The 115,343-nt window shown below is 73.7% G+C and carries 91 protein-coding genes and 1 pseudogene (1 of these 92 running past the window's edge); 43 read left to right on the top strand and 49 right to left on the bottom strand.

Translation table 11 applies throughout. The features are described from left to right. Positions 1-332: 332 nt before the first annotated feature. Both ACWCYY_RS29810 and ACWCYY_RS29815 read left to right on the top strand, forming a co-directional pair. Positions 333-1,307 carry a helix-turn-helix transcriptional regulator gene (locus ACWCYY_RS29810; RefSeq protein ID WP_345288406.1) on the top strand — a complete coding sequence of 325 codons (975 nt, stop codon included), beginning with the start codon at positions 333-335 and terminating at the stop codon, positions 1,305-1,307. Between the two features lie 104 nt (positions 1,308-1,411). Beyond that, positions 1,412-1,717, top strand: a complete 306-nt coding sequence (locus ACWCYY_RS29815) for a GNAT family N-acetyltransferase (protein ID WP_449797788.1) — start codon at positions 1,412-1,414, stop codon at positions 1,715-1,717. 54 nt (positions 1,718-1,771) lie between these two features. Here the strand turns inward: ACWCYY_RS29815 and ACWCYY_RS29820 are convergent, their stop codons facing one another. The 10 genes from ACWCYY_RS29820 to ACWCYY_RS29865 form a co-directional block, all read right to left on the bottom strand. Then, on the bottom strand, positions 1,772-3,325 hold the full coding sequence (locus ACWCYY_RS29820) for a glycerophosphodiester phosphodiesterase family protein (RefSeq protein WP_449797789.1): 1,554 nt from the start codon (positions 3,323-3,325) through the stop codon (positions 1,772-1,774). Between the two features lie 323 nt (positions 3,326-3,648). Further along, complete coding sequence (locus tag ACWCYY_RS29825; protein WP_345288412.1) at positions 3,649-4,887, bottom strand: serine hydrolase domain-containing protein; 1,239 nt, start codon at positions 4,885-4,887, stop codon at positions 3,649-3,651. Positions 4,888-5,051: 164 nt separating this feature from the next. Continuing rightward, positions 5,052-13,694, bottom strand: coding sequence for a toxin glutamine deamidase domain-containing protein (locus tag ACWCYY_RS29830; protein WP_449797790.1), 8,643 nt, complete (start codon positions 13,692-13,694; stop codon positions 5,052-5,054). A gap of 202 nt (positions 13,695-13,896) precedes the next feature. Next, on the bottom strand, positions 13,897-15,525 hold the full coding sequence (locus ACWCYY_RS29835; protein WP_449797791.1) for a phospholipase D-like domain-containing protein: 1,629 nt from the start codon (positions 15,523-15,525) through the stop codon (positions 13,897-13,899). Between the two features lie 132 nt (positions 15,526-15,657). Further along, positions 15,658-16,854 (bottom strand): CobW family GTP-binding protein, encoded by a 1,197-nt coding sequence (locus ACWCYY_RS29840; protein ID WP_449797792.1) that lies wholly within the window; start codon positions 16,852-16,854, stop codon positions 15,658-15,660. 2 nt (positions 16,855-16,856) lie between these two features. Next, a complete protein-coding gene (rpsN, locus tag ACWCYY_RS29845; RefSeq protein ID WP_345288419.1) occupies positions 16,857-17,162 on the bottom strand; it encodes a 30S ribosomal protein S14 in 306 nt (101 codons plus the stop codon). Next, positions 17,162-17,398 (bottom strand): 50S ribosomal protein L28, encoded by a 237-nt coding sequence (rpmB, locus tag ACWCYY_RS29850; protein WP_449797793.1) that lies wholly within the window; start codon positions 17,396-17,398, stop codon positions 17,162-17,164. Before rpmB ends, rpsN begins: the two co-directional genes overlap by 1 nt. A 72-nt stretch (positions 17,399-17,470) precedes the next feature. Next, positions 17,471-18,757 (bottom strand): MFS transporter, encoded by a 1,287-nt coding sequence (locus tag ACWCYY_RS29855; protein WP_345288422.1) that lies wholly within the window; start codon positions 18,755-18,757, stop codon positions 17,471-17,473. Continuing rightward, entirely contained in the window at positions 18,754-19,314 is a 561-nt protein-coding gene (locus ACWCYY_RS29860) for an ArsR/SmtB family transcription factor (RefSeq protein ID WP_345288424.1), read from the bottom strand. Before ACWCYY_RS29860 ends, ACWCYY_RS29855 begins: the two co-directional genes overlap by 4 nt. A 71-nt stretch (positions 19,315-19,385) precedes the next feature. Beyond that, on the bottom strand, positions 19,386-19,748 hold the full coding sequence (locus tag ACWCYY_RS29865; protein ID WP_345288426.1) for a hypothetical protein: 363 nt from the start codon (positions 19,746-19,748) through the stop codon (positions 19,386-19,388). A gap of 221 nt (positions 19,749-19,969) precedes the next feature. On the opposite strand from ACWCYY_RS29865, the gene ACWCYY_RS29870 reads away from it, so the two are divergent. The 3 genes from ACWCYY_RS29870 (at position 19,970) to ACWCYY_RS29880 (ending at position 21,868) form a co-directional block, all read left to right on the top strand. Next, a complete protein-coding gene (locus ACWCYY_RS29870; protein WP_345288427.1) occupies positions 19,970-20,248 on the top strand; it encodes a hypothetical protein in 279 nt (92 codons plus the stop codon). Between the two features lie 59 nt (positions 20,249-20,307). Further along, on the top strand, positions 20,308-20,676 hold the full coding sequence (locus tag ACWCYY_RS29875) for a hypothetical protein (protein WP_449797794.1): 369 nt from the start codon (positions 20,308-20,310) through the stop codon (positions 20,674-20,676). A 247-nt stretch (positions 20,677-20,923) separates the two neighbouring features. Beyond that, positions 20,924-21,868, top strand: a complete 945-nt coding sequence (locus ACWCYY_RS29880; protein ID WP_380149753.1) for an RNA-binding protein — start codon at positions 20,924-20,926, stop codon at positions 21,866-21,868. Between the two features lie 7 nt (positions 21,869-21,875). On the opposite strand, the gene thpR is transcribed toward ACWCYY_RS29880, so the two are convergent. The 4 genes from thpR to ACWCYY_RS29900 form a co-directional block, all read right to left on the bottom strand. Next, entirely contained in the window at positions 21,876-22,460 is a 585-nt protein-coding gene (thpR, locus tag ACWCYY_RS29885) for an RNA 2',3'-cyclic phosphodiesterase (protein ID WP_380149752.1), read from the bottom strand. An 85-nt stretch (positions 22,461-22,545) separates the two neighbouring features. Continuing rightward, complete coding sequence (locus ACWCYY_RS29890) at positions 22,546-23,223, bottom strand: response regulator transcription factor (protein WP_380149751.1); 678 nt, start codon at positions 23,221-23,223, stop codon at positions 22,546-22,548. Then, on the bottom strand, positions 23,220-24,449 hold the full coding sequence (locus ACWCYY_RS29895) for a sensor histidine kinase (protein WP_449797795.1): 1,230 nt from the start codon (positions 24,447-24,449) through the stop codon (positions 23,220-23,222). The genes ACWCYY_RS29890 and ACWCYY_RS29895 overlap by 4 nt, the downstream gene beginning before the upstream one ends. Positions 24,450-24,545: 96 nt before the next feature. After that, positions 24,546-26,735, bottom strand: coding sequence for an MMPL family transporter (locus ACWCYY_RS29900; RefSeq protein WP_380149749.1), 2,190 nt, complete (start codon positions 26,733-26,735; stop codon positions 24,546-24,548). 245 nt (positions 26,736-26,980) lie between these two features. Here ACWCYY_RS29900 and ACWCYY_RS29905 point away from each other — a divergent pair, with 245 nt between their 5' ends. Together ACWCYY_RS29905 and ACWCYY_RS29910 are read left to right on the top strand one after the other, a co-directional pair. Beyond that, positions 26,981-27,307: a nuclear transport factor 2 family protein gene (locus ACWCYY_RS29905; protein ID WP_380149748.1), complete on the top strand. Its 327-nt coding sequence runs from the start codon at positions 26,981-26,983 to the stop codon at positions 27,305-27,307. A 60-nt stretch (positions 27,308-27,367) separates the two neighbouring features. Further along, positions 27,368-28,156, top strand: coding sequence for a DUF4253 domain-containing protein (locus tag ACWCYY_RS29910; RefSeq protein WP_449797796.1), 789 nt, complete (start codon positions 27,368-27,370; stop codon positions 28,154-28,156). 91 nt (positions 28,157-28,247) lie between these two features. Here ACWCYY_RS29910 and ptlI read toward each other — a convergent pair. The 5 genes and pseudogenes from ptlI to ACWCYY_RS29935 all read right to left on the bottom strand — a co-directional run bounded on the left by ptlI (position 28,248) and on the right by ACWCYY_RS29935 (position 38,604). After that, positions 28,248-29,633, bottom strand: a pseudogene (gene ptlI / locus ACWCYY_RS29915) (pentalenene oxygenase). 65 nt (positions 29,634-29,698) lie between these two features. Further along, positions 29,699-30,043, bottom strand: a complete 345-nt coding sequence (locus ACWCYY_RS29920; RefSeq protein WP_449797797.1) for a gamma-glutamylcyclotransferase family protein — start codon at positions 30,041-30,043, stop codon at positions 29,699-29,701. Between the two features lie 143 nt (positions 30,044-30,186). Continuing rightward, the gene (locus tag ACWCYY_RS29925) at positions 30,187-31,107 is read right to left on the bottom strand and encodes a transporter substrate-binding domain-containing protein (RefSeq protein WP_449797798.1); all 921 of its coding nucleotides are present in this window, start codon (positions 31,105-31,107) and stop codon (positions 30,187-30,189) included. Positions 31,108-31,585: 478 nt separating this feature from the next. Then, positions 31,586-36,130 carry a polymorphic toxin-type HINT domain-containing protein gene (locus ACWCYY_RS29930; protein ID WP_449797848.1) on the bottom strand — a complete coding sequence of 1,515 codons (4,545 nt, stop codon included), beginning with the start codon at positions 36,128-36,130 and terminating at the stop codon, positions 31,586-31,588. Between the two features lie 203 nt (positions 36,131-36,333). Beyond that, positions 36,334-38,604: a trypsin-like serine protease gene (locus ACWCYY_RS29935; RefSeq protein ID WP_449797799.1), complete on the bottom strand. Its 2,271-nt coding sequence runs from the start codon at positions 38,602-38,604 to the stop codon at positions 36,334-36,336. A gap of 302 nt (positions 38,605-38,906) precedes the next feature. Here ACWCYY_RS29935 and ACWCYY_RS29940 point away from each other — a divergent pair, with 302 nt between their 5' ends. Further along, complete coding sequence (locus ACWCYY_RS29940; protein WP_345288856.1) at positions 38,907-40,010, top strand: BadF/BadG/BcrA/BcrD ATPase family protein; 1,104 nt, start codon at positions 38,907-38,909, stop codon at positions 40,008-40,010. Positions 40,011-40,017: 7 nt separating this feature from the next. Here the strand turns inward: ACWCYY_RS29940 and ACWCYY_RS29945 are convergent, their stop codons facing one another. Next, positions 40,018-41,325, bottom strand: a complete 1,308-nt coding sequence (locus tag ACWCYY_RS29945; RefSeq protein ID WP_449797800.1) for a hypothetical protein — start codon at positions 41,323-41,325, stop codon at positions 40,018-40,020. Positions 41,326-41,528: 203 nt separating this feature from the next. Between ACWCYY_RS29945 and ACWCYY_RS29950 the strand changes: the two genes are divergently transcribed. From ACWCYY_RS29950 to ACWCYY_RS29960, 3 genes are all read left to right on the top strand, one after another. Next, positions 41,529-41,897 (top strand): hypothetical protein, encoded by a 369-nt coding sequence (locus ACWCYY_RS29950; RefSeq protein ID WP_449797801.1) that lies wholly within the window; start codon positions 41,529-41,531, stop codon positions 41,895-41,897. Between the two features lie 176 nt (positions 41,898-42,073). Then, positions 42,074-43,519 (top strand): glyceraldehyde-3-phosphate dehydrogenase, encoded by a 1,446-nt coding sequence (locus tag ACWCYY_RS29955; protein WP_345288852.1) that lies wholly within the window; start codon positions 42,074-42,076, stop codon positions 43,517-43,519. Positions 43,520-43,733: 214 nt separating this feature from the next. Next, a complete protein-coding gene (locus ACWCYY_RS29960; RefSeq protein ID WP_449797802.1) occupies positions 43,734-52,040 on the top strand; it encodes a SpaA isopeptide-forming pilin-related protein in 8,307 nt (2,768 codons plus the stop codon). A 105-nt stretch (positions 52,041-52,145) separates the two neighbouring features. Here the strand turns inward: ACWCYY_RS29960 and ACWCYY_RS29965 are convergent, their stop codons facing one another. Then, entirely contained in the window at positions 52,146-52,796 is a 651-nt protein-coding gene (locus ACWCYY_RS29965) for an HD domain-containing protein (RefSeq protein ID WP_449797803.1), read from the bottom strand. 71 nt (positions 52,797-52,867) lie between these two features. Here ACWCYY_RS29965 and ACWCYY_RS29970 point away from each other — a divergent pair, with 71 nt between their 5' ends. Beyond that, positions 52,868-53,857, top strand: coding sequence for a GlxA family transcriptional regulator (locus ACWCYY_RS29970; protein WP_449797804.1), 990 nt, complete (start codon positions 52,868-52,870; stop codon positions 53,855-53,857). Next, complete coding sequence (gene cpt, locus ACWCYY_RS29975; RefSeq protein ID WP_449797805.1) at positions 53,854-54,393, top strand: chloramphenicol phosphotransferase CPT; 540 nt, start codon at positions 53,854-53,856, stop codon at positions 54,391-54,393. Before ACWCYY_RS29970 ends, cpt begins: the two co-directional genes overlap by 4 nt. 7 nt (positions 54,394-54,400) lie before the next feature. On the opposite strand, the gene ACWCYY_RS29980 is transcribed toward cpt, so the two are convergent. Then, the gene (locus ACWCYY_RS29980) at positions 54,401-54,757 is read right to left on the bottom strand and encodes a hypothetical protein (protein ID WP_380149739.1); all 357 of its coding nucleotides are present in this window, start codon (positions 54,755-54,757) and stop codon (positions 54,401-54,403) included. A gap of 216 nt (positions 54,758-54,973) precedes the next feature. On the opposite strand from ACWCYY_RS29980, the gene ACWCYY_RS29985 reads away from it, so the two are divergent. The 3 genes from ACWCYY_RS29985 to ACWCYY_RS29995 all read left to right on the top strand — a co-directional run bounded on the left by ACWCYY_RS29985 (position 54,974) and on the right by ACWCYY_RS29995 (position 57,493). Beyond that, positions 54,974-55,336, top strand: a complete 363-nt coding sequence (locus tag ACWCYY_RS29985; protein WP_380149738.1) for a hypothetical protein — start codon at positions 54,974-54,976, stop codon at positions 55,334-55,336. Between the two features lie 90 nt (positions 55,337-55,426). After that, a complete protein-coding gene (locus tag ACWCYY_RS29990; RefSeq protein ID WP_449797806.1) occupies positions 55,427-56,188 on the top strand; it encodes a hypothetical protein in 762 nt (253 codons plus the stop codon). A 207-nt stretch (positions 56,189-56,395) separates the two neighbouring features. Next, complete coding sequence (locus tag ACWCYY_RS29995) at positions 56,396-57,493, top strand: Dyp-type peroxidase (protein ID WP_449797807.1); 1,098 nt, start codon at positions 56,396-56,398, stop codon at positions 57,491-57,493. Positions 57,494-57,512: 19 nt separating this feature from the next. On the opposite strand, the gene ACWCYY_RS30000 is transcribed toward ACWCYY_RS29995, so the two are convergent. From ACWCYY_RS30000 to ACWCYY_RS30010, 3 genes are read right to left on the bottom strand one after another with little or no spacing between them, the layout of a single operon-like run. Then, on the bottom strand, positions 57,513-57,920 hold the full coding sequence (locus ACWCYY_RS30000) for a RidA family protein (protein WP_449797808.1): 408 nt from the start codon (positions 57,918-57,920) through the stop codon (positions 57,513-57,515). A gap of 27 nt (positions 57,921-57,947) precedes the next feature. Next, entirely contained in the window at positions 57,948-58,700 is a 753-nt protein-coding gene (locus ACWCYY_RS30005; protein WP_345282520.1) for an IclR family transcriptional regulator, read from the bottom strand. A gap of 51 nt (positions 58,701-58,751) precedes the next feature. Beyond that, the gene (locus ACWCYY_RS30010) at positions 58,752-59,798 is read right to left on the bottom strand and encodes a sugar kinase (protein WP_345282518.1); all 1,047 of its coding nucleotides are present in this window, start codon (positions 59,796-59,798) and stop codon (positions 58,752-58,754) included. 121 nt (positions 59,799-59,919) lie between these two features. Between ACWCYY_RS30010 and ACWCYY_RS30015 the strand changes: the two genes are divergently transcribed. The 4 genes from ACWCYY_RS30015 (at position 59,920) to ACWCYY_RS30030 (ending at position 65,283) form a co-directional block, all read left to right on the top strand. Next, positions 59,920-61,227 (top strand): amino acid deaminase, encoded by a 1,308-nt coding sequence (locus ACWCYY_RS30015; RefSeq protein ID WP_449797809.1) that lies wholly within the window; start codon positions 59,920-59,922, stop codon positions 61,225-61,227. Beyond that, positions 61,227-62,828: an N-acyl-D-amino-acid deacylase family protein gene (locus tag ACWCYY_RS30020; protein ID WP_449797810.1), complete on the top strand. Its 1,602-nt coding sequence runs from the start codon at positions 61,227-61,229 to the stop codon at positions 62,826-62,828. Before ACWCYY_RS30015 ends, ACWCYY_RS30020 begins: the two co-directional genes overlap by 1 nt. After that, the gene (locus ACWCYY_RS30025) at positions 62,825-63,469 is read left to right on the top strand and encodes a bifunctional 4-hydroxy-2-oxoglutarate aldolase/2-dehydro-3-deoxy-phosphogluconate aldolase (protein ID WP_345282512.1); all 645 of its coding nucleotides are present in this window, start codon (positions 62,825-62,827) and stop codon (positions 63,467-63,469) included. Before ACWCYY_RS30020 ends, ACWCYY_RS30025 begins: the two co-directional genes overlap by 4 nt. A gap of 134 nt (positions 63,470-63,603) precedes the next feature. After that, positions 63,604-65,283, top strand: a complete 1,680-nt coding sequence (locus ACWCYY_RS30030; RefSeq protein ID WP_449797811.1) for a hydroxysqualene dehydroxylase — start codon at positions 63,604-63,606, stop codon at positions 65,281-65,283. A 22-nt stretch (positions 65,284-65,305) separates the two neighbouring features. Here ACWCYY_RS30030 and ACWCYY_RS30035 read toward each other — a convergent pair whose 3' ends face one another. Continuing rightward, positions 65,306-66,298 carry a polyprenyl synthetase family protein gene (locus ACWCYY_RS30035; protein WP_345282509.1) on the bottom strand — a complete coding sequence of 331 codons (993 nt, stop codon included), beginning with the start codon at positions 66,296-66,298 and terminating at the stop codon, positions 65,306-65,308. 7 nt (positions 66,299-66,305) lie between these two features. After that, positions 66,306-67,322: a glycosyltransferase family 2 protein gene (locus ACWCYY_RS30040; protein WP_345282507.1), complete on the bottom strand. Its 1,017-nt coding sequence runs from the start codon at positions 67,320-67,322 to the stop codon at positions 66,306-66,308. A gap of 230 nt (positions 67,323-67,552) precedes the next feature. On the opposite strand from ACWCYY_RS30040, the gene ACWCYY_RS30045 reads away from it, so the two are divergent. The 4 genes from ACWCYY_RS30045 (at position 67,553) to ACWCYY_RS30060 (ending at position 74,609) form a co-directional block, all read left to right on the top strand. Further along, positions 67,553-68,578, top strand: coding sequence for a hypothetical protein (locus tag ACWCYY_RS30045; protein ID WP_380149735.1), 1,026 nt, complete (start codon positions 67,553-67,555; stop codon positions 68,576-68,578). A 44-nt stretch (positions 68,579-68,622) separates the two neighbouring features. Next, on the top strand, positions 68,623-70,485 hold the full coding sequence (locus ACWCYY_RS30050; protein WP_380149734.1) for an HSP90 family protein: 1,863 nt from the start codon (positions 68,623-68,625) through the stop codon (positions 70,483-70,485). Next, positions 70,485-73,370: a hypothetical protein gene (locus ACWCYY_RS30055; protein ID WP_449797812.1), complete on the top strand. Its 2,886-nt coding sequence runs from the start codon at positions 70,485-70,487 to the stop codon at positions 73,368-73,370. The genes ACWCYY_RS30050 and ACWCYY_RS30055 overlap by 1 nt, the downstream gene beginning before the upstream one ends. A gap of 108 nt (positions 73,371-73,478) precedes the next feature. Further along, entirely contained in the window at positions 73,479-74,609 is a 1,131-nt protein-coding gene (locus ACWCYY_RS30060; protein WP_449797813.1) for an aminotransferase class I/II-fold pyridoxal phosphate-dependent enzyme, read from the top strand. Positions 74,610-74,645: 36 nt separating this feature from the next. On the opposite strand, the gene ACWCYY_RS30065 is transcribed toward ACWCYY_RS30060, so the two are convergent. Beyond that, the gene (locus ACWCYY_RS30065; protein ID WP_380149731.1) at positions 74,646-74,867 is read right to left on the bottom strand and encodes a hypothetical protein; all 222 of its coding nucleotides are present in this window, start codon (positions 74,865-74,867) and stop codon (positions 74,646-74,648) included. Between the two features lie 139 nt (positions 74,868-75,006). Here ACWCYY_RS30065 and ACWCYY_RS30070 point away from each other — a divergent pair, with 139 nt between their 5' ends. Further along, a complete protein-coding gene (locus tag ACWCYY_RS30070) occupies positions 75,007-75,531 on the top strand; it encodes an NUDIX domain-containing protein (protein WP_380149730.1) in 525 nt (174 codons plus the stop codon). 47 nt (positions 75,532-75,578) lie between these two features. On the opposite strand, the gene ACWCYY_RS30075 is transcribed toward ACWCYY_RS30070, so the two are convergent. Further along, on the bottom strand, positions 75,579-77,654 hold the full coding sequence (locus tag ACWCYY_RS30075; protein ID WP_380149729.1) for a galactose-binding domain-containing protein: 2,076 nt from the start codon (positions 77,652-77,654) through the stop codon (positions 75,579-75,581). A 138-nt stretch (positions 77,655-77,792) separates the two neighbouring features. Next, a complete protein-coding gene (locus ACWCYY_RS30080; RefSeq protein WP_380149728.1) occupies positions 77,793-78,017 on the bottom strand; it encodes a hypothetical protein in 225 nt (74 codons plus the stop codon). Between the two features lie 91 nt (positions 78,018-78,108). Here ACWCYY_RS30080 and ACWCYY_RS30085 point away from each other — a divergent pair, with 91 nt between their 5' ends. Next, positions 78,109-78,588 carry a VOC family protein gene (locus ACWCYY_RS30085; RefSeq protein ID WP_449797814.1) on the top strand — a complete coding sequence of 160 codons (480 nt, stop codon included), beginning with the start codon at positions 78,109-78,111 and terminating at the stop codon, positions 78,586-78,588. A gap of 7 nt (positions 78,589-78,595) precedes the next feature. Here the strand turns inward: ACWCYY_RS30085 and ACWCYY_RS30090 are convergent, their stop codons facing one another. After that, complete coding sequence (locus tag ACWCYY_RS30090; protein ID WP_449797815.1) at positions 78,596-79,087, bottom strand: hypothetical protein; 492 nt, start codon at positions 79,085-79,087, stop codon at positions 78,596-78,598. 133 nt (positions 79,088-79,220) lie between these two features. Here ACWCYY_RS30090 and ACWCYY_RS30095 point away from each other — a divergent pair, with 133 nt between their 5' ends. Beyond that, entirely contained in the window at positions 79,221-79,670 is a 450-nt protein-coding gene (locus ACWCYY_RS30095) for a pyridoxamine 5'-phosphate oxidase family protein (protein ID WP_449797816.1), read from the top strand. 138 nt (positions 79,671-79,808) lie between these two features. Here ACWCYY_RS30095 and ACWCYY_RS30100 read toward each other — a convergent pair whose 3' ends face one another. Beyond that, positions 79,809-80,465, bottom strand: a complete 657-nt coding sequence (locus ACWCYY_RS30100; RefSeq protein ID WP_380149724.1) for a TetR/AcrR family transcriptional regulator — start codon at positions 80,463-80,465, stop codon at positions 79,809-79,811. 119 nt (positions 80,466-80,584) lie between these two features. Between ACWCYY_RS30100 and qcrB the strand changes: the two genes are divergently transcribed. From qcrB to ACWCYY_RS30120, 4 genes are all read left to right on the top strand, one after another. Beyond that, positions 80,585-82,159 (top strand): cytochrome bc1 complex cytochrome b subunit, encoded by a 1,575-nt coding sequence (gene qcrB, locus ACWCYY_RS30105; protein WP_449797817.1) that lies wholly within the window; start codon positions 80,585-80,587, stop codon positions 82,157-82,159. Between the two features lie 55 nt (positions 82,160-82,214). Beyond that, positions 82,215-82,652: a PPOX class F420-dependent oxidoreductase gene (locus ACWCYY_RS30110; RefSeq protein WP_380149722.1), complete on the top strand. Its 438-nt coding sequence runs from the start codon at positions 82,215-82,217 to the stop codon at positions 82,650-82,652. A gap of 86 nt (positions 82,653-82,738) precedes the next feature. After that, entirely contained in the window at positions 82,739-83,725 is a 987-nt protein-coding gene (locus tag ACWCYY_RS30115) for a DNA polymerase III subunit beta family protein (RefSeq protein WP_380149721.1), read from the top strand. Between the two features lie 67 nt (positions 83,726-83,792). Next, positions 83,793-84,455, top strand: coding sequence for a hypothetical protein (locus ACWCYY_RS30120; RefSeq protein ID WP_380149720.1), 663 nt, complete (start codon positions 83,793-83,795; stop codon positions 84,453-84,455). On the opposite strand, the gene ACWCYY_RS30125 is transcribed toward ACWCYY_RS30120, so the two are convergent. Together ACWCYY_RS30125 and ACWCYY_RS30130 are read right to left on the bottom strand one after the other, a co-directional pair. After that, positions 84,424-85,128, bottom strand: a complete 705-nt coding sequence (locus ACWCYY_RS30125; protein ID WP_449797818.1) for a hypothetical protein — start codon at positions 85,126-85,128, stop codon at positions 84,424-84,426. The two genes, ACWCYY_RS30120 and ACWCYY_RS30125, sit on opposite strands and share 32 nt — an antisense overlap. Then, a complete protein-coding gene (locus ACWCYY_RS30130; RefSeq protein ID WP_449797819.1) occupies positions 85,113-85,745 on the bottom strand; it encodes a hypothetical protein in 633 nt (210 codons plus the stop codon). Before ACWCYY_RS30130 ends, ACWCYY_RS30125 begins: the two co-directional genes overlap by 16 nt. 222 nt (positions 85,746-85,967) lie before the next feature. Between ACWCYY_RS30130 and ACWCYY_RS30135 the strand changes: the two genes are divergently transcribed. Genes ACWCYY_RS30135 through ACWCYY_RS30150 form a run of 4 tightly spaced genes read left to right on the top strand, consistent with a single transcriptional unit; the run spans position 85,968 to position 90,088 of the window. Then, positions 85,968-87,068 carry a type III polyketide synthase gene (locus tag ACWCYY_RS30135; RefSeq protein WP_380149717.1) on the top strand — a complete coding sequence of 367 codons (1,101 nt, stop codon included), beginning with the start codon at positions 85,968-85,970 and terminating at the stop codon, positions 87,066-87,068. Then, positions 87,065-88,285 carry a cytochrome P450 gene (locus ACWCYY_RS30140; RefSeq protein WP_449797820.1) on the top strand — a complete coding sequence of 407 codons (1,221 nt, stop codon included), beginning with the start codon at positions 87,065-87,067 and terminating at the stop codon, positions 88,283-88,285. Before ACWCYY_RS30135 ends, ACWCYY_RS30140 begins: the two co-directional genes overlap by 4 nt. Before the next feature lie 7 nt (positions 88,286-88,292). Beyond that, positions 88,293-88,880 (top strand): cupin domain-containing protein, encoded by a 588-nt coding sequence (locus tag ACWCYY_RS30145; protein WP_449797821.1) that lies wholly within the window; start codon positions 88,293-88,295, stop codon positions 88,878-88,880. Continuing rightward, positions 88,877-90,088 (top strand): cytochrome P450, encoded by a 1,212-nt coding sequence (locus ACWCYY_RS30150; protein WP_449797822.1) that lies wholly within the window; start codon positions 88,877-88,879, stop codon positions 90,086-90,088. Before ACWCYY_RS30145 ends, ACWCYY_RS30150 begins: the two co-directional genes overlap by 4 nt. Before the next feature lie 98 nt (positions 90,089-90,186). Here the strand turns inward: ACWCYY_RS30150 and ACWCYY_RS30155 are convergent, their stop codons facing one another. Both ACWCYY_RS30155 and ACWCYY_RS30160 read right to left on the bottom strand, forming a co-directional pair. After that, positions 90,187-90,774: a lytic polysaccharide monooxygenase auxiliary activity family 9 protein gene (locus ACWCYY_RS30155; protein WP_449797823.1), complete on the bottom strand. Its 588-nt coding sequence runs from the start codon at positions 90,772-90,774 to the stop codon at positions 90,187-90,189. A gap of 237 nt (positions 90,775-91,011) precedes the next feature. Beyond that, positions 91,012-92,049: an NlpC/P60 family protein gene (locus ACWCYY_RS30160; protein ID WP_449797824.1), complete on the bottom strand. Its 1,038-nt coding sequence runs from the start codon at positions 92,047-92,049 to the stop codon at positions 91,012-91,014. A 148-nt stretch (positions 92,050-92,197) separates the two neighbouring features. Between ACWCYY_RS30160 and ACWCYY_RS30165 the strand changes: the two genes are divergently transcribed. Continuing rightward, entirely contained in the window at positions 92,198-92,728 is a 531-nt protein-coding gene (locus ACWCYY_RS30165) for a GNAT family N-acetyltransferase (protein WP_345282999.1), read from the top strand. Between the two features lie 61 nt (positions 92,729-92,789). Here ACWCYY_RS30165 and ACWCYY_RS30170 read toward each other — a convergent pair whose 3' ends face one another. Further along, positions 92,790-93,731 carry a lipase family alpha/beta hydrolase gene (locus ACWCYY_RS30170; RefSeq protein WP_449797825.1) on the bottom strand — a complete coding sequence of 314 codons (942 nt, stop codon included), beginning with the start codon at positions 93,729-93,731 and terminating at the stop codon, positions 92,790-92,792. Positions 93,732-93,952: 221 nt separating this feature from the next. On the opposite strand from ACWCYY_RS30170, the gene ACWCYY_RS30175 reads away from it, so the two are divergent. After that, complete coding sequence (locus ACWCYY_RS30175; RefSeq protein ID WP_449797826.1) at positions 93,953-95,131, top strand: PucR family transcriptional regulator; 1,179 nt, start codon at positions 93,953-93,955, stop codon at positions 95,129-95,131. On the opposite strand, the gene ACWCYY_RS30180 is transcribed toward ACWCYY_RS30175, so the two are convergent. The 3 genes from ACWCYY_RS30180 to ACWCYY_RS30190 form a co-directional block, all read right to left on the bottom strand. Then, positions 95,112-95,489 carry a hypothetical protein gene (locus ACWCYY_RS30180; RefSeq protein ID WP_449797827.1) on the bottom strand — a complete coding sequence of 126 codons (378 nt, stop codon included), beginning with the start codon at positions 95,487-95,489 and terminating at the stop codon, positions 95,112-95,114. The genes ACWCYY_RS30175 and ACWCYY_RS30180 overlap by 20 nt on opposite strands. 174 nt (positions 95,490-95,663) lie before the next feature. Then, positions 95,664-97,301: an amidohydrolase gene (locus tag ACWCYY_RS30185; RefSeq protein WP_449797828.1), complete on the bottom strand. Its 1,638-nt coding sequence runs from the start codon at positions 97,299-97,301 to the stop codon at positions 95,664-95,666. Between the two features lie 98 nt (positions 97,302-97,399). Then, on the bottom strand, positions 97,400-98,854 hold the full coding sequence (locus tag ACWCYY_RS30190) for an APC family permease (protein WP_345283006.1): 1,455 nt from the start codon (positions 98,852-98,854) through the stop codon (positions 97,400-97,402). A 170-nt stretch (positions 98,855-99,024) separates the two neighbouring features. On the opposite strand from ACWCYY_RS30190, the gene ACWCYY_RS30195 reads away from it, so the two are divergent. Both ACWCYY_RS30195 and ACWCYY_RS30200 read left to right on the top strand, forming a co-directional pair. After that, entirely contained in the window at positions 99,025-99,732 is a 708-nt protein-coding gene (locus ACWCYY_RS30195) for a TetR/AcrR family transcriptional regulator (protein WP_345283008.1), read from the top strand. Between the two features lie 107 nt (positions 99,733-99,839). After that, positions 99,840-100,634 (top strand): VOC family protein, encoded by a 795-nt coding sequence (locus ACWCYY_RS30200; RefSeq protein WP_345283010.1) that lies wholly within the window; start codon positions 99,840-99,842, stop codon positions 100,632-100,634. Positions 100,635-100,690: 56 nt separating this feature from the next. On the opposite strand, the gene ACWCYY_RS30205 is transcribed toward ACWCYY_RS30200, so the two are convergent. The 4 genes from ACWCYY_RS30205 to ACWCYY_RS30220 form a co-directional block, all read right to left on the bottom strand. Further along, positions 100,691-102,259, bottom strand: a complete 1,569-nt coding sequence (locus ACWCYY_RS30205; protein WP_345283012.1) for an APC family permease — start codon at positions 102,257-102,259, stop codon at positions 100,691-100,693. A 216-nt stretch (positions 102,260-102,475) separates the two neighbouring features. Then, positions 102,476-102,970: a hypothetical protein gene (locus ACWCYY_RS30210; protein ID WP_449797829.1), complete on the bottom strand. Its 495-nt coding sequence runs from the start codon at positions 102,968-102,970 to the stop codon at positions 102,476-102,478. Continuing rightward, positions 102,967-104,574, bottom strand: a complete 1,608-nt coding sequence (locus ACWCYY_RS30215; RefSeq protein WP_449797830.1) for an alpha/beta hydrolase — start codon at positions 104,572-104,574, stop codon at positions 102,967-102,969. The genes ACWCYY_RS30210 and ACWCYY_RS30215 overlap by 4 nt, the downstream gene beginning before the upstream one ends. After that, entirely contained in the window at positions 104,574-104,873 is a 300-nt protein-coding gene (locus ACWCYY_RS30220; protein ID WP_345283018.1) for a WXG100 family type VII secretion target, read from the bottom strand. Before ACWCYY_RS30220 ends, ACWCYY_RS30215 begins: the two co-directional genes overlap by 1 nt. A gap of 165 nt (positions 104,874-105,038) precedes the next feature. On the opposite strand from ACWCYY_RS30220, the gene ACWCYY_RS30225 reads away from it, so the two are divergent. Together ACWCYY_RS30225 and ACWCYY_RS30230 are read left to right on the top strand one after the other, a co-directional pair. Continuing rightward, complete coding sequence (locus tag ACWCYY_RS30225) at positions 105,039-106,442, top strand: SWIM zinc finger family protein (RefSeq protein ID WP_449797831.1); 1,404 nt, start codon at positions 105,039-105,041, stop codon at positions 106,440-106,442. A 236-nt stretch (positions 106,443-106,678) separates the two neighbouring features. Further along, the gene (locus tag ACWCYY_RS30230; protein ID WP_449797832.1) at positions 106,679-109,300 is read left to right on the top strand and encodes a DUF6493 family protein; all 2,622 of its coding nucleotides are present in this window, start codon (positions 106,679-106,681) and stop codon (positions 109,298-109,300) included. A 19-nt stretch (positions 109,301-109,319) separates the two neighbouring features. Here ACWCYY_RS30230 and ACWCYY_RS30235 read toward each other — a convergent pair whose 3' ends face one another. The 3 genes from ACWCYY_RS30235 to ACWCYY_RS30245 all read right to left on the bottom strand — a co-directional run bounded on the left by ACWCYY_RS30235 (position 109,320) and on the right by ACWCYY_RS30245 (position 111,382). Continuing rightward, positions 109,320-109,985, bottom strand: a complete 666-nt coding sequence (locus ACWCYY_RS30235) for an alpha-ketoglutarate-dependent dioxygenase AlkB family protein (RefSeq protein ID WP_449797833.1) — start codon at positions 109,983-109,985, stop codon at positions 109,320-109,322. 104 nt (positions 109,986-110,089) lie between these two features. Further along, positions 110,090-110,425 carry a transglycosylase family protein gene (locus ACWCYY_RS30240; RefSeq protein ID WP_345283025.1) on the bottom strand — a complete coding sequence of 112 codons (336 nt, stop codon included), beginning with the start codon at positions 110,423-110,425 and terminating at the stop codon, positions 110,090-110,092. 207 nt (positions 110,426-110,632) lie between these two features. Beyond that, entirely contained in the window at positions 110,633-111,382 is a 750-nt protein-coding gene (locus ACWCYY_RS30245) for a transglycosylase family protein (RefSeq protein WP_345283027.1), read from the bottom strand. A 589-nt stretch (positions 111,383-111,971) separates the two neighbouring features. Here ACWCYY_RS30245 and ACWCYY_RS30250 point away from each other — a divergent pair. Further along, positions 111,972-112,835: a hypothetical protein gene (locus tag ACWCYY_RS30250; protein ID WP_449797834.1), complete on the top strand. Its 864-nt coding sequence runs from the start codon at positions 111,972-111,974 to the stop codon at positions 112,833-112,835. A 250-nt stretch (positions 112,836-113,085) separates the two neighbouring features. Further along, complete coding sequence (locus ACWCYY_RS30255; protein ID WP_380149713.1) at positions 113,086-113,514, top strand: hypothetical protein; 429 nt, start codon at positions 113,086-113,088, stop codon at positions 113,512-113,514. Positions 113,515-113,557: 43 nt separating this feature from the next. Here the strand turns inward: ACWCYY_RS30255 and der are convergent, their stop codons facing one another. Together der and cmk are read right to left on the bottom strand one after the other, a co-directional pair. Then, positions 113,558-114,997 carry a ribosome biogenesis GTPase Der gene (der, locus tag ACWCYY_RS30260; RefSeq protein WP_345283031.1) on the bottom strand — a complete coding sequence of 480 codons (1,440 nt, stop codon included), beginning with the start codon at positions 114,995-114,997 and terminating at the stop codon, positions 113,558-113,560. Positions 114,998-115,119: 122 nt separating this feature from the next. Then, on the bottom strand, positions 115,120-115,343 hold the 3' portion of the coding sequence (gene cmk / locus ACWCYY_RS30265) for a (d)CMP kinase (protein ID WP_380149712.1). The gene runs 487 nt beyond the window's last position; the window shows 224 of its 711 coding nt (coding positions 488-711); its start codon lies off the right edge, out of view; it ends in the stop codon at positions 115,120-115,122.

Below are 115,343 nucleotides of genomic sequence, written 5' to 3' on the forward strand. Positions count from 1 at the left end.
CCGCTACGACAAGACCGCCACCATCTACCTTGCCGGACTCCACCTCGCCGCCATCTTCATCTGGTCAGCACGATGATCCGAAAGAAACGCCCTAGGCCCTGTCACCGCTCCAGGGCTGGCACCAAGTCTCCTGGCAACTAGGTGCAAGATCATTCGGAACCCGCCCCGCACCCACGAGGTCTGGACCACCGGGCCACCCTCACCGGTATCGCCACAACCCTCATCTGTGTACGCAAAACCACCCGGGGAGGCGGCTCCCCGGCCCCCCAAAGGCATTGCGCGGCCGCCCGCCGCGGACGGATGATGATCTTCGACATCGACAAGGGGGAACGATGCTGCAGGCACTCGGACTGAGCGCACCGACGGAGAACGTCTACCGGACCCTGCTGGCGGAACCGGACTGGGGAGTCGACCGGATCGCCGCCCACCTGAACCTGTCGGAGGCGGCGACGCGCGAAGCACTCGACGAGCTACTGGAACTGACGCTCCTTCGGCCCACGGCCGGCACCTCCACCCTGCGGGCCGTCAGCCCGGAGGTCGGGCTGACCAGGCTGCTCGCCCACAACCAGAACCAACTCCTCTTCCGCCAGCAGCAGTTGGAGAGCACCCGGACCGCCATCGCGGCCCTCTCCGCCGAGTACATCGACCGGCGACCCGACGACGAGATGGTCCTGCGCCTGGACTCCCTCGACGCCGTCCGCGACCGCCTGGAGGAGCTCGCGGCGACCGCGACGGTGGAGTGCCTGTCCCTGATGCGCGGCGGAGCCGTCGCCCCCGACTCCATCGAGGCCGGCAAGCACCCGAACCAGCTGGCGCTGGAGCGCGGAGTGGTCATCCGCAGCATCTTCCAGGACAGCTTCCGCAACGACCCCGAAACCCTGCGCTACGCACGGTGGTTGGCCGATCTGGGCGGACTGACGCGGACCGTTCCGCTGCTGCCGATCCGCCTGGTGATCGTCGACCGCAACACCGCCCTGATCCCGACCGACCCCAGCGACGGCCGCCGCGGCGCACTGGAGCTGCGCGGCGAGGCCCTCATCCAGCCCCTGTGCGCACTCTTCGACGAACTCTGGCGCAGCGGCGCCGACTTCGGCCAGCCCGCCCCCCGCGACGACCACGAGCTCACCGGCTCCGAACGCGCCCTGCTGCAACTGCTGGGCGAGGGCCACACGGACCAGTCCGCCAGCCGCAAGCTGGGCCTGTCCCTGCGGACCGTGCGCCGGATGATGCAGGACCTGATGAACCGACTGGGCGCCGAGAGCCGCTTCCAGGCCGGTGCCGCGGCCGCCCGGAAGGACTGGCTGTGACGCCGATCCGGAGGCGCGGGGTCCGCCCCGGGGCGACAAATGTTCAACCTTCAACTACAGTCTGATTCGTCAGCCCCCCGGGGCCGTCCCGAGAAGGAGTAGTCATGGAGCAGTACGTGGCCGACAACGCCGAGAAGTCGCGCTTCGAGATCCACCAGGACGGTCAGCTGGCCGGCTTCGCCGAGTACCACCGCTCGGCCGGCGAGATCGCCTTCATCCACACCGAGATCGACCCCGCCTTCGAGGGCCGCGGGCTGGCCGGACAGCTCGCCCGCCAGGCGCTGGACTCCGCACGCGAGCAGGGCCTCGCGGTGCTCCCCTACTGCCCGTTCATCCGCGGTTGGATCACCAAGCACCCCGAGTACGTCGACCTGGTGCCCGCCTCGCACCGCGCCAGGTTCGGCTTCTGACCACCCCTCGCGTCCGCCGCGGCGGACGGGCGTGACGGCGTGACGGCGTGACGGTCAGTCGATCACGGGGGCGAGCTGGAGGTAGTCGAGGTTCCAGGTCTGCGGGACGTCGGCCGGCAGGGCGATCCTGAGGACGTGGCGGCCGGCGGTCAGGCGCCGGGTGACGCCGCTGGGGCGCAGGGCCATCGCGTCGCCGGTGGTGCCGTGCACCGCCACCCGGGTGCTCTCGGGGCCGTCGTCGAAGGAGACGGTGTAGGCACCCGCCCGCGAGTTCGGGGAGGAGATCCGGGCCGCGAGCGCGTAGCTGCCGGTGGCGGGGACGTCGACCGCGTAGCGGAGCCACTCGCCGCCCCGCAGGTCGCAGACCCGGACGGCACCGTCCTCGCCGGCGAGGTCGACGCCCTCGCCGGGCCGCCGGGCCAGGCCGCCCCGGTTGGCGGGGTCCAGGTCGTGGTAGCCGGTGCCCTCGCCGGGGAGGAAGTCCTCGGCCTGCACCCGGACGCCGCCCTCGGGGAGCGGGTCGGCCGCGCCCGTGCGCAGCCAGCTCCTGAGGTGTTCCACGTCGTCGGTCTGGAGGACGCTCGCGCGGTGGTCGCGCACCAGCTTGCCCCAGCCGCGCCGGGGGTCGACCAGGGAGGCCTCGTCGGTCATCCGCGCCGCCGTCCCGGCCCACATGGCGTTGATCCAGATGCGGCTGTTCCGGGCGAGCTCGTCGAGGAAGGGCTTGCGGGCCACGGCGTCCGAGGTGCTGTTGAACTCGACCTCGTAGGCGATGGGTTGGGCGGTCCCGAACGCGGCGACGTCGGCCCGGTTGCGGTCGGTGATCTTGTGCATGTAGCCGGCCCCGGGGTGGGTGTCGAGGAAGGCCCTCACCTCGGAGACCGGGGCGTTGCTCTTGTAGAGGCCGTTGCGCACGGTGCCGGTCCGCGCCAGCACGTTCCAGATCGCCTGGCGGGACGGCCAGCCCTTGTCCAGGTTGATCAGGCCGCGGTCCCTGGCGAGGTTCATCACCTCTTCCAGGGTGGGTATTCGCTCCTCGGTCGGGGCCGCCCCGGAGCCTCCGAGGCCCTCCCGGAGGCGGAGCTTCCTGAGCTGGGCGAGCGTCAGGTCCGCCACCGCGCCCCGGCCGTCGGTGGTGCGGTCCACGGTGGTGTCGTGCATCAGCACGGGCACCTCGTCCTTGGTGAGGCGGACGTCGACCTCGGCGATGTCGGCGCCCAGGTCGAAGGCGGCCCGGATCGCGGGGAGCGAGTTCTCGGGGGCACGGCGCCACTGCCCCCGGTGGGCGGCCGTGAGGACCCTGGCGGTGGGGCCGTGGTCGAGCAGGTCGCGGTGGGCCCGGTCGGCCGCGGTGCCGGTGCCGAAGGCACCGGCGGGGTCGGGGCGCCGGTCCTTGGGCCCTGGCTGACCGACCGTCAGGGGGGAGGTCGCACGGAGGCCGCCGAAGTCCCGGTGGAGGCCCATCGACGGGGCTGCCGCGGCGAGTCCCAGGGCGAGGGTGAAGGTGAGCACCGCCCGGGCACCGCGGTGGAGGGCGAAGGACCGCACGACGGCGAGCGCGGGCACGCCCGCTCGGCCCCCGGCCGCCCGTCCACGCACCGCGCGCATTTCCCCGTCCACCCCGCCCGGACCCACCGCTCCCCTTCTGACCTGCACAGTTCCTGTCGACCGTGGGCACCTACGGCCCCGGCCCGTCGCCCCCGCCCGCGCAACACCCCGGCGCGACGACCCCCGACGGTGGCCGACCGCCCCACCGTACCCCGCCGATCACGACGGTCCGCACGGCCGTCCCGGTTCCACCGTGTCGACGGGGTGTCACACCGTCCGGCCGGCGCGGGCGGGACCGGCGGGATCCGGGTCCGCGCCGCCCTCGCCCCCGCCGCCCGACGACCGATCCGAGGACCGCCGGGCCCGCCCCTCGACGGAGGCGCCTACGGGGCGGGCGGGAGCACCGCGTTGGCGAGGCGGAGCACGTACCGCATGTCGGCGCCCCGGGGGCTGGTCGGGTTGAAGGAGTAGACCAGGCGGCGCTGCAGGTCGCGGGTGGCGAAGGCGCCGCTGGTCCAGCCAGGGCGGGAGCCCGTCTTGCCCCAGAGGGTGACGCCGTTGAGCTCGGTGCGGACCAGGCCCTTGCTCATGCAGGCGCGCAGCTGGCCGGGGAGGCACTGCGGGTTCTCCACGTTGGGCACGTCGGGGACGGTGAAGAGCAGCTCCTGCTGGGCCGGGGGCAGCAGCCGGCCCTGGAAGAGCGCGGTGAGGAAGCGGTCCAGGTCGGGGGCGCTGGAGATCAGGCCGCCCTCGGCCCAGGGCCACGGGCTCTGCTCGGTGACGTCGAACTGCCGGGTGCTGCCGTCCGCCTGGGGGACCGTCAGGTAGGCGTGGGCGGCCGGGCGGGCCAGCCGGGGGTCGTTCCGGTCGGGGACGGCCGTGTCGCGCAGGTGCAGCGGCTGGATGATCCGGTGCTTGACCTCGTGGGCGTAGGAGCGGCCGGTGACCTTCTCGATCAGCAGGCCGGCGATGAAGGTGTTGAAGCCGTTGTACTGCTGGCCGGTGCCCGGCGCGAAGACCATCCGCTGGCCGGCCAGGGAGGCGACCACCTGCTGGGGCGTCCAGCTGTCGAAGCGGTGGTCGACGAACCAGGCGGAGGTGCCGTCGCCCCAGGCGCCGCTGGTGCCGTGCGGCAGGCCCGAGGTGTGGTCGAGGAGCTGACCGACCTTCACCGGCGGGAAGTCGGCGGGCAGCAGGCCCGGCAGGTACTGCTGGACGGTGCCGTCCAGGTCCAGCCGGTGTTCGGCGGCCAGTTGGAGCACCACGGTGGCGGTGAAGACCTTGGAGATCGACCCGATCCGGAACCGGCCCTCCGGGTCCGGCGCCTCCCCCGTCGCCTTGTCGCCGATGCCGGCCGAGGTGTCGAAGGTCCCCGCGCTGCCCGCGACGTGCACCAGCACGCCGTTGATGTCGGCGTTCGGGAAGCCGGTCACCGCCTGCCGGATCGCCGCCCGGTCGAGCGGCGGCAGGGCAGCTGCCGTGGCAGTGGCCGCGTCCGCAGCCCTGGACGGGGACGGGGAGGCGGCCAGCGCCGATCCGCCCGTCCCCACGACCACGGCGGCCAGCATCGCCCCCGTGACCGCGAGGTTGGCCCAACGTCGGCTGTTCGCAACGGTGTTCACGCTTCGGTACTCCAGATTCGTCGTCACTCGCTTCGTTCGGGAACGAGTCTCGCCGAGCCGGGCCACGCTGCCATCCGGGGCCGACCCTGACCGCACCCCGGCACCCTGCCCTGACCCACCGTCAGGGTCGGGGCCAGGGCCGGTCGGGGCCAGGGCCGGTCGGGTCAGGGTGCGGTCCGCGGCCAGCCGTTGGCGGCTCCGAGGTAGAGGTCCTGGAGGGTGACGGGCCCGTCGGCGGCGATCCGGCCCATGTAGTCGGTCACCCGGCGCACCTGCTCCGGGCTCGGCGCGGTGTGCTCCCGGTTGCCGTGGAGGTCGCCGACGGTGACGGCGGCCGCCTCGAAGGAGCCGGCGAGCTCCACCAGGCGCCGCGCCGCCCGGAGTTCGGCCGCGGTGGGGGCGGGCCCGCCGCCGAGCAGGTGCACGGCATCGAGCACCTGACGGACCTCGGGGGCGTTCGGCGCGGTGCCCTCGGGCGTGCCGAGGACGTCGCCGACGAAGGCGGCGGCGCCGTCGGTGGTCCCGCCGCCGAGCGCGACCAGCCGGTGGGCGGCCCGCAGGTCGGCCGGGGTGGGTACCGAGTGGTCGCCGAACGCGGTGTGCACCAGCCGTACCGTGCCGGCGAGTTGCTCCTTCTGCTCGGGGGTGGCGGTCGCGTGGGAGAACGGCGGATCGGTCGGCGGGAGGGCCCCCACGACCTCGCGGACCAGACCGGGGTCCCCGTCGAAGCGCGGTTCGCCGGTCCGGGTGTCCGGGGTGAAGGCCAGCTGGTGGTCACCCGGCCGCTGGACCCCGGTGGTGTCGGAGAGCGGGATGTCGACGGTGAAGGGCAGGATGCCGTTCTCCTTGACCGGGTCGCGCTTGCCGTCGAAGAGGGTCACCTCCACCTGGACGGCGCCGGAGTAACGGGCCATCGGGTTGGGGTACTTGCCGTTGGAGACGATCTGACCCGAGTCACCGTGGGTGTCGCCGGCGCCCCAGATCCGCTCGGCTCCCCCGGTGACGGCCGGGCTGTGGGTGACGTCGCCGGGGATCTTGGCGCCGGCCTGGACCCGCAGGCCCGCGTTCCGCACCGACTGGTCGGTGTGGACGGTGCCGGCGGTGCTGGAGTTGGCCGGGCTCGACTCCACCTTGTCGTCGTTCGTCCGGTGCTCGAGGGAGACGATCTTCATCCCCACCTCGACGCCCTTGCCACCGCCGAGGGTGAGCCGCGAGTTGGGGAGGGTCGCCGAGACGTCACCGCCCTGGGTGGCGCTGGTGAACAGGGCCGAGAGCTGGCTGTGCGAGGTGACCGCACCGACCACGGGCTCCATGCTCTGCCAGGTCGACGCGCCGAAGTACTCCGGCCCGCGCAGCCGCACCAGGTCCTGGACGCCGCCGACGTCGCCGAGGAAGCGCAGCACGTCGCTGTCGCGCAGCCCGCCCTCCCAGATCCGCTCCGGGGGGACGCGGGCCTCGGTCGGCGCGGGCGCCTCGGTCGGCAGCACGAGCGGCGGCTTCTCGGCGCCCGGCGTGCCGGCGGGCTCGTCGACCGGCTTCTCGGCGGGCGGCACGGTCTCGCTCGTCTCGACGATGGTCTCGAAGCCGATCGTCGCGGTGCGCCGCTCGAAGGTGGAGGGACCGAGCAACGGCGTCCGGGTGATGGTGAACTGGAGCTCGGCCTCGCCCTGGTAGGCGCTGCCGGGCACCTTGGCCTTGGTGGCCGAGCCGGCCGAGGTGGCGGAGCCGTGGCTCTCGGTGTGGGTCCGGCCCCCGCCGCCGGTACCGGTCAGACCGGCCGTCACCGAGACGGGCGCCCCGGGCACCGGCACGGAGCCCGCGACCGCCAACCGGCCCTGGTGGCTCCCGCCGCGGCCCTCGGAGTCCCCGAACGAGTGCTGGACGTCCGTACCGGTGTTGAACTCGGTGGTCCCGGAGCCGCCCAGGTGGTCCATCCTGTCGCCGAGCACCGCCGTGACCCGGACGGTGGTGTTGCCGTGGTGCACGACGATCGCGTCCCCGGCGGTCATGCCCTTGAGGCGGGCCTGGAGGCGGTCCGGGGTCAGCTCCTGGTCCAGCTTGCGACGGATCCCGTCGCGGTCGCCGCCGAACGGGTCGGCCTTCACCTTGGGCTGCGGCACCAGGGTTCCACCGATCCCCGGCACCGGGTCCGGCTTCGGCCTCTTGGCCTCGACCTCGGACAGGACCGCCTGACCGAACGTCAGGCCCTCGGGCCGCCGCCTGCCGGCCGGCAGGTGGACGTCGGTGACGACAGCCGAGGAGTCCAGGCGCTTGCCGTCCACGTAGCCCTTCGGCTGCTTCGGCGCCTCGGTGTCCTTCCCGCCGTTCGCGTCCTGCCCGTCCTTCCCGTCCTTCGCGTCCTTCGCGTCCTTCGGATCGGCGTCGCGCATCGGGACCGCCACCCGGGCCGTGGTGGGGACCGGCACTCTGACCGTTCCGTCGTCGATGCCGAGCCGCTTGAACTTGACCGTCACGTCGTACTCCACGCCGACGTCGAAGAAGGCGGCGGCCTCGGTGTGCTTGGCCCGGTTGGAGGTCGAGCCGACGACCTCCACGCCGTTGGCGTACGTGCGGTCGGTCCGGTGGCCGTAGCCGCCCGTGACGTCCACGGCCGGGGTCTTCACCTTGAGCTGACCGCCGAGCTCCGTGCGGGTGCGGTGGTCCTGGACCGTGCCCTGGCCACGGGAGGTCCGGCTGCCCGACTCGAACTCGTAGCTCTTCACCTCGGAGTGGTAGGCGGACTCCCCCAGCTTGGCCGTGACGGTGACCTCGGCCTTCCAGGTGGCGCCGGAGACGGTCTCGGTGATCTTCCCGCCCCGGGTGAGCTGGGAGAGCTGTGTCTTGAGGGCGACCCGGTCGAAGGCGTCGTCGATCCGCTGCCTGACCTCCTCGGACGGCTCGCCGTACTTCTTCCCGATCGCGCCCTCCACCTCGGTCCGCACCTTGTCGGCGCCGCTCAGGGTGTGGACGACGTAGGAGGCGTTGAGCTCGTGCTGCACGGTCATCCGGCTCGGCGCGGTGTGCTCGGCCTTCGGAGGCTGGGCGTCCTTCGGCGCTTCGGCCTCGGTGTCCTTCGGAGGCTGGGCATCGGCGTCCTTCGGAGCCGCGCCACCGGGCTGGGCGACCGGCCGCTTGAAGGTGGGCGAACCGTCCTCGGCCTTCGGAGTCGGCCGCTGGTCGGTCTCCTTGACGTCCATGCTGACCTCGACGTCCAGCGCGGCCGAGGGGTCCCCGGCCAGCCCCGGTGCCTCGCCGTGCTTGCCGAAGTGCACGTCCACCGTCAGCCTGGCGCCGTAGACCACCTGCGGCGCCGCGTACTTGCCGCTGGCGTACACCCGGTCGGCGCGGCGGCCCTGGGCTCCGACCCGGTCCCGCTGCTGGCCGGCAGCGGTGCCGACCACGTCGACGGGGGGCGTGGCGTCCTTGGCGGCGTAGCCAAGGTGGCCGTTGGCCGCGGCGGTGCGCGACATCAACTGCCGGTCCACCCCGAAGGTGCCCGTCTCGTTCACCGCGTTGAGCTCGGCCTTGGCGTCGTCGCGGCGGTACGTCATCTCCTCGACCCGGGCGGTGGCCGTGACCACCAGGTCCTTCTTCCCCGGGATCTTGATCTCCAGCGGCTCGCCCCGGGTCATGCCGGTCAGCTTGGCGGCGAGGTGCGGCTGGCTGAAGCCCTGCAGCACCTGGTCCCTGACGGCGTCCCAGTCGTCGCCGAGCTCCGCCCGCCCCTTGTCGTCCACGGCCTTGCGCAGCGCGGCGGTGCTCTCCAGGTCACGGACGACGACGGTCTCGCCGAGGCCGCCGTCCTCCTTCCAGACGGAGTCCGGCGGGCTGGCGATCTCGGCGGGCAGCGGTGCGGCGGGCTTGTCCGGCGTGGTGGTGTCGGCCTCGTCCACCATGAGCTTGACGTCCGCCGAACCGGCCTGGTGCGCGTCGGGCTTGCCGTTGAACGTCATGGTGAAGTCGACGGTGCCGTCGTACCGCACGCCCTGCACCTTGGACTTGACGGTCAGTTGGGAGACCCGGTTGCTGCCGGAGATCTCGATCCGGTCCTGGCCGAGCCGCCCGGCGCCCTGACCGCCGATCAGGGCGGCGCCGGGCTTCAGACCCAGGCCCAGGCCGAACTGCCCGGCGTTGCCCCGGTTCTCGGCGGTGCTGCGGACCTGCTGGACGGTGGTGCCGATGTTGAACTCGGTGGTGGTGGGGACACCGGTCTGGCGCAGCCCGCCGAGCTTGGCACTGATCTCCACCGTTCCCAGCGGCTTGCCGTTCCTGTCGGTGAGCGTGACGGTGGTCGGCTCACCGGCCGTCATGCCCTTCAGGTCCCGCTGGAGCCGCGCGAAGTCGACCTCGGCGAGGACCTGGTCGCGCATCGCGGGCCAGTCCTTGCCGAACTCCTTCTCCCCCGCCTCCTTCACCTGGTCGAGCAGTGCCTCGACCGGGCGGCCGCCCTGCGGCCCGCCGTGCGGTGAGAGGTCCAGCACGACCTCCTGGCCGCCGATCCGGCCGCCCTGCAGGCGCTGCGGCGCCGTCCGGCGCTTGTCGTCGGGCACCGTGTCCGGGGTCTGCGGCACCGCGACGGTCACGCCGAGGTCCACAGTACTGGTGTCCTTCCCCGGCTCGGGATTGACCGGGTTGCCGTCGTGGCGCAGGCCGCCGAAGTCCAGCTCCAGCTTCATCGTGGAGTCGAACACGTCGACCGGGACGGAGGTCTTGGTCCGCGCGACCATGCCCCCCAGATCGACCGTGACCCGGCCCTGGCCCCGGTCGTGGAAGTAGCCCGCGAGCTGCGCGGGCTCCACGATGCCGGCCGTCTGGCGGGTCTGGACGCCGATGTTGAGACCCCACTGGGAGTTCCGGGTGCCGCCGAGGGAGACCGTGCGGTCGGCGCCGTTCTCGAACTCGATCTTCAGGGGCTCCTGGGGCTTGAGGGGGTCGTGGGTCTTCTGGGGGTCCGACTTGGTGACGGCGCCGCTCAGCTTCACGCCGCCGCTGAAGCCGTTGCCCTCGAAGGGGACGGTCACGGTCTCACCGCGGGAGAGCGCACCGACGATCGGGCGCAGGGTCGCCGGGCTGAAGTGGGCGTCGGCGAAGGCCCGCACCACCGCAGGATCACCGGGCACGGACTGGGTGAGGACCGCGATGACCTGGTTCCGGACGGCCTGCTCGTTCTTGCTGAGGCCGACCACGAGATCCGAACCGGCGATCGGGCGGGGAGCGGTGGGGTCCTGCTTCGGCGGGTCCTGCTCCTCGGACGGCTCGGGCCGCTCGGTCTCCTTCGGCTGCTCGGACTCCTTCGGCGGGTCCGTCGGCTTGGACTGCTCGGCCCCCTCGGACTCGGGCCCGGGCTTGAGGTCGGCCTCGGGCTTGGACTCGGGTCCGGGCTTGTCGTTCGCCTCGGGCTTGAGGTCCGCCTCGGGCTTGAGGTCCGCCTCGGGCTTCTGGGTGACCGGGTCCGGTGTGCTGGCGTCGTAGTGGTTGCCCCGGTGATACACCGTCACCGGTCGGCCGGTGCTCGGCCCGAAGACGGCCAGCGGGACGCCGTCGTGGTTGACCACCTGCATGCGCAGCCCGAGCGCGTGGGCCGCGGCGGCCGGCAGCATCTCGCCCTGCGGAGTGTCCCAGCGGTCCCTCCACTGGTCCACCGTCCCGAGCAGGCCCGCCTGTTCCTCCGCCGTCGGCGTCGGCGCGTTGTCGGTGATGTGCTCGACGACGATCTGCCGCAGGTCCGGCAGCGGGAGCTGGCCGTAGTCCTGGCGGACGTCCTCGGGGAGGTACGCGAGCAGGTCGTCCTTGGTCAGGTCGGGCCGGCTCGGCAGGTGGCCCCGGTAGTTGGAGACGACCTCGAGCGGCCAGCCCTCCGGAGGCAGCCCGCCGAAGTGTGCGCGGACCCGGGCCTGCAGCTGCTGCCCCGCCTGCTCGTGCGACAGCGTGGGCCCGCCCACCAGGTCGGGGGCGCTCACGGCGAGCGAGTACAGCAGGCAGAGGCCGTCGCCCGGCACCGTCACGCGCGGGCCGGGGGGCCGGAAGCCGGTGTCCGACGGGACGTCACCACCGCCGGGCCGCTTGCCGTCCTCGGACTTCCCGTCTCCCGGCTTGCCGCCGGAGGTGTCCGAGGCGGGACGTTCCGGGGCACGGCGTTCGGTGGCCGGGTCGTGGGCGGGGTCGGCGTGGGGCTCGGGCGTGGTGGGCACGCGGTCGGGACCGAGGGGGACGGCGAAGACGCCGTTGTCGCCGTTGTGGAGCGGCTGGTCGCTGCGGCGGCCGGTCTGCGGGTCGACGTACGTGACGGCGCCCTTGTGGTTGACGGCGGTCCAGGCGTGCGAGCGGCCGTCCGCGTCGACGGTGGTGATGGCGGCCGAGGAGCCGTGACCGGTCCGCACGAGGGTCTGCTTCAACCGGTCGAAGGCGGCGGGGCCGTCACCGAGGTCGGCGAACCGGGCGCCGAGGTTGTTCTCGATGCGGTCGCGGCCGCCCCGCTCGCCGAGGGCGGAGGGGCTGCCGTCGGTGTCGGGGGTCCGGGCGGCGGCGGGGGTCGGGGTGCCGTGGTAGGTGTCGAGGAAGGCGAGGGTGGTGTCGACGCAGTTGTTGTTGCGCCCGGGGGCGTCGGGGCCGTCGCCGTTGATGGCGGCGGTCCAGTCGCCCTTGGCGGGGTCGGGGTGCGGATCGCTCGGGTCGCGCGGCGGGAGCGCCTGGTTCAGGCGCTCGTGGTCCTTGGTCGTGGGCTCGGTCAGACCGCCCTCGCCGCCCAGCGGACGTCCGGCAGCGGCGGGCGGGCGCGGCGCCGGCGGGGCCTCGGGGGCCGGGGCGGGGGTGGCGTCCGCCGTCGGCTCGGGGCGCGGGCGCACCGAGTGGGCGGGGGTGGGCGTCGCGGCCGGGGCCGGCTCGGGCCTGGACGAGGTCGGGGTGGGCACGGCGGCGGGCGGCGCCTGGCGCGGGTCGGCGCTGCGGCGGCCACCGTTGACGGGGCCGAGGGCCACGGGGGCGCCGGGGCCAACCGGCGCCTGGACGGGGCTGTCGGCCGACCGGGCGGGCGGCACCGACGGACCGTCAGGACCGGTCGGGGCGGCGGTGTCCTGGGACGGTGCCCGCATCGCGGTCGGGCCTCCGCTCGCGAGGCGGACTCCCTCGGGGTGCGGCGCACCTGCGGTGTGGCCGGCGTTCGGCGGGCCGTCGCCCCGCGGCGGCGCGGCCGAGGACGGCGTACCGGAACTCTCGTGCGGAGAAGGGTGGTTGTCCGGTCCCGGGGTGGGCTGGTGGGACGGCGGCGCCGGACTCTCGGCGCGCGGGGACGGGGCCTCGGTGTGCGCTGTCGGACCCTCGGGACGCGGGGACGGGGCCTCGGTGTGGCCTGTCGGAGCCTCGGCGCGCGGTGTGGGGCTCTCCGCGTGCGAGGTCGGCACCGACGGGGCGGGGGTGGTGTCCGGGGCGCTGCGCGGGGCCGGCGGCTCGTACGGGGCGAGTTGGGGCGCGGCGTCCGTGCGCGGGGTGGTGGTGCTCGGGCCCTGGTAGGGGGCGGTCTCCGGGGTCGGGGCGGCCGTCTCCGGGGACGGGGTGGCGAAGGTGCGCGGAGCGTCGGGATTCCGGGGCGTCGGTGCGTGGGAGGCGCCGCCGTCCTGCGCGGGGCCCCGCGAGGTGGGCGCGTCGAAGTCGCCACCGCCACGGGTGTGGTGGCCGTCGCTGCCGATCGGGGAGAGCATCGACGGGTCGACCTCGGCATCGCCCCCGTGGGTGTCGGGCTTGCCCAGGGTGGTGGCCCCGCTCGGGCTGCCGGGGTCCGAGGACCCGGACGACGGGCCGGCGGTGCCGGTGCCGCCACTGCCGGACGAACCCCCCTCCCCCGCACCGGAGTTGCCCGGGCCGCTCACTCCGGGGCTGTCCGCACCACCACCCGTGAAGTCGGAAGCGTCGGGGATGTCGGAGGAGTTGAACTTCCCCTTCAACGCCGAGGCACCCCGCATGATGGCCGGGCTCCCCGCACCGCTCAGCGCGGACCCACCGAGCCCGGAGGGATCCACCTCGCCGGTCAGCGCGAACTGCGTGAACGCGTCCGCACCCACATCCGTGATGGCGCCCTCGACCATCTGCGCGGGCAGCGTGTCCATCCGCTTGCCGATGAGCTTGTTGCCGGCCGCGCCGAGGCCCTTGCCCAGCACACCACCGGCCGCGCCGCCGATGGCGCCACCAGCGGCGCTCATCCCGAGCTCCTTGCCGTCCAACTCCTTGCGGTTGCCCGCAGCGAGCTGGATCGACTGCGCCAACAGGTTGATGGCGACCTCCTGGAAGGCCTCCTTCAACGCCAGGATGATGATCTCCTTGGCCAGCTTCTTCAGGATCTGCTGGACCGTCAGCTTGCTCGCCGTGATCGCCGCCGGGATCGCCGCCAACGACGCACCCGCCGTCACCGGCGCGGCCGCCTCCGCCGTCGCGATCTCGTAGGCCAGGATGCCCAGTTGGGCCACGATCGAGATCTTCGCCGTCTCGGTCGAGTTGGCCATCGCCTCCAGGCTGTCCGCCATCGAGTTGCAGGCCTTCACCATGCCGGGGAAGAAACCGGGCTTCTTCCCGTCCGCCGGAAGCGTGAGCGTCTCCCACTTCTTCGACAACTCGTCCATCGCGGCGCCCTGCTGACCGTCCAGCGCACGCTTCATCGCCGAGTCGGCGGCCCGCCCACCCTCCTCCACGGCCTCGGCGGCGGACCGCCAACGCCGCGCCATGTCCCGCATCAGGTCCTCGTCGCCCTCCGGCCAACGCGAACCGGCGAGCAGCATCAGCACCCACTGCAGGGGCTCCGGGAGTTCGACAGCCATCGTGGACCCGTACCCCTAAAGACAGTTGAACGACGGAAACCGCACGCATGCGGACCGCCAATCAATCCATCCCCGGTGACGACGGAGTGCCGCCGAACGTCAACGGAAGTGACGCCCGGGTTAAGGGACTTCGAACGCGCAGGAAGAGGAGCCCTTCGGGCAGGGGAACGTGCCCCAAAGGGCAGGGCGGGCGGGAGCTCCGTCAGGCGCGGCAGGTGCCGGTGGTCCAGTCGACGGTGGCGGTGGGCTGGGAGTGGTGCCATTCGGGGGTGAGGAGGTCGCGGTCGAGTTGGGCGGCGGCGGTGCGGTCCTGGACGATGTAGCCGAAGTCCTGGAGCCAGGCGGGGTAGAGGTTCTTGGAGCCGATGTAGAAGGCCGAGTCGTCGACCGACACCAGCTTGTGGTGCAGGGCGTAGGGGCGGCCGTCGGCCCAGGTGGCGGTGGGGGCGGCGCGGAAGGTGGCGAGCTGGAGGTTGCCGCACATCGTTGCGGTGGCCTTGCCCTGATCACCCGTCAGGGCGGCCAGTCGGGCCTTGAGCACGTCGCTGATCTCGGCGAGCGACTTGATCTGGGAGTAGCCGCCGCTGCCGACGGCGCCGCGGTTGGCCGGGTCGCTGACCACGATCCGCACCTTGACGCCGGCTGCCAGCTTGGCCGCCAGCAGGTCGTAGAGGCGGGAGTCGTAGCGGGGCAGCGGCGGGCAGGAGGCGTTCATGTCCTGCTGGGAGATCTCGAGGTGCCGCTGGGCGCTGCCGACGAGGGCGCGCAGGGCGTTCTCCTCGGGGTTGACCGTCTCGTAGTCGCGGTTGGCGTTGGTGTTGTCGGAGAGGGTGAGCGGGCCGCACTTGGCGTCGGCCGCGCCGTTCACGGGCCCGGGCCGGTAGGCGGACCTGGGGTCCTTGTCCTTGATCCCGACGCCGAGGCCGCCGACGGCGATCACCGGGACGGTGCCGGTGGCGGGGGCGACCGGGTTGAGCTCGCGCTCCAGCGAGGGGCGGCAGGCGCTGCCGTCGGAGGAGGCGAACCAGGCCATGTCGAACACCCCGGTCCGGCTGCAGGTCCACTCCCACAGGGTGTCCAGGTAGCGGGCGGCGGAGGTGGCGGCGGGGCCGCTCAGCGCGAGGTCGACGTCGGTGACGGGGTGGGCGGTGTCGAGGTAGTCGTTCTTCCAGCCGTTGATGCCACCGGCGATGACGGTGCGTCCGTCGACCACCAGGAGCTTGGAGTGATTCCACGAGAACGCGGTGCGCGAGGTGGTCATCGAGGCGAGGCCGAGGCTGACCGAGGCGGCCGCGGGGCCGAGCTTGGCGATCAGCTCGTCGCGGTAGCGGGAGGGCAGGACGTTCGCGTGGTAGACCGGTGCGGCTCCGACCAGGATCCGCACGACCGGTCGGTGGCCGGCCGCGACCGAGGCCTTGAGACCGGCCACCAGGGCGTCCTGGAAGCCGCCCTCGGGGAACGGCGCGAGGGTGGAGACGTCGACGGTGCGGGTGGCGGCGGCGACGTCGGCGGTCATCTTGGCGAGCAGGGCGCGGGTTCCGACCCGGTCGGCGCAGGTGGCGTCGCCCCAGCAGCCGGGGGTCTGGAGCAGCCAGCCCGCCGGGTCCCCGGCGGTCCCGGCCAGGCTGTTGCCCTCGGTGCGCTGCCAGACGGTGCCCTCAAGCCCGGGCGACACCTCCCGCAGGACGCGCTCGACGGCGTCGAGGTGCGCGGCGCCCCCGGCCGGGCCGGAGTCGGCGTGGGCGGGCAAGGCCGGCGCGACGGCCAGCAGCACACCGGTGGCAAGGGCAGCGGCGAGGACGGTGCGCGGGACGCGACCGGAACGAGACACGTGACGATCCTTCAGAACGTGGCGGTCGGTAGGTGGTTCACCGCCTGGACGCCCTGAGATTACCGACTGGTAATGTCGCCGCGCGCCCGTCGTCCGACCCCCGCCGTTCGGAGGTGTCGCCCCCCGGGCCGCTCAGCCACCTCCCGACGGCACGGGGTCCAGCAGGTCCTCGAAGGCGTCGGGCAGGGCCCGCCAGCCGGCCTCGCCGGTGGCCAGCTCCGCGTCGGTGAGCAGGCAGGAGTCGAGCAGTCGGACGATCCCCTCGGCGTCCAACCCCTTCGCGGTGAAGCAGAGTTGCTGGACACGGTCACCGTGCAGCGGGTCCCAGTCCAGGGCGGCGGCGGCCCGGCGGGCGGGCGGGTAGAGCTCCCAGGCGGCGTCCGGCAGGGTGGTGAGCCAGGGACCACAGGCCTCCACCGTGAGGCCGGCCCCGGCGGCGTCCCAGGCGAGCATCAGCTCGGGCCGGTTGGCCAGCCAGAACCGGCCTCGGCTGCGCTGGGCGGCGGGGACGAGCTGCTCCAGGGCCTCGTGCAGCCGGGCCGGGTGGAGCGGGCGGCGGCGTTCCCAGACCACGGTCGCCACCCCGCACTCGTCCCGCTCCTGCGGGAGCAGGGCGAGCGCCGGGTTGGCCCGGTCGCGAGCGGCGGGGACGTCGAAGCCGCCGAGGGCGGACCGGATCAGCTCGCCGGTGCCGAGCCGCACCAGCCGTGCGGTGGGGCGGAGTTGGCGCAGCATCGCGAGCCCGGCCGGGTCGGCGCCGCGGGGCACCGCCAGGGTGGTGGCGTACTCGATCTGGTGGGCCAGCGCCTCGGCCCGGGTGCGGCGGTCCCGGGCCGAGGTCTGCTCGCCGTGCTCGGCCAGTTCGTCGGGGACGGAGAGTTCGCCGATCAGCCGGTCGGGGCTCAACGCCGTCACCACACCGGCGAGTTCGACCAGCTCGGCCATCCGCCGCACGCCGGTCGCGCCGCCGGTCACGCCGTCGGCCAGCACCTCGACCGCCGGGTGCGGGTCGCTGCCGCCCCAGAGTTCGACCACCGCCAGCCCGTGGCTGCCCTGCTCGGCGATCCGTGCCAGCTCGGGCAGCAGTTCCTCGCGCAGCGCGCAGCACGGGCAGTCGTTGGCGAGCGGCACCTCGGCGGTGGCGTGCCGGTGCCCGTGGGCGTCGCGCAGTTCGCGGTGGACGGTGCCGAGCGGGGCGTCGCGGAGGTCGTGGTGGAGTACCACCGCCTCGATCCCCCCGGCCGTCAACTCCTCGACGGCGCGCCGCCGTTCCTCCCGGTGCAGCCCGGCCACCACCACCACGGGCAGCCGGATCAGGTCCTCCGTCACGGCTACCAGCTCGCCTTCCGCACGCCGGGCAGGTGGCCCGCGTGGGCCTCCTTGCGCAGGTTGATCCGGGAGAGCCCGAAGGCCCGCAGGTAGCCGCGCGGGCGGCCGTCCACCGCGTCCCGGTTGCGCAGCCGGGTGGCACTGGCGTCGCGCGGCTGGCGGTCCAACTCGGCTCGGGCCGCGGCCCGTTCGGCCTCCCCACTGCCGGGGTGGGTGATCAGCCGCTTGAGCTCGGCACGCCGTTCGGCGTACCGGGCGACGGTCGACCGGCGGCGGGCGTCCTTGGCGATCTTGCTCCGCTTGGCCATCAGACCTTCCCTCCCCGGGCGCGGATCCGGGCGACGGCGGCCTCGACGCCGATCCGGTCGACGGTCTTCACGGCGGCGGCGCTGAGCGTCAGCCGCACGTGGCGGCGCTCACCGGCGAGCCAGTATCGGCGGCGCTGGATGTTGGGGTCGAAGCGGCGCGGCGTGCGGCGGTGCGAGTGCGAGATCGCACGGCCGAAGCCGGGCTTGCGGCCGGTCAGTTGGCAGTGGGCGGACATGGCGGGACTCCGTCGGTCGCCGGGATGGGGCAGGACCCGGTCCACGCTACACTAATTGAAAATGATTTCCATCTAGCTGCCGTCGGCACCGCCGGCCGGCAGGTCACGGCGGGACTTGAGCGGGCCGATCAGGAGGGTCAGCGGAGAGGCCGCCATCGCGGCGGCGACCAGCCAGAGGGTGGGGCGCAGGCCGACGGCCTCGGCCAGGGCGCCGCCCAGCAGGCCGCCCAGCGGGATGGTGCCGAAGTTGAGGAACATCATGCCGGCGCTGACCCGGCCGAGCAGCGGGCGCGGGGTGTAGAGCTGGCGGAAGCTGCCGCGGATGACGTTGCTCACCACCGTGCCGAGGCCGATCATCAGCCCGCCGCCGACCAGCAGGGCCAGCCGGGGGCCGGGGGCGGCCAGCGGGATCACCAGCGCGAACGGGACGGTGCCGAACAGCGCGGTCAGCAGCCCGCGCGCGGTCCCGAGGCGGGCGGCGATCCGGGTGGCCAGGGTCGCGCCGAGCACGCCGCCGACGCTGATGCCCGCCATCAGCAGGCCCACCAGGCCGGTGGGCAGGCCGAGTTCGCGGACCAGGAAGACCACCAGCACGGCCTGGTAGGCGATGAACGCCAGGTTGAAGAGCGCCCCGAAGACGGCGAAGACCCGGAGGTAGGGGTCGCGGACGACGAAGCGCAGGCCCTCGCGGATGTCACGGCCCAGCGCCGCGTTCTCCCGGCGCTCGACCGGCTCCTCCTTCGCGCGGATGCCGAGCAGGCAGAGGGTGGAGACGGCGAAGGTCGCGGCGTCGGCCAGCAGCCCGCCGAGGACACCGAGCAGCTGGGCGATCGCTCCGGCCAGGCCCGGCCCGGCGACCTGGGCGAAGGCCTCCGAGCCCTGCATCTTCGCGTTGCCCGCCGCCAGCTCCTCGGCGGGCAGCAGCGAGGGGAGGTAGACCTGGTAGGCGGCCTGGAAGAAGACCCCGGCGGTGCCCAGGAGCAGTGCGGTGAGGGCGAGTTGGGTGAAGGTCAGCACGCCCAGCCAGGAGCTCGCCGGGACGCTGACCAGTAGGGACATCGAGAGCAGGTTGCAGCCGGCCATCAGCGGGCGCCGGGGCATCCGGTCCACCCAGGCGCCGGCGGGCAGGCCGACCAGCAGCCAGGGCAGCCAGGTCATGGCGGTGAGCACCCCGACCTGGAAGGCGGAGGCGTCGAGCACCGTGACGGCGGCGAGCGGCACGGCCACGCCGCTGATCCCGCTGCCGATCTTGCCGGCGGTCTCGCCGAACCAGAACAGCCGGAAGTCGCGGGCGGCGTCCGGCGCACGGGGCGGGGCCGGAGCCGGAGCCGGGGCCGGTGAGGTCGTGGTGGTGGTCACGGCTGGGCCGGCATTCCGTACGAGAAGACCAGGACCGACTGCCGCTCGCGCCCGTCGTCGGGGATCTCCCGCGTCCCCCACTTGAGTTGGATCGCGATGATCTCCCGCGCCATCTCCTCCAGCTCCTCCGGGGTGAGCATCAGCCAGCGGTCGGCGACGAAGGAGGTGTCCACCCACTCCTCGGGCTGCTCCCCGAGCAGCCACTCGCGCGCGGCAGTGGTGTGGCGGTCGAGCAGCATCGACTGGACGGTCTGGGAGACGAGCGCGGCGGCCGGATCGGCCGCGAAGTCGCTCCGGTTCCACGAGAGGTTCGCCGAGGAGCGGCGCCACCAGCGCTCCCGCTTGTCGCGGGCGAGTTCGGGTGCCTCCTCGATGATCCCGGCGGCGCCGAGCACGCGCAGGTGGTGGCTGACGTTGCCGACCGCCTGGCCGGTCCGCTCGGCGAGGGTGCTGGCGGTGGCGGGACCGTAGGCCCGGAGGATGTCCGCCAGGCGGCGGCGCAGGGGGTGGGCCAGGGCCGAGAGGCGCTCGGAGTTCTTGATCTGATCCTCTGTCATACGACGATCCTGGCATGCACAAGAGGCATTGTGCAATGCCTCTTGTGCATGCGTTCCCAGCTGCCGGCCGGTCAGCCGCCGAGGATGCCGCCCTTCTGGAACTGGTCGACCGGCGCGTTGCTGCAGGCGTTCTTGTTGCCGAAGTCGGCACCGACGCCGGTGGCGTTGGGCACCGCGCACCGCAGGTCGACCATCACCAGCGGGGCGCCGTTGCTGTTGATCACGCCGTTCTGGGAGCCGACCAGGGTGTCGCCGAAGTGGTTGCCGAAGGTGCCCTCGGAGGGGCCGCCGTTCTCGTACATCCGGTAGGCGTCGATGGCCTGACGGGCGTTGTCGTTGGTGTCGGCGCCCATGGTGGTGGCCGCGGTGGCGGTGCCGGTGAGCGAGACGGAGGCGGAGACGGCGAGCGCGGCGCCGGCCAGGAACTTCTTCACGGGTTGCTCCGATGCGTAGGAGGGAGGGTGACGAGGCGTCGACAGTCGCAACGGTGAGCGAGTCACTGGGTCACCGTCGATTCGCCCGGGCGGCGCAGGAACGTTCTGCCGAACGCATGAGCCCTTTCTCCGGACGGATGTCCGTCAAGTCACCTCCCCCCGATTCCCTCGTTCCGGTAGGGCAACGGCTCCACCAGGAGCCCGGAGATTCGGGAGCACCCATGAAGAAGGTCCTGACCGGGGCCGTCCTGGCCCTCTCCGCCGCGGTGTCGATCGCGAGCCCGGCCATGGCCGAGGGCACCTACGGCAGCCACTTCGGCGACACCCTGGCCGGTTCGCAGAACGGCGCGGTCAACAGCAACGGCGCCCCGCTGGTCGACGCCGACCTGCGCTGCGCGGTGGCCAACGCGACCGGCGTCGCCGGCGTGTGGGGCAACGAGAACGTCTGCAACGAGGCGCAGGTCGCCCAGTTCCAGAAGGGCGGCGTGCTCGGCGGCTGACCCTCCCTCGACTCCCGTCCCCCACCGCCGCATTCACACCCCTCACCCAGGAGAACACCATGATCAAGAAGGTCCTGTCCGGTACCGCCCTCGCCATGTCCGCCGCCGTCGCCGTCGCGGCCCCCGCCTCCGCCGCCGAGTGCATGGGCATGGAGACCCAGGAGAGCGCGCAGGGCGCCATCAGCTCGTACCAGATGCACGGCGGCGACACCACCGCCGGCGAGGGCACCTTCGGCAACCACTTCGGCGACACCCTGGTCGGCTCCCAGAACGGCGTGATCAACAGCAACGGCGCCCCGCTGGTCGACGCGGACCTGCGCTGCCTGGCCGACAACGCGACCGGCGTCGCGGGCGTCTGGGGCAACAAGAACGCCTGCAGCGAGGCCCCGGTGGACCAGTTCCACAAGGGCGGCGTGCTCGGCGGCTGACCCCTCGTCACCGCGCGGGGGCCCGGCCCGCTCGATGGGTACGGGCCCCGGCCCCCGCGCGGACAGAACTCCTAGGGGCTGTCTCCTTGGTGGGGTCGGATCAGCGGGCGTCGCTGGGGTGCGTGCCTCGGCGCCGCCGAGGAAGGAGTCCATGCGGAGCATCGGCGACTGACGAGAAGGTGGCGAGGTGCGTGCCCCGGCGGCGCCCGCCCGGCCCCACCAAGGAGACAGCCCCTAGGATGGCCCGATGCCCGAGCTCCGCGTCCACCGAGTGACCAAGTACGACCCGGCCGACCGCAACGAGCACGGCTGGTACGAGGGCCCGCTCGACATCGACTGCGACGAGGGCCCGATCGAGGCCGCGTACCTGGAGAGCGCCGCCGCCTTCGCGCGGGCGGCCGGGGTGGAGCGGCTGACGGTGCGTGATCCGGGTGGGATCACGATCGACGACTGGACCGGGCCGACCGCCGGACGGACCGGTGCGGCCGGCCTGTTCGCGGAGCCGACCGACTTCCACGACGGCGCCGAGGTGGACCTCGCCACCGGCGTGGAACTGGTCCGGGCGATGCTGCGGGGAAGCGGCGGGTGGTGCCGCCTGGAGGACGGCGACCGCTTCTTCCTGCACGTCGGGTACGACCTGTACATGTACGTCGGCACGACCGGTCCGGTCGGGCCCGGGGTCGAACGGGCACGGGAGCTCGGCCTCTTCCCCGAGCCCCTCGACGAGTCGCCGTACGCCCCCGAGCCGGACGGGAGCGCCGCCGAGACGCCGGCCGACGCGGGGTACTGGGAGCGGCTGGAGCGCGCGGTCGCGGCGGGCGAGGTACGGCTGCTCCAGGAGTACTTCGCGGGGAACGCGGCGCGTTGGCACCGGCTCGCGGACCGGGACGACGTGGCAGCCGTCCGCGCCCGTCTCGTACCGCGGTCGCGGCTGTCCGCCTGGCCCTCGCTGTTCGGCGCCGGACCGGCCGAGGTGCTGGCAGGGCTCGACCCCGAGGGCTACCACTGCCTCCTGGTCGAGCACCCCGGCGGCGTGCTCAGCGGGCGCTGGGTCGACCTGGAGGACGCCCAGGACACCGCCGCGCTCGACGGGGCGGTCGGGCTGGCCGTCGTGCCGGACGGGCCCGGGGTGCTGCCCGACGCGGTGCTGCCCGACGCCGACGGCGTCGTCCGGGTCCGCGGCTTCGGGTGACGGGCCGTCACGAGGGGGCGGCGAAGGGCCAGGCCTCGATGTCGCGGTAGTAGATGCGGCCGGGCCCGCGGCCGATGTTGCTGCCGACCAGGTGGAGACGGTCGGTGGCCCAGGTGCGGCCGCTGAAGCCGGCCAGGGTGGCGGCGGCCTCGGCGATGCCGGTGCGGTCGTCGCGGCGGGCCCGGGCCAGGGTGAGGTGGGGGCGCAGCGGGCGGTCGGGGAAGTCGACGCCGCAGGACCTGACCAGGGCCCGGACCTCGGTGGCGAGCCGGTGGAGGCCGTCCAGCTCGCCCTCGACGCCGCTCCAGAACGTCCGGTCGTCGAACTGGCCGCCGCCGCGCAGGGCGAGCCGCAGGGCGGGGCGGGATCCGGCCGTGCCGGAGAGTGCTGAGCGCAGCAGGGGCACGGTGGCGGTGGGGAGTTCGCCGAGGAAGGCCAGGGTGATGTGCCAGTCCTCGATCCGGTTCCAGCGCAGCTGTGGGTGGGCGGCGTAGGCGGGGCCCAGCGCGCGGGCGAGTTCGTCCTTGGCCTCGTCGGGCGGGGCGAGCGCCACGAAGAGGCGCCGGGTCGGGGGCTCGGGGTGATCGTCCACCAGGACATTCCAGCACCTCGGGCCTGCGGACCCGCCGAGGCCCCGGCTCGCGGAGGGCCGCGGGCCCCGGCACGGGAGGGCGCCGTCAGGCCGGGCCGGTGGGCGGGACCAGCCCCGACTGGTAGGCGATGGCGACGAGTTGGGCGCGGTCGCGGGCGTCGAGCTTGGCCATGGCGCGGTGGACGTGGGTGCGGACGGTGAAGGGGCTGACCACCATCCGTTCGGCGATCTCCTCGTTGGTGAGGCCGGTGGCGGCCATCGCCATGACCTCGCGTTCGCGGGCGGTGAGGACGGCGAGCCGCTCGGAGGGGAGGGCGGCGGGGGCCGGGCCCGGCTGGGCGAGCAGGCGGTCGATGACGGCGCGGGTGGCGGCGGGCGAGAGCAGGGCCTCGCCGGCGGCCACCGTGCGGACGGCGGCGAGGAGTTCGGCGGGGGCGGCGCCCTTGCCGAGGAAGCCGCCGGCCCCGGCCCGCAGCGCCTGGGCGACGTACTCGTCCTCCTCGAAGGTGGTGAGGATGAGCACCCGGGTGCCGGCCAGCTCCGGGTCGGCGCAGATCTCGGCGGTGGCGCCGAGGCCGTCTGAGCCGGGCATCCGGATGTCCATCAGGACCAGGTCGGGCTTGGTGGCGCGGGCGAGTTCGACCGCCTGGCGGCCATCGGCGGCCTCGCCGACCACCTCCATGTCCTCCTCGGAGTCGATCAGCATCCGGAAGGCGCCGCGGAGCAGCGCCTGGTCGTCGGCGAGCAGCACGCGGATCGTCATGCGGGGCCGTCCTTGTCGTCCAGAGCGGTCACGTTGCCCGTGCGCAGGGGGAGTTCGGCGGTGACCACGAACCCGCCGTCCGGCCGGCGCCCGGCGGTGAGTCGGCCGCCGACGGCGGAGGCCCGCTCCTGCATGCCGATCAGTCCGAAGCCGCCCCGCCCGGCGGTGGCGGCGGTGACCGGGAGCGCGGCGCGGCCGCCGGGTGCGGGGCGGCCGTTGGCGACGGTGAGGGTGAGGCGGCTGCCGCTGTAGGCGAGGGTGATCCGGGCCTCGGCGCCGCGGGCGTGCTTGGCGACGTTGGTCAGCGACTCCTGGAGGATCCGGTACGCCGTCAGGTCGATGCCCGGGGAGAGCGGGCGGGCCTCTCCCTCGACGGCGAGCCGGACGGGGAGGCCGGCCCGCTCGAAGGTCTGCAGCAGGTCGGAGAGGCGGTCGAGGCCGGGGGCGGGTTCCAGCGGGGCGGGCTCCTCGGTGCTCCGCAGCAGGCCGACGGTGGCGCGCAGTTCCTGGAGGGCGGAGCCGGTGGCCTCGGTGAGGTGGCTGAGCACCTCGCGGGCCCGGTCGGGGTGACGGTCCATCAGGTGGACGGCGATGCCGGCCTGGGCGTTGGCCAGGGCGATGTGGTGCGCCACCACGTCGTGCAGGTCGCGGGCGATCCGGACGCGTTCGTCGGCGACCCGGCGGCGGGCCTCCTCCTCGCGGGTGCGTTCGGCCCGTTCGGCGCGCTCCTCGATGGCGGCGAGGTTGGCGCGGCGGTTGCGGATGGAGTCGCCGATGGCGCCGGGCAGCAGGGACCAGGCGAGCACGCCGAGGCGTTCGGCGATCGGACCGCCGGGGCCGTAGGCCAGGGTGATGCCGGTGAGCAGGGCCGCGGTGACCAGCGAGGCGCGCAGCGCGGTGGTGCGGTCGGTGCGGACGGCGAGGAAGTAGAGCGCCAGCAGCAGCGGGGTGGCCAGCGCGGGGGTGAGCTTGGTGCTGGTGGCGGTGAGGAAGGTGGTGCAGAAGAGGGTGACCACGACCACCGCGCGCGGGTACCGGCGGTGCAGGAAGACGGCGGCGGTGGAGAGGGCGGCGACGGCCACGGTGCCCGCGCCCGGCGCCTGGTACCGGCCGCCGTGCTGATCCACCGTCAGGCCCAGCGCCATGACCCCGACCAGGGTGGCGCCGCCCACGGCGTCGAGCAGCCGGGGGTGGTCGCGGCGCAGGCGCTGCCACAGGTCGCTCACGGGTATCGCGCTCCGGTCGGAAGGGGTGGGCCAGGCTGCCAACGGTAACCCTCCGCTCCCGCACCGACGGTGGGGAGCGGAGGGCGTTTCACACGGTCAGACGCGGACCGGCTCCCGCTCCGGGGCGGGCTCCGGGTCGGCGGCTACGAGCTTGCTGCCCTCCACGTCCACGTCCGGGAGCACCCGGTCGAGGCCGCGCGGCAGCCACCAGGCCCGGCGGCCGAGCAGGGCGAGCACGGCCGGGACGATGGCCATCCGGACCACGAAGGCGTCGAAGGCGACGGCCGCGGCCAGGCCCAGCCCCATCATCTTGATCATCGGCTCGCTCATCCCGATGAACCCGGCGAAGACCGAGATCATGATGAAGGCCGCGGCGGTGACCACCCGGGCGTTGTGCCGGAAGCCGGTGACGATGGCCTCCTTCGGGCTCTCCCCGTGCACGAAGCCCTCGCGGATCCGGGTCACCAGGAAGACCTCGTAGTCCATGGCCAGGCCGAAGACCACACCCACCAGGAAGATCGGCATCATGCTCATCACCGGGCCGGTCTGCTCGACCCCGATCAGGTTGGCCAGCCAGCCCCACTGGAAGACGGCGACCACGGCGCCGATCGCGGCGGCCACCGAGAGCAGGAAGCCGAGCGCCGCCTTCAGCGGGACCAGCACCGAGCGGAAGACCAGCAGGAGCAGCAGCACCGCCAGGCCGACCACCACGGCGAGGTACACCGGCAGGGCGTCGGTGAGCTTCTGCGAGACGTCGATGTTCATCGCGGTGGTGCCGCTGACCAGGACGGTCGCACCGGTCTCCGCCTTCAGTCCGTCCGCGTGGCCGCGGATGGCGGTGACCAGGTCCTTGGTCGCCTCCTCGGCCGGGCCGGTCTTCGGGACGGCGTTGACCAGCGCGGTGTCCCCGGCCGGGTTGAACACCGGCGGGGCGACCGCGGCCACCCCGGGCAGGCCGGAGACGGTCTTCGCCACCGTCTCCGCCGCGGCCTTCGGGTCGGGCGCGCCCTTGGCGTCGACCAGCAGGGTGAGCGGGCCGTTGAAGCCCGGGCCGAAGCCCTCGGAGAGCAGGTCGTAGGCGCGGCGCTCGGTGGTGGAGGTGGGCTTGGACTCGTCGCCCGGCAGGCCCATCCGCAGGTCGAGGGCGGGGGCCGCGAGCACGCCGAGGCCGATCACACCGCCGAGCAGCACGGCGAGCGGGCGGCGCAGCACGAACCGGGCCCAGCGGGCACCGCCGTTCTCGCCGTCCCCCGCCGCCCGGCCCTTGCGGACCTTGCGCGGCAGCACCCGGTGGCCGAGGAAGCCGAGCAGCGCGGGGACCAGGGTGAGCGCGACCAGCACCGCGAGCACCACCGTGCCGGCGGCGGCCAGGCCCATCTTGGTGAGCATCGGGATGTTCACCACGGAGAGCCCGGCCAGCGCGATCACCACGGTCAGCCCGGCGAACACCACGGCCGACCCGGCCGTCCCGACCGCCCGGCCGGCCGCCTCCCGCAGGTCGCGGCCCTCGGCCAGCTCGGCCCGGTGCCGCGAGACGATGAACATCGCGTAGTCGATGCCGACCGCCAGGCCCAGCATCATCGCCAGCGTGCCGGTGGTGCCGGACAGGCCGAGCGCACTGCCCAGCGCGGTGATCAGCGCCATGCCGAGGCCCACCCCGACCAGGGCGGTGAGCAGCGGCAGCCCGGCCGCCAGCAGCGAGCCGAAGGTGATCACCAGGACGACCGCGGAGAGCGCCATGCCGATCGCCTCGCTGCTGCCGCCGGCCTCGCCCTTGGTCATCAGTGCGGTGCCGCCGACCTCGACCTTCAGCCCGGCGTCCCGGCCGTGCTGGGCCGCCTGCTCCAGCGCGGCGGTGGCACCCTCGGACAGCTCGCCCGCCTTGGCCGCGTAGCTGACGGTGGCGTAGGCGGTGGTCCCGTCCTGGGAGACGGTCCGCGCCTGGAACGGGTCGACCGCGCCGGTGACCTGCTCGGCGTGCGCCAGCTCGCCGACCGTCCGCTCCACGGCCTCCTTGGCCGGGCCGGCGGTGATCTTCTGCCCCCCGGGGGCGACGAACACCAGCCGGGCCTGGGCGCCGTCGGCGTGGCCGCCGGGGAAGCGCTCGTTCATCAGGTCGAAGGCCTGCTGCGCCTCCGTGCCGGGCATCGAGAAGCCGTCGTCGGGCGCGGCGGGCGCCTTGGCCGCGAGGACCCCGGCCCCGGCCAGCACGGCGACCCAGATCAGCGTCACCCACTTGCGCCGGTCGAAGGCCCAGCGGCCCAGGCGGTACAGGAACGTGGCCACGGGGTGCGGCCTCCTTCGGGTTCGGTGCACGGTCGCGGAACGCGCCGCGAGCGGCCCGCCACCATCCCGGCACGGTCCGCCCGCAGCGTCCTCCATCCTTCGCGGCCGGCCCCTCCCCCGTCGTCGTCGCTGCGCAGGCACCTCCCGTACTGCGTCCGCAGTACACCCCCGCCCACCACCCGGTACCTCCGGAGTAACACCCCTCCTCCTAGGCTGGCTGCCCGCCCCTACCGAAAGGCCACCCCGTGACCACCCCCCAGGAGGTGGTGGAGCGTCAGCTCGCCGCCTACAACGCCCACGACATCGACGCCTTCACCGCCACCTACGCCGAGCACGTCGTGGTCAACCGCCGCACCGGCGACCCCCTCCACGGCCACGAAGCCCTCCGCGCGGTCTACGCCCCCCAGTTCGCCGCCGGCCGCTGCCGCGCCGAGATCCTCGGCCGCCTCACCGAGGGCCCCTGGGTGGTGGACCACGAACTGGCCCACGGCGTCGCCGCCGAACCGGTCCGCGTCCTGGTCGCCTACCACGTCCGGGACGGCCTCATCGACCGCGTCGACTTCCTCGGCTGACGCCCGCTCGGGCACCGCCGGCGAAGGGGCTGTCGGCGGGCTGCGCTAGCGTGCGGCGGCATGATGGCCGATCTTGTCGCCGAGGTGGGCGGGCTGCTGCCGCCCGGGGAGTTCGTGGACGGCGTGGACGGCGGGGACGGGCCGGTGCTCTGGGTGAGTGCGGGGCCGACCACCGTCAGCCGGTGGGGGCGGATGCTGGAGGAGCATCCCCGGTCGGGGCTGTGGCCGCTGCTGCTCGACACCGAGGTGCCGGGCGAGACGGGGCGGCGGCCGTGGAACGACGGGGAGTTGCGGCCGGGGACGGCGTCGCGGCCGGATCTCTACGATCCGGGGCGGCTGATGGCGCGGTGGTGGGACGAGCACCTGGCGGAGGAGGCCTACCCGGGGACGACGGCGCCGTTCGGGGCGGTGTGGCCGGGGCCGGCGCCGAGGGGCGCACGACGGGAGAGCCCCGAGGAGGCCGCGACGGCCGTCGCGCGGGAGGTGCTGGCGCGGCGCCCGCACTGCCCGCTGGGCCTGGTCGCCGCGGAGTCGGGCGCCGAGGCACTGGCCCTGCTGGGCTGGGACGGGGTGGCGGACCGGGAGGACGACACCGGTGCCTACGCCGCGGTGCTGGCGAGTTGGGAGGACCGCTTCGGCGCCCGGCTGGTGTCGGCGGACGCGTCGGAGTTGGTGGTGAGCGTGGCGGCGCCCCCTCCGACGGAGCAGGCGGCGCTGCGCGTGGCGGCCGAGCACTTCGCCTTCTGTCCGGACAACCTGTGGCAGGGCTCGGAAGGGACCCTGCCGCGCTACGCCGCCACCCTCGTCAACTCCCGCACCTGGACGTTCTGGTGGGACCGGTGGCGCTGACGGCCGCCGGCCGGCCCGCCGCTGTCCGGCCGGTCCGCTACGCCCCGCTCACCCCCTCCGCACTCCCGTGCACCGGCTCCTCGACGCGGGCCTACGGACGGGCCGTCAGGCGCAGCCGCAGCCGCCGCGGCCGGTAGACGGTGGCCAGCGGCACGGCGCGGACGTCGGCGTCCTGCTCGGGTTCGAGCCGCCAGCGGCTCAGCACGGTGGCCAGGGCCAGGGTGGCCTCGGTGCGGGCGAAGAGGTCGCCGAGGCACTTGCGGGCCCCGGTGCCGAAGGAGGTGAACGCCTGGCGGGCCTGCGGGGACTCCTCCTCCGGGAGCCAGCGGTCGGGGCGGAACTCGTGCGGGTGCGGGAAGGCCTCCGGATCGTGGGCCACCGCCGCCGGGCTGAACACCAGGGTGGAGCCGGCCGGCAGCGGCACCCCCGCCAGCTCGGTGTCGGTGGTGGTCAGCCGGGTGAACAGCCAGCCGGGCGGGTGCAGGCGGAGGGTCTCGGTGATCACCCGGTCGGTCAGCGCCAGGGCCGGCAGGTCCTCCCAGTCCGCCGCCGCGCGGCCGCCCGGCACGGCGTCGATCTCCCGGTACAACTCCTGCGCCACCGAAGGGTGTCGGGCCAGTCGGTGGAGGGCTCAGACCAGGGTGGCGGCCACCGTCTCGGTGCCCGCCGCCATCACGGTGATCACCTGGTCGTGCACCTCGGCCTCGCTCAGCCGCCCGCCGTCCTCGTCCCGGGCGGCCAGCAGGGCCCCGAGCAGGTCCAGCTCCCCCGCGGCCTCGGGCGGCCGCCCGCCGTACCCGGCGATCAGACGCTGCGTCACCTCGTGCAGGTGCCGCAGCGCCGACCGGTACCGGCGGTTGGCCGGGGTCGGCAGGCGGCGCAGCGGCCCGGGCAGGAACATCTGGCGGAACAGCCCGTTCAGCACCGTGTCGAAGGCCCGCTCGACCCCGCGGGTGAGCTCCGGTTCGAGCGCGGTGGACCAGAGCGTCCGGGCCACCACCCGCAGCGCCAGTCCGTAGAACTCGGGGAAGGCGTCGATCACCTGGCCGTCCCGCCAGCGTGCGGTGGTGGCCTCGATCTCGGACCGCATCGCCCCGGCGTAGTGCCGCAGTTGGGGCCGGGTGAAGGCGCCCTGCATCAGCCTCCGCTGGCGCCGGTGGTCCCGGTGCGGGCAGGTGACCAGACCGTTCCCGGCCACGTCGCGCGCCCGGTCGTAGAAGACCCCGCCCTTGTCGTAGACCTGGTCGCCCGTCAGCACCCGGCGCAGCAGCTCGGGATGGCAGGGCACGTACGCGGTGGACGGGCCGATCCTGATCCGCACCAGGTCGCCGTGGGCGGCCAGGGAGGTCATGAACCGGACCGGACTGCGCATCATCTGCCAGGCGTGCCCGATCCCGGGCACCGCCCCGGGCGCCGTCCCGACCTCGAAGCCCTGCTGGGTCACCGCACTCCTCCTCGTCCTCGGAGCGCGCCGCACCCGTGCGGCGGCACGCCCTGAGGACTACATCGGCCGGTCGGCCGCACGGGTGAAGCGCCGGCCGGTCAGACCGCCGAGGAGGCGAGGTACACCCAGGCCCGGGTGCCGGAGGCGAGCACCACCTCGCGCCGGGCGTAGTCGTCCACCTCGTAGTCGTCCGCGGCGGCCAACTCCTCGTCGGTGACGGTGTAGACGCTGCCCTCGACCAGCTCCTCCGGGTCGTCCGAGGGCAGCACCAGCGGATGGTGGTCGGTGCCGCTGCTGGCGATCACCCCCGGGTCGGTGATCCGCAGCACGGTCATCCGGTGGCCGGGCAGCGCGTCCGGGCTGCCGTCCAACCGGCGCCCGAAGCGGTCGAGTTGGACCTGCTCCAGCTGCAGGGTGCCGTAGGAGAAGAGACGGTGGGACATCGCCGGGTACCTCCGTGGTCGCCGAGGGCGGGACGGTTCCGCCCGAACAGCCCGAACGCCCGTACCGGTCGGGCTGGTTCCCGGTACGGGCGTTCTGCGTCAGACAGGCCGCCGGACGGCCCGGCCAGCGGACCGGCGCGGCGTCAGTGGCTGCCGTTGACCACCGAGTTCTGGATCGCGCCCTCGACGAGCAGCCGCTTCTGCAGCACGGCGTCGTAGGTGCCGTCCAGGATCAGCGCGTTGACCGTCTTGACCAGTACGTCCCGCAGCTCCTGGTCGCCCTTGCGGACGGCGATGCCGTACGGGCGGGACTGCAGCTGCGGCCCGGCCAGGTCGAAGGTGCGGCCCTCGTCCAGGGTCTGGGCGTTGTGCTGGGCCTTGGGGTAGTCGGTGATGTAGACGTCGGCGAGACCGTTGCGGACGTTGGCCAGCGCCTCGTCGTCGGAGCCGGTCTCCAGCGCCTTGAGCGGCTTGCCGGCGTGCTCGCAGGCCTTCTGCTGGCGGATCATCAGGTCGTTGTGGGTGGTGCCCTTCTTGGCCGTCACCGAGTGGCCGCACAGGCCGTCGATGGTGTCGACGCCCTTGGGGTTCTTCTCCTTGACCACCATCCCGATCCCGGCCATGAAGTAGTCGACGAAGTCGACGCCCTCGTTGACCGGGGTGCCGTTCTTGTCCAGGCCCTGCTGGCGCTCACGGGTGTCGGTGATGCCCGACATGCCGATGTCGAACTTCTTGTCCAGCACGCCGGGCAGCACGTTGGCGAACGGACCGGCGTCGACGAAGTCGAACTTCACGCCGAGCAGGCGCTCCATCGCGGCGGCCAGGTCGGGGTCCAGCCCGTCCGGCTTGCCCTGGCCGTTCTTGAAGATGACCGGGGCCGCGGTGAAGGAGGCACCGACCTTGATCACACCGGCCTCCCGGTACCGCTTGGGCAGCTGGTCCTTGAGGTCGACCTTCTTGTCACCGGCACCACCGGACCCGCAGGCGGTGAGCAGCAGGGCGCCGATGACGGCTCCGGTGACGGCGTGGGTGCCACGGCTGGCGAGGCCCTTGTTCATGTTCATCCCGACGGATCGCGCGGTGCGGGGCCGGGCACGGCTTCGGCGGACACACCGCGGGCACCCGAACGGCCCCCGCGCCGATGGGTCCCTCCCCGTGCACGGCACTGCCACGGGAACGCTTCCGTCGACCGCCGTCCGACGAACTGCCGGACCGATGATAACCAGCATGCCCACGCCACCTCGCCCCCGGGTTCGTGCACCGTCAGGTTCCGCCGCACGTCCGCCCAGCTGGGGCGATGCACCGCCACGCGAGTTCACCCGGCTCTTCCAGGATCTTCACGAGCCCACGCCCGCCCGGCCCGCGCCCCGTGGACCGGACGGGCACCCCGGGGCCGTCCGCAGGGTCGCCCCGGGGCAGCTCCGAGGGCAGCTCCACGGAAACGGCGTACGGCCGGAGCTGGTTGCCCCGGCCGTACGCCGTCACGTGCACCGGGCTGCTGTCAGCCCGTCAGGTGCCGGAGGCCCGGCACCGCTGCCACACCTAGACCGGGAAGATCGAGGTGCAGACCCACTTCTTGCCGCCGTGGTCCCTCGGGTTGGCCACCTTGGCGAGCCGGACCCGGACCCGGGAACCCGTGTCCCGGACGGTGACGTCCGCCGTGTTCGGGCCGTTTGCCCTGTAGGACTTGCCCAGCGAGGTGACGTCCTGGCCGTTGAACTTCACGTTGACGTCGATCTCGAATTCCAGGAACTCGTCGTACGGGGGCTTGCTCGGGTTCAGCCAGTTGGCCACCCGCGGGTTGGCCTTCTGCATCGCGTCCCTCAGTGCGAGGTTGGCGTACTCCACCTTGGTGAACACGCCGTTGACGCCCTTGTCCACGGCCATCTGCCGCGCGGCCGCCTCGGTGGCGGTCCCCCCGGCACCCGAGGCGACGTGGTCGCGGAGCGTGTGCGCCCGCGGGTCGAACGGCGCCTCGTCGGCGATCAGGTTGAAGCAGTTGTGCGCGAGCACCGGGGCTCCGTCGCCCTGCCGGCCGCCGACGTAGAAGGTGTGCGGCCCGTCCACCGTGAGGTCGTAGACCGTCTCGGCAGCGGCCTCGGTGCGCCGGCCGGTGCCGGTCACCGGGTGCGCGGCACCGTCCCGGCCGACCAGGACGTCACCGGCCCGCAGGGCGCCCGCCTCCCGCCAGCCCGTGCCCTCGACGTACAGCAGGTGCCCGGCGGTGCTGGTGATCCGGCCGGTCCCCTCGACGTCGAGGTCGACCAGGTCGACGGTGTCGTGCCGGTAGGTGGCGGTCACCGTCCGGGCGCTGTCGGCGCCGGTGGACGGATCGGTGGACAGCAGCAGGTCGCCCACCCGTACGGTCTCGACGGTGCGGCGGGTGCCGTCGCCCGCGAGCACGGTGGTGCCGGCCGGGAAGCTGTTGGTCTCGCAGACCGTCCGCACGTCCCCGGCGATCTGCGTCTCGGTCTCCAACTGCCGTACCAGGGCCCGGTCGACGTTGGGGTTGTTGCGCAGGGCCGCGAGCGCCGCGTCCGCGCCGGCGCCGTCGCCCCTCAGCGAGTTGCGGAGGGCGAGGATCGCGTCGGCGCTCGCCATCATCTTGAGCTTCACCGCGTCGCTGTAGCCCTCCAGGGAGGCCTGCAGGGCGAGCTTGGCCTGCTCGATGCCGACGCCCGTCTCCAGGGCGAAGCGGAAGGCGACGATGCCCTTGGCGCCCTTGGCGAGGGTGCCGTAGGGGATGAAGTTCGAAGCCGCCCAGGCGCAGGGCCCGTTGAGGCCGAAGTTCTTGAAGCACTTCACGAAGTCGTCGGTCAGCATGTGCAGCAGCAGCCGCGAACTGTCACCCGACGCGCAGACGGGCTTCCCGCCCTGCGCGTTCTGACAGGACACCTTGAAGTGCTTCAGGTAGTCGCCGTAGGCGAGCTCGACGGTGGTCTGGTACTCGGTGTCGATCGACTGGGTCTGCAGGACGAGGGTGTCCCAGGTGGTGTACTTGCCCTGGCAGGCCGCGATCGAGAGGTTGGCCTCCGGGCAGGTCCGCAGGATGTACTCGATCTCGCCCTTGGCCTTGACGGTGACGACGACGTTGCAGACCTCGACGCCGGCGCCGTTCCTGTGCCAGGTCTTGGAGTCGGACTTGAAGAGCCAGCCGAACTCGGTGCCCGGGTCGTCCTGGACGCACTTGGACATGTCCTCGCGGACGATCTCCTGCTTCATCCCCTCCTTCTGGTGGACCTCGACGAAGGAGACACGGCCGTTCTCGTCGACGGTCGCGGTCTCGCTCTCGGTCCTGCCCTCGGCCGCCTCCTTCTGCTGCTTCTGCCAGACGATCTCGCGCGCCTCCTTGGCGGCCTGCTCGGCCTCCTCGGAGCTCTTCTTCGCCGCGGCGGCCGAGGCCTTCGCGTCGTCGGAGGACTTCTTCGCCTCGTCCGCGTACTTCTTGGCCTGCGCGGCGAAGCCCTCCGCCGCGCTGGCCGAGGCGTCGGCCCGGCGGACCGCGGCGTCGGCCGAGGCGGCGCTGTTCTGGGCCTGCCGGGCGTAGGCGGCCGCCTGCTCGGCGGAGGCCTTGGCCTGGCGGGCGGACTCGGCGGCCTGGGCGGCCCAGCGGTCGGCCTCCTGGGCCGAGGCGGTGGCCTTGTCCGCGTAACCCTGGGCCTCGACCTGGGCGTTGCGGGCCAGGGCGTAGGACTGCGAGGCCTGGGCCGCGTACTGACGGGCCGTCGACACCGAGCCGTCGATGCTCGCCAGGTAGGAGCTGACGGTGGCGACGTGGGCCCGGGTGTAGGAGTCCCGCTGCTGGGCCTTGGGCAGGCCGATCTGGAGGAAGGTCACCAGACCGGAGGCCGGTCCGGAGAGCGCCGCCTGCCCGGCGGCCTTGACCTCACCGCCGCCGGCCGTCATCGCCTGGCTGATCAGGACCCGGTTGTCGTCGTCCCGGGCCTTGTACTGACCCACCGCCAGGAACGCGCGGACGGCCTCGATGCCGCCGTCCAGTGCCTTGCTGCCGGCCTCCTTCACGCCCGGGCCGCCCGCCGTCATGATCTGCGACAGCAGCACCCGGTCGTCGTCGTCCTTGCCCGGGTAGGCACCGTTCAGGACGAACTCGTGGACCTGCGCGGTGGTGCCCACCGAGGCGGTCTCCGCCGCCAGCCGCTCGGCCGCCTTGGTCGAGCGCTGGGCGATCGTCATGGCGCTGACCCGGTCGTCGCGGTCGCGCCCCTGCGCCAGACCGCCGTTCAGGAAGGCGAGGACGTCGGAGTCCCGGCCCTCCAGCGCGGTCGCGGCCGCCGCCTTGGCCCACGGGCCGCCGGCGGTCAGCAGCTGGCAGGCGGCCTGCCGCCCCTTGGCCACGGCGACCGCGGGGGTGACCCCGGCGGCCGTCGCCTCGGCGAGCAACTGCTCGGTGGAGGCCGCCAGTTGAACGCTCTTTCCGGCCTCCCAGGCGGCGACCTTGGTCTTCTCCGCCTCGACCCGGGCGGCCTCCTCGGCGATCGCCATCTCGGCCGCGGCCTGCGCCGTCAGCCGCTCGTCGTCGCTGCGGCGGGAGAGGTCGGTGAGCTTGTGCGCCGACTCGGCGGCCTTCGCCGCGGTGTCGGCCGCGGCGTTGGCCTCGTTGGCGGCGGCCTGCGCGGTGTTGGCCGCGGTCGCGGCCTCACCGGCGTGGGCGGCCGCGGCGTCGGCGGCGGCAGCGGCGGCATCGGCGTGGCCGGCCGCGCGCTCGGCGGCGCGCTGCGCCTCGGCGGCGGCCTCGGCCGCCTCCTCGGCGATCCGCACGGTGATCCGCGCGGCCCGGCGGGCCTCGGCCGCGGCGGCCCTGGCCTGGTCGGCGGCCCGGCGGGCCCGGCCGGCGGCCTCGGAGGCGACGCCCGACTGGTTCGCCGCTTCGAGGGCGGCGTCGGCCGCGGCCGTCGCGTTGTCACCGGCGTCGGCCGCGGCCTTCGCGGCGGCGGCTGCCTGGAGCCCGGCCCGGCCGGCCCAGGCTGCGGCCTCGCCCGAGGTGCGGGAGTCGGCGGCCGCGTTGCGGGCCGCGACGGCCGCGTCCCGGGCCTTGCCGGCGTCCTTCTCGTTGATGGCCGCGGCAGCGGCGGCGTCGCGGGCCCGCGCGGCGGCGTCCCCGGCCTTGGTGGAGGCGGCCGAGGCGTCGGCCGCCGCGTTCGCCGCCTGCTGGGCCGCCTCGTTGGCTGCGGCGGCGGCCGAGGAGGCCGTCCGGGCGGCGCCGGCGGCGCGGCCCGCAGCGTCGGCGGCCCGGCCGGCCGCGTTGGCCGCCTTGCCGGCCTCGCCCTGGGCGAGCCTGGTCTCCTTCGCGGCCAGCTCGGCCGCCTCCTTGGCCAGCCGCGAGGCGTCGATCGCCCGCTTGGCCGCGTCCTCGGCGACCCGGGACTGCTCGCGCGCCCTGGTGGAGGCGTTGCCCGCCACGTCGGCCAGCTGAGCGACCGTCAGGGTCTCCCGGTCGTGCGCGGCGGCGGTCTGCCAGCCGTAGCGCAGGAAGGCCCGGACGTCCTCGGCCCCGCCGTCGAGCGCGGCCCCGGCCGCCTTCTTGACCTCCGGGCCGCCGGTGGCCATCAACTGGCTGAGCCGGACCTTGTCGTCGTCGTCGCGCTCCTTGAACTGACCCACGTTCAGGAAGCGGTTGACGTCCTCGATGGTGCCGTCCATGGCCTTGTTGGCCGCGGCCTTCACCCCGGGCCCGCCCATCGCCATGATCTGCGACAGCCGGACCCGCTGGTCGTCCTCGTACTGCTTGCGCGCCCCGCCGTCCAGCATCGCCCGCACCTTGGCGGCCGAACCGGTTTCCGGGGCCAGGGCCTTGAGGCCGGCCTCCCGGACGCCCGGGCCCGCCTCGGCGAGCAGCTGCTCCAGCCGCACCCGCAGGTCCTGCTCCTCGGCGGCCGCCCGGCCGCCGTTGACGAACGCCGTCACCTCGGCGTCCGAGCCCGCCAGCGCCGTCTCGGCCGCGCGGCGCACCAGCGGCCCGCCGGCCTTCCAGGCCGCCACGGCGGCCACCCGGTCGGCAACCGGGCCCTGGGCCGGCACGGTGTCCGCCAGGGCCGAAGCGGCCGGCACCCCCGCCACCAGACTCATCGTCAGCACGCCCGCGGCGGCTGCCCGCCACCGCGTTCCGCGTGCCCGTACTGTCACCCTCATCAGTCCTGCGCCCCCATCGGTTCTGGCCTTCTCCCTCGGGCACCCGTTGGTGCCGGGAACGCCGCCGGCCTCCGGGCCGGCGGCGACGGAGCCGGTGGTGCGGCGCGCTCGGCGCCGCACCACCGGCGGCTGTCAGCCGGTCACCTGGTGGCGGTGAAGTAGCCGGAAAGGTCGGCCACCGCGTGCACCTTGCCGCTGCTGACGTGCAGGGCGATGTCGTTCTGGCTCGCCGGGAACGGCTCGCCGTTGGAGACCACGGCCTGGGCCGAGAGCAGCGCGCCCGCCCAGAAGTTGATGTTGCTGGTGGCCGGACGGGCGGCACCGCTCGGGGCGAGGGTGAAGAAGCCCGCGCTCTCGGGGAGGACGGCCGTCACGTTGAGCACCGAGGCCTTGGCACCGGGCGGAGTGCCCTTGATGCCGGCCACCTGGCCGTAGCTGAGCGGCGCACCGCCGTTGAGGCGGGTGTCCAGCACCCGCTGCGGGGCGATCGGCCGGTAGAGACCGGCGCCGGTGGGTCCGTAGTCGCCGACGAAGTCCACGACCAGATCGGTGTTCGCACCGCTGTGGCTGTAGAAGGAGACCTTGCCGCTGGCACCGACCGGGACGATGACCTGGTTCGAAATGGTCTGGCCGGCCGAGTAGTTGAGGTTGGAGGTGGCGGGCCTGGTGGTGCCGGCCGGGAAGGCCGTCAGGTTGCCGCCGGCACCCGGGTTGGTGACGGTCAGGTTGAGCACCACGGCGGTCGCGTTGGCCGGCACGCCGTTCAGGCCGCCCACCTGGACGTCCAGGGTGGAGTAGGCGCCGACGGGCGTGGCGGTGGTGCGGGTGTCGATCAACCGTGCCGGGGTCCGGGCGGTGAACTTGCCGGTGGACTGGGGGCTGTAGTAGCCGAGGACGTCGACCACGAGGTTGACGTTGGCGGTGTTGGCCCACAGGTGGACGGTGCCGTCCACGTCGACGGGGGCGGTGACCAGGTTGGGCGCCACCTGACCGGCGGTGAAGTTGACCGAGGAGCCGGCCGGGCGGGCGGCCTTGGTCGGCCGGACGGCGACGAAGCCGGCGCTCGCCGGGCTGACAACGGTGACGTTCAGGACGGCGGCGGTGGCGCCGGCCGGCAGCTTCAGCGGGCTGGTGCCTGCCTGGCCGAGCTTGAGCTCCAGGGCGGTGCCGCCGGCCGGGTCGTTCTCCCAGGCGGTGCTGCCGGCGACCCGGGTGTCCAGCACGCGGGTGGCGGTCACCGGGGTGTAGCCGGAGGCGGCGTACTGGACGCCGAGCCCCTGGAGCCAGGAGACCAGGTCGTCCACCCGGGTCTGCGTGACACCGGTGCGGGTCTCCGTGACGCCGAGGCAACCACCCTGCCAGGAGCGGGTGTTGACGGCCACGACCTGCGTCGAGCCGTTGCTCTCGCGCAGCACCGGACCACCGGCGTCGCCGCGGCAGACGGTGGAGCCGTTCACGCTGCTCGCGGCGAGCGTGGTGGCGGTGGCCGAGTCGACCGAGAACTGCCCGGTGTGCATCTCGTAGGCCAGCCACCGGTCCTTGGCGCGGCCGTAGCCGGCCGTCTTCAGCACCTCGCCGGTGGCGGCGGCGGTGGGGGCGATGGTGAGCGGCATGACGCCGGTGACGGCCTTGGCCAGCTTCAGCAGCACCACGTCACGGTCGGCGCGCGGCACCAGCTCGGTGACCTCGACCTCCTGGACCAGCGGGGAGGCGATGTCGAGGCGGTCGATCGAGACCGTCGTCCTCGTCTTCGGCGCGCCGGCCGCCACCTCGATCGAGGTGTCCGGGGCGTCGGCGAAGCAGCTCTTGGCGGTGAGCACCCACTGCGGGTCCACCACCGTGCCGGTGCACAGCCGGGAGCCGTCCGCACCGGGCTTGCCGATGCTGACGGCGGTGACGGCCGGCTGGGCGCTGATCGGGCCGCCGATCCCGACCGGGCCGTCGCCGGTGGCGTTCAGCTCCAGCAGTACGCTCTCCGAGCCCGAACTCCCCTCGCCGACCGGGTTCCAGAAGTTCTTCTGGAGGTCGACGACCTTGGTGGTGCCGTCGGCGGTGAGCGAGGCCTTGATGGCGTGGTCGTCGGCCTTGATCTGGTAGACCCGCGGGATCTCCATGACCAGCCGGCCCTCGCGGCCGTTGACCTTGAAGCAGACCTCACTGGGCGTCAATGCCCGGCTGAGCACGTGCACCAGACCCGAACCCGAGGCGCAGTCGGCGAGCAGGAAGCGCCCGTCGCCCGACTTCAGGGTGATGCCGCGCTCGGCCAGGATCTGCGCCGCGCCCGGGTAGCTGTAGTCCTCCACCACGGTCGGCGGCACCACGGCCGCCGCCGTGGCCGGCACCGATCCGACCGCCACGGGTACGGCCAGCGCCGCGACCAGCGGCCATGTCAGCCTTCGCCCCACACGCACGATTGCTCCCAAAGAAGGCAGGCCGAGGGAGCACTCGTCCCCCGGCAAGTGACAGAAAAGCCCTGCGGACGCTACTCGTCGCCGATCATGGCCGCCACGCGCTCGATCCCGCCCCGCCCAGCCGATCTGACCCACCGTGAGCGAGCTGTCCCCATTTGCCCAGAAGTCATCCACCTGTACCCGCACACGACCTGACGTCGCGTCACGACTTCGGGTGAGACATGTCACGTTTGAACCGGGAGCTGGGCCTCCAGTGCGGCAGTGCCAGAATGGGGCACCGCGACACGAACGGGAGCGAACGAGTGGACCACGGACCGGCCGACACCTCCGAAGCGGTCCTCGGCATCGACGTCGGCGGCACCGGCGTCCGGCTCGCCCTCGCCCCGGCCGACCGTCCGGAGACCACCCTCCGCTCCCTCCGGATCCCCGCCCCCGCCCGGATCACCACCGGCGGCCAGGACGCCACCGCCCTCCTGGAGCGGCTGCTGCCCGCCCTCGGCGACCTGCTCACACCCGGCACCCGGATCGGCGCGGTGGCCGTGGGCGCGACCGGAATGGCCCTGCTGGGGCGGGAGTTGGCCGCCGAGCTGCCCGGCCCGCTGGCCCGCGCAACCGGCGCCCGCCGGCTCGTGCTGGCCAGCGACGCCGTCAGCGCCTACGCCGGCGCCCTCGGCCCCCGCCCGGGCGTGGTCGTCGCCGCCGGCACCGGCGTCGTCGCCCTCGGCCTGCACCCGGCCCTCTCCCGCGCGGACGGATCCGAACGTGCCCAGGACCACGGAGCGGCCCGCGGTCAGCAACCGCCCCGAGCGGCCGACGCCGCAACGGGCACCGGGGGCCTCGCCCTCCCGCACCCCACCGCCACCTGGCGCCGCGCCGACGGCTGGGGCCAACTGCTCGGCGACTGCGGTGGCGGATCATGGCTCGGCCGGGCCGGCCTCGAAGCCGCCCTGCGCGCCGTGGACGGCCGCACCGGCGGCTCCCCCGCCCTGCTGACGCTTGCCCAGGACCGCTACGGCCCGGCCGCCGGCCTCCCCGCCGCCCTGCAGACCCGGGCCGACCGCGCCGGTCTGCTCGCCGCCTTCGCCCCGGACGTGGCCACCGCCGCCGCACGGGGCTGCCCGGTCTCCGCCGCGCTGATCCGCCGGGCCGGCGAGGAGATCGCGGCCACCGCCGCGGCCGCCGCCACCGGCCTGCGCGAGCCCCGGATCGCCCTCACCGGCGGCCTGTTCAACCTCGAAGCCCTGCGCGCCGCGACCCTGGCCGCCCTCCCCCCGGACGCCCGCCACCACACCCCCGACGGTCCGCCGCTGCTCGGCGCGCTCCGCCTGGCCGCAGCGGCGACAACGGCAACGGCGGACTCACCCTGGCCGGTGAGCCCGCCCCTGCTGGACGTCCGCGGTCTGTGACCGGTCGTCAGGCGAAGCGCCCGCTCCGCACCGGCCCGGAGGACCGCACCCGGTCCCGGGTCGCACCGGCCCGGGCCCACACCCCGGCCACCCGCGCGGCGTACGCCGCCAGCAGCTCTGCGGAGTCGGCCGGGGCCTCCCCGTCGCCCGCGTCCGGCGTGCCGTCGGCCGCCACGATCGCCTCCGCGAGCTCCTCGGCGGAACGCCGGTCGGGCTCCGGCTCCGTCCGCTCGCCGTCCGCGTCGAAGCTCATCCCCGGCTCCCACGGCGCGACCACGGTCTGGGCCAGCAGGCCGCAGACGTCCGCCGAGACGATCGGGGTGTCGGTCCAGCAGGTGGCGTGCTCGTAGAGCACCTCGTCCGGTGCCCGCTCGTTCAACCGCGCGACCAGCTCCTGGTCACAGGCGTTGAGGTCGTACGCCACCACCAGTGCGCCCGCGACCCCCGGCCGGTACGGCGCGGCCGGCAGGTTGAACAGCGCGGCCGCCGCCAGCCCGAGCGCCCGGCTGCCCCGGTCCGGCAGCAGCGCGACCGAGGTCACCCGGCGCCCGGTGGCGTCCAGCACCACCCGCAGCCGCTCCAGTCCGAGCCGGCAGTTGTCGAAGGTGTCGCCGAGGTACGCGTACCGGCCGGTCATCCCGGCCCGGAAGCCGTACGGCGAGAGGGTGGCCAGCAGACCCCCCGTCAGCACGTGGTGCCAGCCCCGCAGGTCCTCCCCGTCCACCGGCGGGGCCGCCGCCGCCCGGGCCAGCGAGCGGGCGATCCGGTCGGCCGCCGGGCGCCAGTCCGGCGCCGGCTCCGCCAGCCGCTCGAACACCTCGCGGGTGAGCCCCAACTGCCCGTCCATCAGCGCGTTGAACGCCAGCAGGTACCCCTCCGGCCAGTCCGCCAGTCCGGCGCCCGCGGCCTGCTCCCGCAGCACCTCGACGGCCTCGCCGTGCCGCTCGCCGTCCTCCAGCGCGGCCACCAGCTCCATCAGCACCTGGCGCACCCGCCGGGTGTCCACCGGCCGGGTCCGCCCGAACAGCCCCCGCTTCGGCTCGCGGAGGACCGCCAGCGCCTCGCGCAGGGCCGGCACCGCCAACGCGGAGAGCCCGTGCTCGATGCAGGCGTAGCCGTAGTCGTACAGCGCCTCCGGGTCCCCGGCGTTCGCGGCCAACTGGGCTGCCGCGCCGCACAGTTCGTCGATCTCGGCCAGTCCGGCCAGCCGCTCCACCAAGGGCGCGAGCTCATCGGCCGGCACCTGCTCGGCGAGCCGCCGGAGCTCACGGGCCGCTCCGGGCAGGTCCTCGGCCACGAGCAGTTCCTCCGCCACGGCGAGATCAGGGTGCAAAGGTCTTCCTCCAGGGGATCCGACGGTGGGTCACACGGCCCGGTCACGGGCCCGCACGATCATCGGCGCCGTTCCCCCACCGCGGCAAACGGATATCCGGCCGCCGCCCCTGAGTCCCGTACCGGGCCGGAACCTGAGTACGGCTACTCTGTCCCGCCCCCACCCACGGCCGGGAGGCTGTTCCCATGACACCGAGACTCCCGCAGCCCGCCGCCGCCCTCCTGCTCGCCCTGTTCGCCGCCGCTGCCTGGACCGCCTGGCTGGGCTGGGACCAGCGGTACGACGAGCTCCCGGACGGCTCGGTCTCCGGCCCCTACCAGGCCTGGCAGGTCATCGGGCTGGTGCTGACCCTGCTGCCGGCCGTGCTGTGGGCGGCCCTGCGGCAGTACCCGGCGGCGGGGGTGCTCGGCGTCTCGGGCGGCCTGGCCACCGCGGCCTGGGTCGACTGGTCGGGCGGCGACGGGCTCTTCGTGATCGGCGTCGGGATGGTCGCGATCGGCAGCCTGGCCTCGACCGCCGTCCTGACCGGTGTGACCCAGGCCGTTCGTTCCTGAACCTTCGCCGGTCCGCCGTCGTCGAGGGGGGCCGAGCTGACGGTGAACGAGGGTGCCGACCGTGAAGTCCGTCACCCCTCCACGGCTCCGTGCCTGGTCAGGGGTGGTCCGGCCGCAAGATCGAAACCGGCCGAAGTTAGCATGGGGGCAAGGCCCTACCCTCGAAAGATGGACTTGTGACTGTCAACGACGACGTGCTCACGAACTGGAACAACCGCGAGGAGATCGCGGAGTCGATGATTCCGATCATCGGCCGACTCCACCGGGAGAAGGACGTCAACGTCCTGCTGCACAGCCGCTCCCTGGTGAACAAGTCGGTTGTCTCCATCCTCAAGACCCACCGGTTCGCCCGCCAGATCGCCGGCGAGGAGCTCTCGGTCACCGAGACGCTGCCCTTCCTGCACGCGCTCACCTCGCTCGACCTCGGCCCGTCCCAGATCGACCTCGGGATCCTCGCGGCCACCTACAAGAACGACGCCCGCGGCCTGACGGTCGAGGAGTTCACGGCTGAGGCGGTGGCCGGTGCGGTCGGCCCCAACAAGCTGGAGCGCCGCGAGTCCCGCGACGTCGTGCTCTACGGCTTCGGCCGGATCGGCCGCCTGCTGGCCCGCCTGCTGGTCGAGAAGGCCGGCTCGGGCAACGGCCTGCGCCTGCGGGCCATCGTCGTCCGCAAGGGCAAGGGCGACGACCTGGTCAAGCGCGCCTCGCTGCTGCGCCGCGACTCGATCCACGGTCAGTTCAACGGCACCATCACGGTGGACGAGGCGACCAACACGATCATCGCCAACGGCACCGCGATCCAGGTCATCTACTCGAACGACCCGACCACGGTCGACTACACCGAGTACGGCATCAACGACGCCATCCTGGTCGACAACACCGGCATCTGGCGGGACCGCGAGGGCCTGTCGAAGCACCTGCAGCCGGGCATCGCCAAGGTCGTGCTGACCGCCCCGGGCAAGGGCGACGTCCCGAACATCGTGCACGGCGTCAACCACGACACGATCAAGCCGGACGAGCAGATCATCTCCTGCGCGTCCTGCACCACCAACGCGATCGTCCCGCCGCTGAAGGCGATGGCGGACGAGTACGGCGTGCTCCGCGGCCACGTGGAGACCGTCCACTCGTACACCAACGACCAGAACCTGCTGGACAACTACCACTCCTCGGACCGCCGTGGCCGCGCCGCCGCGCTGAACATGGTGATCACCGAGACCGGTGCCGCGTCCGCCGTCGCCAAGGCCCTGCCGGACCTCAAGGCGAAGATCAGCGGCTCCTCGATCCGCGTCCCCGTGCCGGACGTCTCGATCGCGATCCTGAACCTGCAGCTGGCCCGCGAGACCAGCCGCGAGGAGGTCCTGGACCACCTGCGCGAGGTGTCGCTGACCTCGCCGCTGCGCCGTCAGATCGACTTCACCAACGCCCCCGACGCGGTGTCGAACGACTTCATCGGCTCCCGCCACGCCTCGATCGTGGACGCGGGCGCGCTCAAGGTGGACGGCGACAACGCCATCCTCTACCTGTGGTACGACAACGAGTTCGGCTACTCCTGCCAGGTCGTGCGGGTCGTCCAGCACGTCTCGGGCGTCGAGTACCCGACCTTCCCGGCCCCGACGGCCTGACCTCCCGTCAGGACGCCGCACCCCGGCTGACCGAGGCCGCCCCCGCCACCGCGCGGGGGCGGCCTCGGCCGTTCGCGCAAGCCCTGCTGGTCCGAGGGGATGAAAACGCGCGTCCGACAATACGGTTTGACGGCGTTTCAGAAAGTAGGGGTCTCATTTCTTAGGACATTCTCCGGAGAACAGCACCGTCCGGAGAAAGGCCCAGGTACCGCCTGTGTCCGCCCTGTACCGCCCGCCGAAGAGGGCAGCAGCCCTCACCGTCCTCGCCCTCTGCGCCGGCTACCTCGGCGGCTGGGTGCCCGGTGCCGAGGCCGCCGCCGGGGACGGCTCGGTCACCGTCCGGGTGGTCCGCGAGGTGAACGGGAACGGCGCGTACGACAGCGTCCTGGAGCCCGGCATGTCCGGTGTGACGGTCAACCTGACCGACGACGCCGGCACCACCGTCAGCGGCACCACCGGCGCCAACGGCCAGGTCACCCTGAACGCGGGCAGCAGCACGCTGACCGGCGGCAGGTACCGGGTCCAGGTGGTCAACCCCAAGCCGGGCGTGCTGTACTCGGCCTTCGCCGACCGCCGCGGCCTCAGCGCCGCGCCGGGCGACCTGAGCAGCACCGAGGAGTTCGTCGACCTCTCGGGCGGCAGGAACGTCTCGTACACCACTGCGTTCTGGAACCCGGGCGACTACTGCCAGCAGAACGCTCCCCTGGTAACGGCGTGCATCCGCAGCGACACCACCCCGGCCGACACCGAGTCCCGGACCCTGGTGACCTTTCCCTACAGCGCGCGGGGCAACAACAACCAGACCACCGACCTGGCCACCAAGGTCCAGACCGGCGCGGTCTACGGCATCGGGTACAGCAAGCAGCGGAGGTGGATCTTCAGCGGTGCCATGGCCCGCCGCGGCGCCGCCTACGGCCCGGCCGGCACCGGCGGGATCTACCTGACGGACCGCTCGACCGGCGCCACCACGCTCTTCGCCACCGTCCCGAACACCAACAACACCGCACACAACTTCGCCACCAACATGGACCTGGCCTACACCCCGGCCGTGGCCAAGGAGGCGCTGGGCGACGTCGAGGTCTCGGAGGACGGCCAGGACCTCTGGGTGGTCAACCTGGCGGACCGTCAGCTCTACCGGTACGACGCCACCCAGCGGACCGCCGCCGCACCGCGGGCGGTCTACCCGATCCCGGCGCCGACCACCCCGTGCCCGGCCGCCGGTGACTGGCGGCCTTACGGCCTGGGCGTGCAGGACGGCATGGTCTACGTCGGCGGCGTCTGCTCGGGCGAGTCGACCCAGCGGAAGTCCGACCTGCGCGCGATCGTACGGACCTTCGACCCGGTCGCGGGCACCTTCGGACCGGTGATCCTCGACCAGCGGCTCGACTACCCCCGCCCGGTGACGTACACGGTCGCCCCCTGCAACGGCGACGGCTGGTACCCGTGGTCGGACACCATCCCGCTCACCCAGGACGGGACGACCTGCGGCAACACCTACTCGTCCAACCCCGAGCCGATGCTCTCCGACATCGTGGTGGACACCGACGGCTCGCTGATCCTGAGCTTCCGCGACCGCTACGGCGACCAGATCGGCAACGCTCAGCGGGCGGTGGCCGGCGGCGGTCTGCTCACTCCGTCGTCCGGCGGTGCGCTCAGCCGGGCCTGCCTCAGCGGCACCACCTACGTGATGCACGAGAACCTCGGCTGCGGCAACACCACCCGGGGGGACGGCTACTACGACCAGCAGCGCACCGCGTTCCACCACAACGCGCTCTACTCCGGCATCGCGCTCTCCAAGGTGGAGACCACGATCGCCAGCTCCGCCCTGGACCCGGACAACGTGACCACCTTCACCGGTGGCACCGCCTGGGTGAACCGTGACGGCAGCAGCCCCTCGACCAACGCCCAGATGGGCAACCGGCTCACCAGTGCCTTCGGCAAGGGCGGCTCGATGGCCGACCTCGAGGTGATGTGCGACGAGGCACCGCTGCAGATCGGCAACCGGGTCTGGTACGACGTCGACAAGGACGGCATCCAGGACCCGGGCGAGAACCCGGTGGTCGGCGCCACCGTCCGGCTGTACGACTCCACCGGCGCGATCGTCGGCACCATGAGGACCACCGCGCGCGGCGAGTACTACTTCGACAACTCCAACGTCGCGGGCACCCTCAGGCCGAACACCCGGTACACGGTCAAGGTCGACCTGCCCGCCGACTACGCCTCCGGCGGCCCGCTCTTCCAGTGGGTCCCGACCCGGGCGGACGCGGGCACCAACGACTTCATCGACAGCGACGGCCGGGTCCCGCCCGGCGGCACCTACCCCGAGTACTCCGTCACCACCGGCGGCCCGGGCCAGAACAACCACACCTACGACTTCGGCTTCAACCAGCCCGAGGGCGCCGTCACGGTCACCAAGACCGACCCGGCGGGCACGGTGCTGCCGGGCGCGGTCTTCCAGCTCTGGAAGGAGACCAACTCCACCGCCGGGCTGCAGAGCAGCGGCGCGAGCCCGGACACCAGGGTCGGCACCCCCTGCACCACCCCCGCCTCCGGGCAGTGCACCGCCACCGTCGGGCTCGGCACCTACTACTGGCAGGAGACCCAGGCTCCGCCCGGCTACCTGATGCCGGCTCAGCCCGTCTTCGGCCCGCTCGTCCTGACCACCGCCAACTACCAGGCGGGCGTCACCGTCCCGGCCGTGGACCAACCGATGACCGGCGTGCTGACGGTGACCAAGACCGACCCGAGCGGCAAGGTGCTCCCGGGCGCCGTCTTCCAACTCTGGAAGGACACCAACGGCGCCGAAGGCCTCCAGGCCACCGGCTCCACCCCGGACACCAAGGTCGGCACCGCCTGCACCACCCCCGCCTCCGGGCAGTGCTCAGCCACGGTCGAACTGGGCACCTACTACTGGCAGGAGACCCAGGCCCCGGACGGCTACTCGCTCCCGACGCCCAGCGTCTTCGGCCCGGCGGTCCTCACCTCCGCCAACTACCAGTCGGGCGTCACCACCGTCGCGGTCGACCAGCCGCTCACCGGCGCCGTGACGGTTACCAAGACCGACCCGGCCGGGCAGGTGCTGGCGGGGGCCCAGTTCCAGCTCTGGCGCGAGACCAACTCCGTCGCCGGACTCCAGACCGACGCCGACACCCGCGTCGGCACCGTCTGCACCACCCCCGCCAACGGCCAGTGCACCGCCACCGTCGAACTCGGCACCTACTACTGGCAGGAGACCCAGGCCCCCGACGGCTTCCTCCTCCCCTCGCCCGCCGTCTTCGGCCCGCTCGTCCTGACCACGGCCACCTACCAGGCGGGCGTGACCGTCACCGCCGTCGACCAGCCGATGACCGGCCGGGTGACGGTCACCAAGACCGACCCGGCCGGGCAGGTGCTGGCGGGGGCCCAGTTCCAGCTCTGGCGCGAGACCAACTCCACCCCCGGACTCCAGACCGACACCGACACCAAGGTCGGCACCCCCTGCACCACCCCCGCCAACGGCCAGTGCACCGCCACGGTCGGCCTGGGCACCTACTACTGGCAGGAGACCCAGGCACCCGACGGCTACCTCCTCCCGGCCCAACCCGTCTTCGGCCCGCTCGTCCTGACCTCCACCAACTACACCGCCGGAGTCACCGCGACCGCCGTCGACGAGCCCGTGAAGGGCAGCGTCACGGTGACCAAGACCGACCCCAAGGGCCAGGTGCTGGCGGGGGCGCAGTTCCAGCTCTGGCGCGAGACCAACTCCGTCGCCGGACTCCAGACCGACGCCGACACCCGCGTCGGCACCGTCTGCACCACCCCCGCCAACGGCCAGTGCACCGCCTCGGTCGAGCTCGGCACCTACTACTGGCAGGAGACCCAGGCACCGGAGGGCTTCCTCCTCCCCTCGCCCGCCGTCTTCGGCCCGCTGGTGCTCGACCTGACCACCTATCAGGCAGGCGTCACCACCACCGCCGTCGACCAGCCGATGACCGGCGCCGTCACCGTCACCAAGACCAACCCGCGTGGTCAGGTGCTGGCCGGGGCGCAGTTCCAGCTCTGGCGCGAGACCAACTCCGTCGCCGGACTCCAGACCGACGCCGACACCCGCGTCGGTGCTGTCTGCACCACCCCCGCCAACGGCCAGTGCACCGCCACGGTCGAACTCGGGACGTACTACTGGCAGGAGACCAAGGCGCCCGACGGGTACCTCCTCCCGGCCCAACCCGTCTTCGGTCCGCTGGAGTTGACCTCCGCCAACTACACCGCCGGAGTCACCGCGACCGCCGTCGACCAGCCGATGACCGGTGTGGTCACGGTGGTGAAGACCGACCCCAAGGGCAACCTGCTGGCGGGCGCGGTGTTCCAGCTCTGGCAGGACACCAACGGCACCACCGGCCTCCAGACCGACGCGGACACCAAGGTCGGCGCCCCCTGCACCACCCCCGCCAACGGCCAGTGCACCACCACCGTGGAGCTCGGGACGTACTACTGGCAGGAGACCAAGGCCCCCGACGGCTACCTGATCCCCGCTCAGCCCGTCTTCGGCCCGCTGGTCCTCACCTCCGCCAACTACCAGGCGGGCGTCACGGCGACCGCCGTCAACGAGCCGGTGAAGGGCAACGTCACCGTCACCAAGACCGACCCCACCGGCAACGTCCTCGCCGGAGCCGAGTTCCAGCTCTGGCACGAGACCAACGGCGCCACCGGCCTCCAGACCGACGGCGCCACCCCGGACACCACCGTCGGTGCCCCGTGCACGACCCCGGCCTCCGGGCAGTGCACCACCTCGGTCGAGTTGGGCACCTACTACTGGCAGGAGACCAAGGCACCGGAGGGCTTCCTCCTCCCCTCGCCCGCCGTCTTCGGTCCCCTGGTGCTCGACCTGACCACCTATCAGGCGGGCGTCACCACCACTGCGGTCGACCAGCCGATGACCGGCGCCGTCACCGTCACCAAGACCGACCCCAAGGGCAACCTCCTGGCCGGCGCGGTGTTCCAGCTCTGGCAGGACACCAACGGCACCACCGGCCTCCAAGCCGACGACACCAAGCTCGGCACCCCCTGCACCACCCCCGCCAACGGCCAGTGCACCACCACCGTCGGCCTCGGCACCTACTACTGGGAAGAGACCCAGGCACCACCCGGTTTCGTCCTCCCCACCCCCGCCGTCTTCGGACCCCTCACCCTCACCACCACCAACTACACAACCGGGGTCAGCACCACGGCCGTCGACCAACCCGTCAAGGGCAACGTCACCGTCACCAAGACCGACCCCACCGGCAAGACCCTCGCCGGAGCCGAGTTCCAGCTCTGGCAGGACACCAACGGCACCACCGGCCTCCAGACCGACACCGACACCCGCGTGGGCACCGTCTGCACCACCCCGGCATCCGGTCAGTGCACCACCTCGGTCGAGCTGGGCACCTACTACTGGCAGGAGACCAAGGCGCCCGACGGCTACCTGCTGCCCGCCCAACCCGTCGCCGGCCCCCTGGTGCTCGACCTGACCACCTATCAGGCAGGCGCCACCGTCACCGCGGTCAACCAGCCGATGACCGGCGCCGTCACCGTCACCAAGACCGACCCCAAGGGCAACGCCCTGGCCGGAGCCGTCTTCCAGCTCTGGCAGGACACCAACGGCACCACCGGTCTCCAGGCCGACGACACCAAGCTCGGCACCCCCTGCACCACCCCCGCCAACGGCCAGTGCACCACCACCGTCGGCCTCGGCACCTACTACTGGGAAGAGACCCAAGCCCCGCCCGGCTACCTCCTCCCCACCCCCGCCGTCTTCGGCCCCCTCACCCTCACCACCACCAACTACCAACAGGGCGTCAGCACCACCGCCGTCGACCAACCCGTCAAGGGCAACGTCACCGTCACCAAGACCGACCCCACCGGCAAGACCCTCGCCGGAGCCGAGTTCCAGCTCTGGCACGAGACCAACGGCACCGACGGGCTCCAGCAGGACGGGGCCACCCCGGACACCAAGCTCGGCGCCCCCTGCACCACTCCCGCCAACGGCCAGTGCACCGCGAGCGTCGAACTCGGCACCTACTACTGGCAGGAGACCAAGGCCCCGGACGGCTTCCTGCTCCCCTCCCCCGCCGTCTTCGGACCGCTGGTGCTCGACCTGACCACCTATCAGGCAGGCACCGCCGTCACCGCCGTCGACCAGCCGATGACCGGCGCCGTCACCGTCACCAAGACCGACCCCAAGGGCAACGCCCTTGCCGGAGCCGTCTTCCAGCTCTGGCAGGACACCAACGGCACCACCGGCCTCCAAGCCGACGACACCAAGATCGGCACCCCCTGCACCACCCCCGCCAACGGCCAGTGCACCACCACCGTCGGCCTCGGCACCTACTACTGGGAAGAGACCCAGGCACCACCCGGCTACCTCCTCCCCAACCCCGCCGTCTTCGGCCCCCTCACCCTCACCACCACCAACCACCAGCAGGGCGTGAGCACCACCGCCGTCGACCAACCCGTCCGCGGCCGGGTCACGGTCCTCAAGACCGATCCCGCCGGCCGGATCCTCCAGGGCGCGGAGTTCCGTCTGTGGCGGGAGACCAACGGCAGCGCCGGGCTCCAGCCGGACGGCGGCACGCCGGACCTGACGGTCGGTGAGCTCTGCAGGGCGGCGGCCGACGGCCTGTGCGCCCAGCAGGTCGAGATCGGCACGTACTACTGGGAGGAGACCAAGGCGCCGGACGGCTACATCCTGCCGGTCCAACGGACCACCCGCGCACTGGAGATCACCGCCGCCAACGCGGAGGCCGGCGCCACCATCACCGTGGTGAACCAGCCGATGACCGGTCAGGTCAGCGTCCTCAAGACCAACCCGGGCGGTGACACCCTCGCCGGAGCCGAGTTCCAGCTCTGGCAGGACACCAACGGCACCACCGGCCTCCAGACCGAGACCGACACCAAGGTCGGCACCCCCTGCACCACCCCCGCCGACGGCCGGTGCACCAGCACCGTCGGCCTCGGCACCTACTACTGGCAGGAGACCAAGGCCCCCGACGGCTACGAGCTCCCCGATCCGGCCGTCTTCGGCCCGCTCGCCCTCACACCCGCCACCTACACGGCCGGCGCCACCGTCACCGCCGTGGACCAGCCGATGACCGGTCAGGTGAAGGTCACCAAGACCGACCCGAGCAGCACCCCGCTCGCCGGGGCCGAGTTCCAGCTCTGGCAGGACACCGACGGCACCACCGGCCTCCAGACCGACACCGACACCAAGGTCGGCACCCCCTGCACCACCGGCCCTCCCGGCCAGTGCACCGCCACCGTCGGCCTCGGCACCTACTACTGGCAGGAGACCAAGGCCCCGCCCGGCTACCAACTCCCGGACCCCGCCGTCTTCGGACCGCTCACCCTCACCCCCGCCAACCACCGGCAGGGCGTGAGCACCACCGCCGTCGACCAGCCCCTCCCCGGGGTGGTCAGCGTGCTCAAGACCGACCCGGACGGAAAGGTCCTGGCGGGCGCGGTCTTCCAGCTCTGGCGCGAGACCAACGGCACCCCCGGCCTCCAGCCGGACGGCGACACCCGCGTCGGTGACCCGTGCACCACCCCCGACACCGGACGGTGCTTCGCCACCACCCCGATCGGCACCTACTACTGGCAGGAGACCCAGGCACCCGACGGGTACGAGCTCCCGGCCCAGCCCGTGTTCGGCCCGCTCGTCCTGACGATCGCCAACTTCGACCAGGGCGTCACCGTCACCGCCGTCGACCGCCCGCTCAAGGGCTGGGTCGTGGTCCTGAAGACGACCCCCGACGGCCACGCCCTCCCCGGCGCGGTCTTCCAGCTCTGGCAGGACACCAACGGCACCACCGGCCTCCAGACGGACACCGACACCAGGATCGGCACCCCCTGCACCACCCCCGCCGACGGCCGGTGCAGCACCGAGGTCCTCCTCGGCAGCTACTACTGGCAGGAGATCCAGGCGCCGACCGGCTACCTGCTCCCCTCCCCCGCCGTCTTCGGACCGCTGACCGTCACCAAGGACAACCACCGCGAGGGCGTCTCCGTCACCGTCGTCAACGAGCCCCGCCCCGGCTTCGTCCACGTCCTCAAGCGGGACACCGCCACCCACGCGGCGCTCGCCGGAGCCGTCTTCCAGCTGTGGCGGGAGACCAACTCCACGGCCGGGCTCCAGACCGACACCGACACCCGCGTCGGCAGCCCCTGCGCCACCGACGCCGACGGCGCCTGCCACTTCGGCCCGCTCCTCCCGGGCACCTACTACGCCCAGGAGACCGCGGCGCCCGCCGGCTACCGCCTCCCCGCCACCCCCGTCACCGAACTGACCCTCACCACCACCGGCCCGGAGGCCTCCACCACCGTCACCGTCGACAACGACCGCGTCCCGCCGCCCCCGGACGAGCCCAAGAAGCCGAAGGAGCCCAAGAAGCCCCTCCCCAAGACCGGCGGCACCCCCACCACCCTCCTCACCCTCCTCGCGACCGCCCTCACCACCGCGGGCCTGGTCCTCCTCCTGACCCTCCGTCACCGGCGCCGCAAGGCCTGAACCCCGAACCACCGCGAATGAGCGGGCGCGGAGGCACCGACCGGTGCCCCCGCGCCCGCTCTGCTGCGCCCACCCACCCGTGGGCGCCGCCCGGCCGACCTACCGTCAGGAGCCCCAGCGCGAGGCCCGCGCCGCGCGTTCGACGGCGGTGACGCCGCCCGGTTCGCCGCGCTCGCGGAGGAACTCGCCGGGAAGGGTGTAGCGGGCACCGGCCTCCGGCGACCGGGCGGCCTGCCGGACGATGTCGTCCACCAGCGCGGTGGCCATGTCCAGTCGCGGGTACCGGCCGTGGAGCGCCTCGCCCTGGGCGTCGGTGACGAACTCGCTGCCGACGCCGAAGTCCAGGCCGACGCCCCGCCGGGTCAGGTACGCCAGGGCGCCCCGGCGTTCGGCGATGCCACCCGAGCTGTGCAGGGCGATCGCCTCCCAGACCAGGTCGGTCCGATCGGCCCCGTAGCCGTGCTCGGTGAGGAAGCGGGCGGCCATGTCGGCGCCTTCGACCTCGAAGCGCGCCAGCCCTGGCGCCGAGGTCGAGGCGCCGAGGTCGTGCAGGACGCAGGCGTGGAAGAGGAGTTCGGCGTCGAAGTCGGCACCGGCCTTCAGCCCCTCGTGTTCGGCCGCCAGCGCGGCGAACAGGTAGCTGCGGATGCTGTGGTTCGCAACGGGCGCGCTCTCGCACGACCGGACGAGGTCGAGGGCGGCACGGGTGACGGGAGTGTCCGGAAGCATCGGCAGGATGCGGTCTTCGGTGTCCATGAGGCGACCCTAGGAGCGCGGTGAGCCCTTCCGTCAGTGGCACGGGTGCCATGCACCGCTAGCATCGTGCCATGACCGGTCAGCGCTCGGGCGGGACGCACCACGTGGTCGTGCTCGCCCTCGAGAACGTCCTCGCCCTGGACCTCGGAATCCCCTGGCAGACCTTCGGGAGCTGGCCGGACGGGCCCTACACCCTCTCGGTCTGCTCGGAGAGGCCCGGCCCCGTCCAGGTGCACGGCGGCCCCGCCCTGCACGTCGCCCACGGTCTGGACCGCCTGGCGTCCGCCGACACCGTGATCGTCCCGGGCTTCCACGAGTCGACCGTGCCCGGTGCCGCGGTGACCGGCGCACTGGCGGAGGCGGCGGCCCGCGGCGCCCGCATCGCGTCCATCTGCACCGGTGCGTTCGCCCTCGCCGCCGCCGGCCTGCTCGACGGCCGCCGGGCCACCACCCACTGGCTGTACGCGCGCGAGCTGGCCAGGCGGTACCCGCGGGTGACGGTCGTACCCGAGGAGCTGTACGTCGACGAGGGCCAGGTCCTCACCTCGGGCGGCGTCTCCGCCGGCCTGGACCTGTGCCTCCACCTCATCCGCCGCGACCACGGCCCGCACCTGGCGAACCGTCAGGCCCGCATGCTGGTGGCGGCCCCGCACCGCACCGGCGGCCAGGCCCAGTTCATCGACCTGCCGGTGCGGCCCCGGTCCTCGTCCGTCCCCGACCTGTACGACTGGGCGCTGCGCCACCTCCACCGACCGCTCACCGTGGACCAGTTGGCGCACCGGGCCGGTCTGTCCCGGCGGACCCTGATCCGCCGCTTCCACGCCGACACCGGCCAGCCGCCCATGCGCTGGCTGCTCGACGCCCGGCTCGCCCGCGCCCGCGAACTCCTCACCTCCGGCGACCTCACCGTCGAGGCCGTCGCCCGCCGCTGCGGCCTGGGCACCCCGGCCAACTTCCGGGCCCTGTTCAAGGCGCACGTCGGGGTCCCGCCGCGCACGTACCGCGAAACCTTCCGCGAGGAGTCCGGACCGGCCCGGGCGGCGCCTACGGTGGAGGCATGACGATTCGGGTGATCATCCTCAACGGCGGCTCCAGCTCCGGGAAGTCGAGCATCGTGCGGGAGCTGCAGGCGGCCCTGCCCGAGCCCTGGCTCGCGTTCGGGATCGACGGGTTCGTCGAGGCGCTGCCCGCGCGGCTGCGGGAGGGGGAGGAGGGGATCGCCTTCGCCGAGGACGGCGGGGTGGAGGTCGGGGCCGGGTTCCGGGTGCTGGAGGCGGCCTGGATGGCGGGGGTGGTGGCGACGGCCCGGGCCGGGGCGCGGGTCGTGGTGGACGATGTGTTCCTGGGCGGGGCCGAGTCCCAACTCCGTTGGCAGCAGGCCCTGGAGGGGATGGACGCGCTCTGGGTCGGGGTCCGCTGCGAGCCCGAGGAGGCCGCCCGGCGGGAGCGGCTGCGCGGCGACCGGGTCACCGGGATGGCGGCCTCCCAGGCGGGGCCGGTGCACGTGGGCGTGCGCTACGACCTGGAGGTCGACACGACCCGCACCCCCGCACCGGCCTGCGCCCGGGCCATCGCCACCCGCCTGCGGGGCGACTGACCGGGCGTCAGTCCGGCCAGGGGTCGGTGGGGAAGCGAGCGGTGAGGGGGCCGCCCGGGCGGGAGCGGTGGATCCAGACGGGCCGGTGGCCGAGTTGGGCGACGGCGGGGGTGACGTAGAGCTGGCCGCGCGGTTCGCCGGGGTCACCGGTGTCGTAGGCGGCGGCGAGCACCAGTCGGAGCGCGTCGCAGGCACCGGCGTCGGGGTCGGCCGCGGTGGAGAGCGGATCGAGGTGGGCGGCCAGCGCGGCGAGCGCGTCCCGGAGGGCGGGGGTGACCCAGGTGACGGGGGCACCGTCCAGACCGGGGTGTCCGACGGCGTCGGGCCAGGTGCGGGCCCCTGCGGGGGCGGTGGTGGTATCCATGCCGGGACCGTACGGCGGGGCACCGACAGACCTCGGGGGATGGCTGTCGGTGCGTCAGGAGAGGATCCTCACAGGAGAGTTGAGGGACGCCTCCAGGCGTACGGGGTGGACCGGTGCTCCGCGAGGTACTCGGAGAGTTGTCGTCGGAGCTGCTCGCCCCGTGAGCAGTGAGCCGCGAGCCGCGAGCCGAGGACAGCGGGCGGGCAGAATGGCCGGATGACCGTCTTCACCTGCTCGGCCTGCGCCGCGCCGCTGACCACCGCGCTCCGCCGGGCCCGGCCCGCCCGTGACGCCGGGCAGCGGGACCGGCGCGGGACCGCGAAGCCGGTGATGGCGCCGGGCACGTTCACGGTCGACGAGGCGGCGGGGTGCTTCGTGCTGAACCCGGACGACCTGCCGGGCGCGGCACTCCACCCGGACGAGGACCGCCTCGACGGCTGCTGCCGGCTCGACGGTCTGAACGGGCCCAATCTGGTCTGCGCGGCCTGCGGCGCCGAGGTCGGCACCCGGACGTCCGACTGCTGGACCAGGAACCAGGTCCTGCTCGACGCCTCCGCCGTACGGGGCCCGAGCGGGTGAACCGGCCGCCGTACGGGGCGCGTTCCTTTGCCGCGCCGACCGCCGGGCGCTGAACTGACGGCCCGGCAGGCGAGAGGCGAGGGGTGTGCGGTGCGCGGCAGGAGGACGGCAGTGGTGGTGGCCGGGGCGGGCCTGGTGGCCGCGGCGGTGGTGGGCGGGGTGGCGGCCCGGGGCGGCGGGGCGGCTCCGAGCCGGCCGGTGACCACCGACGAGGCGGCGCGGCTGGCCCTGTCCCGGCTGACCAGCTACACGGCGAGCCCGGTCGTGGTCGAGGTGGAGGTGCCGGACGGCGAGGCCGGGACGAAGGTGCGCGGGCTGGTGGACTACCGGACGGGGCACGCGGTCGGGGCGTACGAGTCGGCCACCGGGGCGGCGGGGCTGATCGCCTGGGACACCACCGGTCTGGGCGTGGCCCCGGACGGGAACCGGAGGACCCTGCCGGAGGCGGCGCACGCGGCGGAGTCGATGCCGCCCACCGCCTGGTCGGCCCGCGCGTACACCACCGACCCGCTGGACGCGGCGCTGCGGGTCCTGATGGTCCTCGGCGCCGACCGCCCCGACAACGCCCAGCTGCTCGCCCAGTCCGGCGCCCGCTGGCTGCGCGACGAGCGGCTGGACGGCGGCCACCTCTACGGGGTGTTCTCGGGGCCGCTGCCCAAGGGGGCCGCCGACGGCGGGGCCCGGCTCTCCTACTGGGTGGACGGCGACGGGAACCTGCGCAGGTTCCAGCTGCGGGTGGACGGCCTGCCGCGGCCGGTGACGGTGGACCTGACGGAGCGTCGGGCAGCGCAGCGGGTACCGGCCACGCCGTGGGAGGTCGCCGGGCAGCCCACGCCCGCGCCCTCACCGTGAGCTCCCGTCCGGGCGAGCGCACGCTCGTCCGGACGGGCGGAATCCCTCACCGCCCGGGGTGGGCCGACGGGAACGCCCCGGCGCCCGGACGCCCGCGCTCCCGCACCGCCCCGGGGACCGGCGCCCCGGCGTGCACCGGCCGCTCCCGACGACACGACGGCCGCGCACGGCTCGCAGCCGTCCCGCCCAGGGGGTTCAATCGCCACCGTGCACTCCTCCCCGTCCCCCCGCCCGCCGCTCCCCCGGCGCCTGGTCCTGGGCGGCGCCGCCGCCCTGACCGCCGGTGCCGCCCTCGCCGCCAGCGCGCCCCGGGCCGCCAGGACGACGGCCGGGGCGCCGCCCCCGCCGGAGCCCTCGCCCGCCGTGCGGCCCCAACTCCTGCTCACCGAGCCGCAGTCGCCCCACACCCTGGTGCTCGCCTACGACCTCCCGGAGGCGGTCACCGGCAGCGCCGGCGCGGCCGCGCTGCGCGCCCTGGTCGCGGCCTGGACCAGGGCCCTGGACGGGAGCCCGCGCGCCGCGCTGGCCCTCGGCCCGGGCGCGCTGCACCGCCTGCCGCTGGCGGCCCCCGCCCTGGCCGAGCTGCCGCCCTTCCCGGGCGACCGGCTGGACCCGGCGCGCAGCGGCGCGGACGTGCTGGTCCAGCTCTGCGGGGCCGAGGGGCCCGAGCAGCTCGACGGCGCGGCGGCGGTGCTGGACGGCCGGGCGGCCGGGTTGCTGACGCCGCGGTGGCGGCAGGCCGGGCAGCTGCCGCCGACCGCGCCCGGCGAGACGCCGCGCAACCTGTTCGGCTTCAAGGACGGCACCGCCAACCCGGCTCCGGCCGAACGGGACCGGATCTGGCTCGCGGACGGCCCGTACGCGGGCGGCTGCCACCTGGTGTACCGGCGGATCGCGATGGACGTGGCCGGCTTCACCGACCTCCCGACGGAGCGTCAGGAGGAGGTGTTCGGCCGCCGCCGGGAGGACGGCGCCCCGCTCGGCGGCAGCGTCGAGCAGGACGAGCCGGACCTGTACGCCAAGTACCCGGACGGCCGTTACGTGGTGCCCGCCACCTCGCACGTCCGGCTGGCCAGCCCCCGCCAGGACGGCGGCGCCCGGATGCTCCGCCTCGGCTACGGGTACCGGGACGGCCCGGGGGACGAGGGGCTGGTGTTCTGCGCCTACCTGCGGGATCCCGGGCACTTCGTCCGGGTGCAGCGGCGCCTGGCCGAGAAGGACGCGCTGTCCGCCTTCACGGAGCACCGGGCCTCGGCGGTCGGCTGGGTGCCGCCCGCCGGGCCGGACGGCGTCCCGGTGTTCTGAGCGGGGCCCTGAGCCGCCGTCAGTCGAGCACGGCCTGGGCGTCGATCTCGACCAGCATCGGCTCCTGCGGCAGCTCGCAGAAGATCGTGGTGCGGCAGGGCTTCACCCCGCCCGGCTTGACGTTCTCCTCGATGAAGGCGGCGTAGACCTCGTTCATCAGCGCGAAGTCGGAGCGCTTGGTGAGGTAGACGCGGAACATCACCACGTCCTCCACGGTGCCGCCGCCGGCCTCGACGATCGCCTTGACGTTCTCCAGGGTGCGGCGGGTCTGCGCCTTCACGTCGCCGTGGTGGAGGTACTCGCCGGTGGCCGGGTCCTGCGGGCCCTGGCCGGAGACCTGGAGGATCGGGCCCTTGCGGACGCCCTGGGAGAACATCCAGGCGGGGGCGGGGGCGCCGTCGGTGCGGATCTCGGTCTTCTGGGACATGCGGTCAGTCTCCTTGCTGAGGAACCATCAGGGGGTCTTGGGGGGCAGCCCGGCGTCGGCCGAGATGGCGGCGGCGGTGGCGCGCAGCTGCGGCACCAGCTCCAGCACCCGCTCGTACGGGAGCACCACGTCGGGCACCGAGATGGAGGCGGCCGCGACCACCCGCCCGGTGGCGTCCCGGACGGGCGCGGCCACGCAGTTGATGAAGGACTCGTGCTCGGCGTGGTCCTGGGCCCAGCCCTGGGCGGCGACGGTGTCCAGCTCGGCGAGCAGGGCGGCCGGGTCGGTGATGGTGCGGGGGGTGTGGCGGGTGTACTCGATCGTCTCCACCACCCGGCGCCGCTCGGCGAGCGGGAGGTCGGCGAGCAGGACCTTGGCCACGGCGGTGTTGTGCAGGGCGGCCCGCAGGCCGACCCGGGAGTACATCCGCACGGGGTGCCGGGAGTCGTACTTGTCGATGTAGACCACCTCGCCGCCCTCGTAGGCGGCCAGGTGGACGGTCTGGCCGGTGGCGGCGTTGAGCTCGCGCAGGTGGGGGGCGGCCACGGCGCGGATGCCGCGCTGCTCCAGGGCGAGCCCGGCCAGGGCGAACAGGCCGGCGCCCAGGTGGTAGCGGTAGGCGGCGTCGCGGTAGACGAAGCGCTCCTCCTCCAGGGACTGGAGCAGGCGGAGCACGGTGGTCTTGTGCACCCCGATCAGTTCGGCGAGCTGGTCCAGGGAGCGTTCGCCCTCGCCGAGTTCGGCGAGCAGGCGCAGGGCGCGGGTGACGGTCTGGCTCATGTCGGGTTCACGGCGGTCTGGTTCATGGTGGCTCGGGCTCCGTGGTGCACGTCAGGGCAGGACAGGGGACACGATGCCATCCGCCGTCACCCGGGTCGCGGCCCACTCCTCCGCGGAGGCGGCGAGCAGGGCGCTGATCACCCGCTCGGGCGGCAGCACGCCGTGGTCCCCGGGGGTGGTGAGGGCGGAGGCGGCGCAGAGGTGACCGAGCCTCAGCCGCCCGCGTCCGCCGAGCCCCCGCAGGGTGCCCGCCAGGTAGCCCCCCGCGAAGGCGTCCCCGGCGCCGGTCGGCTCCAGCACCTCCACCGCCAGCGCGGGTTCGGTGACGGCGCTGCCGTCCTTGCCCACCTCGCTCGCCTGGTGGGCGGCGTCCTTGACCACCAGCACCCCGGGTGAGGGGAAGAGCTCGCGCAGCTTCCCGGGCTCGCCCGCGCCGAAGGCGGCCTCGGCCTCGTCGGCGCCGAGCAGCAGCACGTCGGCGGCGTCCAGCAGGGCGGGCAGCACGGCCGGGTCGCGGTCCCGCCACAGGGCCGGGCGCCAGTTGAGGTCGAAGCTGACCAGGCGTCCGGGGCGGCGGTCGGCGAGCAGGGCGCGGACCAGCGCCAGGCAGCCGTCGGAGAGCGCGGGGGTGATGCCGGAGAGGTGGAGCAGCCGGGCGCCGTCGAGCAGCCGGGCGACGGCCGGTTCGGCGAGCACGGCCGGGGAGAGGGCGGAGGCGGCGGAGCCGTTGCGGTAGTAGTGCAGGCGGCTGCGGCCGGGGCCGAGGTCGTGCGGGTGGTCGGTGCCGCCGGTCTCCTTGAGGTAGACGCCGGTGGCCCGCTCGGGGTCGGTGAGCACGCCGGAGACGTCCACGCCGCGGGCCGCCAGCTCCTCGGTGAGGCGGCGGCCGAAGCCGTCGGCGCCGACCCGGCTGACCCAGGCGGCGGAGACCCCGAGGGCGGCCAGCGCACAGGCCACGTTGGACTCGGCGCCGCCGACGGCGGGGGCGAAGGAGGTGACGGTGTCCAGCGGTCCCCGACGGTCCGGCAGCAGCACGGCCATCGACTCACCGAGGCAGACCGCTTGGGCCGCTCCGACGCCCGCGTGGTGAACAGTCATGGTGTGCACTCCCCTGTGACCGGGCGGTCCGTTGACTGCGCCCGGCCCGAATGCTAGAACCGTCATACCAACATGCGCAATCACCGTTGCACATGTTGCAACTTTCACCGGAGGTACAGCAGTGGGCCCGCAGTGCTACGCCACCAGCGTCGAGGGACCGGGGATCGACGGCGGCCTGGTGGCCGCCCTGGCCGAGGAGCGGCTCGACTGGCGGTTCAAGGCACTGCCGCCTGCCGCCTGGGGCCTGACGGCCCGTGAGTACCTGGCCACCGGGCCGCGCCTGACCCAGCTCGGCACCCCGATGCTCACGCTCGACGCGGGCGCCCTGGCGCACAACCTGCGCACCATGGCGGCCTGGTGCGACGAGGCCGGGGTCGCACTGGCCCCGCACGGCAAGACCACCATGGCCCCCGCCCTCTGGCAGTCCCAGATCGAGGCGGGCTGCCACGGCATCACCCTGGCCAACCTCTCCCAGCTCCGGGTCGCCCGGGCCTTCGGCGTGCAGCGGGTGCTGCTGGCCAACACCCTGCTCGACCCGGCCGGCCTGGCCTGGCTGGCGGGCGAGCTGGCGGCCGACCCGGACTTCGCGGTGGTCTCCTGGGTGGACTCGGTGGCGAGCGTGCGGCTGATGGACCGGGCGCTGCGCACCACCGCCGCCGAGCGGCCGGTGGAGGTGCTGGTCGAGCTCGGCGGCCCGCACGGCCGCACCGGCGCCCGCGGCGTCCCGGAGGCCCTGGAGGTGGCCGCCGAGGTGCTCCGCTCCCCCGCCCTGCGGCTCGCCGGGGTCTGCGGCTACGAGGGCGCCCTGGCCCACGACGCGAGCCGCGCAGGGCTGGACACCGTCCGCGACTACCTTCGCCAACTCGCCTACCTGCACCGCTCGCTGGCCGACGACTACCCCGGCCCGCACCCCCTGGTGACGGCCGGCGGCAGCGCCTACTTCGACACCGTGGTGGAGGAGCTGGCCCCGGTCGCCCGGGAGGTCGGCGGCGCCCCGCTGGTGCTGCGCTCCGGCGCCTACCTGGTGCACGACGACGGCTTCTACCGGGGCATCTCCCCGCTGGCCCGGGACGGCCGGGGCCGCCCGTTCCGCTCCGCCATGCACGGCTGGGCCCGGGTGGTCTCGCACCCCGAACCGCAGCTGAGCCTGCTGGACGGCGGCAAGCGCGACCTCCCGTACGACGAGGGTCTGCCCGAGCCGCAACTCGTCAGGGGCGGAGATGAGTTGAAGGGCGCCACGGTCACCGCACTGAACGACCAGCACGCCTTCCTGCGCGACGCCGGCGAGGCCGCCCCGGTCGGCGCGGTGGTCCGCCTCGGCCTCTCGCACCCGTGCACCGCCTTCGACAAGTGGCAGCTCATCCCGGTGCTGGACGACGCCGACGCCGACGAGCCTCAGGTGGTCGACCTGGTGCGGACCTTCTTCTGATGGCCGACCTGCTCTTCCGCGGCGCCACCGTCGTCGACGGCAGCGGCGCCGACCGGTACCGGGCCGACGTCACCGTCACCGACGGGCTGATCGAGGAGATCGGCCCCGGCCTGAGCGCCCGTCAGGTGATCGACGCCGACGGCCTGGTGCTGGCGCCCGGCTTCATCGACATGCACGCGCACTCCGACCTGCGGCTGCTGGCCGAGCCCGCCCACCCCTCGCGGGTCACCCAGGGCGTCACCTGCGAGGTGCTCGGGCAGGACGGCCTCTCCTACGCCCCCGTGGACGACGCCACCCTCCCCGCCCTGCGCCGCCAGCTCGCGGGCTGGAACGGCGACCCCGAGGGCTTCGACTGGAGCTGGCGCAGCGTCGGCCAGTACCTGGACCGCCTCGACGCCGGCATCGCGGTGAACGCCTGCTACCTGGTGCCGCACGGCTCGCTGCGGATGCTGGCGATGGGCTGGGAGAACCGCCCGCCGACCCCGGCCGAGCTCAGCCGGATGCGCGGGACGCTGGCGCAGGGGATGGCCGAGGGCGCCGTGGGCCTGTCCACCGGCCTGACCTACACCCCGGGGATGTACGCGGACACCGAGGAACTGGTCTCGCTCTGCGAGGTGGTCGCGCACTACGGCGGCTTCCACGCGCCGCACCAGCGCTCCTACGGAGCAGGTGCGTTGGAGGGCTACGCGGAGATGGTGGAGATCTCCGCACGGTCCGGCTGCCCGCTGCACCTGACCCACGCCACGATGAACTTCGGCGTCAACCGGGGCCGGGCCGGCGAGCTGCTGGAGCTGGTGGACCGGGCGCTGGCCGACGGGGTGGACCTCACCCTGGACAGCTACCCCTACCTGCCCGGCTCCACCACCCTGGCCGCCCTGCTGCCGAGTTGGGCCACCGAAGGCGGCCCGGACGCGACCCTGGCCCGGCTGGCCGACCCGGCCGTCCGGGAGGGCGTGCGGATCGAGGTCGAGGAGAAGGGCAGCGACGGCTGCCACGGGGTGGTCACCGACTGGGAGACCATCCAGGTCTCCGGCGTCGGCGAGCCCGCGCTGGCCGACCGGGTGGGCCGTACGGTGGCCCAACTCGCGGACGCCGCCGGGACGTCCGGCACCGAGGTGTTCCTCGACCTGCTGATCGCGGACCGCCTCGCCACCACCATCCTCCAGCACGTCGGCCACGAGGAGAACGTCCGCGCCGTGATGGCCCACTCCGCGCACACCGCGGGCAGCGACGGGCTGCTGGTCGGCGCCCGCCCGCATCCCCGGGCCTGGGGCACCTTCCCCCGCTACCTCGGCCACTACGGGCGGGAGTTGGGCGTGCTGACGCTGGAGCAGGCCGTCACCCGGATGACCGGCCGCCCGGCCCGCCGGCTGCGGCTGGACCGGCGCGGGCTGGTCCGCCCCGGCTTCCACGCCGACCTGGTGCTGTTCGACCCGGAGACCGTCCGGGACGCGGCCACCTTCGACCACCCCCGCACCCCGGCCGTCGGCATCGAGTACGTCTACGTCAACGGCCGCCCCGTCCTCTCCCAGGGCCGACCGACCGGCGCGCTGCCCGGCCGGGCCCTGCGCCGCACCGAACAAGGGACCCGAGCCCGATGACCACCGTTCTGCCTTCCCCCGCCGGCCTGCGGGCCGCGCTCGCCGAGGACCCGGTGATCGCCGTGGTCCGCGCACCGCACATACCCGACGCCGCCGCGCTCTGCGAGGCGCTCGCGGCCGGCGGCATCGGCTGGACCGAACTCACCTTCACCACCCCGGAGGTGACCACCCACCTGGCCCGGGCCGCGGCGGCCGGCCACCCGGTCGGGGTGGGCACCGTGCTCACCGCCGACCAGGCCGCCGAGGCCCTGGAGGCCGGGGCCCGCTTCCTGGTCACCCCCGGCCTTCGGCCCGAGGTGGCCGAGGCCGCCCACCGGGCCGGCGCCCCCGTCCTGCTCGGTGCGCTCACCCCGACCGAGGTGGCCGCCGCGCTGGACCTGGGCGCCGCCGCCGTGAAGATCTTCCCCGCCAAGGCCTTCGGCCCCGGCTACTTCAAGGACCTCCAGGGCCCCTACCCGGGCGTCCCGCTGGTCGCCTCCGGCGGGGTCAACGCGGGCAACGCCGCCGACTTCCTGGCCCACGGCGCGCTCGCCGTCTGCGCGGGCACCGACGTGGTGCCCCCGGCCGCGGTCGCGGCCGGGGACTGGGCCGAGATCACCCGCCGGGCGAAGGCCTTCACCGAGGCGCTGCGGCGGGCCTGACCGTCCGTCACCCCCGCCGCTCCGGTTCCACCCCCGGGCGGATCTCCGGGCCGTTCCGACGGGTCCCCTCCGCATGATCGAATCGGGCCCGAGCGCCCCGCACGGGGGCGGGCACGGAACGGGGGGACCGAACGGTGGCGGCCAGGGGTGGACGGGTGGCGGTGCTCGGCGGCGGGGTGGCCGGGCTGACGGCGGCGACGGAACTGGCCGAACGCGGCTTCGAGGTGACGGTGGTGGAGCCGACCGGCTGGGGCGGCAAGGCCCGCAGCGCCTCGGTGCCCGGTACCGGCACCGGCGGACGGCTCGACCTGCCGAGCGAGCACGGCTTCCGCTTCTTCCCCGGCTTCTACCGCAGCCTCCCGGACACGCTGCGCCGGATACCGCTCGCCGGGCAGCCCGACGGGGTCGCCGGGAACCTGCGGGAGGCCAGCCACATGCTCTCCGCCCGCTCCGGCCGGGTCGGCGAACGCCTCACCGACGTCTCACTGGCCGCCGGGGCACGCAGCCCGCTGGAGTTCCTGCGGGCCATCGGCCTGGGCACCGACGGCACCGGGCTCACCTCCGAGGAACTGCTCTACTACGCCAACCGCCTGCTGGTCTACATCACCAGCAGCGAGGAGCGCCGCCTCGGCCAGTGGGAGCACACCCCCTGGTGGGACTTCAGCCGGGCCGAGGGCTCCTCGGAGGAGTACCGCAAGGCCTGCGTGGTCGGCACCACCCGCACGGTGGTGGCGGCCCGGGCCGAGGTCTGCAGCACCCACACCGTCGGCGGCTTCCTGGAGGCCTTCTGCTACGGCTTCCTCGGCCGGGGCGAGGTGCAGCCGGCCGACCGGGTGCTGAACGGCCCGACCAGCACCGCCTGGATCGACCCGTGGGTCCGTCACCTCGCCTCCCTGGGCGTGCGGTTGGAGCTCGGCCGACGGGTGGAGCGGCTGACCGTCTCGGGCGGCGCGGTCACCGGCGCGGTGCTCCGCGGGCCGCACGGCGAGCGTGAGGAGCTGACCGCCGACTGGTACGTCTGCGCGCTCCCGGTGGACCGGCTGGGCGCCCTGCTGGAGCGCGGACTGGCCGCCGCCGACCCGGAGTTGAAGAGCGTGACCGAGCTGCGCACGGACTGGATGGTGGGCATCCAGTTCTACCTGCGCGAGCCGGTGCCGGTGGTCCACGGCCACGTGATCTTCCTGGACTCGCCCTGGGCACTGACCTCGATCAGCCAGGCCCAGTTCTGGGACCACGACTTCCGCGCCACCTACGGGGACGGCACGGTGGCGGACTGCCTCTCGGTGGACGTCTCCGCCTGGGACACCCCCGGGATCCTCTACGGCAAACCGGCCCGCGAGTGCACCCGGGCCGAGGTGGCCGCCGAGGTCTGGGCCCAGCTCTGCGACGGTCTGAACGGCCCCGGCCGCCCGAGGCTCCGTCAGGAGCTGCTGCACTCCTGGCACCTCGACCCGGCCGTCCGCGGTCTCGACGGCCCGGGCCCGGCCGTCAACGACGAGGCCCTGCTCATCAACACCACCGGCTCCTGGGCCGCCCGCCCGTCCGCCGTCACCGCCGCCCCCAACCTCTTCCTGGCCGGCGACCACGTCCGCTGCCCCGTCAACCTCGCCACCATGGAGGGTGCCAACCAGGCCCCCCGCCTGGCCGTCAACGCCCTGCTCGAAGCCGCCCGCCATCCCGCCGCCCCGGCCGAGGTGCACCAGCTCCACCAGCCCCCGGAGCTGCACCGCCTGAAGCAGGTCGACGCCGAGCTGTACCACCAGGGCCGCCCCCACCTCCTCGACGGCCCGGCCCCCTGGGAGCCGAGGGCCTAGGGGCGGTCTCCTCGCCGGGCGGTCAGTGCTCGCGGTCGACCACCAGGGCGACCAGCAGGGCGAGTTCGGCCGCAGCCGCGCGGTCGTCGGTGAGCCCCGCCAGGCGGGTGCGGGCCGCGGCGGCGTGGGCGGCGGCGCGTTCGACGGTCCAGCGGCGGCCGCCGGCCAGCTCCACCAGCCGTGCCAGTTCCTCGGGCCGGGCCTCCGGGCGGCGGTACTCCCGGGCGAGCTCCGCGCCCTCCGGCGTACCGGAGTCCAGGGCGGCCACCACCGGGACGGAGAGCTTGCGGCGGGCCAGGTCGGCGAAGACCGGTTTGCCGGTGACGGCCGGGTCGCCCCAGATGCCGAGCAGGTCGTCGGTCATCTGGAAGGCCGTCCCCAGGTCGCGGCCGAAGGCCGCCCACGCGCTCGCGGCCTCCGGGCCGGCCCCGCCGTAGAGCGCGCCGAGGCGGCAGGCGCAGGCGAACAGCGAGGCGGTCTTGCCCTCGACCATCTCCAGGCACTCGTCCAGTGTCACCCCGTCCCGCCGCTCGAAGACCAGGTCGAGGCCCTCCCCCACGGCCAGCGCGACCAGGGTCTCCAGCAGGGCGGCGGAGGCCTCCCGGGCCACCGCCTCGGGCGCGCCGTCCGGGGCGGCGAGCACGTCGAAGGAGACCAGCAGCAGCGCGTCGGCGGCCCGGGCGGCCGCCGAGGGGCCGAACACCCGCCAGGCGGCGTCCCGGTGACGGCGCACCGGATCGCCGTCCAGCACGTCGTCGTAGAGCAGCGAGAGGTTGTGCACCATCTCCACCGCGGCGGCGGCCGGCACGGCGGCCCGCGCCTCGCCGCCGACCGCCCGCGCGCAGGCCAGGGTCAGCGCGGCCCGGACGGCCTTGCCGCGCTCCCCCTCCCCGGCCCAACCGAACTGGTAGGCCGCGACCTCCGCCGGCAGGCCGTCCAACTCCCGCACCCAGGAGCGGAGTTGTCCTTCGCAGGCGTCACCCGCCGCCCGCAGCAGGGCCTCGACCGCGGACACCCGCGGATCAGCCGCGCAGCTTGCGGTAGCGGCGGTGCAGCCGCTGGAGGGTGACCAGGTAGTCCAGCCGGTTCTCCAGCGTGAGGCGGTACTTGAGCTTGGGCAGCGGACGCAGGCCCTCCAGCTTCTCGACGCCGATCTCCCGCAGCAGCCGGCTGACGTGCTCCTGGTACGCCGCGCGGTAGTTCGCGTCGCCGTCGGGCACGGTCGAGAAGAACATCGGGATCTCCTCGGTCAGGCAGTTGGCGTCGTAGGCCGCGAGGTACTCCTCGCGGAACTTCGCCTCCGGCCGGGCCCGCAGCCACTCGCGGACCAGCTGCATCGAGCGCACCCGGTCCGTCAGGCCCCGGGTGTCGGTGCGCTGCTGGGTGATGGAGGCGCCGTCCTCGCGGATCCGCCAGTGGTAGATCGGCTCGGAGAGCACGTCCACGCTCTTGGCCAGGAAGTGGTGCGGCACGCTGACCGGCGCGTCCTCGTAGAGGATGCCCTCGGGGTAGAGCACGCCGGCCTCGTCGAAGAAGGAGCGGCGGTAGACCTTGTTCCAGGCCGTCCGGTCGGTGAGCAGCGCGGGGAACTCGCTGACGTGGGTCTGCAGCCGGGTGCGGCCGAAGGCGCGGCGGTGGGCGCCGGAGGGCTGCAGGCCGGCGATCCGCAGGCGCAGGGTGTTGCCGGTGACGAAGTCCGAGCCGGTCTGCTCCAGGGTGGAGATCATCAGCCGGTACGCGCCGGGCGGCACGGTGTCGTCGCTGTCCACGAAGGTGAGGTACGTCGAGCCCGGCGAGATGTTGCGGTAGCCGGTGTTGCGGGCGGCGCCGAGGCCCTTGTTCTCCTGCCGCACCAGCCGGAAGCGGGAGTCCTTGGCCACGTACCGCTCGGCGAGGGCGGCGCTGGAGTCGGTCGAGCCGTCGTCCACCATCACGCACTCGAAGTCGGTGAAGGTCTGCGCGGCGATGGAGTCGAGGCACTCCTCCAGGTACTGCTCGACGTTGTAGACGGGGACGACGACGGAGAGCTGGGGAGCCATCGGCTGGCTGGCCTTTCGGAGCGGGGCGGGCGGGGCGGCCACGGGGTGCAGCAGTCGGGAGGCCCCAGCTTATGACAGCGGCCGCACGGCTCCGTCCGACCTGCGGCCCGTGCCCGAACGACCGGGGTGCCGTCGGCCCTGTGGGCGGCCCGTGATAGTCATTCCGGCACGGGCACCGATCATGGGCGCCCGGTGAAGATTCCGAGGACGACTCCCGGGGGAACGAGATCATGGCGCTATTCCGACGGCGGTCCGCCGGTGACGGCTCTGCGGGTCGCTCCGGCTGGGGGTTCGGACGGGCCGCGCGCTCGAAGCAGGTGCCGACGCTGGACCCGGCCCTGGGGGACCCGCGGCTCCGTGAACTGCTCCGCCTGGCGGAGGCCGCGGCGGCCGACGGTGCGGCCGGCTGGGCCGTGCTGCGGGCCGAGCTGGCCGCCGTGCAGGACCAGGCCGAACTGACCAGGCTGATCGACCTGGTGACCGACGCCGAGGGCCTGGAGCGCACGCTGGACGCCGCGTCGGCGGCCGACCCGGCGGACTCGCTGACCCTGCTGGTCTCCGGCGCCCGCCAGGTCGCCTGGGCCTGGGAGGCTCGCACCGGAGCCCGTGCGCAGCACGTCTCCGAGGAGCAGTGGAAGCTGTTCGGCGAGCGGCTGGAGAAGGCCGAGGAGCAGCTGCTGGAGGTGGCCGAGCGGGAGCCCGGTTGGCTCGCCCCGTGGTACTTCCTGCAGGTCTCCGGCCGGGGTGCCTCGCTGGGCCAGGCCGTGGTGCGGGCCCGGTTCGACGCCGCGGTGCGCCGCCACCCGTTCCACCGGGCCTCGTACACCCAGCAGCTCCAGCAGACCTGCCGCAAGTGGGGCGGCTCGCACGAGCAGATGCACGCCTTCGCCCGCTCCTCCATGCTGGCCGCCCCGGTCGGCAGCCGGCTGGCCGAGCTGGTGGTGCTCGCCCACCTGGAGCACTGGCTGGACCTGGAGTCCGGCGAGGACTCGCAGTACCTGGGCAGCCGTCAGGTGGTCGCCGAACTGCGGGAGGCCTACGAGCGCTCGGTCGGCCACCCCGACTACCGGCGCGAGCCCGGCTGGCAGGGGGCGCACAACACCTTCGCGATGGCGCTCGCCATGGTCGGCGAGAAGTTCTACGCCCGCCGCCTGTTCGAGGAGTTGGACGACGCGGTGACCGAGTTCCCCTGGCAGTACCTGGACCGGGACCCGGTCGCGGCCTTCACCCGGCTCCGCGACTCCTGCGCCCGCTGACCCACCTCTTCCTGCGCCCGCCCTCACCGAAAGAGCCTGCACCGGTGTCCTCCACCAACAACGCCCCCGGCGCGCACACCTTCCAGGTGGACCTGCGCGGTCTGGTGGACCTGCTCTCCCACCACCTCTACTCCAGCCCGCGGGTCTACCTGCGCGAGCTGATGCAGAACGCGGTCGACGCGCTCTCCGCCCGCCAGATGCTCGACCCGGCCGCCCCGGCGACGATCACCATCAAGGCCGGTGCGGAGTTCTCCGTCACCGACACCGGCGTCGGCCTCAGCGAGGCCGACGTGCACACCTTCCTGGCCACCATCGGCCGCAGCTCCAAGCGGACCGCCGAAGGCGGGCTGGACGGCTCCGGCCTGGCCCAGGCCAGGAGCGACTTCATCGGCCAGTTCGGCATCGGCCTGCTGGCCTGCTTCGTGGTGGCCGACGAGATCACCGTGGTCAGCCGTTCGGCGAAGACCCCGGACGCCCCGGTGATCGAGTGGCGCGGCGGCTCCGACGGCCGGTACACCATCACCACCCTGCCCGCGAGCGCCAAGCCGGAGCCCGGCACCACCGTGACGCTGCGCCCGCGCCCGGACGCCGCCGAGTGGACCACGCCCGGCAGGGTGCTCGAACTGGCCCGCCACTACGGCAGCCTGCTGCGCCATCAGGTCACCGTGATCGACGGCGGCGGGGTCGAGATCCCGGTGAACCCCAACCCGGCGCCCTGGGCGGCGGGTTACGGCTCCCCGCTGGCCCGCCGCGAGGCGCTCACCGCGTACTGCCGCTCCACCTTCGACTTCACCCCGCTGGACAGCATCGAGCTGGACCTGCCGCTGGTCGGCCTGCGCGGCGTGGCCTACGTCCTGCCCGACGCCGTGCCGCCGTCCCGGCAGGCCGGCCACCGGGTGCACCTCAAGGGCATGCTGGTCTCCGACACCGCGCCCGAACTCCTGCCGGACTGGGCCTTCTTCGTCCGCTGCGTGGTGGACGCCGACAGCCTGCGCCCGACCGCCTCCCGCGAGGGCCTGTACGCGGACGAGACGCTGGCCGCCGTCCGGGACGCGCTCGGCGCCCGGATCCGGGACTGGCTGACCGGCCTGTCGGCCAGCGACCCGGCGCTGCTGCACCGCTTCATCGGCGCGCACCACCTGGCCGTCAAGTCCCTGGCCCGGCACGACGACGAGCTGCTGAAGATGCTGCTCCCCTGGCTGCCGTTCGAGACCACCGACGGCAACGTCACGCTGGACGAGTTCGCCCGGGCGCACCCCGTGGTGCTGGTCGCCCGCACCGTGGAGGAGTTCCGCCAGGTGGCCCCGATCGCGGCGGCCGCCGGGCTCGGCGTGGTCAACGGCGGCTACACCTACGACCGCGACCTGGTGCACCGCCTGCCCGAGATCCGCCCCGGCAGCTCGGTGGCCGACCTGGACCCGGGCACCGTCACCGCCCACCTGGACGCCGTCTCCCCCGACGCCGAGCTGGCCGCGGCCGCCTTCCTGGCGGTCGCCCGCGAGGTGATCGGCCGCTTCGACTGCGACGTGGTGCTGCGCACCTTCCACCCGGCCAGCGCCCCGGCCCTGCTGCTGGACAACCGGGAGGCCCGGCACGAGCGCAACCGGGCCCAACTGGCCGACGAGGCCGACGGCCTGTGGGCGGACATCCTGGGCTCGCTGCGGGCCGAGGTGCCCCGTGCCCAGCTGGTGCTCAACCACCTCAACCCGCTGGTGCGCCGCGCCGCCGGGATCGGCCACCGCGAGCTCGCGGTGACGGCGGTGGAGGCGCTCTACGGCCAGGCCCTGCTGCTCACCCGCCGCCCGCTGAAGTCGAGCGAGAGCGCCCTGCTCAACCGCTCCTTCATCAGCCTGCTGGACCACGCCATGCTCGGCCACGAGTCGGCCGCGCCGCACGAGGAGTCCTGATGACCGACACCAAGGACGCGCTCTACCAGGCGCTGCGCGACAACGACACCGAGCCTCACGGCCGCCCGCGCACCGTAAAGGCCGAGGAACTCGCCGAGGCCGCCGAGCAGTTCGACGACCGCGAGCTGCTGCTGCTCGCGCTCTTCGACCTGATGGAGGCGTACGAGTACGACGCCGAGCCGCGCAAGGCCCCGGTGGTCTTCGCCCGGATCCTCAAGCTCTGGGACCAGCACCCGGACGACTTCAACGAGTGGAGCAGGCTCCAGCTCTTCTGGCGCTTCAAGTGGGTCGCCAGCGCGCTGCTCAGCGTGCCGGACGTCCCGCTGGCGGCGATCGAGCGCTGGCACGGCGAGATGCGCGACCGGTACCGCACCGAGGGCCTCGGCCTCCAGCCGTACTACGCCCAGCGGTTCCACCTGGCCGCGCACACCGGCACCGGCGAGCCGGACGCCTACGACCTGTGGGCCGGTCGCCCGCGCACCCGCTACAGCGACTGCCACGCCTGCGAGTTGCGCGCCCAGGCCCGCCACCACGTCCGCCACGGCGACGACGCCCGGGCCCTGGAGACCTGGGCGCCGGTGCTGGACGGCAGCGACACCTGCGCCGAGGAGCCCTACACCAGCCAGGCCGACGCGCTGCTGCCGCTGCTGCGGCTCGGCCGCACCGACCAGGCCCGCTCGGCCCACCTGGCCGGGTACCGGGCGGCCCGCGGCAAGTCCAACGCGGCGAGCCAGATCGGCCTGCACCTGGAGTTCTGCGCGCTCTCCGGGAACGCGGCGCGCGGTCTGGAGATCCTGGCCGAGAACCGCGACCTGTTCGCGGCCGCCCAGGGCGACCCGATCTCCCACCTCTCCTTCCTGACCGGCGTGGAGCTGCTGCTGGCCCGGCTGGCCGGCCAGGGCCACGGCGAGCTCGCGGTCAGCGGCCCGCCCGGCGGACCGGCCACGGTGGCCGGGCTGCTGGAGCTGGTGCGTGCGCAGGCCGAGGAGCTGGCGGCCCGCTTCGACGCCCGCAACGGCACCGACCGGGTCGGCTCCTGGCGCCGGGAGCGGCTGGAGCGGCAGCCGCTGCTGGCCGAGCCGCTGGCGCTCGGCCTGCGGGCCAAGCAGGGCGCCGCCGTGCCCGCCGCCCCGGCGGTACCGGCCCGGCCGGCCGAGCCCGCGCCCGAGGACTTCACCGAACTGGTGCTGCGGGCCCGCAAGTTGCGGCTGACCGCGCACCCCGAGGCGGACCGCCTCTGGCAGCTGGTCGCCGAGCGCCGGGCCGACGGGGGCGCCCCCGTCCCGGCCGAGCTCGGCCCCGAGGCACGGCTGCTCGCCGACCTCGCCCTGCAGCGCGCCTCGGACGCCTTCGACCGCGACGAGGACGACACCGCCGCCGCCGAACTGGCCGAGGCCCAGCAGCAGTTCGAGCTGGCCGGGTACCCGGACAAGGCCGCCGCGCAGCGCGCCCGGGCCGCGCTGGTCAACTTCACCGACGACGACTGGACCGCCGACTGGGCGGTGCTGGACGAAGCCCTGCGGATCACCGAGGAGGCCTTCGCGGCCGGCCGGGCCACCGGCCCGGAGGACGTCCTGGTGGTGCGCCAGTGCCGGGCGATGGCCGGCTACCGGGGCCTGGTCACGGAGCTGCCCGAGCCCTCCGCCGAGGCCACCGCCGTCTTCGAGCGCGAGGTGGAGGCCTACCGGACGCAGGCCCTGACGCACGGTTACCCGCACCGCGCCGCCACCGCGCTGATGTACCGGGCCGACGCGCTGGGCCGGGCCGGGCAGCTGGAGCCGGCCGGGGCGGCGGCCGAGGAGGCGCTGGCGCTGCAGGAGAAGGCCGAGACCCCCTGGCACACCCCGCGCACCCTCAGCCTGCTGAGCCAGCTGCGGTTCCAGGCCGGCGCGCCCGCCGAGGCGGTGCCGCTGCTGCACCGCGCGCTGGCCGAGGCCAACCGCTGGGGCGACTCCGGCTTCCCGTTCGGCTCCACCTACGCGATGCTCGGCCACGCCTACGCGCACGGCGGCGACCACGCCGGTGCGGTCCGTGCCCTCTCCGAGGCGGCGGCCCGCCTGGACGCCGAGGGCGAGGCCGCCGGCGCCGCCGAGATCCGCGGCCAACTGGCCGACCAGCTCCGGGAGACGGGCCGCCCGGCGGACGCCGTCGCGGTGCTGGAGTCGGCCCTGCTGGAGACCGAGGGTGTCGACGAGCGGCTGGTGGCCCAGCTCCGGCTGGACCTGGCCCGCGGCCTGTACGCGCTGGACGAGAACCGCGAGGCGGCCGAGGAGTACCTGAAGCTGGCCGACGTGGTGGCCGGCTGGGAGGACCAGGACATCCACACCATGGTCGCCTGCGAGGCCACCATCGCCCTGGCCGAGGCCGGCCACTGGGAGGCCGCCGCGGCCGCCCGGGAGCGCGCCGTGGCCTCGCACGCCAAGGCTCCGCGCACCGGCCAACTGGCCGACACCTTCCAGCAGTTCGCCCGCCTCACCGTGAGCGACCGGGGCCCGGACGGCCTGCCGGACGCGCTGGCCCTGCTGGCCGAGTCCGACCGGATCCGCGAGGCGGCCCGGGAGGCCGGCGAGGAGCTGGACTTCTGGTACCTGGAGGGATCGGCGCACGACTCCCGGGCCCGGGTGTACGCGATGGCCGAGCGGTTCGAGGAGGCCCTGGCCGAGGCCGAGCTCTCCATCGCCGCCTACGACCGGGGCGCCGAGCGCGGCGAGGGCTCGCGGGCCGAGTCGGTCCGGCTGGCCGCGGTCCTGGAGGGCGGCCGCCTGGGCCGCACCGAGCAGGCGGTGGCCCGCCTCACCGCCGGGATCGACCGCTGCACCCGAGCGGGCTTGCTGGAGGCCGCCGGAATCCTGGCGGACCTGCGCGAGCGGATGCAGGAGGGCTGACCCTCCCTCACCTCCCCGGGCCGTCCCCGCCGTTGCGCGGGGGCGGCCCGGGCCGTTCCGGTGTTGGATGGGGCCGTCCGCCCCGCATCAGCACCTGGGAGCCGCCGCGTGACCGCACTGCCCGACTTCCGGCTGGAGACGTACTTCTCCCGCTGGGAGTTCACCGCCCGGTACCACCTGACCGCCTCCGACGCGCAGAGCATGCGGATGACCGAGCTGCTGGAGCTGGCCGACGGGGCTGACCGCGAGGCCTGGGAGACGCTGACCCTCGGCTACACCGAGACCTACGGCGACCCGGGCCTGCGGCGGGCGGTCGCCGAGACCTGCGTGCTGGCCGAGGCCGAGGACGTGATCTGCTTCGCCGGTGCCGAGGAGGCGCTCTACCTGGCGATGCGGGTGCTGCTCTCCCCCGGCGACCACGCCGTGGTGGTCACCCCCAACTACCAGGCCGCCGAGACCGTCCCGCTGGCGATCTGCGAGGTGACCGGCGTGGCCCTCGACCCGGCGAGGGGCTGGGCCCTGGACCTGGACGAGGTGCGGGCCGCGCTGCGGCCGAACACCCGGGTGGTCTCGGTCAACTTCCCCAACAACCCCACCGGCGCGCTGATCCCCGCCGCCGACCTGGCCGCGCTGGCCGAGCTCTGCGACGAGCACGGCATCCGCCTGTTCAGCGACGAGGTCTACCGCGGCCTGGAGGCCGACCCGGCCACCACCCTCCCGCAGGCCACCGACCTCTCGCCGAACGCCCTCTCCCTGAACGTCACCTCCAAGGCGCTCGGCCTGCCCGGCCTGCGGGTCGGCTGGATCGTCTGCCGGGACCGCGAGCTGCTCTCCCGGCTGGAGCGGGCCAAGCACTACACCTCGATCTGCAACTCGGCCCCGGGCGAGCTGCTGGCCCGGATCGCGGTCAAGGCCTCCGACCGCCTGCTGGCCCGCAATCGGGCGCTGCTGAACGCCAACCGCCCGGTCTTCGACGCCTTCTTCGCCGCCCACCCCGGCCTCTTCGAGTGGCAGGGCCCGGCCGGCGGCTGCGTCGCCTTCCCCCGCTACCTGGGCCCGGACGGGGTCGAACGCTTCTGCACCGAGCTGGTCGAGCAGGCCGGGGTGCTGCTGCTCCCCGCCTCCGTCTTCCGCTCCGAGCTCACGCCCGTCCCCGCCGACCGCTTCCGGATCGGCCTCGGCCGCCGCGACCCGGAGCCCGCCCTGGCCGCCCTCACCGACTGGCTGGCTGCCCGCTGAGCAGCCGCCAGCCGGGTCCGGAGCTCCCGGGGCGGATCAGCGGGCCGGGGCGGTGGCCGTCGGCGGGGCGCTGCCGGGGGCCGGGGTGGCGGGGGCGCCGTCGTGGTGACCGGCCAGCCAGAAGCCGGCCAGCAGGCCGCCGACCGCGAACACCTTGTGCCGGTTCAGCTTCCACCAGGACGGCGAACCCGCTGCCATGAAGCGCAGTTGGGTGAAGTCCGGATGGTCGTGGGGCGGGGCGTCCTTGAACATTCCCATGGTGGGTGAACCTCCTTCCACGTTCAGGGGGTTCATGACCATACGCCCGACTCTGTCTTGATCGCAGGCCATTAATCCTTTTCCCCGGCGGCACTGATGCCTCGTCAGCACCGTGGCCCCCGCCGGTTACGGTGGCCGGGTGCCCACTCCGCTGCCGCCCGGCTGGCTCCCGCCCGAACGGTTCGTGCCCACGCTGCCGCACGGCCTGGCCTGCGCGGGCCTGCTCTTCACCGACCCGGCCGGCCGGATGCTGGCCCTGCGCTCGGTCCGGGGGCCGGACCAGTACGTGCTGCCCGGCGGTTTCCTGGAGGAGGGTGAGGACCTGCTCGCGTGCGCCCTCCGGGAGACCGTCGAGGAGCTCGGCTTCCTGCCCGCCGCCGCCCGCACAGCCGTCGCGCCGCCCCTCCTCGTCCTGGCCTGGTCCGCCCCCGAGCGCCACTGGCCCTGGCGGCTGGCCGCGTTCTTCGACGGCGGGGTGATCACCGAGGCGGAGACCGCCCGGATCGTGCTGGACCCGGTCGAGCACGACGCCTTCGCACTGCGCCCCGCCGAGGAGCTGGTCGCCCTCGCCGACACCCGCCGCGGCCGGGTGCTGCGCGCCGTCGCCGAGGCCCGCCGCACCGGCCGCCCGGCCTACCTCGTCCTCCCCCCGAGCGGAAGCTGAGCGGGCCCCGCCGGCGACTGCCGACGGGGCCCGCTCTCCCGGCAGGATCAACTGCCGTGCACACCCAGGTCGTAGACCGAGTACCCCCACTGCGTGCCGCGCTGCTCGCCGTGCAGCCGCACGTACCGGGCCAGGGTGGCCGGGAAGACGGCGGTGTCCAGTCCGCCGTTGCCCTCGGCGGTCGACCAGACGGTCCGCCAGGAGGCGCCGTCGTCCGAGACCTCGATCCGGTACCCCTTGGCGTAGGCGCGCTCCCAGAGCACGGTGACCCTGCCCACCACGGTCGGCGCCCCGAGGTCGATCCGCAGCCACTGGTCGTCGCTCCAGTCGCTGGCCCAGCGGCTGCCCGAGTCGGCGTCCACCGCCCGCCCGGCGGCGTAGCTGACGAAGGGGTTCCACTCGGTGGAGCTGGCGGCGGCCGGGCGGCCGGCGGCCAGGTTCACCGAGGCGTTGTGCTTCTCGGCGGAGCCCCAGGTGGTCAGGTAGGACTCGGCGCCGCGGAACAGGTCGTCCACCACGCCCTGGCCGCCGACCAGCCGGATGTCCTCGATCCAGTCCGGCACCATCCCGACGTGCGCGGCGCCGTCGGTGTTGAGGTCCCAGGTGCGCTGCCCGGTGGTCTGACGGTCGATCAGCGAGCCGCCGTCGGTGGAGCGGAACGGATAGCGGACCGGGTTCGGGGTGTCCGCCCCGCGCGGGCCGGGCCAGCCGCCGACGCCGTTCATGTCGGTGCCGTAGCCGTAGCCGACGCCGTACTTGTCGCGCAGCGCGTCGGTCCGCTTCGCCTCGGCGGAGAAGCCCTCGGCGCCGTGCATGTACTGGGCGACGAAGCCGCCGAGCTTGTAGACCCGCTCGGTCCAGTCCAGGTCCATCCAGCTGTGCGAGGAGATGATGCCGGGGTAGGAGGCGGACTCCAGGATGTCGAAGGCGGCCCCGGCCGCCTTGACGCCCATGTGGTCGATCTCCAGCATCATGTGGCGCTTCATCAGCCCGCGCACCGCGTACGCGCCCAGGTCGGTGAGGCCCCGGCTGTTGCACTGCGCGTCGGCGGCGTACCCGGGCACCGAGGTGCCGGCCGGGAGCAGGCCCTGGGCCTGGGCGGACGGCGCCAGGCCGATCGGGTTGTCGTGCTGCGGGCCGGCGCACTTCTCGGTCTTCCAGAAGGTGCCGGTGGAGAGGAACTGGCCGACGTTGATCGCGGTGCCGAGCGCCCCCTCGTCGAAGCGCACGCCGCAGAGCGCGTTGTCGAGCTTGTGGCAGAGGAACATGCTGCGCACGCCGATCCGGTGCAGCTCGTCGAGCCCCCGGTCGATGTCGTCCTTGCTGCACTGGGCCACGTCGAGGATCTGCTTGCAGCCGAAGGGCTCGGAGGTCTCCACGCCGAGCACCACCGCGAGCTTGCCCTGCTGGATCACCTGACGGGCCATCGCGGAGTCGGTGACGATCCGGAACCAGCCCTTGCCCGGGCCGCCGTACATGGCGTCCACGTAGTCCTGGAGCTCGTAGGTCTTCTGGGCCTGGAGCCGGATCGAGGTCATCTCGTCGCAGCTGCGGTCCTTGAAGAAGTAGACCGAGCAGATCACGCCGTTGGTGACCAGGTCGTTGACCAGCACCCGCTGGCCGCCGCGCCAGGCCCGCTCGACCCAGGCGTAGTAGTTCTGCTGGTGGGTCAGCGAGTCGTGGGCGGGCCAGTCCTTGAAGGTGGGCCAGCCGACCGGGTCGTGCCGGCCGTCACCGCCGTTGGTGATCATGTCGAAGATGGCCAGCGAGCCGTCCGGGTAGTGCTCCGGACAGTCCTTGAGCGCGTCCGCGACCCCCTGCTGGGAGAAGGCCTGCCCGCAGATCAGCCGGCCGCCGAAGGCCTCCGCCGACATCAGGTGGTCGTGCGCGTCGACGAAGCCGCGCACCTTCCCGTTGGCGTCGGTGCCCTTGAAGGGCTCCCCCGTCACGTTGATCTGCGAGTCCGGCGCCGGCCGCGCCGTCGGGTCCCACCAGTTGCCCCCGGCGGCGGCCCCGGCGGCCGACCCGGGGGCCGGACCCACCAGCAGCACCGCAACGGCGAGCAGCAACGACAGCAGCGCGACGATTCCACGTCTGCGGTCCGGGCGACGAGCAGCCATCATCCGACACCTCCGCGATCCGGCCCTTGGCGGGCCGTCACGGCCCGCGTGCACAGTGCGACGAGGATCGGCGGCACGGCCGGGACGCGTCAAGGCTTCTGACCATCTTCCTGACATCCCGTCAGCAAGAACCGCGCAGACTCAGCGACCGGAGTTGCGCGGATGCTGCTTCGCCGAACGCTCGTTCCCCCGCTTGTAGTTGCCGGTCCACCGCGCCATCACCAACTGCGCGTCCCCCGACCCCACCTCGTCCAGGAACTCCGCCGCCCGCCCCCCGCGGAGCGTCCCGGCCGGCTTGCGGTGGTGCAGGATCAGCACCGTCCCGTCCGGCCGCTGCTGGTACTCGAACCCCGACGGTGCGGGCACGTGCCCTCCTCGTGAACGACGACTTCGACCGGCCCACCCTGGCCCACGTGTCGCGCCCCGGCAAACGATTTCCGTGCTCCACCATGAGGGCATGAGCAGCGACGGTCTCACCATCTGCCTGTGGTTCGACGGGCGGGCCGAGGAGGCGGCGGAGTTCTACGCCTCCGTCTTCCCGGACTTCCGGCCCGGCCGGACGCTCCGCCGGCCCGCCTCGAAGCAGGGGCCCGCCGGGCCGGTGCTGACGGTGGAGTTCGAGCTCAACGGCCAGCGCTTCGTGGCGCTCGACGGCGGGCCGGAGTTCACCTTCAACGAGGCGGTCTCGATCCAGGTCGACTGCGCCGACCAGGCCGAGCTCGACCACTACTGGGAGCGGCTCACCGACGGCGGGCAGCCGGTGGCCTGCGGCTGGCTCAAGGACCGCTTCGGGGTCTCCTGGCAGATCACCCCGGCCGCGCTGACCGGGTGGATCGCCGACCCCGACCCGGAGAAGGCCTCCCGCACCTTCGGCGCGATGCTGGAGATGGTCAAGCTCGACGTCGACGCGCTCCGGCGCGCGTACGAGGGCGGCTGACCGGGCGTCAGGGCCAGTACGGCTCGGCCCGCTCCGCAGCCCGCCGGACCGCCGCCCCGTCCAGCGTCAGCGCGGTGCGCTCCAGGCCCAGGCTCGGCCACTCCACCGTGAACTCGAACGGCCCCGGCGGCGGCAGCGGCGAGAGCCAGACCAGCCGCTCCGCGTCGTAGGTCTCCCCGTCGGTCCCGGCCGAGCCACCCGTCTCGAAGGTCCGCCCCCGGTACCCGCCCGGGACGTCGACCCCGAGCCGCAGGTCCGACCGGACCGGCAGCCCGTCCGGCCCCGGCGGCCCGAACTCGCCGAGGATCCCGGCCCAGACCTCCTGCGGCAGCGATCCGCGCCGCGCCACCGCCTTCACCAGGAAGCCGCACCCGCGCGCGGACGCCTCCAACGACCGCACCGCGACCAGCGCGTGCTCGCTGCGGACCACCAAGCGGCCGATCGCCACCGGCTCGCCCAGGACATGCGGGTGCGGCTCGGACCAGATCCCTGTCTCCACCCGCTCACCCTAACCACCGGCCACCCACCCGAAACCCGTACTCCGCCCCCGTGAACCGGAGTTGGCGCGTCCACCAACCCGCCGCCGGAGCGCCCGCCCACCACTCCCCTCCCACCCGGGCGATCATGTCCCCATGACCAGCTCCCCAGCCCCGGCCTTCCACCACGCCCTCGCCGCCCACACCACCGTCACCCTCGCCTACACCGACGCCGACGGCCCCCAGGCCTGTGCCGTCCTCTACGCCCCGACCGACCGCGCCACCCTGCTCTTCGTCTCCTCCCCCACCACCCGCCACGGCCGCGCCCTCGACGGCGCCCGCACCGCCTTCACAGTCCAGGCCGACCACCAGGACTGGCGCACCATCACCGGCCTCCAGGGCCACGGCACCTGCCACCTCCTCACCGACCCCGAAGCCCGCGCCGCCGCCTGGACCACCTACACCACCCGCTTCACCTTCCTCGCCGACGACCCCGCCCTCACCGCCGCCCTCGCCCGCACCGCCCTCTGGGAGCTCACCCCCACCGACCTCCGCCTGATCGACAACTCCCAGGGCTTCGGCCACCACCGGCAGTGGCCCGCCTGATCCGATCCGCAGCTTTCCCCGCCGTCGCGGTGGCCGCGGGGCACGGATCGGTCGCCATCGGCGGGGACGTCCACGCTCCGGTGAGCACCGACGTGGTGGTCCTGCCGCCCGAGGCGGTGCGCGGGCCCACCACCGGGCCTACGCCTGCTCCGCCTCCCAGAGGCCGGTGAAGAGCTCGTCCAACTGCTCGGTGCCGACCGGGGGTTCGGCGATCGGGTGCTCCGCCCGCGCCCGGAAGGCGTCCAACTGGAGGGCCAGGTAGCGGCGCCACAGGCCCGGGCGGACGGCTTCGGCGGCCGGGACGGAGCGGCAGAGCGGGCCGAGCATGAAGAGCAGGTCCATCACCACCACGTCCGGCCGCATGGCACCCTGCCGCTGCGCCCGCTCCACCAGGGCGCCGACCGTCTCGGCGTTGCGCCGGCTGATCTCCATCATGGCCGGCACCGCCGGGATGGCCGCGGTCACCAGGTCGTTCAACCCCCGGTTGGCGGCGACCAGTTCGAAGACCCGCCCGAAGTAGAGCTCGATCCCGGTCCAGGCGTCCGGCTCCGTCAGGGCCGCCTCCCCCGCCTCCAGCATGGCGTCGCCGGCTGTGGCGAAGACCTCGCCGATCAGCTCCTCCCGGTTCGGGAAGTGCCGGTAGAGGGTGGCGTTGCCGACGCCCGCCCGGCGGGCGATCAGGTCGAACGCGACGTCCAACCCCTGCTCGGCGAAGAGCTCCGTGGCGGCCGCCACCAGTGCCTCGCGGTTGCGCCGCGCGTCGCGCCGCCGGGGTGCGGCCTGCTCGTCCGTCATGCGCCCACCCTAAGGCCCCCACCACCAAACGGGGAGCACTCCCCACTACTGCTACGCTGCCGACAGCAGAAACGAGGAGCAGTCCCCGTTTCAATGGCCGCACGCATCAGGGGAGTGCCATGACCACCCGTGAGAAAGCCGACTGGCTCGACGGCCGGCTCGGCATCTACTCGCTCGCCCGGACCAACCTGCGCAAGGTCTTTCCGGACCACTGGTCCTTCATGCTGGGCGAGATCTGCCTCTACAGCTTCCTGATCATCATCCTGACCGGCGTCTACCTGACGATGTTCTTCAAGCCGAGCATGGCCGAGACCGTCTACCACGGCGCCTACGCCCCGCTGAGCGGCATCCGGATGTCCGAGGCCTACGCCTCCACCCTCGGCATCTCCTTCGAGGTGCGCGGCGGCCTGCTGATCCGTCAGATCCACCACTGGGCCGCGCTGGTGTTCGTCGCCGCGATGTTCGTCCACATGATGCGGGTCTTCTTCACCGGCGCGTTCCGCAAGCCGCGCGAGGTCAACTGGGTCTTCGGCTTCCTGCTGCTGTTCCTCGGGCTGCTCGACGGCTTCTTCGGCTACTCGCTCCCGGACGACCTGCTCTCGGGCACCGGCCTGCGCTTCGTGGAGGGCGCCACCCTCGCCGTGCCGCTGATCGGCACCTACGCCCAGATGTTCCTGTTCGGCGGCGAGTTCCCCGGCACCGACATCGTGCCGCGCTTCTTCACCATCCACGTCCTGCTGGTCCCGGGCATCATGCTGGGCCTGCTGGTCGCCCACCTGATCCTGGTCTGGTACCACAAGCACACCCAGTGGGCGGGCCCGGGCAGGACCGAGCAGAACGTGGTCGGCATGCCGTTGATGCCCGTCTACATGGCCAAGGCCGGCGGCTTCTTCTTCATGGTCTTCGGCATCATCGCCGCCATCTCGGCCATCGCCACCATCAACCCGATCTGGGCGTACGGCCCGTACCGCCCCGACCAGGTCTCCACCGACGCGCAGCCGGACTGGTACATGGGCTTCGCCGAGGGCCTGATCCGGATCATGCCCGGCTGGGAGATCGGCCTCTGGGGCCACACCCTCAACCTCGGCATCCTGATCCCCTTCCTGGCCTTCCCCGCCGTGCTCGGCGCCATCGCGGTCTACCCGTTCATCGAGAACTGGATCACCAAGGACACCCGCGAGCACCACCTCCTGGACCGCCCGCGCAACGCCCCCGTGCGCACCGCGCTCGGCGCCGCCTGGATCGGCCTCTACCTGGTGCTGCTCGCCGCGGGCGGCAACGACCTCTTCGCCACCCACTTCCACCTCTCGCTCAACACCATCACCACCGCGGCGCGGATCGGCGCCTTCGTGGTCCCCGTCCTGGTGTTCACCGTCACCAAGCGCTGGTGCCTGGGCCTCCAACGGCGAGACCGCGACAAGGTGTTGCACGGCAGGGAGACGGGCATCATCAAGCGACTGCCGCACGGCGAGTTCGTCGAGGTCCACCAGCCGCTCCCGCAGGCCGAGTCGTACCGCCTGACCGCCCACCAGCAGCACGCCCCCGCCGAACTCCCGCCCCGGGCAGGGCTGGTGACCAGGCTCCGGGTGCGCCTCTCGCAGGCCTACCACGGCCCGGCCGGCCAGATCCCCAAGCCGACCGCCGCCGACCTCGGCACCGCCGACCCGCACCGCGAACTCACCGACGCGCACTGACCCGGACCGACCCGCACCGACACCCCCGCGCACCGACGGAGTGAGGGAGACCGCCGTGAACGGCCTCGACAGCGACCAACTGGCCGACACCCGCTACCTGTTGCTCACCACCTTCGAGACCGACGGCAGCGCCGCCGCCACCCCCATCTGGGTGGTCGCCGACGGCTCCGCCCTCGGGGTCTGGGCCAGGACCGACTCGGCCGAGGTCCGGCGCATCCGCCGCCACCCCGGGGTGCTGGTCCAGCCCTGCGACGCGCACGGCCGCCCGCTCGGCACCAGCCACACCGCCCGGGCCGCCGTCTGCGGCCCGGAGGCCACCGCCTGCTACCGCACCTCACTGCTCAACAAGTACGGGTTCCCCGGCCTGCTCGCCCTGGCCCGCAGCCGCTTCCGCCTCGGCCTGTCCGGCACCGTCGGCATCCGGCTCACCCTCACCACCCCGCTCCCGTTCGGCGAGGCCTTCCGCCCCTCCCTCCGGTACAGCCTCAACTGACGCCCGGCGGCCGCGGCCCGGTTAGCCTGGCCGGGGTTGACCCTCGACCAGGTCGAGGGCTCAGGGTCAGGGACGTGGAGAGCGCAATGCTGAGCATCGGTGAGCTGGCCCGGGCGAGCGGCCTGGGGGTGAGCGCGCTGCGGTTCTACGACGGCGCCGGGGTGTTCACCCCGGTCCGGGTGGACCCGCGGACGGGCTACCGCTGGTACGCGCCCGAGCAGGTGGCCGCGGCCCGGCTGCTGGCCCGGCTGCGCCGGGTCGGCATGCCGCTGGCCGGGATCGGCCAGGTCCTCGGCGAGGACGCGACGGCCGCCCGGGCGGCCGTCGACCGGCACCTGCGGCAGCTGGAGGACGGCCTGGCCGACGCCCGGCGCGAGCTCTCCGCGGTCCGAGACCTGATCGACCTGAGGGAGCACCCGATGACCGCCACGACCACCCGCCTCACCGCCCCCGCACCGGCGCTCGCCGCCGCCCTGGACGCCGTCCGCTTCGCGGCCGGCAGCGATCCCGAGCACCCGGTGGTCCGCGGCATCCTGTTCGACCCGGAGCCGGAGGGCGGCCTGCTCCGCCTGGTCGCCACCGACCGCTACCGGCTGGCCGTCGCCTCCGCCCCGGCCACCGTCGACGGCCCCGCCGCCCAGGTGCTCGTCCCGACCGCGCTCGCGGACGCCGCCCGGCCGCTGCTGGCCGGTGCCGAGAGCGTCGAACTCACCGTGGAGGGGAACCTGTTGTCCTTCCGGATCGGCGACAACACCCTCACCGGCGAGCGGCTCGACCTCGACTTCCCCGACTACCGCCGCCTGACCCGGATCGAGGCCACCCACCGCCTCGAGTTCGCCGCCGCCGAACTCCGCGCCCAGCTGGAGAACGGCCCGGCGGCCGAGGACGGCACCGCCCTCCTCGCCGCCGACGGCCTCCAGGTCCGGGTCAACCGCGACTACCTGCTCCAGGCCGTCACCGCCGGCGCCGCCGAACAGCTCGTCCTGGAGCTCGACACCCCGATCACCCCGCTCGCCATCCGCTTCCCGTCCCGCGCCGACACCTTCTCCCTCCTGATGCCCATCGCCGGCTGAGTCGCCGAGTCGCCGTCCCCCGCCCCTGGCCGATCCGCTGTCAGGGGCGGGCGGTTGAATGTCCGTCATGAGCGCTCCCGACGTCGCCCGCCTGCTGCCCGAGCCCGACCGCCTGCGGGAGCACTGCCTCGCGCTGGCCGTGCTGGAGGCGATCCTCTGCCCCGAGGAGGACTTCCGGTACCACGCCTTCGACGCTGCCTGGGGGCCCGGCGAGCAGCTCGCCTCGATGCGCAACGGCAGCGGCGACGAGCACTCCGTGGTCTTCACGCCCGCCGGGGTCTACCTGCGCGGCTTCGACCACGAGTCGTACCTCAGCCCGTACGCGGAGGGCCGGGTCTGGCCCGGGGTGGTGGACTCGGTGCCCGCCGAGCTGCGGCACTGCGTCACCGAGCCGGCCTTCTGCGACGACGGCGTGCCGACCCTGACCGCCGCGATCTGGCGCCTGACCGGCGACACCGCCTACCGCACCGGCGAGATCGACTTCCCGCCCGGCCTCCCCGACGCGGACGGCGCCGACTGGCTGTTCCGCTCCCTCACCGACACCGCGCCCGAGGCGTACGCCGAGTTCGCCTCGGACTACTACGGCACCGAGGTCGACCTCGACGCCGTCCGCCACGTCTTCGCCCTGCGGCCGCTCACCGAGGAGGTCGTCCGCACCCTCAACCCCGAGCTCACCCTCGACGAACTCGCCGAGGACATCAAGGAGACCGGGTACCCCACCGGTGACTGACGGGCGGTGAGAGCACCAGCACGCCCAGCCGCTCCTCCGCCGAGCCCGGCCAACCGGGCGCGGTCGCCCCGTCCTCGGTGAGGTGCTCCCCGCGCCAGAGGGAGCCCCAGATCCCGGGCTCGGGGGTGGAGAGCCGGTGCGGGCCGCAGCCGCACGGGGAGCGCAGCAGACCGCACCCCCGGCACAGGTCGAGGAAGCCGTGCCCGGTGGAGCGCGCGAGCGGCCCGCGCTCGTCGCCGCACCGCTCGCACCCGGGCAGCCCGGAGCCGCCCAGCGCCGACAGGCGCCGCCGGACGTGGTCGGGCAGCGCGGCGGAGGGGTGGCAGAACGGATCGTCCGGCACCACCCAGCCGGAGTCCCACACCCACGGCTGCGGCCGCTCCGCCGTGCGCGGGCCCGCCCGCTTGCGCGCCTTGCGCCGTGCCGCGTACTCCCCCGCCGCCGCCCGCCAGAGCTCCCGCGCCTCGTGCAGCTCCCCGACCGCCCGCACCAGCCACCCCGGATCGGCCGCCAGGTCGCGCGGACGCCGCTGACGGAGGGTCAGGTGGTGGTAGGTCCCCTTGAACCCGTGCACCGGGAACTGCGCCACGCAGTACCGCAGCGCCAGGTGCCGCCGCTCCAGCAGCAGCGCCTCGTCCAGCACCCGCGCCCGCTGCGTCAGGAAGCTGCCCACGGCTCCGCCTCCTCCGGTATCCGCAGCGAGCGGCCGAAGGCGCGCACCAGCTCCTCGGCCCGCTCCGGCACCGTCCGCCGTGCCCAGTCCCCCAGCAGCACCAGGAAGGCCGCGAGGTCCCGCTCCACCCCGGCCAGCAGCGACGGAAGCCCCGCCAGCGGCACCTCGGTCACGGCCCGGCCCACCGCGCGCTCCAGCGGCACGAACCGGACCGACGGCCCGTCGAGGCGGAGCACGGCGTCGGTGCCGTGCACGGTCCACGGGATCTCGACGCTCCGTCCGACGTCGTACCAGCTCCGCCAGTCGTTCAGGTCGGAGCAGCAGCTGGGTCCCATCACCAGCCCGGTCCGGGAGTCCTCCGTCAGCAGTCCGCCGGAGGCCCGGAACGGCTCCTCGCCCAGCAGGGCGTCGAGCGGTCCGGCGTCCTCCTCCACCCGCAGGTGGTTGTACCCGGCGAGCAGGGCGACCACCGCCCCGACCTGAGCCGGTGTCAGCGTGCCGTCCAGGACCACCAGGTCCTCGTCGAGCGGCGACAGCGGGCCGGCCTCGACCGGCCAGGCGGTGAAGTCCTCCAAGAGGTGCGGACGGTGCTCGATCACGGGGCGAATGCGCAGCATCCGCCGAGTATCACGGACCTCGCCCGCCCCGGCACCCCGGTTTCCCGCCCGGCCGCGGGTCGGCCGGCCGATGGTTCCTTCGTGTGCAATTGAAAGCGACACGCGCGGCGGGCCTCGACGGGGCGGGAAGGGCTCCGGACGGAGCCCGCCCGGTTCCCGGCCCCGGCGGCGGTGTCCCCCGACGTGCGCGGGCCGCCGTCCAGTGAGGGGAACGTCCCGCCCGTGGCCACCCTGTGCCGTCCCGCCGTCGCCGTGCCCGAGTACGTGATCACCCAGGAGGAGACCCTCGACCTCGCCCGGAAGCTGCATCCCGAGCACCCCCAACTCCCCCTGGCCCTGCGCCTGATCGAGAACACGGGGGTGCGCACCCGCCGCCTGGTGCAGCCGATCGAGGAGACCCTGAAGCACCCGGGCTTCGAGGAGCGCAACCGCCGCTACGAGGCCGAGGCCAAGCGCCGCGTCCCGCCGGTGGTCCGGGAGGCGCTGGAGCACGCCCGGCTGACGCCCCGTGAGGTCGACCTGATCGTCTACGTCTCCTGCACCGGCTTCATGATGCCCTCGCTCACCGCCTGGCTGATCAACTCCATGGGCTTCCGCCCCGACACCCGCCAGCTCCCGATCGCCCAGCTCGGCTGCGCGGCGGGCGGGGCGGCGATCAACCGCGCGCACGACTTCTGCACCGCCTACCCGAACGCCAACGCCCTGATCGTGGCCTGCGAGTTCTGCTCGCTCTGCTACCAGCCCACCGACCTGGGCGTGGGGAACCTGCTCTCCAACGGCCTGTTCGGCGACGCCGTCGCCGCCACCGCCGTGCGCGGCAGCGGCAGCGGCGCCACCGGCATCCGGCTGGAGCGCAACGCCTCGCACCTGGTGCCCGGCACCGAGGACTGGATCGCCTACAGCGTCCGGGAGACCGGCTTCCACTTCCTGCTGGACAAGCGGGTCCCCGGGACCATGGAGCCGCTCGCCCCGGTGCTCGCCGCACTGGCCGAGCGGCACGGTTGGGACGTCGCGGACCTGGACTTCTACCTGGTGCACGCCGGCGGCCCGCGCATCCTGGACGATCTGTGCACCCATCTCGGCGTGGCACCCGAGGTGTTCCGGTTCAGCCGGGCCACCCTGACCGAGTACGGGAACATCGCCAGCGCCGTGGTGCTCGACGCGCTGGCCCGGCTGTTCGACGAAGGGAGCGCGACCGACCGGGCCAGGGGGCTGATCGCCGGGTTCGGCCCGGGCATCACCGCCGAGGTCGCGCTCGGCCGCTGGACCGTCCCGGTCGCGCCGCACTCCTTCGCCAACACGCTGATCAGGAGCGTCAATTGACCACTACCGCGGAGACCGCCGAGGTCCACTTCTGGAACCCGCCCGACCTGGCGGGCCTGGCCTTCGACCCGATGCTGCACCGGCTGCTGCACGAGGACCCGGTGGCGAGGGTCCGGCTGCCCAACGGCACCGGCCACGCCTGGCTGGTCACCCGGTACGAGGAGGTCAAGTTCGTCTCCGCCGATCCGCGGTTCAGCCGCCAGGCGGTCTGGGGGCGGGACGTCACCCGGGTGGCACCGCACTTCATCCCGATGGAGGGGGCGCTCGGCTTCGCCGACCCGCCGGACCACACCCGGATGCGCCGAGTGGTGGCCAAGGCCTTCACCGCCCGTGCGATGCGCCGGCTGCGCGAGCGCGCGCAGGAGGTGATGGACGGCCTGCTCGACGCGATGGCCACCGAACGGGCCCGGCACGGCGGCCCGGTGGACCTGATGGCCCACCTCAACCGCCCCTTCCCGCTGGCCATGATGGGCGAGCTGATGGGCGTGCCGCCCGCCGACAACCAGCTGATCGCCGACTGGACCGACACCGTGATCTCCGCCGGTTCCGGCCGGGAGGCCAGCGAGCGGGCCAAGGAGGAGTTCGCCGAGTACTTCACCGAACTCCTGGGCTGCCGCCGCCTGGAGCCGAGGGACGACCTGGCCGGGGTGCTGGCCGAGGCGGTCGAGGAGTCCGTCCTGACCCTGCGCGAGGCGGTCGGCCTGGCGGTGCTGATCCAGCTCGGCGGCGGCCACGCGGTCCGCAACAACAGCGCCAACATGGTCTTCGCCCTGCTCACCCACCCCGAGCAGCTGGCCCGGCTGCGGGCCGAACCCGACCTGCTGCCACGGGCGGTGGAGGAACTGCTGCGCTACATCCCGCACCGCAACGCGGTCGGCCTGTCCCGGATCGCGCTGGAGGACGTCGAGGTCGGCGGCGTCCCGATCCCGGCCGGGGATCCGGTGTACGTCTCCTACCTGACCGCCAACCGCGACCCCTCGGTCTTCGCCGACCCGGACGTCCTCGACCTCGGCCGCCCCGAGAACCCGCACGTCTCCTTCGGCCACGGCGCGCACTACTGCCCCGGCGCCTCGATGGCCCGGCTGGAGTCCGAGCTGATCCTCACCTCCCTCTGGGACCGCTTCCCGACGCTGCGGCTGGCCGTTCCGGTCGATCAACTGGATTGGCAGCGCGGCGCGTTGATCCGCGGCCCGGAGACCCTCCCGGTGGAGTGGTGAGCCGGCCGTGACCTACCTCAACCCCCGGGACGGCCTGATCGTCCCGCCCGGCGGCGGCCGCACCGTGCACGCCGCCGCCCAGCAGGTCACCTTCAAGGTGACCGGCGCGCACTCGCTGGCCGCCTCCAGCTTCGAGGTGGTGGTGCCGCCCGGCTTCGACGTCGGCGCCCACGCGCACGGCCGCAGCGAGGAGCTCTTCCTGCTGCTGGACGGCGAGTTGGACGTGCTCGCCTTCGAACCCGAGGACCGCACCCCGCAGGACTGGCACGACTGGCGCTCCCCCGAGGGCGCCCGCTACCAGCGGGCGAAGGCCGGCACCGTGATCCTGGTCCCGCCCGGCTGCCCGCACGCCTTCGCCAACCCGACCGGCCGCCCGGCCCGGATGTTCTTCCAGGCCTCCCCGCCCCCGCACCACGAGCGCTACTTCGAGGAGCTGCTCGACCTGCTGAACGCGGACGGCGGCATCGACCACCAGGCGGTCGAGGCGCTGCGCCTGCGCTACGACATCCAGCAGCTCACCCCGCTGCGCCACACCCTTCCCACCGCCCTTCCCACCGCCCTTCCCACCGCTCTCCCCGCCGAGGCCCCCGCATGACCGAACTCCGCTGCCCCGTCGGCCAGGTGCACCCCTGGCCGGTCGACCACCTGCCCGAGCTGGCCTTCGACCCGCTGCTGCACCGCCTGCTGCGCGAGGAGCCGTTCGCCCGGGTCAAGCTGGCCTTCGGCGAGGGCGACGCCTGGCTCGCCACCCGCTACGAGGACGTCAAGGCGGTCTCCTCCGACCCGAGGTTCAGCCGGGCGCTCACCGTGGACCGGCCGATCACCAGCATGACCCCGCACACCGTGGCCCCGCCCGGCGGGGTCGGCCGGGCCGACCCGCCGGACCACACCCGGCTGCGCCGCCTCACCGCGCAGACCTTCCACCGCAAGCGGGTGGAGCACCTGCGGGCCGGCACCCAGCGGACCGCCGACGAACTGCTGGCCGCCATGCTCGACCAGGGCCCGCCGGCCGACCTCACCGAGGCGCTCACCGGCCCGCTCCCGGCCGCCGTCACGGCCGAGCTCATGGGCGTGCCGCCGGCCGACCTGCCGCTGCTGCAGGCCTGGCGGGCCGTCATCCTGTCCAGCGACCACACCGCCGCCGAGGCCGGTGCGGTCAAGGCCGAGATCGCGGGCTACTTCAAGGCGCTGGCCGCCCACCGCGCCGAACACCCGGGCGCGGACCTGTTCAGCGAACTGGTCGCCGCCCACGGCGCGGGTCAGCTCAGCCGGCCGGAGCTGATCTCGCTCTCGGTGATGATCGTCCTCAACGCGCTCGACCAGATCCGCAACCAGACCTCCACCATGGTCTACACCCTGCTCACCCACCCCGCCCAGCTCGCCGCACTGCGCGCCGACCTCACCCGACTCCCCGGCGCCGTCGAGGAGTTGCTGCGCTTCATCCCGCAGCGCAACGGCGTCGGGATGCCCCGGGTCGCCACCGAGGACGTGGAGGTCGGCGGCGTCCTGGTCCGGGCCGGGGAGGCGGTCTACGTCTCCTACCTGGCCGCCAACCGCGACCCCGGGGTCTACACCGACCCCGACGCGCTCGACCTGACCCGCGAGGAGTCGCCCAACCTGGCCTTCGGCCACGGCCCGCACTACTGCGTCGGCGCCGCGCTGACCCGGATGCACGCCGAGGTGGTCCTCTCCACCCTGCTCACCCGCCTCCCCGGCCTGCGCCTCGCCGTCCCGGCCGCCGAGGTCCGGTGGCTGCGCGGCACCGTCAACCGCGGCCCGGCCGCCCTGCCGGTCGCCTGGTAGGCCCGCCGCGGCCCCCGCGCACGGACGCGGACGTGCCCGCCCGCCCCCACCGGGGCGAGCGGGCACGTGCCGTCTGCCGTCTGCCGTCTGCCGTCGCGTCAGAACTGCACGTCCGTGCAGGAGTAGAACGCGTTGTTGGTGTCGTACACGTCCCAGACCGCGACCACCACGTGGTGACCGGTCCGGCCGGTCGGCAGGGTGCCGGTGTGGGTGGTGACGGCGGCGGGCTGCTTGCCGTTGTACGGGACGGTGAGGAAGGGGTTCAGGTCGAGGCTGGCCCGGGTGATCTTCTGGGTCGGGTCGTAGCCCTGCTTGGTGAGGTAGTACCGGAAGTTGGTGGTGGCGTGCCGGGCCTCGATGTTCCAGGTGAAGGTCTGCTGGGCGCCGCCCGTCACCTTGGTGGTCGGCCAGGCCCCGTTGCGGGGGTTGTCCAGCGGGGCCCAACGGGCGTCCGCCCCGGCGCAGATGGTGCCGTCGGCCGGTCCGCGCGACGGGAAGCCCTTCGGGCCCTCGACGCTCTGCGGCTCCCACTGGATGTCGCCGCAGTTCTTGACCACGCCCGAGCCGCAGAGTGCGGCGCGGCTCGGCGGGAGGTTGACGAAGCCGTGCGACTGGGCCGGGACGGCCATCCCGATCGGGACGGCGAGCGCGGCGACGGCCGCGCCGACGATGGTACGCGTGCGCATGGTGCTCCTCCGTGGGGGTGGATGGAGAGGTGCGCCGAACGCAGGCGGCGGCACGGTGCACGTGGGGGTGCACCGCCGCGGGCCACAGCGACCACAGCCGCTCATTGGCATGCCTGCGCCAGGTGTGAGCACACCGTAGGCACCGGGCCGCCCGGGCGTCAATGGTCCAGACCAGCATCCCAGAGCAGTGCAACTACCCTGTGGAAAAGTCCAGTTGTCACACCGTCAGATCCGGGCTCACGGCCGCCGGATGGTGTTGATCTCGATGGCGTCCACCTTCATGACCTTCACCACGTCCCCCGCCCGCGGCGCGTGCACCACCTTGCCGTCGCCGATGTACATCCCCACGTGCGAGCGGTTCGCCTTGTAGATCACCAGGTCGCCCGGCTGCGCGTTGTGCCAGTCCCGGCCCACCGCGGTCCCCACCGTGGCCTGTTCCTGCGAGGTCCGCGGCAGCGCCACCCCGGCCTTGGCGTAGGCGTAGACCATCAGTCCCGAGCAGTCGAAGGTGGCCGTACCGGACGCGCCCCAGGAGTAGGGCTTCCCCTGCTGGTCCAGGGCCGTGCGCACGGCGGCGGCCGCGTTCCCGCTCGCCTGCGGCAGGGTGGACGGGTCGATCCGGCTCGCGCTCCGGGACGCCGCGGCGCCGTCCTCCCCACGCACGATGGCGGCCCGGTCGGCGGCACTCAGGGTGGAGAGCAGCCGCTGCGCCTCCTGGAGCTTCTGCTGCACCTCGCCCTTGGCGCCGTTCAACAGCTGGGTGGAGCGGTCCAGTTCACCGAGCACCACCGCGGCCTCCTGCTTCTGCTGGTCCAGCCGGAGCTGCTCCGCGCGCAGGGCCCGCAGCACGCCCGCCTGGGTGCTCGCCACCTGGTCCGCCGAGGAGGCCCGCGACAGGTAGGCGTCCGGGTCGGAGGAGAACATCAACTGCACCGTCGGGTCCACCCCGCCGTGCCGGTACTCCTCCCCCGCCACCGCCGCCAGCCCCGAGGCCAGCTCCGCCGCCCGCTCCTGGCCCCGGGCGATCTGGTCCTGCAACTGGCCGCCCTGCTTGCGCAGTTGGTCGGCCCGCTCCTTCGCACCGTTGTACTTCTCGGCCGCCTCCTCCTGCTCCGACAGCAGCCGGTCGACCTGCGCCTTCACCTGGTCCTTGCCCGCCGGCGCCGCATGGGCCGCCCCGGCCTGGGCCGACAGCGCCACCGCGGTGGCGGCAGCGGCGGTCAGCACCGAGGTGTGCGCACGGCTGGGGCGCCGAGGGTGTCGGTGGGAGGCCATGGTGAGGCTCCTTCGTCGGGGCGAAGATCGAACAAGGATCGAACGTACCCATCCCGACAGCACCGTGTCCACGCCGTGACCTGTGAACTGCCCTTTAGGGCACACCTGCTGAGCACTCCGCGACCTCGTCCGTGCTTGGCTGTCCCGCGTGACCCCCGACCTCCGCCACCACACCGCCCTCACGCCCGCAGCCCGCCAGGCCCTGCTGGAGGCGTACGCCGACGTCCGCGCCCCGCTGCTGCACCTGCCGAACTACGCGCTCCCCGCCTTCACCGAGCGCCTGGAGCGCCATGCCGCCTCGCCGGGCTTCGAGCTCGTCCTCGCCCACGCCGCCGGAGTGACGGCCGGCTACGCCTACGGCACCTCCGTCGACGCCGCCGACCCGTACTGGCGGCGGATGGCCGACCCGCTCCCGCCGGGCTTCACCGACACCCCCGTGCTGGCCCTGCGCGAGATCGGCGTCCGCACGCCCTGGCGCGGCACCGGCACCGCCCGCCGCCTTCACGACTCCCTGCTGGCCGCCCGTCCCGAGGCCCGCGTCACCCTGATGGTGAACCCCCTGGCCGGCGAGGGCCGGGTCCTGCGCCTCTACGAGTCCTGGGGCTACCGCGAGTTCAACGCCCAGCCGGCCACCGCGGACTCGCCGCGGCTGGCCGTCATGGTGCGCCCGACCCGCTGAGCGGGCCGGTGGACCGGGCGGGGGCGGCCCGGGGTCTGAGCCGCCCCCGCCCGACGGCCCGTCAGACGATCGGGCCGGTCAGGGGGAGGACCACCTTGCACGGGACGGGGCGCGGGTGGGCCGGATCGAGGGCGTTGAGGACGTGGGTGAGGGTGATGGGGTCGTAGGCGATCTCGGTGTGGTCGGCGGCGTCCAGCGGGCAGGCGTCCTGGAGGGTGATGTTGGTGACGCCGGGGCCGTCGAGGAAGCCCGAGGTGTAGGGGGTGACCACCTCGTCGAACTTGGTGGCGATCACGGTGTAGCGGACCCCGGGGACGGTGTCGCCACCGGAGTTGAGGTCCGTGATGAACGGGGAGCCCACCTCCTGGTCCACGCAGGCGGGGCAGGCCGGGCCGAGCAGGAAGGCGTTGGCGGGCTCCAGCAGGCCGAGGGTGGAGGCCAGCGTGGCGATGCCGTCCAGGGTGGTGCCGTGGTTGCTCGGGGCGATGCCGACCAGGGCGTTGACCTTGGCCGCGCCGCCCAGGTACTTGAGGTAGTAGCGCGGCATCATGCCGCCCTGCGAGTGGCCGACCAGGTCGACCTTGGCCGCGCCCGTCGCGGCCCGCACCCGGTCCACGAAGGCGGCCAGCTGGCCGGCGCTCTGTGCGACCGGGCCGGTCCCCTGGATCGGATTGCCCTCTGCGGCACCGTAGTTGAAGGAGAAGACGCAGTAGCCGTTGTTCGCCAGCAGCGGCGCCGCACCTCCCCAGTTGTCGTTCTGGTTCTCGAAGGTGCCGTGCACCAGCACCACCGGCGCCGGGTGCGCCGCACCCGGGCGGCAGCCCCAGTCGTTCGCGCCGTCCGCCGCCTTGCCGGGCTGGAGGAAGCCCTTCAGGAAGCCGACCGTGAAGTTGGTCTCCACCGGCCGCTGTCCGGCCGCCGTGGCGGTGCCGCCGCCCGCAGCCAGGGCGAACGCGGCGGCCACCGCGGCCGCGAGCACACGGGGCCTCAGAACTCTGATCACAGGACGTCCCTCTCCGGGGGTGGGGGAATACCGGAACACGCCGCTCCCGACGGAGCGTCAGAGGTGGTAACTCCACGAGGAGCTGGACGGTGACGCTACGAGCGGGTAACAAGCGGGTCAACGGAAGCGACACGGCACCGGGGAAGTTCGCGCGCGGATGCCAGGAAACACGGCGGCGCCCCCGCAGAAACTGTCACCGGAACACAGGAGGAGCGGCCCGCATGAGCGAGAGCGACAGCACCACCGGACCCGCCTTCCCCGCCGCCCTGGTGGCCGAGGTGCGGCGCGAGATCGGGTCGATCACCACCGAGGCGATCCGCGAGATCCGCCGCCAGGTGACGGAGTACGACCGACCGCTGGCGGGCAACTTCGGCACCGGCATCCACCAGGGCGTGGCCACCGCACTCGCCGACTTCGCCGACCTGCTGGCCGGCGGCAGCCCGTCGCCGCAGGAGCGGGCCGACCGGGCCCGGGTCTACCGGGCGCTCGGGCGCGGCGAGTTGGCCGAGGGCCGGTCGTTGGACGCACTCCAGGCCGCCTACCGGATCGGCGCCCGGGTGGTCTGGCAGCGGGTGGCCCGGATCGCCCAGCGGACCGGCGCGGGCCCCGCCCAGATGGCGGTGCTGGCCGAGACCGCCTTCACCCACATCGAACGGATCGCGGCCACCTCGGTGGAGGGCTACGCCGAGGCCCGGCACGACGAGACCGGCTCCCTCGGGCACCGGCGCCACCGCCTGCTGTCCGCCCTGACCGGCGGGGCACCCTGGCCGGAGGTGGAGCGGGCCGCGACGGTGGCCGAGTGGCCGCTGCCCTCCGAGGTGGCCGCCGTCGCACTGGCCCCGGGCCGGGGCACCGACCGCCGCTGGCTGCCGGACGAGGTCCTGGCGGACCTCAACTCCCCCGCCCCGTACCTGATCTGGCCCGACCCGGCCTCCGGCGCCCCGCCCGAACGGCTGATGGACGGGCGGGACGCGGTGGTCGGGCCGTCGGTGCCGACGGAGCTGGCCGCCGAGTCGCTGCGCTGGGCCCGGCTGGTGCGGCAGCGCCACGGCGCCGGACGGCCCGTCAGCTGCGAGCGGATGCTGCCCGAGCTGCTCCTGCTGGCCGACGAACCGCTGGTGCGGTTGATGGCCCACCGCCGACTGGCCCCACTGGCCGGGCTGACGCCCCGCCAGGCGGAGCGGCTCGGCTCCACCCTGCTGGCCTGGCTCCAGGGCGGCCACGGCAGCGCCGCCGACCTGGCCGCCAGGCTCGGCGTCCACCCGCAGACGGCACGTCAACGCCTGCACCGGCTGCAGGAGTTGTTCGGCCCGCAGCTGGACGACCCGGACGCCCGGTTCGAGCTGGAGGCCGCGCTGCGGCTGCGCGCCCTGCGGGCGGTCAGCGGTACAGGAACTTGACCGAGCGCAGCTTCAGCCGGTCCGCGGTGGCGATCCCGTGCGGGCGCAGGCTGCGGGAGTCCCCCGCGCAGACCGCGTCCTCGAAGACCAGGGTCCACCAGTCGGTGTCGTTGCGCGGCCCGAAGGCGGGCTGGGAGCTGGCCGGGTCGGCGGCCTCCTCGATGGTGATGCAGACGTCGGCGGTGGGGTTCTGCATGCTGCGGGTCATCACCTGGCCGTCCGGGCCGCCGTACCGGTAGGTGAAACTGCCGGTGGCGACCTGGACGGCCCGGGCCTCGGTGGCGAAGGGAGCGGTGGTGAGCACGGCGGTGACGGCGAGGGCGCCGCACGCGGCGCCGAGGGTGTGCCAAGGGCGCACGGGGATCTCGTCTCCTCGGGAAGGAACGGTTCACCGCACTTCTACCGCCGCGCGCCCCGGACGGCGTACGCCCCGCGCCCGAGCGGCGTACGCGTCACCCGTCGGGACCACGGCCACCCGGCGCAACGCCGCGCCCGAGGTCACGCCGCCCCCGAGGTCACACCGCCCCCGGCGTCACTCCGCCGCGAAGACCAGCTTCCCGCCGACGTAGGTCCGCTCCACCCGGGCCTCGGCGATCTCGGCCGCCGGGCGGGCGAACAGGTCGCGGTCCAGCACCACCAGGTCGGCCAGCAGGCCCTCCTGGAGCGAGCCGGCCTCGTCGCAGCCGTTCACGTGCGCCGAGCCCGCCGTGTACGCGGCCAGCGCGGTGTTCAGGTCCAGGCGCTGCTCGGGCAGGAAGACCCGCTCGTCCTCGGTGCCCGGCTCCATCCGGTTGACCGCCACGTGGATGCCCGCCAGCGGGTCCGGGCTGGAGACCGGCCAGTCGCTGCCGGCCACCAGGGTGGCCCCGGCCCGCAGCAGGTCGCCGAACGGGTACTGCCAGGCGGCGCGCTCCGGGCCGAGGAACGGGATGGTGAGCTCGTCCATCTGCGGCTCGTGGGCGGCCCAGAGCGGCTGCAGGTTGGCGAGCGCGCCGAGCGGGGCGAAGCGGCCGAGGTCCTGCGGGTGCACCACCTGGAGGTGGGCCAGGTGGTGGCGGTTGCCGCGCTGGCCGTTGGCGGCCAGCGCCGCTTCCACCGCGTCCAGCGCCTCGCGGACGGCGCGGTCGCCGAGGGCGTGGAAGTGCACCTGGAAGTCGAGCGCGTCGAGCGCGGTGACGTACTCGCGCAGCGCCTCCGGGTCGACGAAGCTGAGGCCGGAGTTGGCGGTGGCGCAGCCGCAGCCGTCCAGGTAGGGGGTGGTCATCGCGGCGGTGAAGTTCTCCGCGATGCCGTCCTGCATGATCTTGACCGACCAGGGCCGGAACCGGCCGTGGGTCAACTCCTCCCGCCGTTGCACCAGTTCGGCGATCTGCTCGGCGCCGCGCTCGCGGTCCCACCAGAGCGCGCCGCGCACCCGGGCGGTCAGCGCGCCGGAGCGGGCGGCGGCCAGGTAGGCGTCGGAGGGGTCGGGCTGGCCGTTGAAGACGCCGAGCAGGGCGTCCTGCCAGCCCGTGATGCCGAGCGAGTGCAGCAGCTCCTGGGCGCGGAGCAGCCCGGCCAGCCGGTCGGCGGCGGTGGTCGGCGGGACGAGCTTGGCGACCAGGGCGGTGGCGCCCTCCTGGAGCACCCCGTTCGGGGTGCCGTCGGCGTCCCGCTCGATCCGGCCGTCCGCCGGGTCGGGGGTGTCCGCCGTGACCCCGGCCAGCTCCAGCGCGCGGGTGTTGGCCCAGGCTCCGTGGTGGTCGCGGTTGACCAGGTAGACCGGGCGGTCCGGGACCACCGAGTCGAGCAGCTGACGGCTCGGCAGCCCGCCCTCGAAGCTCTCCATCGACCAGCCGCTGCCGGTGATCCACTCCCGCCCGGGGTGGGCCTCGGCGAAGGCGCGGATCCGCTCCAGGTAGTCCGCCACGCCGACCGTGCCGCTCAGGTCGCACTCGCCGAGCTCGGTGCCGCCGAACACCGCGTGGATGTGCGAGTCCTGGAAGCCGGGGATCAGCAACTTGCCCTTCAGGTCCACCACTTCGGTGCGCGGGCCGATCAGCTCGCGGATCTCGTGGTGGCCGACGGCGGTGATCCGCTCGCCGGTGACGGCGAGGCCGGTGGCCCGGGTGCGGGCGGCGTCGGCGGTGAACACCGGGCCGCCGGTGAAGACCAGGTCGGCATGGGTCATGAGGAGTGCTCCTGACACGTCGTTCGATGTGTTTCGTGCGAGATGCGGTTGGTACGGTACGGGCCGGCCGGGCCGCGACGGCCCCGGCCGGTCCGTGGTCAGCCCTGGGGCAGCAGGTCGGCGCTGTCCGCGTCGGTGCCCCGGCCGGTGGTGAAGTAGGGGGACTTGCGCACCCACTTGGCCCAGGCCGCGGCCACCAGCCCGCTGAGGATCATCAGCGTCGGGGTGAGCAGCTGGAACCAGCCGTTGGCCGCGTTGACCTCGAAGTGGTCCGCCGAGTCCCAGAAGCTCCAGGCCAGGTACCCGCCGACGGCGAGCAGCGCGGCCGCGCCGAGCAGCGGCGCGACCACCACCCGCAGACCGGTCAGCGGCTCGGTGCGCAGCAGCCCGCGGAAGCGGACGGCGGCGGCCAGGGCGGTGAGCGCGTAGTAGAGCACCACCACGATGCCGATCGCGTTCACGGCCGCGCCGATCAGGTCGGTGACGGTCGGGATCACCAGCGAGAGCAGCGCGATCGCCGAGGCGATCACCACCAGGAGCACGGTGCCCAGCGCCGGGGTGCCGTACTTGGGGTGGATGCGGGTCCAGACCGGGCCCAGGGTGCGGTCGCGGCCCATCGCGAAGGTGCCGCGGGCGGTCGGGATGACGGAGGCCTGCAGGGAGGCCACCGCCGACAGGGTGAGCGCGATCAGCGGCAGTGCGGCCAGCGGCTGGCTCGCCAGCTTCTCGCCGAAGTAGGTCAGGCCCTGGGCGCCGTTGTCGGCCAGCTCGTCCAGCGGGAGCACCCGCTGGAAGGCGGTGCCGGCCAGCAGGAAGAGCAGCAGCATCATCACCAGCGCGATGATCCCGCCGCGCGAGGCGTCCTTGGGGTCGTGGGTCTCCTCGGCCACGGTGAAGACCGACTCGAAGCCCCAGTAGCAGAAGACCGCCAGCACCATGCCCTGGGCCAGCGCGCCCATGGTCGGGATGGCGAAGGGGTTGAACCACTCCAGCGAGAACGGCTGGTCGCCGGCGAACAGCCCGTACCCGCAGAAGCCCAGCAGCACCAGGTACTCGAAGGCCAGCAGGTACTTCTGCAGCCGGGCCGCCAGGCCGAGGCCGCGGACCGCGATCACGGTGGCGCCGGCCAGCACGACCAGGCCGATCAGGGTGGTCTGCAGGGTGGAGTCCGGGTCCAGGTGCAGCCCGCCCACGCTCTCCACCCCGGCCTTGCCGGCCAGCTGGATCAGCGCGGAGCCGGTGACGGCCACCGTGTACGACATGAAGACGACCGTGCCGACGGTGTTCACCCAGCCGGTCAGGAAGCCCAGCCACGGGTTGAGGGTGCGGCCGACCCAGGTGTAGGCGTTGCCCGCGTTGGGCTCGACCCGGTTCAGCCGGCCGTACGCCACCGCGATGCCGAGCACCGGCAGGAAGGCGAGCAGCATGATCGCCGGCAGGTGCAGGCCGACCACACCGGCGGTCAGGCCGAGCCCGATGCCGATGCTGGAGGTGGCCGCCGTACTGGAGGCGGCGATGGCCACCCCGTCGACCATCCCGATGGACTTCTTCATCACAGGAGCCGGAGCGGGGGTTCTTACCCCGTCCTTCGCAGTCGCGCCCAACAGACCACCGCCTTGACCAGGGGGCCTTCCGTCGGCCCCGGGTGCGCACATGAAACTCCGGCCCCATTCTCACGTCAATGCCGTTGTCATAAGAACGGGCCGCGCCTAGGCTCCGAAGCATGAGTGAACGCGTGGTGCGCGAACCCGACCGGCGCCGCCGCCGGCCCACCAAGACCGGCACGGTCCTCTCCGAGCAGGTCATCGTGGAGACGGCCCTGCGCCTCCTCGGCCAGCACGGCGCCGAGGCCCTGACGGTCCGTCGGCTGGGCGCCGCCCTCGGCGCCGACCCGAGCGCCCTCTACCGCTACTTCCACTCCACCGACGACCTGGTGGTGGCGATCACCGACGAGCTGATCGCCCGGGCCCAGGCCGGCGCCGAACCGACCGGCGACTGGCAGGCGGACCTGCGCGAGATCGGCCTGCGGATCCAGCGCGCCTACCGCACCCACCCGCAGGCCGCCGCCCTCTCCGCCGCCCGCACCACCGGCCGCCAGCACGAGATCCGGGCCGTGGAGTCGATCCTCGGCATCCTGCGCGGGGCCGGCTTCCCCGACCCCGAGGCCGTCCGGCTCTACCACGTCTTCGTCGACCAGAGCCTGGCCTTCGCCGCCCTGGACGCCGCCGTGGAGGCCCTCCCGGCCCCCGCCCGGGCCGCCGACTCCGCCGTCTGGACCACCCGCTACGCCACCCTGGACGCCGACACCCACCCCAACATCGCGGCCACCACCCCCCTGCTGATCGCCGAGATGAACCGCTCCGCCTACCCGCTCGCCCTCGACCTCCTCCTCGACTCCTTCGCCGCCCGCCTGCGCGGGCACTCCGGCTGACCCCGCCTGCCCCGTCCGACGGACCGTCGGCGCGCGGTTGTCAGTGGCCCTGATTAGCGTGACGTGGGACACACCATCCACCTCCCCGCGAGAGACGAGTCAGTGCCATGACCGCATTCACCGAAGGTTCGCCGTGCTGGACCGACGCGATGTTCGCCGACGTGGAGGGCGCCAAGGCCTTCTACGGCGAGGTGCTCGGCTGGACCTTCGCCGAGGCCTCCTCCGAGTACGGCGGCTACACGCAGGCGTACTCGGGCGGCAAGGCGGTGGCCGCCGTGGTGCCGCCGATGCCGGGCCAGGAGGGCCACTCCGCCTGGTGCCTGTACCTCTCCTCGCCGGATGCCTCGGCCACCGCGGCGAAGATCAAGGAGGCCGGCGGCCAGGTGCTGATGGAGCCGATGCAGGTCGGCGACTTCGGGACGATGGCCATCGCCTCCGACCCGGGCGGCGCCGTCTTCGGCGTCTGGCAGGGCGGCGTCCACCAGGGCTTCGAGAAGGTCAACGAGCCCGGCGCGTTCTGTTGGGCCGAGGTCTTCACGCGCGAGCCGGAGAAGGCCGACGCGTTCTTCCCCGCGGTCTTCCCGTACAACGTGAAGACCATGGCGGACGAGCACGTCGACTTCCGCACCTACAACCTCTCCGGTGGCCCGGCGCTCGGCCGGATGAGGATGGGCGAGGAGTTCCCGCCCCAGGTCCCGGCGTACGTCAACGTCTACTTCGCCGTACCGGACTGCGACGAGGCCGTGGAGAAGGCCAAGAAGCTCGGCGCCACCCTCCAGTTCGGCCCGATGACCAGCCCGTTCGGCCGCTTCGCCTCCCTGACGGACCCGCAGGGGGCGAACTTCTCGGTGATCGACCTGGCCACCGTCGAGGGCGAGATGCCCGACCTGACCGACGTCTGACGGTACGACAGGAGGGCGGGGCGGCCACTCGGCCGCCCCGCCCTCCCGCACGTGCGTCACTCCGGCAGGACCAGCGCCGGGGTCTCCTTGGTGAGCACCTCGCCGCGGAAGAAGGCGGGGCTGCGCTTCATCATCACCAGCATCACCAGCACGCCCACACCCAGCACGCCGACGCCGATCACGAAGACCGAACCGATCCCGAAGACCGAGCTGCCGCTGCCGTAGTCCGTGCTGTACATGTCCTTCAGGCTCTGCAGGAAGATCCCGGTCAGGATCAGCCCGCCGGTGACCGGGAAGACCACCTTGAGCACCGCGTCGCGCACCGAGCGGGTGAAGTCCCTGCGGAAATACCAGGCGCAGGCGAAGGCGGTCAGCGAGTAGTAGAAGCAGATCATCAGGGTCAGCGCCGCGATGGTGTCGGTCAGCACGTTCTCGCTGATCAGCGTCATCACCGTGTAGAAGACACCGGTTCCCACGCCCGCCGTGACGATCGCCCGGCCCGGCGTGCCGTACTTGCGGTTGACCTCGGTGAAGGACGACGGCAGCGCCTCGTAGACGCTCATCGCCAGCACCGTGCGGCTGACCGGGATGAAGGTGGTCTGCAGGCTGGCGGCCGCCGAGGCGAGCACCGCGACGAAGAGCAGCACGCCCAGCGTCGGCCCCATCACCGGACCGGCCAGCGCACGGAACACATTGGACGAGGTCTCCGGGTTGCCGAGCCCGGTGCCGGTCTCGCCGACGCCCGCGTACATCTGCACCGCGACGGCGGTGAACAGGTACGACCCGACCAGCACCACCATGGCCAGCATGGCCGCCCGCCCCGGGGTCTTCTCGCTCCCGCCGGTCTCCTCGTTGGCGCTCAGGCAGGCGTCCCAGCCCCAGTACATGAAGAGCGAGAGCGACAGCCCGGCGATGAACGCCGACCAGGAGGAGGCCTGGAAGGGGTCGAGCCAGCTCCAGGAGAAGTCCAGCGAGCCCGGCACGTCACCGGAGACGGCCTTGGAGATCGCCATCACCGCGAACACCGCCAGCACCGTGAGCTGCAGCCCGACCAGCGCGTACTGCACGCCCTTGGTGGCCGTCATGCCCCGGTAACTGATCGCGGTGGCGACCGCGATCAGCGCCAGGCAGGTCAGCACGTGGGCCGCCTTGTTGTCGTTCAGTCCGGCCAGCCAGTCACTCCCGGTGACCTCGCCCAGCAGGATGTAGAAGTACTCCGTGGCGACGCCGGCCAGGTTGGAGAGCACGATGATGGTCGCCACCACCAGCCCCCAGCCGCACATCCAGCCCACCTTCGGACCGAAGGCCTTCACCGTCCAGGTGAACGAGGTGCCGCTGTCCGGGACGGCCTTGTTGAGCTCCCGGTACGCGAAGGCGACCAGCATCATCGGCAGGAACCCGGCCAGGAAGAGCGCGGGCATCTGCAGGCCGACCGCCGCCACCGTGGTCCCGAGGGTGGTGGTGAGGCAGTAGACCGGAGCCACCGTCGAGACCCCGATGACGGAGTTCCCGAGCAGGCCGACCGAGTTGCTGTTGAGCCCCTTGGAACGGACGCCCTTTGCGGCGTCAGCTCCGCCGGCCGCCGCGCTGCGGCCGGTCGCGGGCTTGGAGTCGAGCTGAACCATGCCCCGACCGTACGTTGAACTGTTTCCGCAGCTCAGGGGCGCGAGGGTGACGAACCGTGACATGGATCGTGCGCCCCTGATTCAACTTTCACCAATGATTACCAGACATCAGAACCAAAGGATCATCGAATCAGAGGCGCACAGCTGGTTCGTCAGGGCAACGAAACCCGCACCGTTACCAAATCCGGGGTGTGCGCACCACCTCTGTGATCTGCCTCACGCGGCCGGCAGTCGGAAGCAGGACGAGCTCACACGGAAGATCACTCGCTTGCGCTCGCTCAACGCCTGCGCCCAGACCGCCACCGTCTTCTCCGGGTTCTTCACCCAGACCTCCAGATCGGTGTGCGTGGTGTCCCACTGCTCCCCGGCCCCGATCCAACCGGCCGCCTTGAGCTGGTCGCGCACCCGCTCGACCGCCTGGTTCAGCCCCGCCGGGTCGAGGCCGTCCACCTGCCAGAAGTGGATGGCGCTGCGAACCTGCCTGTCGCTCTGCCCCTCGCACTGGGAGAAGTTCACCTCGTTCCCCTGCTCGCGCGAACCGGTCACCCCGAGCAACTGGTACACCTGCTCGGAGACCCGCTCCAACTCGGCCTTGATCTGGATCTCGGGGGCGATGCGCAACGACGTGTCCTTCTCGGAGCCCGCGGTGAGTCCGCAGGAGGTCAGCAGGGTCAGGGCGAGGACGGCGACGACCGTCCGGAGGGGCCTCACGGTGCGCTCCCCCACTCCAGCTGCACGTCGCGGTAGTTACCGGCGACGATCGAGGCCTGGTTGTCCAGCGAGCTGTGCGGCTTCCCGTTGTCGTCCCAGTAGCTGCTGTGCCCGCTGTTTCCCTCGGTGGTGATCCGGTTGGCCCCGAACTCCTCCGAGGTCGGCGTGTTCGGCAGGTCGAACCAGCCGTCGCTCCGCCCGTGCCCGAGCCCGCCGACCGAGGGCACCGGGTCCCAGTCCGCCTCGGCGGCCCAGACGTGCCGGGGGTCGATGTTCAGGTCCCGGGCGTAGGGGACGTGCATGCCGGGGCTGCCCGCCACCACGATGTCGTCCACCGCCAGACCGTTGCCGTTCTTCGCCGCCTCGCCGACCACCACCGAACCGTAGCTGTGGCCGATCACCGTGGTGTGCCGCGACGTGCCGGGGTCGTGGGTGGTGCCGAGGCTGTCGATGTAGCTGTCGAGCTTCGGTGCGCCGTCCTCGGCGTAGTTGTTGAACGGCGCGTCCTTGACGATGTCGTCGGGGGCGTCGTAGCCGAGCCACATGATGGTGGCGGTGTCACCGGTGTTGCTCTTCTGGTCGGCGGCGCGCTGGAGGTCGCGCATCTTGTCCATGTAGCCGTTCATGTCGCCCAGGTCGACAGTGGTGCCTGGCACGAAGACGGCGGTGTTCTTCGCGGTGTCCGGGTTGCCGAAGGACACGATCGCCTTGCCGTCGTCCTTGGGGTCGAAGCCGAGCAGGAACACGTCCTTGCCCTTGGCCTCCTCCTGGTCCATCCGGTTCCGCAGGTCCAGCATCTGCTGGTAGTTGTGGCCGCCCGGGCCCGCCAGGTCGAGCTGGCGCTCCAGGTTCTCCCGGTTGCCCAGGTCGCGCACCTCGCTGCTGATGCCGTTGAGGTTGCCGATCTCGCCCGGGTAGAGCGCCAGGTACTCGCGCTGCTGCTGGGGCGAGAGCCCCGCCCACCACTTGGCGTTGGCGGTCGGGTCGTCCGAGGTCGGGACCACCGGGCCGAGGCCCAGCTGCGAGCGCATGGCGTTGATGTCGTTGGCCACCTCGCCCTGTGCCTTGGCCGGGTCCGCCGTGACGACGTCCCCGTTCAGGCTGCCGAGGGCCACCGCGCCGTCGGCGCTGGCCCGCTCGGCCTTCTGCACGGCCGCGTCGATCCGCTGCCGGAACTCACCGAGCCGGGCGTTCTGCTGACGGTTGATCTCCTGGTAGTCCGGGTCGTTCCGGTAGGCCGGGTCCAGCTGCGGCCCGGTGACCGAACCGTCGTCCCCGACCCGGTAGTTGTTGCTCTCCGCCTCCGAGACGGCGGCCCGCAGCTCCTGCTGGGCCTCGGACATCCGCCGGTGCACGGTGTCCAGCACCACCGCGATCGCGGTGGCCTCGGCGTTCACGATGCCCAACTGCTGCTCGGCCTTGTCCAGTTCGCCCCTGGCGGCGCCGGCGGCCGGGCTCTGCCAGTTCAGCAGCGGGCCCGCCGCCTGCGAACGGTGGCGCTGCTGCGCCTCCCCCGCGGACTCGCCCAGCTTGCGCCAGGAGGAGGCGGCCTCCTCCAGGTCCCCGAAGTTCTGCCGCAGCAGCAGCGCGAAGCTCTCCGCCATCAGGACACCCGCCCGAAGCGGCTGGCCTCGCGGCGCTCGGTGCCCTCGTAGTCGTCGGCGTTGGTCCGCAGACCGTCCGCGTTCTTCTCCAGCAGCGCGTGCAGGCCGGTCAGCGCGGTGCGCCAACTCTCCGAGACCTGGCTCAGCCCTCCCGAGACCGACCACCCGGCCGTGGAGGCCGCCGCGTCGCCCGCGTCCCGGACCGCCCGGTCCGAGGCCGGGCGCAGTTCGCCGCTGACATCGGAGATCACCTGCGCGGATGCGCGCAGGTCCTCCGGCTTCACTTCGATCGATGACAAGGTCCGCCCCCGCGGTACGTACGTCTGCACTCGGTCAACAGTGGGCGACACCTTATTGAACGGACCGCCCGTCCGCGATCCACTCCGACGAACCGTCACCCAGCTGGGACGGACCGCACACGACGCACCGCCGACACTGTCAGTCCGAGCCCCTAACGTGCACTCATGACGCAAGCCGTACTGGCGTACGCCTACCGCCACCCCTCCGCCGTACTGGCCGCCCCCGACGGGCCGCGGCTCGCCCTGGCCACCTCCGGCGGCACCGGTCCGCTCGGCGCCACGGCCCACCCGCACTTCTTCACCGGCTCCCTCGCCTCCCCCGCCGCCGCGGCCGCCGGCCTGCTCGCGGTGGCCGACGTGGCCGCCACCCGCTACCACCAGCCCCAGCGCCCGGTGGTGCTCGACCCGGTGGTCACGGCCAACGGCGACCGGCTGCGCTTCGAGTCCTTCTCCGCCTGCTGCGGGGTGTACGCCCGGCTGGACGTGACGGCTGAGGGCCTGGACGGGGCCGAGCCCGGCCACGGCACCACCAACGTGGACGTGAACCACCCGCTGCGCGAGGCGCTGAGCCGGATCGGTTCCGCCGAGGCGCTCCGACTCTCGGTCGGCTCCGAGGAGTTGACGGTCACCGGCCCCGAGGGCCCGCTGCTGGAGAAGAAGGTGCCGCTGCCCGAGCGCTGGGTCCGCGGTTTCGCCGAGACCCAGGTGGTGGCCGCCGGTTTCGACCTGCGGGCCGAGCTGCCGGCCGCCGAGGCGGTGCGGTTCCTCCGCTCGCTGCCGCGCGGTGGTGAGAGCGCCAACGGCCGTTCCGGCAGCCGGACTCCGGTCGGCTGGGTCGTCCCCGGCCCGGGCGGCCGGACACTGCGCCCCGCCACCCGCCCCGCGCCGGGAGCCGTCTGCCTCCCCGGCCCCGAGCGCCTGAGCACCCTCCACCGGGTGCTCCGGCACGCCCTCGCCCTCCGGGTGTACGGGCCGCCGGTCACCGTGGGGGCCGCGCCCACCGCCTCCGCCTGGGAGGTGGCGCTGCCCACCGGCATGCGGCTCACCCTCACCCTCTCGCCCGACGTCGCGCGCGGCTTCTCCGGTGAGGGCGGGGTGCTCACCGCCCTCACTGCCGGGCAGTCGGCGGCCGACGCGGACCTGGTCTCGGTGCTGCTCGCCTGGGAGCCTCGGATCGATCCCGCCGAGCTGGCCCGGGAGTCCGGGCTGCCGGTGGAGCGGGTGCGGGCCGCGCTGGTCCGGCTCGGCACGGCCGGCCAGGTCGGCTACGACACCGCCGAAGCCTCCCACTTCCACCGCCAACTCCCCTACCACGCAGGGCGGGCGGAGGCCGACAACCCACGCCTTCGGGCCGCCCGGGCGCTGGTCGCCGCCGGCGCCGTCCACCGCTCCGGGTCGATCGCCACCGTCACCGTGGACGACCACGAGCAACGCGTCCGGATCACCGAGGACGGCCGCCTCACCTGTACCTGCCTCTGGTGGGCCAGGTACCGCGGCGACCGCGGCCCCTGCAAGCACGCCCTCGCCGTCACCCTCACCACCACCCCCGAGACGCAGCCGGCCCGCTGAGGGCCCACCAGGGCCCTCAGGGGCGCGAGGAACTGCGCGAATCGGAAGACACAGACCCGCCTGCCGGGTACGGACAGCCACCTGCAAGTGAGTCTCCGCCCCCGGCACACGGCAAGCCTCCTTCCGCAGCGCGCAGTTCCCCGCGCCCCCGGTGTGACCACCACCCCGCCGCCTCCCCGATCTCCGCCTCCCCGAAGCCCCGCAGCCTCGATCCCGCCCCGAGAAGGACCACCCCGATGAGCCTCGCCGACGACCTCCGGGCCGGCCGCACCCCCGCCGTCAGCGCCGCCGTGCTCCCCCTCACCACAGCTCAACGCCGCGCCCTCCTCCCCGAGTTGAAGGCCCTGCGCCAGGAGCTCCGGGACGACTGGCGACTGCGCTCGACGGCCGCCCCGGCCCTGATGGTCGCTGGCGCGGTCTGCCACTCGGCCCCCTCCCAGGCCGCCGCCTGGCTCCGCGCCGCCGAGTTCGAGGGCGCCACCGACTGGCACCGCCCGGCGCTGCGCCGCCTGATCGACGCCCAGCCCGACACCTGGCGGGCCGAGGTGGCAGCCCGGCTGGCCGAGCACCGCCGCCGCCGCGTCGGCTGGGGCTTCTCCGTCACGTTCCAGGTCACCGAGTACCTGGTGCGCACCACCGGCTGCCCGCTACCGCTCACCGATTCCCTGGTCCTCAACTGGGCCGAGGACCGCTCCCTCCCCCTGCCCCGCCCGGACCTGCCCGGCCGCCTCCCGGTCGGCACCGGCCTTCACGCCCGGCTGCGGGCCGACTCCTTCACTCCGCTGCTCGCCCCGCTGATGTTCGAAGTCGCAGGCACCGCAAGGGTCCTGGAGAACAGCTGGAGCGGCCAGCCCGAGTCCGACCGCTGGCCCGCCGCCCTGGCCCGGCTCGCCTCCGAGGGCGTCCTGGACCGCGCCGCCCTGGTCTCCCGGGTGCTGGCCCGCCTGCTGCGCGGCGGCCGCACCATCGAACTCCGGCCCGTCCTGGCCACCTTGACCGTCCTCGCCCCGACTCCGGCCGAGCTGGCCGCCGAGGCCCGCACCCTGCTGGGCCTGCTGGACGGCCCCTCCACGGTGGCCGGCTGGGCCCAGCAGGCCCTGATCGAGCTGGACGCCACCGGCGCCCTCGACCCGGAGGCGGCCACCGAGGCCTCCCGCACCGTGCTGTTCCGCGCCGAGAAGAAGCTGGTCAAGGCCCAACTCTCCTGGCTGGACCGGACGGCGAAGCAGGACCCGGCCCGAGCCGGTGCCGTCCTGCTCGCCGCCTCGGACGCCTACGGGCACCCCGACCGCACCCTCCAGGAGCAGGCCCTCAAGCTGACCGCCCGCCACCTCAAGGCCGCCGACGACCGGACCATCACCGAACTCCGCTCCACCGCAGCCCAGTTGGACCAAGCCCACCACGCGGCCGCCGCCGACCTGCTCGGCCTCGCCACCCCTCCCCCCGACAGCACCGACTACCGCGAGCAGCTTCCGCCCGCCCCGACACCCCGTCCGCTCCCCGCTCCGGTCGGCGGCCCCGCCGAGGCCGCCGAGGAGCTCTCGGCGGCCCTGTCCGGGCAGCCCGGCGTCGCCGGGTTCGAACGCGCCCTGGACGGCCTGGTCCGCTGGGCCTGGCTGGACGCCCCCGGGCTCGCCGAGGCCCTCGCCCCGGTCCTGGCCGCCGCCCCCTACCGCGACCTGCGCTTCGTCGCCGAAGCCGCCACCGGGCAGCGCACCGCCGCCGAGGTCGAGTCCTGGCGGGAGGCCGAGCACTCCCCGCTCCGGCACGGGCGCACCCACCCCTTCCCGGCCCAGCGGGCCCTGCGGCTGGAGGAGGCGGCCCGCCAACTCCTCGGCGAGCGCGTCCCGTTCCTGCTCGCCACCCCGACCCTGGAGACCGGAGTGCTCGACCCGGCCGTCCTGGCCGAGCGCCTCGCCCGCTACGAGGAGCTGGGCCTCACCCCCGGCCCCGCCGACTACGGCCAGGCCCTGCTCCGGGCGGCACCCGCCACCGCGCAGGCGCTCGCCGCCGCCGGGAAGCTCCGCTCCCCGCACGGGCTCCGGTACGCCGGCTGGCTGCGCGGCGGCGGCCTGCCGCACCAGCCGGTCACCGTCCGGCAGAGCAGCACCGGCAGCGCCTCCTGGCGCCACGCCACCTACCGCCTCGCCGTCCAGCCCGGGATCGACCCGGACGCGCTGCTCCCCGACATCGCCCCGGGCACACCGACCCTGCCCTCCCACATCGTCCGACTGCTGGGCCCGTCCGAGGAGTTGGAGCGCTACGGCTGGGCCCCCGCGCCGAGCGCGCACACGATCGCCGTCCTGCCCGGCCACCGCGAGGAGTTGGCCTCCCGCCTGCTGCGCCACTTCACCGACCTCGGCGGCCACCACGTCACCGGCGACGGGGTCCGGGTGCTGCCCTACCTGGCCGAGGCCGACGGCCCGGCGGGCCCGGCCGTCCACCTGGCCCTGGCCCACGGCCTCGGCGCCCCGCGCCCCGAGGACCGCACCGCCGCCGTCGACGCCCTGCTGGTGCTGGCCGCCCGGGGGGACCTCGCCCCGGACCTGCTCGGCCGGGAGTCCGCCGAGCTGATCCGCGAGGGCTCGGTCAAGCCCACGCGCCTGGCCCGGGCCCTGAGCGCCGCCGCCGAGACCGGCGCGTACCGCACCGTCTGGACGGTCCTGGCCGCCGCCCTCCCCGCCCTGCTCGAAGCCGAACCCCCGCGCGGCACGGCCGACTTGATCGCCCTGGCCGCCGACTGCGTCCGCCGCTGCGGCCCCTCCGGCCTCGACCTGCCCGCCCTGGCCGGCCTCGCCGCCCGCCCCGGCACCACCAAGCTGCTCCAGGAGGCCCGCGCCCTGCACGCCCTCCTCTGAGCGGAGAACCGCCGCTCCGTCAGTCCTCCAGCCCCGACTGACGGAGCGTCACGTTCAGCCGTCCGGTCAGCCCGAGCGCCGGATCCGCCGTCCCCGGGAGGGTGCGCGGCACCCCGTGGTAGGCGAACCGCATCGGCCCGCCGAAGACCAGCAGGTCACCGCTGCGCAGCTCGACGTCGGTCCAAGGTCTGGTCCTGGTCTCGGTGTTGCCCATCCGGAAGACGCAGCTGTCACCGAGCGAGAGCGAGACCACGGGCGCGTCCGCCCGTTCCTCCTTGTCCTGGTGCAGGCCCATGTGGCTGCCGTGCGCGTAGTGGTTGACCACCGCGATGTCCGGCCGGTACCCGACCGCCCCGGCGATCTCCGCCACCCCGTCCCCGTACGCGTCGGCCACCGCCCGCAGCCCCAACTCCCCCAGCAGCGGCGGGAACGGCTTCACCGGCGCCCCGTCCCCGTCCACGACCGTGCGGACGTAGCGGTACGGGTACCAGTGCCAGCCCATCGAGAACGAACGCACCGACATCTCGCCGCCGGCCGGCATCCGCACCGTGCGCATCCCGGCCGGCGGGCGGGCCCACTCCCGACAGGCCTCGACCAGCGCACGCTGCTCCTCGGGGCCGAGCCAGTCCGGCAGGTGCACCACACCGGGGGCGACGACGGACCGCTCGCGCGGGAAGAGCTCCATGCCCCCATCCTCGCAGCCCGCGGCTCGCCGCGGCATGCCGCGCCGCACCGCACCCTCCGGCCGCCCAACGGTCCAGCAGTCCAGCGGTTCAGCGGTTCAGCGGTTCAGCGGATCAGCCCCAACTCCCGTGCGCACTGCGGCCAGGCGCTCCACCCCTGCCGCCGCTGGATCTCCTGAGCCACGGCTATCTGGTGGCGGCGCGGTGCGAGGTCGGGTCGCTCGGCGTAGCGCAGGCCGCCCGTCTCCTGCCAGGTGGGCTGCCAGATCTGGAGGCCGCCGTAGAAGCCGTTGCCGGTGTTGGCGTGCCAGTCGCCGTCGCTCTCGCAGTCGGCCAGCCGCTGCCAGGTGGCGTCCGGGACGGCGGCGGCCCCCGCCGGGGTGGCGGTGGCCAGCGGGAGCAGCGCGGTGCTCAGGGCGAGCAGGACCATCGGTCGCATCATGGGCCCATGAAGGCACGGCCCGCGCCGCCCGGCACCACCACCGGTCCGTCCAGGCGACGGGCCCCGGCGTGTCGTGCCCCGACGTGCCCCGACGTTCCCCGACGTGCCCAGACCTGCGGAGACGTGCGGGAACGCCGACGGCCGCCCCTCCGTCAGGAAGGGGCGGCCGTTCTGGCACTTCGTCAGCTCACCGGAGCGTCAGAGGTCTCAGAGGTTGATGACCTGGCCCGGGAAGATCAGGTCGGGGTTGGAGCCCAGGACACCGGCGTTGTTGTTGTAGACAACCTTCCAGTCCAGGCCCTTCTCGGCGGCGATCTTGCTCAGCGTGTCGCCGGCCTTGATGGTGTAGTTGCCACCGTTGGACTTGGCCGGGGCCTGGGTCTTCGGAGCGCTCTTCGGGGCCTCGGCGGCCTTCGGGGTGCTCTTCGGCGCGGCAGCGGCCTTGGGGGCGGCGGCGGCCTTCTGCTCGGTCTTCGGAGCGGCCTGCTGCTTCGGGGCGGCAGTGCGGGTCTCGGAGCGCGAGGCCTTGCTCTCGGAGGTGGTGGAGGTGTCGACCTTGGCGGCCGCGCCGCCCTTGGTCAGGCCCGCCTTGACGGAGCACACCGGCCAGGCGCCGGGGCCCTGGCCCGCGAGCACCTTCTCGGCGACGGCGATCTGCTGCGCCTTGGTGGCCTGGTTGGCCGACGGGGCGTAGGCGGTGCCGCCGTAGGCGGCCCAGGTGCTGGAGGTGAACTGGAGGCCACCGTAGAAGCCGTTGCCGTTGGCGATGCTCCAGTTACCGGTCGACTCGCACTGCGCGACCTTGTCCCAGGTGGAGACGTCGGCGGCGGAGGCGGAGGTCGCCGTGACGAGGCCGGCCACGGGCAGGACGGCGACGGCGCCGCCCATGACAGCCAGACGAACGCGGTTGCGCTTGACGGCGGTGGTGGCAGCGGCGGTCTCGTTACGGAAGGTCATGAGTATCCTCTCGACAATCCCGGGCGGGCAGCCGGAACCAAGCCCCGTGGAGCCTGGTTTCGTCCGCCGCGTCCGCAAGACGGCCGTGCCCGTCGCTGTTCCGACGTGCCGCGCCGTCCCGGCAACCTTCCCCGCACACCTGCGCCGCTCTCAGGAGCGTTCACGCTGGTGGGCACCTGCCGCGCCGGAGTGAACCGGTGGGCCGTGCGCCGGGGGGTGAACCCGGGTAGTGCTCGTTGCACTGGTTACGAAGCTACGAGCCGGATAAGCAGATCCCAAACGTTTTCGGGTTTTCCCAGCTCAGCCAGGTGTTACCCGCAGTAAAGATCAAGTAAATGTGGACCCTATGTCCGATTTGACCACTATTTCCATGATCAAACATCCGCCCGACGTGACCTGGGCCACTTTCGGACCCCTGTGAGCTCGCGCACAGGATCGACAGATTGCGACCGCCCGCCCACACGGCGCAGTCGAAATCGCGGCAAATCCCGTCGCGGCGGCGTTCACCCGTGACCCCAGCCACAACGGCCCGTTGGTAATGGCGGTCGGGGCTGCCCGCACCACCCCCAGACGAACCGAGGAGTCCCCCGTGCCGCGCTTGCTCGAAGTCAGCGACGAGGTCCGAGCCGAGATCGGTGACGACGAGGCAGACAACCTGCTCGCCGGAGCCCACGCCCCCGACAGCTACGACTGCGCCTCCTGCCGGACCCCGGGCAACTCCGCCCGGGAGGCCACCAGCACGGTGCTCTTCGTCGCCGACGAGACCGCCGTGCTCGCCTTCGCCCACGCCCGCTGCATCCCCTCCCAGGTGGTCCCGGTCTCCGAGGACCAACTGCTCGGCGCCGTCCGCAGCATCAACGAGTCCCAGTCCGCCCCGACCCCGGCCGCCGTCCCCGCCCCGGCGCCCGCCCCCGTCCCGCCCGCCCCCGTCCCGGCCGCCCCCGCGCCGGTGGCCGGCCAGCCCTCGGTCTCCAGCACCGGCCAGCCCGCCGTCCTCGGCATCACCTGCGGCCTGGTCCTGTGCGAGAACACCGGCCACGCCGCCCTGGTGATCGAGCCGACCGGCCCGGTCGGCCGCCCCGGCAACACCTCGGGCCAGGACGAGTTCCTCGACCTGCTCCTGGAGCAGGGCTTCCACCAGGTCGCCGACGTCGACAAGGCCCCGGGCCAGCTCCCCGGCTGGTCGGTCCTGATGGCGATGGGCCAGCTGCACGCGATCCTCCACCCCACCCCGGCGGGCAGCAACGCCGCCTGGTGGCAGGCCCACCAGCCGCTCCAGGTCACCGAGTCCTGGCGCTCGGCCGCCCGCCAGCTCTCCTCGGTCACCATGTACGCCGCCCCGGCCGGCACCATCGGCCGCCAGCCCCGCGAGGACCTGCTCCGCGCCGCCCTCGACCGGGCCGCCACCCGCGGCCTGCTGGTCGCCGCCGCCCTCCCGCTGGCCGGCACCTGAGCCGTCCGACGCACCGTCAGAGGCCCGGACGCCACCCCGCGTCCGGGCCCCGGCCCGTCCCCACCCACACGGGCGCCCCGCATCCCGCCCGTCCCCACCCACCCGGACACCCCGCATCCCGCCCGTCCCCCCTCGTGCGAGCCCGCACGAGCACCCCGCGCACCCCCGTCCGGCCACATCCCCGCAGGTCGGCACATGCCAGCACCCGCGCAGCCCGCATCCCCCGCCGGACTGGCTCGTTGGTTCCTGCGTGTACAGCTACGAGGTCGCCGCCGCCCACCGTCAGCCCACGACCCGTCCCATCCCGGGCATGCGCCCGTCGTACGACGCCGAGCACCCGAGCTCACCGACGCCGATCTACGACGCGCTGTACTCCGAGTACCGTCGCCTCTTCCGCGCCCTGCCCGGTGACCGCTCCGGCGAGGAGTCCATGCGCTTCGAGGGCTTCGCGACCCGCTCCCCGTACGAGGGCCCGCAGCGCCCCGAGGCGTACCCGCCGCAGCAGCAGACCTTCCACACCTACCCGGGCCACGCCCAGGGCACCCCGCAGTTCATGCCCGCCCAGCAGAGCCACCCGAGCACCGGCCAGGGCTGGGTCGCCACCGGCTACCTCTCCCCCGCCGTCGGCGGCCGCCACCGCAGCAGCCCGATGCTCTCGCTCCCCCCGGGCCAGTACTGACCCATGCGAAAGGGCCCCCCGGAGGGGGCCCTTTCCGTACCGCTTACTTGCGCTTGCGCTTCTCGCGCACCCGCACCGAGATCGAGATCGGCGTCCCGACGAAGCCGAACTCCTCGCGCAGCCGGCGCTCGACGAAGCGGCGGTAGCCCGCCTCCAGGAAGCCGGAGGCGAAGAGCACGAACCGCGGCGGCCGGATGCCGGCCTGGGTGCCGAACAGGATGCGCGGCTGCTTGCCGCCCCGGATCGGGTGCGGGTGGGCGGCCACCAGCTCGCCGAGGAAGGCGTTCAGCCGGGCGGTCGGGACGCGGGTCTCCCAGCCCTCCAGCGCGGTCTCGATCGCCGGGACGAGCTTCTCCATGTGACGGCCCGTCTTGGCCGACACGTTCACCCGGGGCGCCCACTGGACCTGCACCAGGTCCCGCTCGATCTCGCGCTCCAGGTAGTAGCGGCGCTCCTCGTCGAGCTGGTCCCACTTGTTGTAGGCGACGACCACGGCGCGCCCGGCCTCGACGGCCATCGAGATGATCCGGGTGTCCTGCTCGGCCAGGGTCTCGCTGGCGTCGATCAGGACCACCGCGACCTCGGCCTTCTCCAGCGCGGAGGAGGTGCGCAGCGAGGCGTAGTAGTCGGCGCCGGCGGTCAGGTGCACCCGGCGGCGGATGCCGGCCGTGTCCACGAACTTCCAGGTCTTGCCGCCGAGTTCGATCATCTCGTCGACCGGGTCACGGGTGGTGCCGGCCAGCTCGTTGACGACCACGCGGTCCTCGCCGGCCACCTTGTTGAGCAGGCTGGACTTGCCGACGTTCGGACGGCCGATCAGCGCGACCCGGCGCGGGCCGCCCAGCGGGGTGCCGTCGAAGGTCTGCGGCGGGGCCTCGGGCAGGGCGGCCAGCACCGCGTCCAGCAGGTCGCCGGAGCCGCGGCCGTGCAGGGCCGAGACGGGGTACGGCTCGCCCAGGCCCAGCGACCACAGGTACGCGGCCTCGGCCTCGGTGGACGGGCCGTCCACCTTGTTGGCGCAGAGCACGGTCGGCTTGCCGGCCCGGCGGATCAGCTTGATCAGCGCCTCGTCGGTGTCGGTGGCGCCGACGGTGGCGTCCACCACGAAGAGCACCGCGTCGGCCTGCTCGATGCCGAGCTCGGCCTGCGCGGCGACCATCGCGTCGATGCCCAGGACGTCGATCTCCCAGCCACCGGTGTCGACGAGCTTGAAGCGGCGGCCGTTCCAGGTCGCCTCGTAGGTGACCCGGTCACGGGTGACGCCCGGCTTGTCCTCGACGACCGCCTCGCGGCGGCCGATGATGCGGTTGACCAGGGTCGACTTGCCGACGTTCGGGCGGCCGACCACGGCCAGCACCGGGAGCGGGCCCTCGATCTCGCCGTCGCCGAACTCGCCGTCGAAGCCCTCCTCGGCGGCCATCGCCATGAACTCGGCGTAGTCGGCGGCGTCGAGCTCGCCGTAGGAGTCGTTGTCGTTGCTCATGTTCCGTACTTCCGTTTCCCGGCCCGTCCCTTCCCAGGGATGCGCCGTGCGTACCTGCCCCACGGGGGCAGCGCGGTGCGTCCGGCCGGAAGCTCCGGCAGACGCGAGGGGGTGAGCGGTCGTCAGACCGCGAGACCGGCCCGCTGTTCGACCAGGGTGGCGATGGTGTCGATCACCTGGTCCAGCGTCAGGTCGCTGGTGTCCACCAGGACGGCGTCGGCCGCCTGGGTGAGGGGAGCGGTCTCCCGGGAGGAGTCCGCCCTGTCCCGGCGGGCCAGGTCGGCGGCCATCGCGGTGATGGTCGCCTCGTCCAGGCCCTTGGCCCGCAGCTCGGCCGCCCGGCGCT

This window comes from Kitasatospora sp. NPDC001664, assembly GCF_053596675.1.

What these genes read in the sequence shown, in the direction of transcription:
- ACWCYY_RS29810 (WP_345288406.1), top strand. Translation starts at nt 333, where the DNA reads ATGCTGCAGGCACTCGGACTGAGCGCACCGACGGAGAACGTCTACCGG.
- ACWCYY_RS29815 (WP_449797788.1), top strand. Translation starts at nt 1,412, where the DNA reads ATGGAGCAGTACGTGGCCGACAACGCCGAGAAGTCGCGCTTCGAGATC.
- ACWCYY_RS29820 (WP_449797789.1), bottom strand. Translation starts at nt 3,325, where the DNA reads ATGCGCGCGGTGCGTGGACGGGCGGCCGGGGGCCGAGCGGGCGTGCCC.
- ACWCYY_RS29830 (WP_449797790.1), bottom strand. Translation starts at nt 13,694, where the DNA reads ATGGCTGTCGAACTCCCGGAGCCCCTGCAGTGGGTGCTGATGCTGCTC.
- rpsN (WP_345288419.1), bottom strand. Translation starts at nt 17,162, where the DNA reads ATGGCCAAGCGGAGCAAGATCGCCAAGGACGCCCGCCGCCGGTCGACC.
- rpmB (WP_449797793.1), bottom strand. Translation starts at nt 17,398, where the DNA reads ATGTCCGCCCACTGCCAACTGACCGGCCGCAAGCCCGGCTTCGGCCGT.
- ACWCYY_RS29860 (WP_345288424.1), bottom strand. Translation starts at nt 19,314, where the DNA reads ATGACAGAGGATCAGATCAAGAACTCCGAGCGCCTCTCGGCCCTGGCC.
- ACWCYY_RS29870 (WP_345288427.1), top strand. Translation starts at nt 19,970, where the DNA reads ATGAAGAAGGTCCTGACCGGGGCCGTCCTGGCCCTCTCCGCCGCGGTG.
- ACWCYY_RS29875 (WP_449797794.1), top strand. Translation starts at nt 20,308, where the DNA reads ATGATCAAGAAGGTCCTGTCCGGTACCGCCCTCGCCATGTCCGCCGCC.
- ACWCYY_RS29880 (WP_380149753.1), top strand. Translation starts at nt 20,924, where the DNA reads ATGCCCGAGCTCCGCGTCCACCGAGTGACCAAGTACGACCCGGCCGAC.
- ACWCYY_RS29890 (WP_380149751.1), bottom strand. Translation starts at nt 23,223, where the DNA reads ATGACGATCCGCGTGCTGCTCGCCGACGACCAGGCGCTGCTCCGCGGC.
- ACWCYY_RS29910 (WP_449797796.1), top strand. Translation starts at nt 27,368, where the DNA reads ATGATGGCCGATCTTGTCGCCGAGGTGGGCGGGCTGCTGCCGCCCGGG.
- ACWCYY_RS29920 (WP_449797797.1), bottom strand. Translation starts at nt 30,043, where the DNA reads ATGTCCCACCGTCTCTTCTCCTACGGCACCCTGCAGCTGGAGCAGGTC.
- ACWCYY_RS29925 (WP_449797798.1), bottom strand. Translation starts at nt 31,107, where the DNA reads ATGAACATGAACAAGGGCCTCGCCAGCCGTGGCACCCACGCCGTCACC.
- ACWCYY_RS29930 (WP_449797848.1), bottom strand. Translation starts at nt 36,130, where the DNA reads ATGAGTCTGGTGGCGGGGGTGCCGGCCGCTTCGGCCCTGGCGGACACC.
- ACWCYY_RS29950 (WP_449797801.1), top strand. Translation starts at nt 41,529, where the DNA reads ATGACACCGAGACTCCCGCAGCCCGCCGCCGCCCTCCTGCTCGCCCTG.
- ACWCYY_RS29965 (WP_449797803.1), bottom strand. Translation starts at nt 52,796, where the DNA reads ATGGACACCGAAGACCGCATCCTGCCGATGCTTCCGGACACTCCCGTC.
- ACWCYY_RS29970 (WP_449797804.1), top strand. Translation starts at nt 52,868, where the DNA reads ATGACCGGTCAGCGCTCGGGCGGGACGCACCACGTGGTCGTGCTCGCC.
- cpt (WP_449797805.1), top strand. Translation starts at nt 53,854, where the DNA reads ATGACGATTCGGGTGATCATCCTCAACGGCGGCTCCAGCTCCGGGAAG.
- ACWCYY_RS29980 (WP_380149739.1), bottom strand. Translation starts at nt 54,757, where the DNA reads ATGGATACCACCACCGCCCCCGCAGGGGCCCGCACCTGGCCCGACGCC.
- ACWCYY_RS29985 (WP_380149738.1), top strand. Translation starts at nt 54,974, where the DNA reads ATGACCGTCTTCACCTGCTCGGCCTGCGCCGCGCCGCTGACCACCGCG.
- ACWCYY_RS30000 (WP_449797808.1), bottom strand. Translation starts at nt 57,920, where the DNA reads ATGTCCCAGAAGACCGAGATCCGCACCGACGGCGCCCCCGCCCCCGCC.
- ACWCYY_RS30005 (WP_345282520.1), bottom strand. Translation starts at nt 58,700, where the DNA reads ATGAGCCAGACCGTCACCCGCGCCCTGCGCCTGCTCGCCGAACTCGGC.
- ACWCYY_RS30010 (WP_345282518.1), bottom strand. Translation starts at nt 59,798, where the DNA reads ATGACTGTTCACCACGCGGGCGTCGGAGCGGCCCAAGCGGTCTGCCTC.
- ACWCYY_RS30020 (WP_449797810.1), top strand. Translation starts at nt 61,227, where the DNA reads ATGGCCGACCTGCTCTTCCGCGGCGCCACCGTCGTCGACGGCAGCGGC.
- ACWCYY_RS30025 (WP_345282512.1), top strand. Translation starts at nt 62,825, where the DNA reads ATGACCACCGTTCTGCCTTCCCCCGCCGGCCTGCGGGCCGCGCTCGCC.
- ACWCYY_RS30040 (WP_345282507.1), bottom strand. Translation starts at nt 67,322, where the DNA reads ATGGCTCCCCAGCTCTCCGTCGTCGTCCCCGTCTACAACGTCGAGCAG.
- ACWCYY_RS30045 (WP_380149735.1), top strand. Translation starts at nt 67,553, where the DNA reads ATGGCGCTATTCCGACGGCGGTCCGCCGGTGACGGCTCTGCGGGTCGC.
- ACWCYY_RS30055 (WP_449797812.1), top strand. Translation starts at nt 70,485, where the DNA reads ATGACCGACACCAAGGACGCGCTCTACCAGGCGCTGCGCGACAACGAC.
- ACWCYY_RS30065 (WP_380149731.1), bottom strand. Translation starts at nt 74,867, where the DNA reads ATGGGAATGTTCAAGGACGCCCCGCCCCACGACCATCCGGACTTCACC.
- ACWCYY_RS30075 (WP_380149729.1), bottom strand. Translation starts at nt 77,654, where the DNA reads ATGATGGCTGCTCGTCGCCCGGACCGCAGACGTGGAATCGTCGCGCTG.
- ACWCYY_RS30085 (WP_449797814.1), top strand. Translation starts at nt 78,109, where the DNA reads ATGAGCAGCGACGGTCTCACCATCTGCCTGTGGTTCGACGGGCGGGCC.
- ACWCYY_RS30095 (WP_449797816.1), top strand. Translation starts at nt 79,221, where the DNA reads ATGACCAGCTCCCCAGCCCCGGCCTTCCACCACGCCCTCGCCGCCCAC.
- ACWCYY_RS30100 (WP_380149724.1), bottom strand. Translation starts at nt 80,465, where the DNA reads ATGACGGACGAGCAGGCCGCACCCCGGCGGCGCGACGCGCGGCGCAAC.
- qcrB (WP_449797817.1), top strand. Translation starts at nt 80,585, where the DNA reads ATGACCACCCGTGAGAAAGCCGACTGGCTCGACGGCCGGCTCGGCATC.
- ACWCYY_RS30115 (WP_380149721.1), top strand. Translation starts at nt 82,739, where the DNA reads ATGCTGAGCATCGGTGAGCTGGCCCGGGCGAGCGGCCTGGGGGTGAGC.
- ACWCYY_RS30120 (WP_380149720.1), top strand. Translation starts at nt 83,793, where the DNA reads ATGAGCGCTCCCGACGTCGCCCGCCTGCTGCCCGAGCCCGACCGCCTG.
- ACWCYY_RS30130 (WP_449797819.1), bottom strand. Translation starts at nt 85,745, where the DNA reads ATGCTGCGCATTCGCCCCGTGATCGAGCACCGTCCGCACCTCTTGGAG.
- ACWCYY_RS30150 (WP_449797822.1), top strand. Translation starts at nt 88,877, where the DNA reads ATGACCGAACTCCGCTGCCCCGTCGGCCAGGTGCACCCCTGGCCGGTC.
- ACWCYY_RS30155 (WP_449797823.1), bottom strand. Translation starts at nt 90,774, where the DNA reads ATGCGCACGCGTACCATCGTCGGCGCGGCCGTCGCCGCGCTCGCCGTC.
- ACWCYY_RS30160 (WP_449797824.1), bottom strand. Translation starts at nt 92,049, where the DNA reads ATGGCCTCCCACCGACACCCTCGGCGCCCCAGCCGTGCGCACACCTCG.
- ACWCYY_RS30175 (WP_449797826.1), top strand. Translation starts at nt 93,953, where the DNA reads ATGAGCGAGAGCGACAGCACCACCGGACCCGCCTTCCCCGCCGCCCTG.
- ACWCYY_RS30185 (WP_449797828.1), bottom strand. Translation starts at nt 97,301, where the DNA reads ATGACCCATGCCGACCTGGTCTTCACCGGCGGCCCGGTGTTCACCGCC.
- ACWCYY_RS30190 (WP_345283006.1), bottom strand. Translation starts at nt 98,854, where the DNA reads ATGAAGAAGTCCATCGGGATGGTCGACGGGGTGGCCATCGCCGCCTCC.
- ACWCYY_RS30195 (WP_345283008.1), top strand. Translation starts at nt 99,025, where the DNA reads ATGAGTGAACGCGTGGTGCGCGAACCCGACCGGCGCCGCCGCCGGCCC.
- ACWCYY_RS30200 (WP_345283010.1), top strand. Translation starts at nt 99,840, where the DNA reads ATGACCGCATTCACCGAAGGTTCGCCGTGCTGGACCGACGCGATGTTC.
- ACWCYY_RS30205 (WP_345283012.1), bottom strand. Translation starts at nt 102,259, where the DNA reads ATGGTTCAGCTCGACTCCAAGCCCGCGACCGGCCGCAGCGCGGCGGCC.
- ACWCYY_RS30215 (WP_449797830.1), bottom strand. Translation starts at nt 104,574, where the DNA reads ATGGCGGAGAGCTTCGCGCTGCTGCTGCGGCAGAACTTCGGGGACCTG.
- ACWCYY_RS30225 (WP_449797831.1), top strand. Translation starts at nt 105,039, where the DNA reads ATGACGCAAGCCGTACTGGCGTACGCCTACCGCCACCCCTCCGCCGTA.
- ACWCYY_RS30230 (WP_449797832.1), top strand. Translation starts at nt 106,679, where the DNA reads ATGAGCCTCGCCGACGACCTCCGGGCCGGCCGCACCCCCGCCGTCAGC.
- ACWCYY_RS30235 (WP_449797833.1), bottom strand. Translation starts at nt 109,985, where the DNA reads ATGGAGCTCTTCCCGCGCGAGCGGTCCGTCGTCGCCCCCGGTGTGGTG.
- ACWCYY_RS30240 (WP_345283025.1), bottom strand. Translation starts at nt 110,425, where the DNA reads ATGATGCGACCGATGGTCCTGCTCGCCCTGAGCACCGCGCTGCTCCCG.
- ACWCYY_RS30245 (WP_345283027.1), bottom strand. Translation starts at nt 111,382, where the DNA reads ATGACCTTCCGTAACGAGACCGCCGCTGCCACCACCGCCGTCAAGCGC.
- der (WP_345283031.1), bottom strand. Translation starts at nt 114,997, where the DNA reads ATGAGCAACGACAACGACTCCTACGGCGAGCTCGACGCCGCCGACTAC.